We start from the raw sequence: 96503 nt of genomic DNA, 5'->3' as shown, positions 1-96503 counted from the left end.
CGAAACCACCGTGTACCGACCGGCACGGACACGCCCACTTTCAGCGCCGCCTCGGCTGAGGTGACGTCCGTCGCGATCTGCCGCCAGAACTGCCGCTGCACCGCACGCGAGGGCTCGGGCCGCCCAGGCGAACGCATTGGGGGCCGCAACGCCCGATCCGCCCGCCACTGACGTCGAGCCCCTTCGGGAACCTCGCTCGGCCTCGCGTTCCAGTCCTTCGTCGCCACTGCCGAGCACCTCCACTTCACTAGGGTGTTGCGACGACCGGTCGAGTCCGCCTTGCACGCCGTGGTCGGAGTGGATCACTGTGCCTGCGGGGAGCGGGGAGCGGTTGCCGATGGCCATGCTCAGCGCGTTCGTGGCCAGGGCGGCGGTCTGAGAAGAGTCGATGGACCAGCCCACTACGCGACGGGAATGCACGTCGAGCACGACCGCGCAGTAGACCTTCCCCTCGCGGGGTGGGGTGTTCGGTGATGTCGGTGACCCACAGCTGGTTCGGCGCCGGCCGGGTGAAGTTGCGGTCCACGAGGTCGCTCGAAAACGCGGTCTCGTGGACGTGTCGGCGGCGTTTGCGCCCAGGAAGCCCGGCCAGTCCGGCGCGGCGCATGAGCAGCTCGACTGCGCCGTGGCCGACCAGGATGCCGTGGCCGAGGCGGAGCTCGGCGTGGACGCGGCGGGCGCCGTAGGTGCCGAAGGAGGGCGGTGTGGATGGCCTGGATCTGCTCGGTGAGCCAGGCGTGGCGCAGCGCTCGCGGGGATGCCGGACGGGAGCGCCATTGGTAGAAGCCGGACTCCGCGACGCCGAGGACCCTGCAGGCGAGCTGGACGGGCAGCCCTTCTGAGGCCATCACCGCGATCGCCTCGAACCGCCTTTGGGGACACCACCTCGCCGAGCAGCTCAGCGGCGTGGCGGTGGATCGCTACCTCGGCCTCGAGCTGGGCGATGCGCCGCCGGGCGGCGGTGAGCTCGGCCTGCTCAGTGCTGGTGGCCCCGGGTAGCTGTCCGGTGTCGATGAGCTCTTGGCGGCGCCACACGTAGATCGTCTGCTCGCTGATGTCGAGATCAGAGGCAACCTGTGCGACGCGACGGCCGGCTGCAACGAGGTCAAGGACCTTGCGGCGGAACTCGGGTGGGTACCTCTTCGGCACGGTGCTGATGATCCTTCTCGCTCGGAGAAGCGTGATCATCCAGCAAGCCGACGCAGTCTCCGGGGCAGATCAGCCGTAGGTGTAGGCGCCACGAGCGCCGGGAACTTTAAGGTGGGCGACACGGGGGCTCAGAACTGCGCTCTCAGTGACGGCTGGCGCAGCTCCGGGGCTGACCTCTCCGGACTCGGAGCTGCGCGCTGTCGCCGACCACGAGGACGGGCTCTGGATCCGCCTCGATATCAGGCTGCTGGCCCGTTGCTTTCGCTCCGATTGATCGTTGAGACGAGCAGCGGAGCTGCCTCCTGCTGGATGCGTTCTTCTCCTAGAGTCCGCCTTTCCGAGGGCAGCGCACCGCTGGTGACGCCAGGAGACGTCACGGATAGACGGCGTCGGTCTCGCATCCCGGGGGAGGTTCGGGGCCGACGCCGCCTCTTGCTGCTTGTCGACGGACCTTTGAACCCGTGGGTGTGATCTGGGCCTGATCGGGGCCTGGTGGAAGCCGAGGACCGAGGCAGGGGAGCGATCGGGCCTTCCGGCGACAGTGGCCCGTCTGATTGCGTCGCGCGGTATCCGCCTACCACCTTTACAGATCCGGCCGACTGGGACGTGGCGAGTTCGGGCTCGTCGAGCTAGTGGTTGGCTGTGGTCCTACGATCTGGTTGTGTTGTGAGTAGTGGGACCGGCTCAGCTGGTCAGGTGCTGTAGGCCGTAGATGCCGCAGCCGACGAGGCCAGCGATCGATATCGACAGGGCGACTAGGCCTATGATCCGTACGCCTTGGTCGTGGGAGCGTGCTGGGCGTTGGCTTGCCGCCGCCGCGACGATGAGGACGGCGGTGGTGACCCAGGCAGCAGCCGGCCCGATGAACAGGGTTGCTGTAGCGGTCGCGAGCGGGCCTGCGATCGTCACGAGGGCCAGGGCGGCGACGGCCAGGGAGGTATCGGCCCGGACTTTCCTCGTAGAGGTTGATGGGGTTTGCGGATCTCCCCGAACGATGTAGGTCGGCCGCCAGGCGGTCCATCCGGCGCCAGCCACGTGGCGACCTGCAGGCCGTGCTCGGGAGACCGTCACAGGTCGTTGCCTATCGCGGCGGGCCCCGTCGGGGTGAGCCCGTCGTGGGACTCTGGCTGGTCGATACTGACGCCATTGGCGGTGAACTGGTCGATCAGCTCGGTGAAGATGGGTGTCGACTCCACGGGCTCCTCGGTTCGCGCGGTTGCTGTCTCGCCCCTGACGAGTGCGAATTGTGAGTGGACTGTGGCGCAATCTGCTGCGGATCTCTGGGCGGCGCGACCCCTCAGCCGGGTGATTCACTCCGTCCGGGTCTAGGTTCACTTGATCGTGGAGAGCGGCGGTCACGTCCGGCAAGAACAACCATTTCGATGAAACCTTGATGTCCATGACCGAAGATTGGCTGGCGCTGGCTCGGGCGGTGACAGCGCGACGGACTCGGCTCGCGCTCGCGAAAGATCAGCTCGTGACCCGGGGCGGGCCTACTGCGGCCACGCTGCGGTTGATCGAGGCGGGGCGGGGCGGCAACTTCCACGAGCAGACCTACGGCAGGCTTGAGCGCGCGTTGAAGTGGAGGGTGGGGACGTGCGCAGCGTTACTCGGCGGTCAGCTGTGCCCGCACCAGGCGGTAGGCGCAGCAGCGGAGGATACGGTTGCGCTGGAAATCATTTCCGCGGTCGAGGCCGCTCGGCGGGCTGTGTTGGCGATTCAGCCGGCGTCGGATCTGACTGTTCGGGCCGCACGGGCTCTGCAGAAGCTTGTTGCTCAGGTCCAGGAGCAGGCGCCAGGTCCGGAGAATCGTCGGCTCCGTTGACCCGCTTCCGATGAGCGAATCGCTACGTGCCGAATCCGCTCGCGAGTTGCTGGTCAGCATTCCAGAGCCTGCTGGAGCCGCACAACGGTGCCCTCAGGCTTCGGGTCGATGTCCACCTGGTCGACGAACCCCTTCATCATGGCCAGGCCACGCCCACGATTGCCGGGGTCTGTGGGCGGCGGGCGCCACCGTCCGTCATCGACGACGGTCAGCACCACATGACGCTTCGCCGAGGCGGACGCCTTCGCGACCCAGCCGTCCAGGATGACCAGGCCGAGCCTCTCCTGCCCGCAAGCCTGGCCGGTCGTCGCTGAAGGACCCGGGGGCTGAACGTCGGGCCGGATCGTGTCCGCCTCGACGAAAGCGTGGTCGATGCTGTTGGTGACGGCCTCGCTCATGGCGAAGATGAGACCCTCGGCTACCTCGCACAGGGGCAGCAGACCACACAGCTGTTGTAGCCATGAGGCAACCTCACGACGAGCCTGCGCCGGGGCTGAAGCGTGGACAGGAAGCTCCAGATGCATGCGCTCCATCACCTGAAATGGCTACCCGCGGTGGCGAACACTAAGCCACAGCGTGACAGGGATTGGGCCGCATGGGGCCGTGGACGTGGTCCAAGGGGGCTATCAGGTCCTTGGTGTCCATGGGTGTGGGAGTCTCTCCCGTACCGTCGAGTCCAGACCGCGTGCTCGTACCGCTGTACTTCCTCTGTCCGGCACCGTGATCGCATCGATCGGCTGCTTTCGCGCCCGGAGCTGAGGAGTCGGGCGAGCAAGGAGCATCCGTCGCTATGGACCGCCGGCCGTTGTCGTGAACGCCGAGAAGGAACCGACGATCGACGACGCCGTCGCCGCCGCGCAGGCGGCGATCGTCGCCGAGTCTGCCGCCAACGGGGCCAACCCCTGTTGCTGCGTTCTGCGTCGAGTCGACGTCGCCTGCCTCATGGTCAGCGTCTTCGGCGAGGTTGATTCTGCTGAGGCCGAGGTGGTGACCGCGGCGATCGACGCGGTTCGGACCGTGCGGGCGGTAGAACTGCTCATTGTCGACCTCACCGGGGTCATGTTCTTCGGCTCCCGCGGAATCGCGATGCTCGTCCGAGCCCAGGCCGCCAGTCCCGTCGGTGGAACGGACGTCGGCCTTATCGGCATCAGCAATCGCGCCGTCCGACGCCCTCTGCAAGCCACGGGTCTCCTCGAGCAGTTCTCCTGGCTGGCCACCAACACCGACAGCGAACCGGCCGACCCGGGCCGGTAGAGGTCGGAGTCGAGCGCGGTCGTTCCGACTCGACACCACGCACCGACTATGCAAGATGGAGCCCCTCGCGTCCTCGATCGCCATTGAATGGAAGTGCTGCATGGCCCGCGTTACCTCTTTCTCCCTGGTCGACGATCTGACCGGTGGTAAGGCTGCCGAGACCGTCACCTTCTCCCTTGACGGGAAGGAGATGGAGATTGACCTCAATGAAGAGCACGCCGCGCAGCTGCGTGACGTGCTCGCGCCCTACGTCGGAGCCGGTCGCGAAGCTTCCGGTCGCCAGTCCTCTACCCGGGTGCCATCCCGGCCTCGAGCCAGCTCGAAGGACCGGGGGCAGAACGCCCGTATCCGGGCCTGGGCCGCCGAGCAGGGCATGCAGATTGCCGACCGTGGGCGCATCCCGGCAGAGATCGCGCAGGCCTACGCGGCCCGCTCGACTGCTCCCAGCTCCGGCTCCGCGTCGTCCAGATCGCCGCGGGCGGCAACGACTACCGTGGCCCAGCCACAGTTCACCGAGCCTGAGATGCCCGAGCCGACTGCCGAGAAGCCGGTGCGTCGAGTCCGCAAGAAGGTCGATGCCTCGGCTTGATCCCTGACGCAGACGGCCCGAACGGCTGCTCAAGAGCCAGGTAGGTCACCTGGCGTGGGGTGTGTCTTCGAAGGCTCGGCGATGTTCGGACTGGCTGGCGAGCGCTTTCTCGATCCTGGGGCCGAGTCGGAGGTGGATGGCTCACCGGTGGGCAGGCCCTGGAGGACCGGGCCTGCGGGGATGTCAACCGCAGCCCTGGTGTTGGCGGGCGAGCCCGTGATTGGCCTGGGAAGCTCACAGTCGCCTGAGTGTGAGTTCGGTCTGCACCGCGTCGTGGAGGTGCGCCCAAACTCGTGGCGAGGTCACGGCGGTTGGCCACCCGGAACGCTCGGCACCGTCGGCTAGCCCGTCGACGCATCGGCGCATGAGCTTGTGGTCGAAATCAGTACGGCGGGCGGCGTTGTGAGCGAGCCCGGCAAGGATGCCTGGGGCGAGCGTGGCGTCTGGATCGAAGTCATCGGCGGCGACGACGGAACCTTCGGCAAGATCTACACGTAACTGATCCATGTAGGGCGACCCGAGAAGATCGATGATCACATCGACGTCGCGGGTGGCGGTCCGCAGCGGAAGCCAGCGCTCGTCGGAAACGTTCCACAAGGAGATGTCGGACAGCCCGCAGGCAAACAGCAGCGCGGCCAGGCCGGGGCCCCGATCAGCGCCGGCCACCAGGACCCGTGCGATCGCGGGTGAACGGCGAACACTGCGGAGATAGAGCACCGCGCCCGCGCAGAGCCCGATCGAGCGGGCCATCGTCCGAGTCACGACAGGGCGGCCCGTCACGAGGCGGACGTGCTCGGCGACCCGGTCACCGTCCACACCGTCGTCCACGAGGTAGCCGGCAAGTGCTTCGGTCAGCACGGCCTGGGGCACACCCAGGACGGTCTGCTGTCTCAGATCTGCGGTCCCATGGACCACTTGCAGATCCGGGCCCAAACAGCCGCTCCAGGTCGAGGTGTCGACGCCGTGACGCGCTGTGGGCGTGGGCGTGGGCGGAGCATGACCGCGCACGACCAGGACGAGCGGCGCCGCTCCCACGACTCCCACCACCCCCACCCGACTGGACAGCTTTCCAACTTGCATAAGTCTGCAACTATCGAGCAGGGTAGCGGTCGGGGATCGGTCGGTCTTGGTCAGGGGGCGCGAAGGTCGTCGAGCAGCACGACCTGTTCGGACAGAATCCCGGTCAGGATGGAGCGGGCCACGGCGAGTAGGCCTTCCACCTCGGGATGTGCGAGCGAGTAGACGACCGACGAGCCTTCGCGACGGGTCCGAACCAGGCCTGCGCGGCGAAGAACGGCCAGCTGCTGGGACAGGCTGGCCGCCTCGGTGTCGATGACCTGAAGCAGCTCGGACACGGCGTGTTCGCGGACGCTGAGCAGCTCAAGGGTCCGGATACGGACCGGATGGCCGAGGGTCTTGAAGAACTCCGCCTTCACCCGGTACAGCGGTCGGGTCGTCAAGTCCTCGAACTCCGGCGCCGGCCTGCTGGGGCGCCTTGGCTGCACAGCGGTCCTCGCTTCTCGATGCCGCGGCGGTGTTCGGATTTCGCGCCTGGTTCGGACTCCCGGCCCGCCGAGCCGAGGCTAGCAGGGCCGGTGAGCATGGGGATTGTCTCGACAGGCGGCACATGGCGAACGGGATCGCCCAAGGTACGTGGCTCAGGTGTGAGATGTCGGTGCCGGCCTCGTCCAGACTCCGGACCGACGCAACGTGGGCTGCCAGGCGGATGAGACCGGACAGCGACAGTCGTACCCGTCACGGGTGGGGCTGGCTCGCCACTCCTCCGTCGCGACGGTGCTCGCGCTCGTCGCTGGCCGGACCCTCATCTGATGGTGGTTGCCCTGCGGGTAGGCCTGTCGGACCTTGCTTGTCGGTATGAGCCGTGGTCCTCCCCTGCGGCGTAGGTGTTCTCGTCGTTCGTCGCAGGTCAAGGTCGTTCGTCCTCGCTGCGCTCGGGCGCTGCACTCGCTACACGCCGTGCGCCGTTGATTCCGACGGCGGGGTTGTCGAGGTGCTGTTCGCGCTGGTCGCGGACGGTCCGGGGACCCGTTGGGGCGCGCGGGCGCGCGATCGGGGACGTGGTCGCGGTGATGGGCCCGGGTGGTGGGGTCCGCCGACCCGCGGGCCGGCGGGAGCTGTTTCTGGGCGACGCCACCGCGCTCGGCCTCTTCCTCGAGCTCGTCCCGACGGCGTCCGCCGCGGTCGGCGCGGTGGAGGTCCCGGCCGCCACGGTCGCGGCGGCCCGGGACCTGCTGCGCGGCCTCGACGTCGTCGCCGGGCAGGACGAGCCGGGGGCGGTGCTGCGGGAGCGGCTCGCCGGGTTCGGCGAGCCGCCGGCCCCCGCCTGCCTGGCGGGCCATGCCGGCACCGTCCAGGACCTGCGTGCATAGCTGCGCGGCGCCGGGCTGGGGCGCTCCGCGATCGCCACGAAGGCCTACTGGGCGAGTGGCCCCGCCGGGCTGTGAGTGGTCAGCGTCGAGCTGCCTCGACGAGCCCGCGGATCTCGGTGGCGACCAGCTCGGGATCGGTCAGCGGGATGTAGTGGCCGGAGTTCGGGGCGAGGACGTGCCGACCGGCCGGTGACGCCGCGGCCCGGTGGGCGTGCGCGGCGTTCGCGTCGGCCCTGGTCCGGGCGGTCATGCCGGAACCGGTGCGGGTTCCGGAGACGACGGTGACCGGGATGCCGCCGAGCTGTGGGGGATCGTCGCGGAAACCGGCGAGCTCGTCGAGGTAGGTGTGGGTCTGCGCGAGGTGGGTGCGGACGAGGTCGGCGGTGAAGCCCTCGCGCCGCAGGTCGTCGCGAGCGTCGGGCGGCAGGGCGGCGAGCATCGGCCGGTAGAGCCGGGCCAGCAGGCCGGCTCGGGCGAGCAGCAGGTTCGTGCGGACGACGGGCTTCTCCAGGGCCCGGAAGGCGCGGCCGAGCAGGATCGCGGAGGCCTCGTCGCTGGGGTCGACGAGGACGAGTCCGGCGATCCGGTCGGGGGCGTCGGCGGCGGCGAGGCGCACGATCGGTCCGCCCGCGCTGTGTCCGACGAGCACGAACGGGCCCGTTCCGAGGCCCGTGAGCAGCGCGCCGAGGTCGTCGGCCATCCGGCGCAGCGTGCGGGAGACGGGGTCGGGAGCGCTGCGGCCGAGCCCGGCCCGGTCGTAGACGATGGCGTGGGCGAACGTCCCGACGAGCGGCTGGACGAGGGCCCAGGAGGATCGGGTAGCTGCGGCACCGGCCTCGAACACCACCGTCGGCGGGGCGAGCCGTGGGGCGAGCTCCATCGCGTACAGGTCGCGCCCGTCGGGCAGGTGGACGGGCCGTGGGGTGCCCTGGACGTGGTGTCGGGTGGGCTCCGATCGCGTCGTCATCCGGTGATTCGCCAGCCCCGGGCCTGCCTGCGCGACTCCCAGAACTCCGCGTAGCGACCGCCCGCGGCGAGCAGCTTCGTGTGCGTCCCGGACTCGGCGATGCCGCCGTCTTCGAGCACGACGATCCGGTCCGCGGCCACGACGGTCGGCAGCCGGTGCGCGATCACCAGCAGGGTGCTGCACTCGGCGAGGGTGCGCAGGGCCTCGGTGAGATAGCGCTCGTTCTCCGGGTCCAGCGCTGCGGTGGCCTCGTCGAGCAGCACGATCGGCGCGTTCTTCAGCAGGGCGCGCGCCACCGAGACCCGTTGGCGCTCACCGCCGGAGAGCGCGGTGCCGCCCTCCCCGACCCGGGTCTGCCAGCCCTGCGGGAGCCGGTCGACGATCTCCTGCACGCCGGCCAGGCGGGCGGCCTCGCGGACCTCCTCGTCGCTCGCGTCCGGGCGGCCGACGCGGATGGTGGCCTCCAGAGTGTCGTCGAAGAGGTAGACGTCCTGGAAGACGAGCGCGAGCTGGCTCATCAGCTGCTCGGTCGGCTGGTCGCGGACGTCCGTGCCGCCGATCCGAACCGTGCCGCCGTCGACGTCCCAGAACCGGGCGAGCAGCCGGGTCACCGTGGTCTTGCCCGAACCCGACGCTTCGACCAGCGCCGTCATGGTGCGCGGCGGCAGGTGCAGGGAGACCTCGCGCAGGACGGGCCGCTCGGGGTCGTAGCCGAAGGTGACCGCGTCGAGCTCGACCGAACCGGGGGTGGGCAGGCCCGCCGTCTCCGCGGTCTCGGGGAGGGTGCGCTCGGACAGGATCGACGTGAGCCGGTGCAGGTCGTTGCGGGCCATCTTGAGCACCCCGGCCTGGTCCCCGATCTCGGCCAGCGGGCCGGTGAAGCGGGCGGCGAGAGCGATCAGGGCGATGGCGGTCCCCACCGCGACCAGCCCGGACACCGCCAGCGCGACCCCGACCACCAGCAGCGCGGTGAAGGTGAACTGCACCGCGAGGCCGCCGAGCACGATCCCGACGACGCCGTGCCACATCACCCGGCGTCCGGTGGCGCGCTGGTGCTCGAGCGCCTCGTCGAGCGGCGCGTAGCCCTCGCCGCCGCGGCCGAAGGCGCGCAGGACCCGCTGGGTGCGGGCGAACTCGACGACCCGGTTGCTCGACGCGACCGCAGCCCCGTCGTTGAGGACGTCGCCGCTCCCGACCAGCCGGGCACCGGTGCGGAAGGCCGGATAGAGCAACGGAGTGCAGACCAGCATGGCCAGCGCCATCCGCCAGTCGAAGAAGAACATCCCGAGGACGATCGTGGTCGGCGTCGCCAGCCCGACGACGACCGGCGTGATCAGATGCGCGAACAGGCCCGCGACCTGCATCGTTCCGCTGGACGCCGTCGGTGACAGCCACCCCACCTTCTCCCCGGTGAACCAGCCCAGCGGCAGCGTAGCCACGTGGTCGCCGAGCCGCTCGTGCATCGTGGTGAGCACCACCAGGGCCACCCCGAAGCCCCGCATGGACTGCACGTAGTGCGTCACGCAGGTCAGCGCGACTGCGATCACCACCGCGACCAGCCCGCGCAGCGCCCCCGCAGTGTCGCCGGCGAGCATCGCCTCGAACACGGGGACGAGCAGCACGGTCGAGACGCCCTGGAGCACTCTGTAGGCGCCGACCCAGGCGAAGTAGGCGAAGAGCTTGCGGCGGTGCTCGGGCCCCAGCAGGGTCAGCAGGTCGTGGATCATCGCGGGACTCCTCCCTGGTGGGCCGCCCACTGCCGGGCGTAGGTGCCGGCCGCGGCAAGCAGCTCGATGTGAGTGCCGGTCTCGACGACCCGGCCGCCGTCGAGCACAACGATCCGGTCGACGTCGGTGATCGTGGTGAGGCGGTGGGCGATCACGAGCACCGTCCGGCCGCGGGCCAGCACGGACAGTGTGTCCTGGATGGCGGCCTCGGACTCGGGATCGGCGAACGCGGTGGCCTCGTCGAGCACCAGGACCGGGGGGTCGGCGAGTAGGGCGCGGGCGATCGAGACCCGCTGCTGTTCCCCGCCGGAGAGCTGTGCATCGACGGTCTCGTAGCCCTCTGGCAGCTCGACGATCCGGTCGTGGATGTGAGCGGACTCGCAGGCCGCGCGCACCTCGTCGTCCGTGGCCGTGGGGCGCCCGAGCCGGACGTTGTGCGCGACGGTGCCGTGCACCAGCTGCACGTCCTGCAGCACGAACCCGACGTGCCGGTACAGCACCTCGGGCGCGATCTCGCGGACGTCGACGCCACCGATCCGCACCGCGCCGGCGGCGACGTCGTGGAAGCAGGGTCGCGAGCGTCGACTTCCCGGAGCCGGACGGCCCGACGAGCGCCGTCACGGTGCCCGGCGCGCAGGTCAGCGACACGTCCTCCAACACGTCGGTGGTGCCGTCGTAGGAGAACCGGACGGCGTCGAACTCGATCCGGTTCCCCTCGGGGACGCGCGGGTGCTCGGTGACCGGCAGGGTCGGGGTCCCGAGCAGCTCGTGGATGCGCAGCGCCGCGGCGGCCGCTGTGCGCCGGTTCTGGGCGCCGAAGCCCATCGTCATCACGGTGGTGGGCACGATCAGCGCGACCAGGATCCCGGTCAGCGCCTCGATCGGGGTGACCCAGCCCTCGGCGGCGAACCAGACCGCTCCGGCCGTCGACACGAGACCGACGACGGGCGCGGCGATCGCCATGCTGCTCAGCGCCTCGAGCTTGAGCATCGGCAGCACCCAGGCGGCGTAGGAGTTGCCGAAGGCCGCGGCGCCGCGGCGGCCCGGCGGAACGACTCGTGGGCACACCGGCCCTGGCCGAAGGTCTTCACCACGGCGATGCCGCTGACGAACTCGACGACCGCGGAGCTGATCCGCGCCATCGTGGCGTTCATCTCCAGCATCTTCTCCTGGTAGCTGCGCATCATCCACGCGTAGGCCGCGGCATAGAAAGGCAGCGTGACCAGCGCGAGCAGGGCCAGGCGCCAGTCGAGCCACAGCAGGTAGCCCAGGCCGCCGAGCGGCAGCACGAGCGCGGCGGTGTACTCCACGGAGTGGTGGGCGATCAGCTGGTGCAGGTCGTGCACGTCCTCCTGCGCGGCCTTGCGGACGACCCCGGAGGAGTTGCGGGTGAACCAGCCCAGCGGCACCCGGCCGAGGTGCGCGACCATCCGGGTGCGCAGGATGCCCTGCAGCTTCTGGTCGGCGACGTGGGTGATCGTGAGCGCGATCCCCAGCAGCAGCCCCCGGAGCCCGAGCCCGGCCGCGACCAGCCACGCGAGGAACACGACCTGGCCCGTGTCGGGGTCTCCCGGGGCGAGCAGCAGCGCACCCAGCTCGGCGAGCCCGACGAACGGCACGAGGGCGCCGAGCGCACCCAGCACGCACCCGATCGGGATCATCCCGATCACCGGGTGCCCGCACCGCCCGTAGGGCGGCCCCCTCCCGCCGGGCCTGGGCCCGGCCGTCCGGTGCGGCCGCCTCGGCCGGGCCGGTCTGCGGCGGACCGGCGACGGCCGTGGCGGCGGTCACCGGCATCCCCCGGCGAGGCGGGCCCGCACCTGCGGGAGCACATCGGACACGACGCGGTCCAGGTTGGCGAGCGTGCCCTCGCGCGTGCCGCTGGACTCCACGTGCAGCAGCAGCCGGGAGACGCCGGGCACGCACAGCCGCGACGATCCGCTCGACACACAGCTCGACCGGTCCGATCGCCTCGGAGGCGAGCATCAGCTCGCCAATCTGTTCCGGTGGGGGCCCGCCGCCCTTGCGTTCCTCCAGCATCACGTACTCGGAGAAGGCGCGGCCGAAGAACGGCAGGACCGTGCCCATCACGGGGTCGCAGGCGGCCGCCTCGGTCTCGGTGACCTGCGCGACGATCGCGGTGCCGTGCTCGTAGGACCCGGCCGGACGACCGGTGGCCGCGGCGTGCCGTTCGACCAGCGGGGTGATCATCTCCGGGCTCTGGAGCAGGAAGAACAGTAGCGGGAGATCGTGTGCGGCGGCCAGGTCCACGTTGCGCTCCGACGACGCGGCGACGTACACCGGCGGGTGTGGGGTGGTCAGGGGCCGCGGCGCCGGGGCGACCTCGCGGAACCGGTGATGGTCGCCGGTGCCGGCGACCTTCCCGGAGAACGCGCCCAGGAGCACGTCGAGCGACTCGGGCAGCCCGGTCCGCCACGCGTCGAGGGACTTCCCGAGGGCCTCGTAGTCCACGACCGGCCCGCCGCGCCCGATGCCCAGGTCGAAGCGGCCGCCGGAGACCTGGTCGAGCAGGGCGGCCTGCTCGGCGATCGCGCGCGGCGAGTGCATCGGCAGGATCGTGACGGCGGTGCCGACGCGCATCCGCGCGGTCTGGCCGAGCAGGTGCGCGGCGAACGTGAGCGCGGACGGGTTGACGCCGTAGGAGATGAAGTGGTGCTCGGTCGTCCACAGATCGTCCAGGCCCAGCGCCTCGGCGCGGGCGGCGAGATCCAGCGCGGTGCCGAGCACCTCACCGTCGGTCTGGTCGGGGAAGCGATGGGTGAATAGCAGTACGCCGAAGCGGGTCATGGCGACCTTTCCGGGCCGAGGAGTCCGTCGAGGACGATCTGCAGGTGGGGGCCGAACATCTCCGGTGGCGGGCCGCCCGGCGCGCGGGCCGCGGCGCGCATCACCGCGTGCACGGCCGGGAACCGCACCGGGTCGGAGTTGCGGATCATATTCCGGTTCCAGGCGTCAGCCCGGTCGTGGTGCGAGGTGAGCAGCTCGCCGTAGGCGAACTCCCAGATCAGGGCGTGCCCGGACATTGCCTGCGCGCCGTGCAGGCCCGCCCGGTCGAGGGCACCGAAGATCCGGTCGACGACGGGCAGGATCCGCGGGCTGGCCAGCCCCTCCGCGACGAGTGCGGTCACCACCCACGGATCGCCCTCCACCGCAGCGTGCACGGCGTGCAGCAGCGCCGTGATCTCGGCCCGCGGCTCCTCCTGGAAGGGCGGGATCTCGATCCGGGCGGCCACGGCGTCGAGCATCGCCAGCAGCAGGGCCTGCCGGTCCGCGACGTGCCGGTAGAGCGCCATCGGTGAGCACCCGAGCTCGTCGGCGATGCGCCGCATGCTCAGTGCGGGCAGGCCGTCCGTGCGGGCGATGCCCAGGGCCACGTCGACGATCGTCGGCAGGTCCAGCAGGCCGGGGCCGCGGCGGCGCGGCACGGGGGTCGTCATCCGGCAATCTCACCCTCCAGGGGGCTCGACGCGCGACCAGGGGTGGAGAGCGCCCGGCCGCTCACAGCCACGACGGCGCCGACCGCGCAGCATCCCGCGCTCACCCAGATCGGGACGGCGGCCCCGAGCGGGTACAGGGCGGTGCCCAGCAGCGGGCCGACGATGAAGGTCGCCCCGGTCGTCGCGTTGAGCAGGCCGGCGACGGCGCCCTGCTCGGAGCGTTGCACCCGCAGGGTCGCCCCGGCCGAGTAGCCGGGCATCGCCATGCCGAGCCCGACCGCGACCACGCAGAGTCCCACGGTGATCAGCCAGAGCTGCCCCGCTAGCGCCAGCACCGCGAACCCGGCCGCCGCGATCGGCGCCCCGGTGCGGATCAGGCGCGCGGGCGACCAGCCGAGCCTCGGGACCACCGCGGCCTGCATCGCGACGAGGACCAGCCCGGTGATCACCATCGCGGTGCCGACGGAGGCCGCCGTCGCGCCCGCGTCGAGCTCGAGGCGGTCCTGGACGAGGAACCCGAGCACCACCTGCATCACGCCGAGGGAGAGGAACAGTAGGAACCCGACCAGTAGGAACGGGCGGACGCGGGGGTCGAGCGGGCCGACCCGGCCGGCCGTATCGTCCGTCGGCGCCGTGCGGTCGAGCCCGGGCACCAGGACCAGGACCGCGACCAGGATCGCGACCAGCAGGACGGGCGCGAGATACACGGGCGCCAACAGGTCGGCCACCGCGAGCGCGCCCCCGATGCCCGGGCCGAGGATCAGCGAGATCGCCTGCGCGGCACCGACCAGCGAGACCGCGCGGGTCCGCTCCTTCTCGCCCTCGGTCGCCGCTGACACATAGGCCAGCGCGGCCACCGGAACGGCCCCGATACCCGTTCCGAACAGCACGCTGCGGGTGGCGAGCAGCGCCGTGAGCGTCGCGGGCGTGCCCCATCCGGAGTCGAGCGCCAGCCGCGCCGAGAGGCCGAAACCGGCCATTCCGACGACGGCGATCCCGAGGCCGGTGAGCAGCACCCGGCGGCTGCCCCATCGGTCGACGACCCGACCCCAGACCAGGCTGCCCAGGGTGAACACCACGGCCGCGACCGTGACCACCACACCGAGCTGGACCTCCGTGAGCCGCAGCTCGCGTGAGAGCGGAGCCAGGATCGGGGTGAGCAACTGCTGGGCGGTGAACCCGACCAGCACCGCTGCCAGAAGCACCCCGAGAACCCGCCGCGCCGGGCGGGTGCCGGACGGCTCGGCCATGGCCACCTCCGTTTACGCTGTACGCTAAAAGTTAGCTCACCCTGATATCGACGTCCAGTCCGCCGCGGAGCCGTTCGGTGAGCGCGGTCGTCGACCTGCACGAGGACCGCCGGGACGCCTTGCTGCTCATCAAGGTCCTCGACCTCGGGTATGCGGACGAGGCCGAGGTCGGCGGCTGCGCGATCGCGACCACCCGTTCCCGCGTGGCGTGAGCCGCGTGCCACCGCGCTCGGTGGGGCGCGCCACAAGTTCGGATCCACCCTTCCGGGATCGATGTCCGTGGCCGTACCGTGACCTCTGCATGGGAATGGTTTCCATGTTCAATAGGGAGGTTCACGATGAAGAACATCACCTTCGACGAGGTCGCCGAGCTGCCCGCGCTCTCGGCGCTGCAGGGCCCGACCACCAACGCGCTCGTGCACAACCCCTTCTCGTTCGACGAGGTCGCCGAGCTCCCGGCCCTGTCGGCGCTGCAGGGTCCGACCACGAACGCGCTGGTGCACAACCCCTTCGCGTTCGGCGGCTGAGTTCCCGGTCCACATGAGATGCCCTGGCGCCCGACCCGGGCGCCAGGGCCCCCGGTCCGACACCCGGAGACCCCGTGACCCTGCTTCCCGGCCACCACCTGTACCCGACGCCCGACGGCTGGCGCGCCGCCCTGCCCGGCGACCGCTTCGTGCGGATCGATGGACCGGACGAGCTGCTGTCCGCCTTCCAGCGCGCGGCACACGGGCACGACGGGCCGCCCGACAGAGCCACCGACGCCGAGCAGCTGCACCGGTTCTTCGCCGAGAGGGGCCTGCTCGCCGACCCGGAGCCCGAACCGGCGCCCCCGCGGGTCCTGCTCACCGGGGACGGTCCCGTGGCCGATGCCGTGGCGGCGGTGCTCGGCGCGTGGGCCCGGGTCCGCCGGGCCGGCCGGCCCACCGAGGTGGACCTGCTCGTCGACTGTGCCGGCTGGTTGCCCGACGCCCGCTGGCACGACCTCGACACCACCTGTGCCGCAACGGGTCTGCCCTGGCATCGCTGCCATGCCGAGGGCACGTCGTTCCTGGTCGGCCCGCTGACCGTGCCCGGGCGCTCGCCCGGCTACCGGGACCTGCGCGGTCGCCGGCTCGCCGCGAGCGGGGTACCCGACGAGCTCGGGCGCTACTGGTCCTGGCTGGACACCGCGCAGGCGCCGCCGGTGCCGGACCCGGGCCCGGGCGTCGCGGCGGTCGTCGCCGGACTCCTCGCCGACGAGGTCGCGGCCTGGTGGCGCACCGGTGAGACCGGCCCGGTCGGGTACCAGACCGAGGTGTCGACGAACCCCGTGCGGCTCACCCGGCATCCGGTGCTCGCGCTGCCGGGGCTGGCCGCCGTGGATCCGGCATGACCGGGTTCGTGACCTGGGCGAACCTCCCGATGACGGGTCCCGGTGGGGTCGAGCTGGTGCTCGACGCCCACGTTCCGCCGCCCGAGCGGTGGCCCGTTCCCGTCGTTGTCACCCGCACCCCCTACGGCCGCTCGGCGCACCTCGCCGAGGGACGAGGCTGGCGTTCCCGCGGGTTCGCGTTTGTGGTGCAGGACGTGCGGGGGCGCTACGACTCGGCCGGCACCTGGCAGCCGTACCGCCACGAGCGGGCCGACGGCGCGGCGCTCGTCGACTGGGTGTGCGACCAGCCGTGGTGTGACGGGCGCGTCGCGGTCCTCGGCGGCTCCTACGCCGGCTACACCGCATGGGCCATGGCCGTCGAACGACCCGCCGCGGTCACCGCCGTGCTGAGCCTGGGCCCGTCGATGGGCCTGCACCGCACCAAGTACGAGCCCAGCGGCATCCTGCGCCTCGCCGAGCACGCGGGCTGGTGGCTCGAGCGCGCCGACTCCCGCACCAGCCGCGAGGGCATGCGCCAGATGGTCTTCGCCGAGAACCCGGAGCTGCTGGCCCACCTTCCCGTGTCGGGCATCGGCGGACTGCTCGGCGCCCACCTGCCGCACTGGGGCGACGCCTTGGAGATGCACCCGGACGAGACCCCGCCCGACGCCGTGACCGAGGCCGAGATCCGTGGGCTGTCGGCGCCGTCGCTGCACGTCGGCGGCTGGTACGACCTGCTGGTCGACGAGGTGCTCGCCCAGTACGGACAGGCCGGTGACGCCGTGTCCCCGCGCCCGCGGCGGGATCTCGTCGTCGGCCCGTGGGGGCACGACCTCGGGATGGACGGCACCACCACCGTGGGCGCCCGCGAGCACGGCTCGGCGGCGCGGTTGCCACTGGGCGGGCTGTTCACCGACTGGCTGCGCACCGCGCTCGCCGACCCCACCGGCCCCGGCAGCACCCGGGTGTTCGTCCCCGGTGCGGACCGCTGGCGGACAACGGCGCAGTGGCCCCCCGTGGCCGGCCCGCGGCGGTGCTGGCACCTGGGTGCCGCCGGCGGGCTCCACCCCGCGGCACCGGGTACGGGCGCCGTGAGCTTCGAGCACGATCCTGCCGTCCCCTTTCCCTCGACGTTGCCCGCCGCGGACCGCTCCGGTCTGCTCGACCGCTCCGACGCGGCCCGGTTCACCTCCACCCCACTCGCAGCCCCGCTCCGCATCGACGGTGCCGGTCTCGCCGACCTGTGGGTGTCGACGACCGCCGCCGGCGCGGACTGGATCGTCCGGCTCTGCGAGCTCCACCCCGACGGGCGGCTACTGGAGATCACCCGTGGTACCGCCGTCACCACGGGTGGTGGCCCGCACCGGGTCCGGATCTCGTTGGGCGCCATGGCCTTCCTCGTGCCGGCTGGGACCCGGCTGGTCCTGGAAGTCACGGGGTCGGACTTCCCCTTCCTGGCGCGCAACCTGGGCACCGGGGAAGACCGCCACCACGGCACCCGGACCGCCGCCGGCACCCAGACCATCCACATCGGAGAGTCGCAGCTGGAGGTTCCCTGTGGTTGACGCACTGCTCACGGACCGCCGGACCGGCCTGCTCGTCGACGTCGGCCGGCTGCCCGTACCGCCCGGCCTGCCCGCGGGGCTCGTGTCCTACGGGGCACTGGTCGGGCGCACCGACCGGTTCGCGGCCTGGCGCGCGGACGCGACCGGCTTCGGTGCGAGCCTCGGTGACGAGTACACGGCACGGGCCGCGGCGATCGGCGAGGCAGTGGAGCGTTACTGCGGCAACGCGGTTCCCGACGTGCTGCACCACTCCTCCTACGACGAGCTGGTCCGTGCGGGGCGGGCGGCCCTCGACCCCGCCGCGCTCGCCCTGTACTCGGCGCGCCAGCACGCGCTCGCGGGGTTCCCGTTCGTGCCGTTCACCCGGGACCTGCGGGTGGGCTGGGTGCCCGGCACCGACCTGCACGGCGGCGGGCAGGTGTGGGTGCCGGCCTCCCTGGCGTACCTCGACTACGTCCACGGCGCGCGCGCCGCCGAACCGCCGACCCACTCGCCGATGTACTCCGGCATCGCCGCGGGCACCGACCGGGCCCGCGCCGAGCGGTCGGCCCTGGAGGAGCTGCTCGAGCGCGACGCTACCGGGATCTGGTGGGCCTCCGGGGCCCCCGCGGCCGGCCTCGACGACGGTGGCCGGGTCACCGGCGCGCTCGGCCGCCCGGCCGGGGACGTCCCGCTGCGCGTCCATCTCACGGCCGTGCCGTCGGCGTTCGACGTGCCGGTCGTCGCGGCACTGGTCGAACAGGAGGGTGGGTACCTCGGGTTCGGCACCGCCTGCCGCGCCGATCCCGCCGCGGCGGGATCGAAGGCGCTCGTCGAGGCGCTGGGGCTGCTCCGGCACGCCCGTGACCTGGCCGATCCCGGGAGCCTGGCCTGGGCGGCGGTCGCGTCGGGGACCATCGAGGCGCACGCCTACCTGCCGTTCCGCGCCGACCGCCGCCACCTCGACGACGCCGGCCCCCACTACCGGGCGCTGACCGACCTGCCCGCCGTGGCCCAGCTCTACCTGGACCCGCGGATGCAGGGCGCGCCGCTGGACCGGCTGCGGCCCGCGGCGACCCGCTCGGTCGAGGACCTCCCTGTCGTGCCCGACCCGCGGGCGGAGTACCTGCGCCGGCTCGCCGCGGCCGGGGTCCGGGTGGTGTCGGTGGACCTCACCACCCCGGACGTGGCGGCCGCCGGATGGTGCGTGGTCCGGGTGGTGGCCGCCGGCCTGGTGGGCAACGGGCCGCCGGCGTTCCCGTTGCGCGGCAGCGCCCGCCTCTACGAGGTCCCGGCCCGGCTGGGCTGGCCGGACCCGCCCCGCGACGAGGACGACCTCGTCGCGCATCCCCTGCCCCTGGCCTGAGAGGCGCCCCGTGAGCCCCCTGACCGACCCGCGCACCGGGATCGTGCGCGCCCTCGAACCCGCCGTCGTGCCACCGCACTTCCCAGCGTCGTTCGCGCTGACGACCGCCCGGCTCGCCGACACCTCCCGGTTCGGCGGCTGGGCGTCGGACCCGGCCGGAGCGGGCTACGCCTTCGCCGATCCGGAGGCGGTGCGGGCGGCGGCGCTCGGTGAGGCCGTCGAGCGCTACTGCGGCAACCTCGTGCCGCCCGGCCTGGTCCGCGCGAGCCACGACGCGCTGCGCGCCGCCGGCCGGCCTGCGCTGGACCCGGCGGGCTTCGCGTTCTTCTCCGCCGAGCAGTACGCGAGGCCCGGGTTTCCCGCGGTCCCGATGACCGCCGACCTGGTCACGGAGTGGGCGCCGGGGTGGGATCTCGCCGACGGTGACGAGGTACTTGTCCCGGCGGGCCCGGTGTGGCCCTCCTACCACTCACCGATCGGGGCCCCGCGCGGTCCGCTCACGAACCCCGTCGTGCAGGCCGGGCTCGCGGCCGGGCCGAACCGGGCGTTCGCGGTCGACGGGGCGCTGCGCGAGGTGGTCGAGCGCGACGCGATGACCCTGTCCTGGTACGGAGGCCTGGGCGTGCGGGCGGTCGAGGTCCCCCGGTGGCTGGCGGCCTTCGCCATCGGTCCGCAGGCCCTGTTGACCACCCGCTTCCTCGCGCTGGTGTCACCGTTCGGCATGCCGGTCCTCGGCGCGCTCGTCACCGACGCGACGACCGGCCTGCTCAGCCTGGGCACGGGCGTGCACGCCGACCCGGTGACCGCGGCGCTCAAGGCGTTCGCCGAGGCGTTGCAGCTCCAGCTCGTCCTCGCCGACTACGACGATCCCGCCGGCGCGTTCGCCGCCGCGGCCGTCCGGCCCGGGAGCCCGCTCAAGCCCTGGCGCGCCGACCGCGCCTACCGGTCGGCCTACCGGCCCGACCTCGCCGACGCCGTCGACTATGCCTGCCACCTGCAACTGCACCTCGATCCCACCGTCCGTGCCGACTTCGAGCACGAGCTCGCGGACCGGACGATCGGCCGGGTCGCGCTGGAGGAGCTGACCGGGACCGGCGATCTCGTCGCCGCGCTGACCGCCGCGGGACATCGTGCCGTGGCGGTCGACCTGACCACGGCGGACGTGGGGCCGCTCGGGTACACGGTGGTGCGGGTCCTCGTCCCCGGCCTGTACTCGAACGCCCCGATCGGGCTGCCGTTCCTGGGCGGGGAGCGGCTGGGAACGGCCCGCCGCTCCTCGCCGTCTGCCGCGCCCTTCCCGGTGCCCCGCACGCCCCTACCGCACTGACCGACGGGGGAGGAGGACGGCGGCCACGACGGCGGTGAGGGCGAGCACCACGACTCCGGCCCAGAACGCGGTCCGCACCCCGGAGGCCGCGGCGACGAAGCCGGCGACCATGGCGCCGAAAGGGTTCCCGCCCCAGGCGACCATCCGGCCGATGACATTGACCGACGACCGCAGCTCGGCCGGGCTGACGAGCTGGCGGTAGGTGATGCCGGTGTTGATCGCGACCTGGGTGGCGAGGCCGAACACCAGGTAGCCCGCGGCAGCGGCCCACAGCCCCCCGGTGTCCGCGAGCACGGCGAGCGCCCCCGCGGCGCCGACCAGCGCGGCCGGGGTGAGGAACCGGACCCGGTCGCGCGCGAACATCCGGCCGAACACCAGCCCGGCGAGCAGCGTGCCCACCGCCCCGGCCGAGAAGAGCCAGCCGACTCGCGCGTCGATCTCGGGGATGCCGAGGCCGTCGACGGCGTAGACGACCAGCTGCCCGGCGACCGCGCCGATCGCGAGCGACTGCGCGAAACCCGCGACCAGCAGGACGCACAACGTCCGGTCCGACACCACGAACCGCAGCCCGGCCGCCGCGTGGGCGCGCAGCGAGGTCGACGTGAGCGGCTCCCGGAACTCACCGCGCATCCCGGCCAGCAGCGCCGCACCCAGCGCGAACCCGGCGACGTCGACCCAGACCGCCGGCGCGGCGCCGACGGTCGCGACCAGTGCCGAGCCCAGCGCCGGGCCGGCGATCATCGCCGCCGACACCGCCGCGAGCAGCACCCCGTTGGCCGTCGCGAGCCGTTCCGGGCCGACGATGGTGGGCAGCGCCCCGAACGCCGCGGCGTCGGCGAACACGAACGCCACGGACCCCACGAGCGTCACGGCGTAGACCTGCGCCAGCGGCACCGGGGTGACCGCGTCGACGATCGGGATCGTCGCCATGGCCAGTCCCTCGACCACGGTCGTCGCGATCAGCAGGCGCTTGCGGTCCACCCGGTCCGCGATCGCCCCGGCCAGGAGCCCGACCGCCAGGTACGGGACGACCCGCAGCGCGGCGAGCAGCCCGGTCTGCACCGGCGACCCGGTCCGCTCGAACACCAGGATCGGCAGCACCACCGTGCTCACGGCGAACCCGATCGTCCGGACGACGTCGGAGGCCACCCACAACCGGAAGGACGGGCTGCCGGCGAGCAGCTCGCGCGAGCTCACCGCCCGTAGACCTCGCCCGCGACCTGTTCCACCAGGTCCACGATGTTCACGCCGCCGCCACTGATATCCACATTGGACATCCCGAAGACCTTGCCCGCCGCCACCGCGGGTGTGGCCGCGAACGCCGTCCGGGCGCCAGCGACGGCCGCCGCGGCACCGTCGGCCTCCTCGTACACCGCGACGATCGCGTCGGGCCGCGAGGTGAGCACCTGCTCGGCGCTGATCTCGGCGAAGTTCTGCCCCAGGGAGGCGAAGACGTTGTCCAGGCCGGCGCCCGCGACGATCGCGTTGTAGTACGAGCCGGCCAGTGCGTAGACCTTGCCGTCGTAGACCTGCACCAGCGCGACCCGCGCCGGCGCCGCGGCGCCGCGCTTCGCCGCGGCGGCCGAGACCCGTGCCGTCATCCCGGCGACGACCTGCTCGGCCCGGTCCCGGACGCCGAACACCGCGCCCAGGTCGCGCACGTCGGCGTAGACGGCGTTGAGGGTGGCGGGGGCGGGCGCGTCGAGGCAGTAGCCGCCCAGGACGAACCCGTGCCCGCCGGCGGCCTCGAGATCGGTCCAGCTCGCGGTGCCGTCGGCACCGGAGAGCTGGTTCTCGTCGTTGGCCAGGAACAGGTCCGGGCGGGCGGCGAGCAGGGCCTCCTTGGCGGGTTTGAAGTCGGGCGACACCTCCTGCGCGGTCGACCCGGCCGGCATAGCGGCGTTCGCGCCGCTGACGTAGCCGCTCACCCGGTCCCCGACGCCGAGCGCGTCCAGCGTGCGGGCGGAAGTCGCCCAGCCGAGCACGACCCGCTCCGGCGGCGCGGCGAAGGTGGACGTGTGGCCGCAGCGGGTGACCGAGACGGGGAAGCCCGCGGCTGCGGTCGCGGATGCGGCCGGCGTCGCGGCGGGTGTGCCGCAGGCCGCCAGCGTCAGGAGGGCGGCGACGGCACAGGCGGAGCCGGCGAGGCGGGGGACGAGCACGGGATCTCCTCGGTGGGGGGACCGCTCTCCGGGAGCGGGGCGAACATGAACATCGGACGGCCGGTCAGCGGGTTGGTCCCGCGCGCCGCGGCGACGTCGAAAACCCGTGACACCAGGTCCGGGACCAGGACGTCGGTGGCCGGCCCGTGGGCGCGCACCCGGCCGCCGTGCAGGACGACCACGTCGTCGCAGTGGGCCGCGGCGAGGTTCAGGTCGTGGAGGGCGGCCACCACGGTCACGCCCAGGCCGCGCACCAGCTCCAGCAGCTCCAGCTGCGCGCGGATGTCGAGGTGGTTGGTCGGCTCGTCGAGCACGAGGACCGGGGTGCGCTGGGCGAGAGCACGGGCGAGGAACACGCGCTGCCGCTCCCCGCCCGACAGGGTGCTGACCAGGCGTTCGGCGAGCCCGTCGACGCGGGCGACGGCCATCGCGTCGTCGACGGCCGCGGCGTCTCCGGCCGGGTCGCGGCGCAGCAGGCCCTGGTGCGGCACCCGGCCCAGCTCGACGACCTCCCGCACGGTGAACTCGAAGTCGGTCGGATCGTCCTGCAATACCACCGCGGTCCGGCGCGCGGCCGCCCGGGGGGTGAGCCCCCAGACGTCGTGCCCTCCGATGTGGACCGAACCCGCGGCAGGGCGCAGGACCCGATGGAGGGTGCGCAGCAGGGTCGTCTTGCCGGAGCCGTTGGGTCCCAACAGCCCGACGACGGTCCCGGGCTCCGCGCGCAGCACCGCGCCCGCCACGACGGTCCGTCCGGCGATCTCGACGTCGATCCCCTCGGCATCGACGCGCATCAGCTCCGCCTCCGGTCGGCCGCGTGCATCAGCCAGAGGAAGAACGGTGCCCCGACCGCCGCGGTGACGATCCCGATCGGCAGCTCCACCGGCGCCCGCACCGTCCGGGCGACCAGGTCGGCCAGCGGCAGGAACACCGCCCCGAGCAGCGCCGACCCGACCAGGACGCGCCGGTTCGCCGCCCCGACCAGCAGACGCACCACGTGCGGGACGACCAGGCCGACGAACAGGATCCCGCCCGAGACTGCGACCAGCGACCCGGTCAGCAGGGCGACCACGACCATGAGCTGCAGTTGGAACCGGCCCACGGCCAGCCCGAGGGAGGCGGCGACGTCCGTGCCGTTGACCAGCGCGTCGAGCCGCCGGCCCTGCAGCAGTAGCCAGGCGGTCGTGGCGACGACGACCACAGCCGGCAGGCCGAGATCCACCCAGCGCGCGCTCGCGACGCTGCCGAGGGTCCAGAACAGGATCCGCGTGACCTGGGTCGGGGTCGCGATCGTCTGCAGGAAGTAGGTCACGGCCGAGACCAGGTAACCGACCGCGACCCCCGCGAGCACCAGCCGGGCCGGCGGCCAGTGACCACCGCGGCGCCCGAGCAGGAACGTCAGGCCGAAGGCGAGCAGGGCACCGGCGAAGGCCGCCACCGACAGCGACAGCCCCGCGGCGGCGCCCGCGACGATCACGCTCACTGCACCCAGCCCAGCGCCGGGCACGACCCCGATCAGGTACGGGTCGCCGAGCGGGTTGCGCACCACCGCCTGGATGACCGCCCCGGCCACCGCGAGCCCCGCCCCGACCAGTACCGCGAGCAGCACTCGCGGCAACCGGGAGCCCCACACGATCTGGTCGGCGACTGCGTCCGGCGCGGCGACCGGCAGGCCCAGTCGGTGGCCCACCACGGCGAGCACCGTCCCGGGTGGGACGGCCACCGCACCCACCGCGACCCCGAGGACGGCCACCGCGGCCGTCGTGACCAGCAGGCCGGCGCACAGCAGCGCGAACGGACCGGGCTGGGCGAACCGCGGACCCTGCCGGGCCGGCACAGCAGCCCCCACCCCGGTCGTCGCCGTCACCGTTCCCCGCATCCGTCGTGCGCGCCCGGCGCCCTCGTCCTGTCCGGGACAATTGAGCTACGAATGAAAACGATAGTCAATGGCGACAAGGCTCTTGTGACGAAGTCGGCGAGGCTCGGCGTCAGGTCCGCTCGGTCGTAGCGGGGTGCAGAGCGCTCCACTCGTCGAGCAGCTCGGGGATGCGCCGGTGCAGGAAGCGGAAGGAGTCCGCCATGTCGGTGATCCGGCGGGCGGCGGGGAACCCGGGGTCGCCCAGCGCCCGCGAGCCGGTCGGCGGCGTCGGCGGTGCGGGTGGCGCCGCGGCCGGACGTCGTGGAGTACCAGGAGTCGCCGAGGATCTCCGGTGCACGCGCCAGGTGCCGGACCAGGCGACGCGGTGGATCACGTCGACGTGTTCGAGGTAGCGCACGCCGCCGGAGATCCCGGCCGCACTCGCCCGAGCCGTTCGCCGAGTTCGGTGGCGAGGACGTTCACGAGGATGCGGGCCGTAGAACGGGATGACGGCGGCGACGGAGGACAGGTCGTCGTCGAGTTACGGGACCTGCGAGGCGACGACGATCAGCAGCGTGGCCACCATCACCTGCACCATCGTGCGACTCGCGGTGGCGGCGAAGCGGGCTCCGCTCCGATGTCGCGCCGCCCACGCCTGCGTGGTTGAGGCGAGGACGAGCGGGAATGACGATCAGCACGAGGAAGGCCTCGATGAATGGGCCGATTTCGACTACCTCGGCCAGCCCCGAGCCGAGGAACAGGCAGAGGAACGCCGACAGCAGCACCATCTGGGCAACCAGGAGCAGCGGGGTCACGGCCAGGAGCTAGTGGCTGCTGCCCCCGGCAATGCCGGAGAACACGATCAGGTGGTCGACGCATGGTGCGAGTAGCGCCACCAGGACACCGAGGCGGACGGCCTGATCGGAGGGAGGAAACCAACCATCGCGGCCACGACCAGTGGGACGACGACGAAGTCGACCACCAGAGCCGCGGTGAGAAACCGTCCGGCGCGCATCGAGCGCATCAGCCCTTGGGCCGGGACCTACAAGATGTTGACGTAGAACAGTACCCCGAAGACCGGGTTGATCGCCACTCCCAGGCTCGGCCCGGCTGCGGGTGCAGGCAGCCCGGCGGCGGTCCCGCCGCGATGGCACCGACGTAGATCGCGACCCCATGGCGTTCCATCCACACCACTGGGCCGTCTCCGACCGCTCCTACCGCGCCTGCGTTCCGGCCGCCCACCGGCGGCGCCCGATCGGAGGACGAACTGCGCCTTGTCGCCCATTCTTGCCTGAACCGGCGGACGTAGGGCCTGCCGACTGCCGGCGGAGGAGGCGATCTCCCGCTCAGTCCACCGTCTGGCGAAATCGTACGAGCGCCAGGACGTAACCCAGGCCGAGGATCCCGCCCAGCCACGTCGGGGCGACCCAGATCCCGCCGCCCACCGGTTGCTGGGCGTAAAGGGACGCAGGGTGTCGACGATCGAGATCACCGGCTGGTGCTGCGCGAACCAGGCGACCGGGCCTGGCATCGAGTCCGTCGGGACGAAGGCCGGGCTGATGAAGGGCAGGAAGATCAGCGGGTAGTTGAAGGCGCTGGCCCCGTCGGGGCCCGGCCGGACGGAGAGCGTCGACCGGTCCGGTTACGATCCTGGCCTGGTCGTTCGTCCGGGACGACCAGCCGCTGGGGACACCGCGCGGCAGGTCGGCCTGGCGCTGCGCGACGAGGTGCGCGACCTCGAGGCCGCCAGCCTGCGGATCGTGCAGGTGGACGAGCCGGCCCTGCGTGAGCTGCTGCCGCTGCGGGCAGCGGACCAGCAGTCCTACCTGGACTGGGCGGTCGACTCGTTCCGCCTGGCCCCGGCGGGGTCGCGGACACCACCCAGATCCACACCCACCTGTGCTACTCGGAGTTTGGCGAGGTGGTGGGGGCGGTCGACGGGCTGGACGCGGACGTCACCACCGTGGAGGCGGCGCGCTCGAAGATGGAGGTCCTGGCCGACCTCGGCCCGGGTGTCCCGCGGGCCCTGGGCCCCGGGGTGTACGACGTGCACTCGCCCGAGGTCCTGGGCGTCGCGCAGATCGTGTCGCTGCTGACGGCCGCCCTGGGAGGCCCTCGGCCGGGACCGGCTCTGGGCAAACCCGGACTGCGGGCTCAAGACGCGCGGTGAGCCCGAGACGATCGAGACCCTGCGCAACCTGGTCGCCGCGGCGGGCGAGGTCCGCGCCGCAGGGTGAGCCCGGACGGGCCGGGCGCCAGCGGTGCCCGGCCCGTCAGGACAGCCTCAGTTGCAAACCGTCGAGCATGATGGCGAGCTTGTCGTCGAACCAGCCGCGCCCGCGCCAGGTGGAGTCCTCGTCGAGCTCGGGGGAGAGGGTGCGGAGGGACTCGCGGTGCAGGTCGCGGCGGGTGCGGGGGCCGGCGGGGGTGTCCTGGACGGCGTCGAGCCCGCGCATGGCGATCGCGGTGGAGAAGGTGAGGTCCACCAGGAAGTCCAGCGCCACCACGGCGTCGCGGGAGGTGAAGCCCTGCTCCCGCAGCCGGGTGGCGTAGCCCGCGAGCAGGACCACGACCCGGTCCGGCAGCGAGGTCATGCCGTAGATCGCCTCGGCCATCCCGGGGTGAGAGTCGACGAGCCCCCAGAGGGCCTCGGCGAAGGCTTCGAGCAGCGCGCGCCACGGGAGGTCCGGCGCGGGCCACTCGTGCTCGTCGGCGGCGATCTCCAGCGCCGCGACCAGCAGGTCGGCCCGGTCGGTCACATAGCGGTAGAGCGTGGAGTGGCTGACGCCGAGCCGGCGCGCCACGCCCGGCATGGACAGCCCGTCGAAGCCCTCGGCCAGCGCCGCCCGGGCGACCTCCTCGCGGGTCAGCGAGGGGGGCCGCCCGGGGCGGCGTCCGAGGGCGGGCACGGATACCGAGACTAGTGACTCGAGGATCGGGCGGTGAGCCGCCAGCCCTTCGCGCGGGAGCGGGACGCCCAGAACTCGGCGTAGCGGCCGCCGGCGGCGAGCAGCTCGGCGTGGGTGCCGTGCTCGGCGATCCCGCCGCCGTCGAGCACCACGATCCGGTCGGCCGCGACGACGGTGGACAGCCGATGCGCGATCACCAGCACGGTGCTGTGCTCGGCCAGCGCGCGCAGCGCCTCGGTGACGTACCGCTCGTTCTCCGGGTCGAGCGCGGCCGTGGCCTCGTCGAGCAGGACGATCGGGGCCGCCTTGAGCAGCGCCCGGGCCACCGACACCCGCTGCCGCTCGCCGCCGGACAGCGCGGTCCCGCCCTCGCCCACGCGGGTGGCCCAGCCCTCCGGCAGCCGCCCGACGATCTCGTGCACCCCGGCGAGCCGCGCCGCCTCCCGGACCTCGGCCCCGGTGGCGTCCGGCCGGCCGACGCGGATGTTGGCCTCCAGCGTGTCGTCGAACAGGTAGACCTCCTGGAAGACCAGCGCGAGCTGGCCCATCAGCTGCTCGGTGGGCTGGTCCCGCACGTCGGCGCCGCCGACCCGGACGGTGCCGGCGTCGACGTCCCAGAAACGCGCGACGAGCCGGGTGACCGTTGTCTTGCCCGATCCCGACGCCCCGACCAGGGCCGTCATGCTCCGCGGCGGTACGCGGAGGGACACCTCCGACAGCACGGGCGTGTCGTCGTAGCCGAAGGTCACGGCGTCGAGCTCCAGCGCGCCGGGGTCGGGGAGCGGCACGGGCGAGGCGGCCTCGGGCAGCGGCTCCTCCTCGAGGACGGCGGTGAGCCGGCGCAGGTCGTTTCGTGCCATCCGCAGCACGCCGGCGTAGTCGCCGATCTCGGCGAGCGGGCCGGTGAACCGGGCGGCGAGCGCGATCAGCGCGACGGCCGAGCCCACCGCGAGCTGCCCGGACACCGCCAGAGCCACTCCCACGACCAGCAGCGCGGTGAACGTGAGCTGCACGGTGATCCCGCCCAGCACGATGCCGACCACGGCGTAGCCCAGAGTCCTGCGGCCGGTGCGGCGCTGGTGCTCCAGCGCTTGGTCGAGCGCGGCGTAGCCCTCGGCGCCGCGGCCGAAGGCGCGCAGCACCCGCTGGGTGCGGGCGAACTCCACGACTCGGTTCGCGGAGGCGACGGCGGCCGCGTCGTCGAGCTCGTCGCCCCGGCCGACGAGCCGAGCCCCGGTGCGGAACGCCAGGTACAGAAGCGGCGTGCAGACCAGCACGGCCAGCGTCAGGCGCCAGTCGAGGAACAGCGTGCCGACGGCGATCGTGGCCGGCGTGACCACGCCGGTGACCGTGGGCGTGAGCAGGTGGGCGAACAGCCCGGCGACCATCGTGGTGCCACCCGTGGCCGTCCGGGAGAGCCGCCCGATCTTCTCCGAGGAGAACCAGCCCAGCGGCAGGGTCACCACGTGGTCGCCCAGCCGCTCGTGCATGGTGGTGAGCACGATGATCGCCACGGCGAACCCGCGCATCGCCTGGACGTAGTGCGCCACGCACGTCAGCAGTACCGCGACCAGCACGAACGCGAGCCCGCGCAGGGCCGCGGCGGTGTCGCCTGCGAGCAGGTCCCGGAACACGGGCACCAGCAGCAGGGTGGCCACGCCCTGCAGCACGCCGTACGCCGCGACCCAGGCGAAGTAGGCGTGCAGCCGCCGCCGGTGGGCGGGGCCGAGCAGGCTGAGCAGGTCGGCGATCACTGCGACTCCCACAGCCGGGCGTAGCGGCCGCCGGCCGCGAGCAGGGATGGATGGGCGCCGCTCTCCGCGACCCGCCCGCCATCGAGCACCACGATCCGGTCGGCCGCGGTGACCGTGGTCAGCCGGTGCGCCACTACCAGCACGGTCCGGCCGGTGGCCAGTGTGGACAACGCGTCCTGGATGGCGGCCTCGGACTCGGGATCGGCGAAGGCGGTGGCCTCGTCGAGGACCAGGACGGGGGTGTCGGCGAGCAGCGCGCGGGCGATCGAGACGCGCTGGGCCTCGCCGCCGGAGAGCCGGGCGTCGAGCGTGTCGTAGCCCTGGGGGAGCGCGGTGATCCGGTCGTGGACGTGGGCGGCCCGGCAGGCCGCCTCGATCTCCGCGCCCGACGCCGACGGGCGGCCGAGCCGGACGTTGTCCGCGACCGTGCCGTGCACCAGCTGCACCTCCTGCAGTACGAACCCGACGTGCCGGTGCAGCGCCGCCGGATCGATCTCCCGGACGTCGACGCCGCCGATCCGCACCGCCCCGCCGGTCACGTCGTGGAACCGGGGCAGCAGGGTGGCCAGCGTGGACTTGCCGGCGCCGCTCGGCCCCACCAGCGCGGTGACGGTGCCGGGCTCGCAGGTCAGCGACACCCCGCGGAGCACCTCGGCGTCGTCGGAGTAGCCGAACCGGACATCGTCGAACTCGACGCGGTTGCCCTGCGGCGTGCGCGGCGCGGCGCTGACCGGCAGCTCCGGAGTGGCGAGCAGGTCGTGGATGCGCAGCGCGGCCGCGGCGGCCGTGCGCCGGTTCGCGGCGCCGAAGCCGAGCGCAGTGATCGTCGTCGGGACGACCAGCCCCACCAGGATCCCGGTGAGCGCCTCGACCGGGGTGACCCAGCCCTCGGCGGCGAACCAGACCGCACCGGCTGTGCCCACCAGCCCGACGACGGGCGCCCCGACGGCCATGGTGCTGACCGCCTCGAGCGTGAGCATCGGCCGGACCCAGTCGGCGTAGGAGGTGCCGAAGTCCGCCGCGGCGCGCCGGTAGCTCTCGTGCGCGCGCCGGCCCCGGCCGAAGGTCTTGACCACGGCGATCCCGCCGACGAACTCGACGACCGCCGCCCGGTGTCGACGGGGCCCGGCGCGAGCAGCAGCCGGCCCAGCTCCGCCAGGCCCGCGAACGGGACGAGCGCGCACAGCGCCCCGACGGCCCCGAGCACGCACGCGAACCGGATGGTCCCGGCCACGGGACGGCGGAGCTCGCGCAGTGCCGCCGCCTTGCGCCGCGCGGTGGCCCTGGGATCGGGCGCTGGTCCGGGGGTCGGGGCCGGTGGTGCGACGGTGTCTGCCGCGACGGTCATGGGCACCTCCTTAGACGGGCGGTGAATTTACAACAGCCTGTCTGGCTTTGGGTAGCCTCATCTGACTAAGCTGCCGTCATGGCGAGGACGAACATGCGGAGCACCCGGGTCGCGCCGGAGGTCAGTGAGCTGCTCACGGCGCGGGTGGTGCGCCGGGAGCGGATCTCGCCGAACCTGGCGCGCGTCACGCTCGGCGGCGGGGAGCTGGACCGCTTCCGCCCGCTGGGGTTCGATCAGTGGTTCCGGCTCTTCCTGCCGGTGCCCGGCGGCAGCCTGGAGGGGCTGCCGGACAAGCTGACCGCGCTGTCGTACGCGCGGTTCATGCGGTTGCCCCGCGCCACCCGTCCCGCCCTGCGCGCCTACACCGTGCGCGCGTACCGGGCGGTGGGGAGCGAGGGCCCGGAGATCGATGTCGACGTGGTGCTGCACGAGGGCGGGGCCGCGGGGCCGGGTGCCACCTGGGCCGCGAGCTGCGCGCCCGGCAGCCCCGTCGCGCTGCTCGACGAGGGGATCGGCTTCAACCCGGACCCGGCCCTCGAACGGGTGTGGCTGGTCGCCGACGAGAGCGGGCTGCCCGCCGCGGCCGGGATTCTGGCCTCGCTGCCGGACACCGCCGCGGGCCGCGCCACGATCGAGGTCCCGTCGGACGGGGACCGGCAAGAGCTCACCGTGCCCGCCGGCGTCGAGCTGGAGTGGATCGTGCGCACGGACCACGGTGCCCGTCCGGGCGCGGCCGCGCTGGCCGCCGCCTCCGCGCGCCCGCTCCCGGACGCCCCGCTCTACGGCTGGACGGTCGGCGAGCAGCAGCTGCCCAGCGGCCTGCGCCGGCACTGGGTCAGGGCCGGGGTGCCGAAGGGGCACATCATGTTCTGCGGCTACTGGCGCGCGTCCTGACGTTCAGCCCCAGTCCAGGCCGCCGCCGGTCTGGTACTCGATGATCCGGGTCTCGAAGAAGTTCTTCTCCTTCTTCAGGTCCATCGCCTCGCTCATCCACGGGAACGGGTTCTCCGTCTCGCCGAAGAGCGGGGCGCGCCCGATCTGCTCGGCGCGCCGGTCCGTGACGAAATGCAGGTACTGCTCGCACAGCTCCGCGGACAGCCCGAGCATCCCGCGGGGCATGGTGTCGCGGGCGTAGGCGACCTCCAGCGCGCAGGCCTCGCGGATCTCGTCTGCGAACTCCGCCGTCCACAGGTGCGGGTACTCGTGCCTGATCATGGTGATGACGTCGATGCCGAAGTTCAGGTGGATCGACTCGTCGCGCAGGATGTACTGGTACTGCTCGGCGATGCCCACCATCTTGTTGCGGCGCCCGAGCGAGGGGATCTGCGCGAACCTGGTGTAGAACCACATGCCCTCGAATACCACGTAGAAGGCCACGAGATCGCGCAGGAAGGCCCGGTCCGCCTCCGGGGTGCCGGTGCGGAAGTCCGAGTCGGACAGTGCCCGGGCGTAGCGCAGCGCCCAGGCGTCCTTCTCGGTGATCGAGGGGACCTCGCGGTACAGGTTTGAACAGCTCGCCCTCGTCGAGGCCGAGGCTCTCGCACACGTACTGGAACGTGTGGGTGTGCGCGGCCTCCTCGAAGGACTGCCGCAGCAGGTACTGACGGCACTCCGGGTTGGTGAGGTCGCGGTACTCCGCGAGCACGATGTTGTTGGCCACCAAGGACTCCGCCGTGGCGAAGAAGCCGAGGTTGCGCTTGAGCATGGTGCGCTCGTCGGCTGTCAGGGCCGAAAGGCCCGGCTTCGCCGAGGCGGAGGCTCAGGATGACCACGATCGACGACCGCACCGCACCGATCGCTCCCACGAAGGAGCAGCGGCGTGACCAGCCGGGACCTCCGCGAGTGCGGATCGTGGCGTGGGACACAACCGAGCTGCAGGAGCCTTGCCAGTCCTACGGGAAGTGGAAGCACTCCGACGAGCCCGCCGTTGCTTTGGCGGAGGACGTTCGTCCTGACCCGGCTGCTCTGCGGGCGGCGGCTCGGACCGTTGCCCTGCTGGTGGATGTGCTGGCCCAGCGTCGTCCGCCGAGGCAGCTCACGGAGCTTGTCGAGCCGATGGTGCTGCGCTACCTGGCGGCGGTTCGGCCGCAGCGGCCGGGAACAACGGTGGTGCTCGACTGCTGTCCGTGCTGCTGTCGACGCCGGCTGAAACTGAACAGGTGTCGACGAGCGAAAACTGACCACCTCCGATGATCTTGGAGGGTGATCAGTGTGGAGGACTGGGCGGCGATCCGACGGCTGCACCGGGCGGAAGGTGTGTCGATCAGCGAGGTGGCTCGGCGGCTGGGGATCTCCCGGAACACGGTGCGGGCGGCGTTGTCGTCCGACCGTCCACCGAAGTACGAGCGTGCGCCGCAGCCGAAACTGGCCGATGGAGTGGAGACGCAGGTCAGCGTTGCTGGTGGAGTTCCCAAGGATGCCGGCGACGGTGATCGCGCAGCGGATCGGCTGGGCGGACTCGGCGACGACGCTGAAGGACCTGCTGCGCCGTATCCGTCCCGAGTTCGTGGGGATCGACCCGGTCGACAGGGTCGTCTACCAGCCCGGCGAGGTCACCCAATGCGACCTGTGGTGCCCCGAGACCCCGATCCCGGTGGCGCCCGGGCAGGCCCGGGTGCTGCCGGTGCTGGTGATGACGCTGGCGTTCTCCCGATTCCTGTCCGCAACGATGCTGCCCTCCCGCCAGGGCGGTGACCTGCTCTGGGGCATGTGGGCGCTGATCAGCGAGCTGGGCAGAGTGACCAGGACGCTGGTCTGGGACCGGGAGTCGGCGATCGGGGCAGCGGGAAGCTCACGCCCGCCGCCGCGGCGTGCGCTGGCCACCAGGATCCGCCTGGCCCCACCGCGGGATCCGGAGTTCAAGGGCATGGTCGAGCGCAACAACGGCTTCCTGGAGACCTCGGTCCTGCCCGGGCAATTCTTCACGTCTCCGGCGGACTTCAACGCCCAGCTCGGAGAGTGGCTGGCCCGGGCGAACACCCGCACGGTCCGGGCCATCGGCGCCCGCCCGGTGGACCTGCTCGAGACCGGCCGCCAGGCCATGACCCCGTTGCCGCCACTGGATCCGCAGGTCGGGCTCCCCCTGCGGATCCGGCTCGCTCGCGACTACTACGTGCGCGTCGATGGCAACGACTACTCCGTGGACCCGCGGGTGATCGGGCGCTTCGTCGACGTCCTCGCCTCGCCGACCACCGCCGAGGCGTTCTGCGACCGCGAGCTCGTCGCGAGCCATGACCGCAGCTGGGCCCGCCACAGGGTGATCACCGACCCCGCTCACGTCGCGACCGCCCGAGAGATGCGCCTGGCGCTGGCCGAACAACGACGGGCCCAGCAACGCGCCGCACAGAACGGGCCACGGCGCCACAGCGACGGCCACGCGGTGGTGATCCGCGCCCTGCCTGACTACGACGTCCTGTTCGGCGTCGACTTCAACCCGACCACCCCGACGACCTCAAGTGCTGCAACGGATCCGGCAGCCGCGCCAGCGGCAGAAGTGAGCAACCCATGACCGCGACCACAACGGCGACGACCACGACAGCAGCACCGGGGAGATCGACACCGGCAGACGGGCTGCCTTGATGCTCGCCTACCTCGCCCGAGTTCTGAAGACCCCGACCATCGGGCGCTGCTGGGAGGAAGCGCTTACCCGACCGAGCTCCGGATCGGCTGGCGGAGATCGGTCGGCAGCATCCCGGTGTGTTGTCCTGGCCGGTTCGCCTCCGGCTCGACCCGCAGCCCTCGCGCCGCCTTCTGGTCGATCTCGACTACTGCGCCGTCTGCGGTGCTCACCTCGACCGTTCCGTCGGGACGGCGGCGGACGCCGTCGAGATGTCGGCCGGGGATGAGGCCGGTGCGCGACAGCTCCCGGAGCAGGGTGGGATCGGACTGCAGGTCCTCGGTGACGCGCGTGATGCGCAGCCGCGCCCCGTTCGGCACCTGGACGAGCCGGCGTAGCGCGGTGGGGCGTCGTCGGAGATCGACGGTGTAGCTCAGGAGCGGAAGGTCTATCGACGCCAGGGTGCCGGAGTCTCCGCCCCTGGCGATGTCGTCGGTGGTCGGGATGGGGCTGCCGAACGGGGACACCGGATCGTCGCCGAGCAGCGCCGAGATCCGCGCTTCGGCCTGTGCGCTGACGACCCGCTGCCAGCGGAGCGCCTCGGTGTGCAGCAGCGCCCAGTCGAGCCCGACGACGTCGGCGAGGAAACACTCGAGTACCCGGTGGGTCCGGGTCGTGGCGAGGGCGACGGACAGGCCGTCGGCGGTGAGGCGGACGGTCCGGGGGTCATCGAGATCCAGTAGGCCGACTCGTCCCAGCTCCGAGATCGCCGGGCCGACCGTCCCGTAGCTCCGTCTGGTGCGGTGGACGATCTCGGCGCGGGTCGACCGCTCACCGTCCTCCGCAAGCTCGTAGACGACCTGCAGATACCGTCGCGCCTGTCCGGAATACTCCTTCATGAGAGCTCTGCCTCGTATGTTGGTTTTGACCATGATATCACTTAGGGTTGGTTGGCCTAACTCTCACAGATGCTCGGGGTCGCTCATGTATGTTGGTGATGTCGCTCTGATCGACAGCGGGATCCGATCGTGAGGGTCGTGGCGTTCGGCTACATGACCTGGGGCCGCCGGACGATCGAGGCGATCCTCGCCGCCGGGCACGAGGTGCCGCTGATTGTCACCCACCCGGACAGCGACAACGCCTACGAGAAGATCTTCAACGAGTCCGTGGCGGAGCTCGCCGCGGACCACGGCATCCCGACGCTGGTCCGCAACCGGGCTACGGACGACGAGGTCAAGGCCGCCATCGCCGCGGCCGAGGCGGACATCATGGTCGTGTCCAACTGGAGGACCTGGCTGCCGCCGGAGGTGTTCTCGATCCCGCGCCTCGGCACGCTCAACGTGCACGACGCGCTGCTCCCGGCCTACGCCGGCTTCGCCCCCCTGAACTGGGCGCTGATCAACGACGAGCCCGAGGTCGGCGTCACCGCCCACATGATGAACGCCGAGTTCGACGCCGGGGACGTCGTCCTGCAGCGGGCCACGGTGATCACCGAGGACGACACGATCGTCGAGCTGTTCGACCGCACGCTGGCCATGTTCGGCCCCATCACGGTGGACGCGCTGGCGCTGATCGCCGAGGGCCGCCGCGACTGGGCGCCGCAGGACCGCAGGGTCGCCTCCTACTTCCACCGCCGCACCGAGGAGGAGAACCGGATCGACTTCACCTGGAGCGCCCGGGAGCTGTTCAACCTCGTGCGCGCGCAGGTGGACCCGTACCCGAACTCGTACTGCTACCACGGCACCACCCGGCTGCGGATCCTCGCCGCGCGCGAGACCGAGAAGGCCTACGGCGGCACCCCGGGGCGGGTCTTCATCCGGGAGGGCCGTGGGGTCGTCATCGTGGCGGGGGCGGACTCCCGGCGGGGCGCGAACACCGGGCTGCGGATCGACCGCGTGCGGCTCGACGACGGCACCGAGCTCGATGCCGTGGACTACTTCCCGTACATGGGCGGCTACCTCACTTCCCATCCGACCGGCGATCACTGACAGGACGTGTCCTTGTCCCGTAGGAGAAATGCGGCCTGCCGGTCGACGACCACCGGGAACCGGCCGCTGATCAACGTCACCGAGACCTACATCCAGAGGCTCTTCGAGGCCGACGAGGTCGCCGGCGCCGGTCTCACCCGCGACACGATCCGTCGCGAACTGGGTGCGAACCCGGCAACCGTCGCGCAGAACGTCGCCCGGCTCCTCGAGAGCAACCTCGTCGACACCGGCCCGCGGCGACCGGTCGTTCTCACGCTTCTCGGCCAGGCCCAGGCGATCCCGGTGGTGCGGAAGCACCGGCTCGTCGAATGCTTCCTGGTGGAGATCGTCGGGCTGGAGTGGCCGCTTGCCCATCAGGAGGCGCGGCGCTGGCAGCATGTGATCAGCGACGAGGTCGAGCGGCGAGTGGTGGCGCTGCTCTCGGCTGCCGACACCTCGCCCTACGGCAATCCGGTGCCCGGTCTCGCGGCGCTGTTCGGTCGTCGGTCGGAGGCGGTCCCGCCGATGGAGCGCCATGTGTCCCTGGCGGAGATCCTCCATCGGGGGCGCACCACGACCAGGATCCGGACGCTGTCCGAGCGGCTGCAGGACAACCAGCCGTTCCTGGTCCACGCCTGGGAGATCGGGGCGATCCCGGGCCGTGAGGTGGAGGTGTCGCCCGGCCCCGCATCGGTCCGGATCCGGACCGATGCGGGCTGTGTCGACATCGGCCGCGCGGACGCGGTCCACCTCCTCGTCGACGAGGTGGACGGGCGTCCCTACCAGGCATCCTTTGCGAGGAGGACCTCGGAACCGGCACGGTAGACCGAGGTCTGTCCTCCGTGGAGCCGAGGGTCAGGTCCTGGTGGCCGACCACGCCTCCCACAGGGCGGCGTAGCGCCCGCCGGCCGCCACCAGCTCGTCGTGGTGGCCGATCTCCACGAGGCGTCCTGTATCCAGCACGACCACGCGGTCGGCGGTAGCGGCCTGGGTCATCCGGTGCGCCACCAGGAGCCCGGTCCGCCCGGCCAGCGCCCGCGTGGCTGCGGCCTCGAGCACCCGGGCGCCCGCGCTGCCGGCCTCGGCGGTGGCCTCGTCCAGGATCGCCACCGGGGGATCGGCCAGGACCAGCCGGGCCAGTGCGAGCTGTTGCGCCTGGGTCACGCTGAGCGTGTGCGCACCCTCGCCCACGGCGGTGTCGAGGCCGTCGGGCAGCGCGTCGGCCCAGCCGAGCGCACCCACGGTGGACAGGGCCTCCCGAAGCTGCGCCTCGGTGGCATCCGGGCGTGCCAGCCGTAGGTCGTCGGCCAGAGTGCCGGCGAACACGTGCACCTCCTGGGTGACCAGCACGACGGTGCGCCGGGCCAGCTCGGGGCCGAGCTCGTCGAGCCCGACGCCACCCAGGCTGATCGATCCGCCGGTCGGTCGATGCACCCCGGCGATCAGCTTGGCCAGCGTGGTCTTGCCGGCCCCGCTCGCCCCGACCAGTGCCACCCGTTCGGCCGCCCCGATGTCGAGGTCGACGCCGTGCAGCACAGGACGGTCCGCGCGGTAGGCGTGGTGCACGTCCGCGACCTTCACCGAGCCGTCCATGGGGAGTGCTCTGTGCTGCGGCTCGCCCGGCGCCGGCAGCTCGGCCACGCCGACGATGCGAGCCAGGCTCGCGCCCGCGGAGAGCGCCTCGTCGATCGTGACGAGCGCACTGCTGATCGGCCCGAAGAGGGAGTGGAAGTACAGCGCCGCCGCGGTGGCGGTGCCCGCGGTGACCGAGCCGTTGCCGACCAGGAGGAACCCTGTCACGAGCACCGCGGCGAGCCCGACGAACTCGGCCAGGTTGAGCCGCGCGTAGAAGCGGGTCATGAGGCGGATCCCGCGCAGGACGAGGTCGACGGCGGTGAGCGAACGCCCGCGGACCCGGTCGACGTGGTCGTCGGCGAGGAGGAACGCGCGCACGGTCGCGGCCCCGCCCACGGTGTCGAGGAGCTGCTGCTGTAGCCCGCCCTCGGCGACCCGTTGCCGGGCGTAGACGGGCCCGGCGTTGCGGACGTACCAGCGCGCGGTGTGGATCTGGATCGGGACCGCCAGCAGCGCGACGACCAGGAACCGCCAGTCCAGCGCCCCCATGGCCAGCAGCGTCAGCACGATCGTCAGGCCGGCCCGGGCGAGCTTCGGTACGGCGCCGCGAACCGCTTCGCCGACGACGGCGACGTCGCCGGTGACCCGCGCGGTCAGGTCGCCGCCGCCCGCCCTCTCCACCTGCTCCAGGGGGAGCGCGAGCGCCCGGTCGACGAACTGCTCGCGAAGGCGGGCCAGCAGCCGCTCGCCGAGACCGACGAGCAGCGACATACCCACGGTCGTGAGCAGCCCCGCGACCACCGCGACCACCGCGATGAGGACGGCGGGGCCGACGACGGCGGCCGAGCCCGCGCCGGCGACCACGACGTCGACGATCCGCCCGAGCAGCGGGGCCACCAGCAGCGCGACCGCGCTGCCGGCGACCAGCACGGCCAGCGTCACGACGGCTCGCCACCGGTGGGGGCGTAGGAGGCGGCCGACGGCCGCGCGGGTATCCGCGGCGGTAGCCACCGGGAGCAGCTCGCGCCCGCCCGGAAGGGGGCTCGTGGTGTCCACCGTGTCGCTCACGTCAGCACCGTCTCCCGGTAGTCGGAACGGGATTCGACGAGATCGGCGTGCCGGCCCTCGCACCGCACCCCGTCCCCGTCGAGGAGGATCACCCGGTCGGTGACGGCGAGGAGCGCCGGGCTGGTCGTCACCACGACGGTGGTGCGCCCGCGGCGGACGCGCCGCAGGGCCCCGGCGATCCGGGACTCCGTGACGGAGTCGACGGCCGTGGTCGGGTCGTGCAGCACGAGCACCGAGCGGTCGGCGGCGAGCGCCCTGGCCAGCGCCACCCGCTGGCGCTGCCCGCCGGACAGCGAGCTGCCCTGCTCGCCGACGGTGCTGTCGACACCGTCGGGCAGGCTGTCGGCCACCTCGTCGGCGGCCGCCGCCACGAGTGCGGCGGTGATGTCCGCGGCGCCGGTGGCGGTGACGTTCTCCAGGAGGGTCCCGGCGAAGAGGACGGCGTCGTGGGTCGCGACGAGGACCGCGGCCCGTACGGCGGCCGGGTCCAGACCGGCCAGCGGCACGTCGTCGAGCTCGACGGTCCCCGTCTCGGGATCGGTCTCGCGGGCGAGGCAGGCGAGCAGGGCACGGGCGATGGCGGGGGAGGGAGAGACGATCCCGAGCAGCTCGCCGGGCGCCACGTCGAGATCGACGCCGTGCAGGCCCTCGTGCGTCACGCCGCGCAGCCGTAGCCCGCCGCGCACCGGCTGTCGTGCGGTGCCCGCCCCGGGCGGCACCGCGGGCGGCGCGGAGAGCACTGCCGCGATCCGGGCGGCCGACGCGCGGGCCTGGGCGAACTCGATGGTCGTCCAGCCGGTCGTGGACAGCGGGATCTGCAGGAACAGGGCCAGTCCCACGGTGGAGACCAGCTCGCCCACGCTGATCGCGCCGTCCGCGGCGAGCACTCCGCCGACCAGGGCGACGACCGCGATGAACACGCCGGATGACGTCTCCACGACCCCGCCCTGGGCGGCGTACGCCTGTGCGGTGCGCAGGGTCGCGACGAGCGACTCCTGACTGGTGCGGCGGTAGCGCTGGACCGCGGTGCGCTCGGCGCCGAGCCCCTTGAGCACCCGCAGGCCGGCCACGAGGTCCGCGGCCACCCCCGAGGCGTGGGCCGCGCGCGCCTGTTCGGCCTCGCTGCGTCGCTCCAGTGGCTTGCTCGCGTAGTGGGTCAGGAGCAGCAGCGGGGGAGTGCCGAGCAGCACGAGCAGTCCGAGCGGCACCGAGATCGTCAGGAGCACGGCGGCGCTGACCAGCACCGCGACGATCGCGGCCAGTCCGAACGGCACCACCACGTTCGCCGTGCCGACCCGCTTGGCATCGCTGGTCGAGATGTTCACCAGCTCACCGGAGAGCCGCCCGGCGTCGGCGCCGCCACCCGCGTGCAGCACCCGGTGGGTCAGCCGCAGGCGCAGATCGTGCTCGGCGTACTCCGCGGCTCGCTCGGCCGCTCGGACGCTGAACCGGTAGGAGTACGACAGGACGACGAAGTTCGCGGCGAGCACCCCGATCCAGAGGATCAGCAGGCCGGGCGATCCGCTGGTCACCGCGACGTCGACGATCACCCCGATCAGCACCGGCACCAGCGCCGAGCCGGCCTGCTGGCCGGCCGCGAGCAGCGAGCTCAGGGCCACGTCGCGCCGCTGCTCGAGAATCGCGCCGCGCAGCACCGCGGTGCCCGTCACGGGCACGGGATCCGGTGTGGTCACGACCGCTCCCGGCCCAGGGGGACGACCGAGGGGGTGCCGGAGACCGGATCGGGGACGACCAGGCAGCGTAGCCCGAACACCTCTTCGACGAGCTCGGCCGTAACGATGTCCACCGGGGCGCCCTCGGCGACGACGGCGCCGTCCTTCATGGCGATCAGGTGGGTGCCGTACCGCGCGGCGTGGTTCAGGTCGTGCAGGACCGCGACCAGGGTGCGGCCGGCCAGGTGAAGGTCGGTGAAGAGCTCGAGCAGCTCGATCTGGTGGGTGATGTCCAGGAAGGTGGTCGGCTCGTCGAGAAGCAGGATGCCGGTCTCCTGGGCGAGCGCCATCGCGATCCACACCCGCTGGCGCTGTCCCCCGGACAGCTCGTCGACGAGTCGGGTCGAGAGCTCGCGCACCGAGGTGGCCTCCATGGCCCGGAGCACGGCCCGCTCGTCCGCCTCGGTCCACTGCCGTACCAGCTTCTGGTGCGGGTACCGGCCCCGAGAGACGAGATCGGCGACGGTGATCCCGTCGGGCGCGGTCGAGGACTGCGGCAGCAGCCCGATGCGGCGCGCCACCTCCTTCGCCCGGTAGCCGTGGATGTCCGCGCCGTCGAGGACCACCTGCCCGGCGGAGGGCCGCAGCAGCCGGGACAGGCCCCGGAGCAGGGTGGACTTGCCGCAGGCGTTGGGTCCGACGATCACCGTGAACGACTCGTCCGGGATCGACACGGTGAGCTGCTGCGAGATGACCCGCCGGTCGTAGCCCAGGGTCGCGGAGGCGACACGCAGCCGAGACTCCCCAACGGGGGCCGCAGCGTCGCGACGGGCTGCGGGCAGGAGCGCGGGTTCCGGTCCGGCGTCGGGCAAATCGGGATCCTTCGGGTGAGACAGGCAACAAGGACGAAACTTAGCCTAAACTAACCCAGGCTGTTACCGTCCCTGAGAGTCGCCTCACGACATCACGCACGATGCCCTCCGGGCCTTCCGCGCGCCCCGCCGGGTCCGCGCCGGTGGCCGACCAGAGGGCACTTCCGCGTGCGTCCGACCGCGCACGCGCCCCTGACCGCAAGGAGACGCCGATGGCGAAGAACCCGTTCGACGACGACGAGGGCACCTTCTTCGCGCTCGTGAACCACGAGGAGCAGTACTCGCTCTGGCCCACGTTCAAGCCGGTGCCCGGCGGGTGGACGGTCGCCTTCGGCGGCCCGGACGGCCGCCCGCGCCCCGAGGTGCTCGCCTGGATCGACGAGAACTGGACCGACCTGCGCCCGAAGTCCCTGCGCGACGTCATCGCGCAGCACGAGAACGCCCACAGCTGAACCACCGGCTGAACCACTCAGCGCACCCACGACCGGAAGACGAGAGAGGCCGTTCGATGCTCCGCACCGTGCTCGGCAGCAAGATCCACCGCGCCACCGTCACCCAGGCCGACCTGCACTACGTCGGGTCGATCACCATCGACGAGGACCTCGTCCGGGCAGCCGGGCTGGTCGAGGGAGAGAAGGTGCAGGTCGTCGACATCACCAACGGCGCCCGCATCGAGACCTACGTCATCACGGGCGCCGCGGGATCGGGCAGTATCTGCATCAACGGTGCCGCGGCACACCTGGTGAAGCCCGGAGACCTGGTCATCATCATGTCCTACCTGCTCGCGGAGGTGGACGAGCTACTCGTCCACGACCCGCGCGTCGTGCACGTCGACGAGAACAATCGGGTCGTCGCACTCGGGCAGGACCCGGCGGAGCCGGTCCCCGGGGCGGTCGACCAGGTCTCGTCGCGGGGCGTCTAGCGATGTGCGAACCGTTCGTGCTCGACGGTTTCGTGCCCTATCCGAGCGAGATCGCCGAGGGATACCGGCGCGCCGGGTACTGGACGGACGAGACCCTTGCGGAACCGCTGTTCGCCTCCGTGGCCCGCCATCCGGAACGGACCGCGCTCGTCGCCGGCGACGAGGCCGTGAGCTACGCGGAGCTCGGTGACCGCGTCCTGCGGGTCGCCGCCGGCCTCGCCGAGCTCGGCGTCGGCCGCGGTGACCGGGTCGTGGTGCACCTGCCGAACGTGCCCTCGTTCATCGTGGTCGTGTACGCGCTGTGGGAGCTGGGCGCCGTTCCGACCTTCGCACCCGCGGCCCACCGGCGCACCGAGATCACCCAGTTCGTCGAGCTCACCGGGGCGCGGGCCTACGTCACGGTCGCGGTACACGACGGTGCCGACCTCGCCGGGCTGGCGGCCGAGCTCGCCGCGGGCCGGCCCGGACTCCGCGCGGTCGTGCTGGACCCGGACGGCGGTGGCCCCGAGCTGGACCGCCTGCTGGCCCACGCACCCCTCGCCCACGAGCGTCGCTCGTCGCCGCGGGACATCGCACTCCTGCAGACCTCCGGCGGCACCACGGGGCGCCCCAAGCTGATCCCACACACCCACGAGACCTACGGGCACTCGGTGCGGCTGAGCATCCCGCTCTGCGGGATCGGGGCGCACTCCGTGCAGCTCATCGCAGTGCCGGTCTGTCACAGCATGGCCGTGCGGTCACCCGGTTTCCTGGGGGTCCTCGCGGCCGGTGGGACCGTCGTGCTCGCGCCCGACGGCAGCCCGGACACCGTCTTCCCGCTCATCGAGCGGCACGGGGTCACGCAGGCGTCGGTGGTCCCGCCGCTGCTTCTGGCGTGGCTGAACTCCTCGAGGCGGGAGAGGTTCGACCTGTCGAGCCTCCACTCCCTGCACGTGGGCGGGGCGAAGCTCAGCGCGGAGGCCGCCCGTCGGGTCGGCCCCGAGCTGGGGGCGATCCTGCAGCAGGGCTTCGGCATGGCCGAGGGCCTGGTGAACTACAACAGGCTCGACGTCGACGAGGAGCGGAGTGCGACCTGCCAGGGCCTGCCCGTCTCACCCGGCGACGAGCTGCTCGTCCTGGACGACGACGGCTCGCCGGTCGCCCCCGGTACTCCCGGGCACCTGCTCACCCGCGGCCCGTCGACGATCCGCGGCTACTTCCGCGCACCCGAGCTGAACGCCGCGGCCTTCACCGAGGACGGGTTCTACCGCACGGGCGACATCGTCTCGCGGGATGAGATCGGTTACCTCACCGTTGTCGGCCGGTCGAAGGACCAGATCAACCGCGGCGGGGAGAAGGTTGCGCCCGAGGAGGTCGAGAACCTTGTCCTCGCGCTCGACGGCGTCCACGACGTCTCGGTGGTCGGCGTCGCCGACCGAGTGCTGGGGGAGCGGGTCAAGGCCTACCTCGTGCCCCGCGAGGGTGTCGACCCGTCGACGCTGACGCTGGCCGTGGTCCGCAGGCACCTGCGCGAGCGCGGCCTGGCCGCCTACAAGATGCCCGACGTGGTCGAGGTCGTCGCGGAGTTCCCGCGGACGGCGATGGGCAAGATCAGCAAGCTGCTGCAGCGCCAGTCGTAGCGACGGGGGTGCGGCGCCGGGTCACCGGCGCCGCACCTCGTGCACGATCAGCCACAGGAGGTAGCCGCCTCCCAGGACCACGGTCACGACCCCGACCGGCAGCGCGACCGGGAGTAGGTGCAGGGCGGCGAGCTCGGCACCCGCCAGCAGCACCGCCCCGGTGAGCGCGGCCGGCACGACGGAGATGCCGGGGGTGCGGCACAGGCGGCGGGCGATCTGTGGGGCGGCCAGGGCGATGAACGCGATCGGCCCGGCCGCCGACGAGACCACCGCCGTGAGGGCCACCGCGATCGCGATGACTGCGAGCCGCACCGGTTCCGCCCGGGTCCCGGTGGCGTGAGCGGCGTCGTCGCCGAGCTCGAGCTGCCGCATCGGCTGCCCGAACGCCGCGAGCACGACCAGCAGCACCAGGACCGCGCCGCCCCCGACGAGCATCTCCTGCAGGCCGATGCGGCCGAGGGTGCCCGCTCCCCATGCCGAGGCGGCGAGGGCCACCTCGAGCTTGGCGGTGAGCATGAGCCAGGTGTTGAACGAGGTCAGCATCGCCGACACCGCGATGCCGACGATGATCAGCCGGAACCCCTGCACGCCGCCCCGCCAGGCGAGCAGGTAGATGACCGCCGCGGTGGCGGCGCCGCCGACGAGCGCACCCGCGGTCAGCTGCAGGTACGTGCCCTGGACCAGGACGATCACGATCAGCGCGCCCGTGTACGAGCCCGCCGAGATGCCGATGATGTCGGGGGAGGCGAGCGAGTTGCGGGTCAGCGACTGGAACACCGCGCCGGCGGCACCGAGGCCCGCGCCGAACAGCGCGGCCGCAACGGCCCGGGGCAACCGCCACTCGAGCACGACGGTGCTCGAGAACCCGGCCCCGGGGTCGCCGGTGAGTGCTGCCCACACCTCGGGGAGCGTCAGCGGGTAGTCGCCCAGCGCGAGCGCCGCCGTGGTGGCGACGAGCGTCAGCACGGCGAGGAGCGTGCAGACGAGCACGGTGCGGGCCTGCCAGCGCAGTGCGAGGCGGCCCCGGCGCACGACCCACGTGCGGTGGCCGAACTCCACCGCGGTCGGGTCCGCCGTGGCCGACCCTTCGGCGCTCGGCTCCACCGTGGTGGGTCCCGGGGTCACAGCCCGGCCGCCTTCCGGCGGCGCACGAGGACGATCAGGATCGGCGCGCCGACGAACGCCATGACGATGCCCACGGGCAGCTCTCCGGGTCGGATCACGGTGCGGCCGACGACGTCGGCGGCCAGCAGCAGGGAGGGGGCGAGGAGCAGGGTGGCGCCGAGGATCCAGCGCTGGTCGGGGCCGACGATCCAGCGGGCGACGTGCGGCACCATGAGGCCGACGAACCCGATCGGCCCGGCGACCGCGGTGGCGCCGCCTGCGAGCAGCGTAACGGCGGCGACGACGATGATGCGCGTGCGGCCGATGCTCGCGCCTAGGGACTTCGCGAGGTCGTCACCGAGCGCGATCGCGTTCAGCGGCCCGGCCACGGCCACCGCGAGGAGCACGCCCGCGGCGAGGAACGGCAGCACGGGCAGGAGCACCTCCCAACCGCGCCCGACGACGCTGCCCGCGCTCCAGTTCCGCATCTGCTCGAAGGTGCGCGGGTCCAGCAGCGTCATCGCGCTGACGACGGCGTAGAGGATCGCGCCGAGCGTGACGCCGGCCAGCGTCAGCTGGATCGGGTCGATGCTGCCGCGGCCCGCCGAGCCGATGACGTAGACGACGACGGTGACGAGCAGCGCTCCGGCGAACGAGAACCACACGTACTGACCGGGCGACGACAGCCCGAATACCGCGATCCCGAGCGCAACGAAGAGGGACGCGCCCGCGTTCACCCCCAGGATCCCCGGGTCGGCGAGCGGGTTGCGGGTCAGCGCCTGGATGAGCATGCCGGCGACGCCGAGGGCGATCCCGACGGCGAGCAGGACCGCGGTGCGGGGCACGCGCAGGCTCCAGACGACGTAGGAGTCGCCCTCGCCGGTGTCGTGCAGCAGGGCGTCGACGACGGCGGGCAGGGGGACGGCCCGGGACCCGACCGCGATGCTGGCCAGCACGAGGGCGGCGAGCAGGGCGAGGGCGGCCAGCAGGCCGACTACCCGCCGCCGAGTCAACGGGGCCGCCGTGTCACGGGCCACGGCGATCTTCACCGGAGTTAGGGTAGCTTACCCTTGTGATCATCGTGGGATCGGGAGCCCTGGTCTGGCGTGCGGCCGCGTACGCGGTGGCGGAGGGTCGGACGGTCGACGCGGTCGTGCATCCCAGGGGCGAGACGGTGCCCGCGCGGGCGCGCTCGCTCGAGCGCCGGGAGACCGACGACGTGAACGAGCTGGCGAGGTTCCTCGACCAGGCCTGCACCGATCGCCTGGTCTGCTCGACGGGCAACCCGTTCCTGTTCCGCGCGCCGGTGCTGGATCTCGGGCTGACCATCGTGAACATCCACGGCGGGCCGCTGCCCGGCTACCGCGGGCTCCCGGTGGCGGCGGCGGTGTTCGCGATCCTGCGGGCCGAGCCAGAGTTCGGTGTCACGCTGCACCGGGTTGACGCCGGGATCGACACGGGCGCCGTCGTCGACCGGCGGACGTTCCCGTTGCCGGCGGCGGTGACCCTCGAGGAGCTGCTGCTGCAGGTCACGAAGTCCTGTCACGAGATCTTCGTGGACAACCTCGCCGATCTCGGTCGAGCGGCCCCGCCCATCGCGTCCACACCGGACGGTCCGGGGGAGTACTTCGGGATGAAGCGCCTGTCCGGCCTTGCGGAGCACCGCGACCATCCCGCGTTCGCGCGGGCGACGGATCTCGGTGTGCTGGAAGGATTCTACCCGGAGTACGCGACGCTGTTCGCGGCCGCGCGCTGAGAGCGGCTCGCCGAACGGGGCTTCGGCGCCGACCTAGCCGGCGGAGGGCTCGAGCTCACGCGCCTGCCACTCGCCCGGAGTCATGCCGTGGAAGCGGGCGAAGGCGCGGCTGAAGTTCGCGGCGTTGCCGTAGCCGACCTGGCCCGCGACCGCGCCGGGCCGCGTGCCCGCGACCAGCAGGTCGCGGGCCACCCGCATTCGGGTGGCGTGGCGCCAGCCGGCGAACGTCAGGCCCGTTTCGCGCCGGAACGCGGCGTGCACTCCCGGCGGGACCCCGTCGTATGCCCCATCGTCGGTCCGGGCCCCGATCCGGCGGAGGTAGCCCTCGGCCGCCGCACGCGCGCGCCCGTCCGCCGGCAGCGGCACCGCGCGGGAGCGCTCGACGGCGAGTTGGGCGTCGAAAAGACCGACGACGTGGCGGACGTGATACCCGTCGGGGTGCAGGAGGGTGTTCCCGCTGACGGAACAGTGCAGGAGGTACGCGTCCCAGCTCGGGGGGAAGCGTGCCCGCAGCGGCCCCGGGACCTGCACGCAGTCCCCGCACACCTCGCCGAGCGACACCGCGACGGCGCCTGCGGGCAGCACGTTCTCGTACGCCATCCCGGCCGGGAGCCACAGCGCGTCGCCGCGCCGGGTCGCGACCTTCCTGCCCCCGACGTGGGAGCTGCCCTCGCCCCGGTAGATCCAGATGAGCTCGTTCCGGGCGGCGATCCCTCGCACCCGCACGGCGGGGCCGCTCGGGGGGACGTCCGGCGCTCCCGTCCGTGCGGACATCGCCGGGGCATCGGTGCGGTGCCGCATCGCGTAGCTGCGCGGCGCGTCGCCGTAGTGCTCCCGGAACGCCCTGGCGAAGCTCTGCCTGCTGGTGAAACCGGCGAGGGTGGCGGCGTCCGCGACCGACCCTCCCGAGGTGAGGTGATCCCGCGCCGCGGCGAGGCGCCACCGTGCCCGCCACCGCGCGAACGGCAGCCCCGTGTCCTGCTGGAACTGGCGGTGCAGAGTGCTCGCACTACATGCCGTCGCGGCGGCCCACTCCTCGAGCGTGAGGTCCAATGACGGCCGTCGGCGCAGCGCGCGGGCCACGGCGGCCGCCGCGTCGCTCCGCGGTGCGACGGGCGGATCGTCGACGCCCGCCCCCGGGCCGCCCGGACTGCTTCGTGGCAGCTCCGGGCCCGCCGCGGTGAGGACGGCGAGCAGGTCCGACGCCGGCCCTCCCGGCTGGTCCTGCATCCGCTGCGCGTACCGCGCGACGAGCCAGTCCCGCCAGCGATCGTCCACCGCGAACCGGACGACCCGGTCGGGTGCCCCCGGCACCGTGACGGCCGGCACCGACAGGGGGAGGGCGACCGAGCCCGCCTCGGTCCACATCTCGTGGTCGGCACCGGGAGGCAGCCAGATGCCCGTGCCCTCGTCGACGCGCTGGAGCTCCCCGCTGCCGAGACGGACATGGGCCCTGCCGGTGTGCACCCACATCAGCAGGTGCTCCCGCGCGTGGGCGTCCCAGCGCGCGATCTTGCGGCAGGCGGGGATCGGCGGGGGGGCCGCGCTCAGCACGCCGGGGACGCTCCTGTTGGTCGGATGACAACGATATGACCGTTTTCGCACCCATTATGAGGGCACCCTTGCCTAATATCAATCGGTGTCTCCGACGTCGCGCGCCCTTGTCGTGCACCCAGTCACCCTCCGCCGGGTCGAGGTGGCCCGGATCGAGGACGTCACCCCCGGCATGCGGCGGGTGACGTTCACCGGTGCGCAGCTGGAGGCGTTCACCTCCGACAACGGCCTGGCGCAGCCCGCCTTCGTGAGCGGCGGCTTCGACGACGACATCCGCCTCGTCTTCGCCCACCCCGGGCAGCCCGTCCCGGTGCTGCCCACCCAGGGCCGGGGGCGGCTGGACTGGGCGAAGGACGACCGCCCGCTCTACCGCGCCTACACCGTGCGCCGCTTCGACCCCGGCACCGGGGAGCTCGACGTCGACTTCGTGACCCACGGGATCGGGGTCGCGACGACGTGGGCTCAGCGCGCCCGAGCCGGCGACCGTCTCCACTTCTTCGGCCCGCAGTCGTCCGCAGGCCCCGTGCCGCCGTCGGACTGGCTGCTGGTCGCAGGAGACGACACCGCCCTGCCCGCCATCGGCCGGCTGCTCGAGGAGCTACCCGAGGACGCCCGTGCGCAGGTGTTCGTCGAGGTCGCCGAGCGCGGCCACGTCCAGCGCCTGCGGGAGCTGCCGGGGGTCGAGGTCACCTGGCTCGTGCGCGGTGAGGGGGACCTGCTGCTCGACGCGGTCCGCAAGGCGCCGTGGTGGCAGGGCACGCCGTTCGCGTGGATCGCCGGCGAGCGGGGGGTGGTCCGCGAGCTGCGCCGCCACCTCGTCGAGGACCGCACGATGCCTCGCAAGGACATCGACTTCACCGGGTACTGGAAGCACACCGATGTCGTGGTGCTCGCCGACGACGCGGCCACCCCGGACCCCGAGCGCAACACCGACGCGTACGAGAAGTTCCACGAGCTCGCCGATCTCGTGCCGGCGCTCGCGATCCGGGTCGCGGCAGGGCTGGGGCTCGGCGACCTGCTCGCCGCCGGCGCCGCGAGCGGGGCGGAGCTCGCCGCGCGGACGGGCAGCGACGAGCGGGCGCTGGGTAAGCTGCTGCGCTACCTGCACACGATCGGCATTCTCGCCGAGACGACCGGGACCGAGGCCGGGGCGGCCCGCTACACACTGACCGAGGTGGGGGACTTCCTCGCCGACGACTACTGGGCCGACCTCCTCGACCCGGCGAGCGCGCTCGGCCGGCAGGCGCAGGGCATCTTCGGCCTCGCGGAATCCGTCCGTACCGGGAAGGCCTCCTACGCGTCGGTCACCGGGAGCACCTTCGCGCAGCTGCGCGCGGAGCAGAGCTTCTCCGACCAGCTCCTCGACAGCATCGCGGCGGGCGCGGCGTACCTCGGTGCGCCGCTGGCGGACTCCGGCGTGTTCGACGGCGTCGATCACCTCGTCCTGCGCTCCGACGGCGCCGGGGTGGAGGCGCGCGAGATCACCGCCCGGCACCCCGGCATCCGCGTCACGATCAGCGCGCCGCCGGCGCAGGCCGACTGGCTGCGCCGCGACCTGCCCACCTCCGTGCCCGACGCGGGGCAGCGGGCCCGCATCACGGTCGTCACGGAGGCCGGGGTCGATCCCGCCCCCGACGCCGCCACCGTGCTCCTCGTCTTCGCCCTGGGCGCGCTCGGGGACGAGGCGGCGGCCGCCGTGCTGCGCTCCGCGGCCGCGAACCTGCCCGCGGGCGGCCGGGTCCTGCTGATCGAGGACCTGTTCGACCCCGACCACGCCGACGAGCACGACGGCGAGGAGGACCTGCTCGCCCTGACCCGGGACGGCACCGGCCTGCGCACCGAAGCCGAGCTGGGCGCGGTCGTCGCCCTGGCGGGGCTGCGCGAGGCCGGCCGGCGGACGGTCGGCTGGGGCACCGTCATCCGCGAGCTCGTCACCACCTAGAGACCTCCCCCCGATGGAGAAACGGAAAAAGGACACATGAGACAGCACACGACGCGGCGGCGAGTCACCTCGCTGGTCGCAGGCCTGCTCGGGGCCGCACTCGCGCTGACCGGCTGCGCGAGCGGCTCGCAGGCCCCGTCGACGGCACAGCCGGCGGCGCCGTCCGCGGCCGCCGACGCCCCCGTCACGCTCACCACCGCGTACGGCGACATCACGGTGCCGAAGAAGCCGGAGCGGATCGTGGCCCTCGCGGGGCGCCACGTCGAGCTGCTGAACCTCCTCGGCGAGAAGCCGGTCGCGTGGGCGGACTACCTGACCACGGCGGCGGAGGTGCCCGAGTACTACCCCTGGATGAAGGGCACCTACACGACCGATCCCGACCCGAAGCTGTTCACGGCGGACTACCTGCCCGCGCCCGAGGCCATCGCCGCGCTGAAGCCGGACCTGATCCTGACGACGATCTGGCAGACGGACGAGCCGACCTACGCGCAGCTCTCGAAGATCGCGCCGACGTACGTCGGCACCGCGAAGGGCACCAACACCAGCTGGCAGGACGACCTGACCTCGCTGGCCAAGCTGACCCGTCACGACACGTCGATCGTCGCGAAGACGCAGACCCAGTACAACTCGACCTTCGCCGCGGCGGCCGCGAAGCTGCCCGCGCTGAAGGGCAAGTCGTTCTTCATCGCCGCCCTCGGCGAGGGCGACCAGCTCTGGCTGACCGAGTACGCCGCCGCCCCGCTGGTGGCGCTGGGCCTCAAGCCCGGCCCGGGTCAGCCGACCTCCGGTGCGGAGGCCGCGAACGCGCCGAAATACACGCTGGAGAACGCGGACAAGCTCACCGCCGACGTCGTGATCGTCGCCACCGAGCACCGTGACCCCACGGGCGCGTTCAAGGCGAAGCTGCAGGCCGACCCCCGGGTGAAGGCACTGCCCGCCGCGCAGAACAACGCGCTGATCTACCTCGACAGCACGCAGTGGGGCGCCGTCAACGGCGGCAGCGCCGCGAGCGAGGAGTGGTGGCTGGCCGGGATCCTCCCCACCCTGGAGAAGGCCAAGTAGGTCTCCTCACCCGCACCGGAACGGGCCCGGTCGTCCACATCGGACGACCGGGCCCGTTCGGTGTTCAGCGGCCGAGCCGGGTGGCCCAGGCGTCGAGGAGCGCGTCCGCGGTGTCCGGGCCGAGGACCTGCAGGGCGACGCCGTCCGGGGTGAGCGCGTAGCGGGCGACGACCTCGTAGAGGGGTTCGAAGCCCTCGGCGTGGGCGGGATCGGCCTGCGGCCCGAACGACCGGGTCACCAGCACCCCGGGCGCGGGCGCCTTGCGCAGGCGGGCGCGCGAGGTCTTGCCCTGGTGGCGGAGCAGGTCCTGCCACGGGGCGTAGGCCGGCACCTGCTCCGCCCCCGCGCGGACGGGCCAGACGCCCGTGAGCGCGCCCTGCGCCCCGGCCGGCAGGTGGGAGCGCAGGTCCCACTCCATGTCGATCGTGCGCGGGACGTCCGACCACGCGGCCACCGCCGCGCCGAACGCGGCCTGCACGGCGGTCGGGTCGCTCGGGCCCGGCACGGTGCGGGACACGAACCGGACCCGAGGGGCCGGGTCTCCCGGGGCGGGGAGCGCCTGCAGCTCCCCGATCCAGCCGGCCACCGCGGGATCGGCCTCCAGTGCCACGACGCGCTCGGTGAGGGCGGTGGCCGCGGCGGCCACCGACCCGGCGGGCGCCGGCTCGGGCACCTCGGATCCGCCGAGCTCGGCGGCGATCCGGGTGGTCAGCTCGTGCACGGTCGTGCGGTCGGCGGCGAGGCCGTGGACGGCGACGACGAGCTCCGTGCCCGCCCCCCGCGCCTCCGGCCCCGCCGAGGACCTCGCGACCGCCGCGTGCACGGTGCGCCCTGCGGTGATGTCGACGCGGGCGACCAGGTCGGCGCGGATCGCGTCCGCCGCTCCGTCGAGCACCGACGCGCACCCGTCGGCGAGCTCCTCGGAGTACGGGACGATCTCCGTGGTCCACAACAGCTTGTGGCGTGCGGTGACCCGCTGCCGGAGGGCGTCGACGTCGCGCAGCACCGCGCCGACGGCGCCGCGCAGAGCCGCGGCGTCGACCGGACCGGGCAGGGCCACGACCTCCGTGTGGACGAACTCGGCGAGGGACAGGCCGGACAGCCGCAGCCGGTGCTGGGCGACGGTGGGCGCGATCGCGACCGGCTCCACCGCCTCTGCCGGCTCCTCCGGCGCGGCGGGTTCCTGCACCGCGGCGAGCCGGGCCGCCGTGCGATGGGCGAACACGTCCCGCACACCGAGCTCCAGGCCGTGCCCGAGGGCGAGCCGGGCCAGGGCCATCGCGGAGATGCTGTCCCCGCCGAGGGCGAAGAAGTCGTCGTCGACCCCCACGGTCGGGAGACCCAGGACCTCTGCCACAGCCGCGACCAGGGCCCGCTCGGCGTCCGTCGCGGGCTCCCGCGCCGGCGGCGACCGCGTGGGATCCGGTGCCGGGAGTGCCGCCCGGTCCACCTTGCCCGTCGGGGTCAGCGGCAGCGCGTCGAGCACCACCACCAGGGGCGTGACGTACATCGGCAGGGTCGCGGCGACCGCGTCGCGCACCGCCACCTCGTCCAGCCTGTGCCCGTCGACCGCTGTCACGTACCCGACGAGCCGGGTCGCGCGGCCCGACTCGTGCACCGCCGCAGCCGCCTCCCGCACGCCGGGCACCGCGGCGAGCGCCGCCTCGACCTCCTCCAGCTCGACGCGGACGCCGTTGACCTGCACCTGGAAGTCGTGCCGCCCGAGGTAGGCGAGCCGGCCGTCCGCGTCGCGGCGGGCGAGGTCGCCGGTCCGATAGATGCGTCCGCCGGACGGATCGAGGGGATCGGGCACGAACCGGGTCGCCGTCAGGCCGGGCCGGTCGAGGTAGCCACGGGCGAGCTGCACGCCGCCGACATAGATCTCGCCCACCACGCCGTCGGGCACCGGCCGCAACCACGGGTCGAGCAGCAGCGTCCGGGTGCCCGGCACCGCGACGCCGATCGTGACGGGGCCCGCCGGCTCGATCTCGGTGGAGGTGACGTCGCCCGCCACCTCGGACGACCCGTAGGAGTTGACGACCGACGCGCCCGGGGTCACCGCGGCGATCTGTTCGACGACGGCGGGAGTGAGTGCCTCGCCGCTGGAGATCCAGCGTCGGACGCTCGCGAGGCGGGAGCCTCCGGACTCACCGATCGCCCGCAGCAGCGTCGGCACACCCGTCACCTGCGTGACGCCGTGGGTGGAGATCAGGCCGGCCAGCAGGTCGGCGTCGACGGTCTCCGCCTCGTCCGCCACCACGAGCGCGCAGCCGGCCAGCAGGGCGGCCAGGGTCTCGGTCGTGCCGTCGACGAAGCCGATCGAGGACTTGGCGAGGTGCACGCCCGGCCCGTCGATCCCGCCGATCCAGAGCCGTACCGCCCAGTCGAGCCGGTTCGCCAGCGCCGCCTGCGTACCGAGCACGCCTTTGGGAATGCCCGTCGAACCCGAGGTGAAGAGCAGGTACGCGCCGTGGGTGCCCTGCGGTGACGGGCGGTCGGCGTCGGTGAGGGGCAGGGAGGGGAGCGCCGCGAGCCGCTCCGCCACCACCGGGTCGTCGACCAGGACGACGTCGCCTGAGAGTGACACACCGGCGCCCCGCAGCCCGGCGGCGCTGTCGCGCGTGGCCAGCACGACGGCGGGCGCGGCGGCGGTGAGGTGGTGCGTCAGCCGGGCCGCGGGGTGGCGGGGATCGAGCGGGACCACGACGCCGCCCGCGGCGACCACCGCCAGCATCCCGACGACGAGCTCGGGGGAGCGCGGCAGGGCGAGTGCCACCCGGACGTCCGGCCCGACACCACTCGCGACGAGCAGGCGGGCCAAGCGGTGCACCCGCGCGCCCAGCTCGGCATAGGTCCAGCGGACCCTGCCCTGAACGAGTGCGGCGGAGTCGGCGGACGCGGCGAACCGCGCGGCGAAGCGGGGTGCGAGCAGCTCGGGCGGGGCGGCCCCGCCGACCGGAGCCGCCTCGACCACGGCAGATCCCGGCTCGGCCGGAGCGCCCAGCGTCGTGAAGATCGCGGCCGGCCGGTCCCCGCCGTCGATGATCAGCTCCACCACGCGCAGGTAGAGGTCCGCGATCCAGTCGGCCGTGGCGTCGTCGACGGCGCCACGGTCGTTGGTGAGGGCGACCGAGACGGTCTCGTGCAGCGTGACCAGCGTGGTCAGCCGGTAGTGCGGGGCCTGCACGTACTCGACGGCGCTGATGCGGAGCTCGCCGCCGTCCGCGCTCGGCTGCCGCAGGTTCTCGATCGAGAACAGGGTGTCGAACAGCTCTCGGATCCCGAGCCGGTTGTGCACGTCCAGCAGCGGCACGTGCTGGTGGTCGAGCACCGCGGTCTCGGCGGCGACGAACCGGCGCACCACCTCGTCCACGGTGTCCTCGTGCGACCAGCGCACGCGCGTGGGCACCGTGTTGAGCAGCATGCCGACGATCCGGTCGATCCCGTCGACGTCCTCGCCGCGGCCCGCCGTGGTGGACCCGAAGACGACGTCGGTGCTGCTCGTGAGGCAGCCGAGCAGCACGCCCCACGCGGCGGTCATGACCGCGCCCTCGCTCACCGACCGGGAGCGGGCGTAGGCGGTCAGCGCTACCCGGCGGTCGGGGTCGAGCGCGCGACGGCGCCGCCCGAACCCGGCAACCGACCCCGGCACCGGGGGCAGGTGCTCGGCGACCAGCGTGGGGCCCTCGACGCCGTCCAGGTGCTGGGCCCAGGCCTCCACCTCGCGCACCGGGTCGCGGCGGTGGGTCCACCAGCGCAGGAACCCGGTGTGCTGCGGTGGGTCGGTGCCGATGGTCGACTCCGCAGGCTCCGTCTCCGTGGCGCCGCCGCGGTAGGCGGCCATGATGTCGTCCCAGATCAGGGCGACCGACCAGCCATCGGCGACGATGTGGTGCACTGTCTGCACCAGCCGGTGGCGCCCTGCGGTCCCTGGCCGTCCGGTCCCGACAGCGACCAGCGCGTAGCGCATCAGCGGCGGCCGGGCCAGGTCGAACCCGCGCCGGCGCTCCTCCTCCATGACGGCGGCGACGTCCCCGTCGGCGGAGCGCAGGGTGCGGAACTCCGGGGCCCCGGTGGCACCGATCGCGGACACCACCCGGCCGGACCGCGTGAGGTGGAAGCCGGCGGCGAGCGCCCCGTGCCGCGTGACGACCGCGGCCGTGGCCCGCTGCAGCCGCTCGACGTCGAGCGGGCCCTCGAGGTCCACGATCTGCTGGACCACGTAGGGGTCGTCGCCCGGCGCGGCAACGGAGTGGAAGTAGATGCCGGACTGCACCGACGTGACGGGGAGCAGCTCGCGCAGGCCGGTCACCGCGACGGCAATCCCGGTGGCGTCCGCCTCATCGAGGACCACCAGGGGTGCGTCGTCGTCATCGTCCGCGTCGTCGGTGACGGCGGGGCCCTCCCCGGCGAGGAGCCCGGCCAGAAGCCTCGGGGTGCGGCGGGCGATGATGTCGGTGGGGCGCAACGCATGTCCCTCGGCCCGCAGCGCGAGCGCCACGGTCACCGCGACGATGCTGTCGCCGCCAAGGGCGAAGAAGTCGTCGTCGACGCCGACCTCCTCGACGTCGAGAGCCTCGGCGAGGACCTCGCAGAGCAACCGCTCCTCCGAGGTGGAGGGTGCTGTGCGGGTCCCCGGCCCCGGATCGACGGGTGCAGGCAGGGCCTTGCGGTCGATCTTGCCGTTCGCGTTCGCGGGGAAGCGGTCCAGGACCGTCAGGGTCGCCGGCACCATGTAGTCGGGGAGCCGCTCGAGCAGCCAGGTGCGCAGCTCGGCGATGTCGATCCCGGGCCCGGTGACGTAGCCGGCCAGTCTCTCCGCGTCCGTCAGGGTCACGGCCGCCTGGCGCACGAGCGGGTGGCCCGAGATCGCAACCTCGATCTCCTCGAGCTCGACGCGGCGCCCGCGGATCTTCACCTGGTTGTCCGCGCGGCCGAGGAACTCCAGCACACCGTCGGCCGTCCAGCGGGCCAGGTCGCCGGTGCGGTACATCCGGCTGCCGGCCTGATCCGTACCGCTGTCGAAGGGGTTGGCGACGAAGGCGGCGGCGCTCAGTACGGACCGTCCGATATAGCCGCGGCCCAGCAGGAACCCGGCCGCGTACAGCTCGCCGCCCTCGCCGACCGGGGCGGGGTTCAGGTCCTCGTCCAGGACATAGAGCTGGGTGTGCGGGTTGGGACGGCCGATGGAGGTGGCGATCCGCTCCGCGCTGTCGCGGTAGATCACGTGGGAGACGCCGATCGTCGCCTCGGCGGGACCGTAGCCGTGGTAGAGCGTCGTGGTCAGCTGCCGCCGGAAGCGGGCGAACAGGTCCGGCGTCAGCACCTCCCCGCCGCACCACACGTGGCGGAGACCCGTCAGCTCGGAGGCGGCGCCCGCGGGACGGGCGTCGTCCAGGGCGAGCAGGACATCCAACATGGACGACACGAGATAGACGAATGTCACGCGCTCCGCGGCGATCAGCCGCAACAGGTGCTCCGGGTCCTTCTCGCTGCCCGGAGCGGCGATCACCACGCGGCCGCCGGAGACGAGCGGGAGCAGGATCTCGTTGACCGAGATGTCGAAGGCCAACGGCGCCTTGAACAGCGAAGCGTCGTCGGGGCCGAACACGAGCACCTGGTCGCGCTGCCACCGGAGACGCTCGCAGATCGCCTCGTGGCGAATCATGGCGCCCTTGGGCGTACCCGTCGAGCCCGAGGTGAAGATCACGTACGCGAGCCGCCCGCCAGTGATCGGGGGCAGCGGCGGCACGGTCGCGAGAATGTCGTCGGCACTGTCGAGGTTCTCGTCCAGGTCGACGACGATCGGCTCCACCCCGGCCGGAACGTCGTCGCCCGCGGTGACCAGGGCGATCCGCGCCGAGGCCTCGGCGATCACCTGCGCGCGACGGGCCGTGGGCCACTGCGGGTCCACGGGGGCGAACGCGCCGCCGGCCACCATGCTCGCGAGCACGGCGACGACCATCTCGGCCGAGCGGGGCATGCAGATCGCGACGACACCCTCGGTCGGCAGCCCGGCGGCGCGCAGCCGGCACGCGAGGCGCTCGACCCTCGCGTCCAGCTCGCGGTAGGTCATCCGCCGCTCACCGTCGACGAGGGCCGGCGCGTCGGGCGTGGCGCGGACGGCGGCCGCGAACAGCGCGGGGACGGTCTCGGACACCGCGGGCGCGGAGCGGTCGTTCCACCGCTCCTGCAGGGCCGCGACGTCGACTTCACCGTCCCCGGTCCGGGCCGGTCCGGTATCGGGATGTGCGGGGGAGCGCAAGGGTCCTCCTGGACTCGCGTCGGGGCAGCCGGGCCGGTGGCCCCGGCCACGTCGGTGGGTACTGGCAGGCTGCCCTACATTGCATTAGCTTTACCTAAGTGAAACACGGTGCCATCGCGTCACGGAAGCTCTTCCCCCTCACTCGGGCGCAGCGTGGAGTGTGGGCGGCGCAACGGCTCTTCCCCGCCGCATCGGCGTACCGCGTCGGCCAGCTCCTGTGGCTCGACGGCGATGTCGACACCGTGTCGTTCGCGCGCGCCGTGGCGCAGGCATTTGCCGAGTCGGACGCGTTGCGGGTCCGGTTCACCGACGGCGACGGGCCGCCGCGGCAGTGGGTCGACGCCGAGACCGAGCTGCCCACCGAGATCGTCGACGCCGGCGCCGAGGACGACGAGATCCGCCGGCGCGTTCGACGTTCCTTCGAGGTGGCCGCAGACCTCACGGGTCCCGTCGCCTCCTCGTCGACGTTGTACCGCCGAGCCGACGGCACCTGGGTGTGGGTCTTCTCGACGCACCACGTGCTCGTGGACGCCTACGGCATCGGCCTGTTCACCCGCCGGGTAGGGGAGATCTACACCGCGCACCGGGACGGCACCGATCCGGTTCCGGCGTGGTTCGGCGACTGGGCGGCCGTCGCCGGAGGCGAGAACGAGCGCGCTGTCGCCGGGGACGAGGCCGGGGGTGCGGCGGTGTCCGCCGATACCCCCGAGCCCTGGGCCGAGGTGTTCGGGTCCGGTGAGGCTCGCGGCCACGCGGTGGGTACCGACTCGGAGCGGCTGTTCGCGATCTCGGACCAGCGCTCGACCGTCCCCCTGCCGGTGGAGACCGGGGCCGCGCTGAAGGACGCCGCCCGCCGGGCACGGGTGAACTGGGCCGCGTACGTGACCGCGCTGTGGGGCGTGTACGACGCGCTCGCCGACGGCCGGCAGGAAATGCTGCTGCGCGTCCCGTTCATGATGCGGCCGGACGCCGCCGCGCTGCGCACTCCCGGGATGCTGGTCACGACCCTCCCCGTCGCGGTGCGGCTGGCCGGCGGCTCCACGCTGGCGGAGGTCGCCCGCGCCGTCGCCGACCAGCTCCGGGCGACCGGGCGCGACGAGCGCCGTACCGAGGAGCAGATCGCGCGGACCTGGCCCGGCGGCGAGCTGGACTACCGGACGCTCCCACTGGTCAACATCAAGGCGTTCGACTACGAGTCGCGGTTCGGCGGCGTCGTCGGCCGTCAGGAGACGGTGAACGCCGGCCCGGTCGGGCGCCTCGACCTCACGGTGTACTCCGACGCCGTCCACGGGTTCCGGATGGAGCTGGCCGGGAACGAGGCCTTCTGGGACGCGGCCGCCCTCGCCGCGCGCGCCGAGGGCTTCGGCCGGTTCGTCGAGGCCGCCGTCGGCCTCGATCCGGCCGAGCGGCTCGCGCAGCTGCCGACCGTGGTCGCCGGATCCGACCGCGCACGCGTCGAGGAGTGGTCGACCGGACCGGTCCTCGACGTCCCGCAGACGGACCTCGACTCCCTCATCCGGGCCCAGGCCGCCAGGACCCCGGACGACCTCGCGATCCTCGACGACGGCAACGGGACGGAGCTGACCTTCGCCCAGTTCGACGCGCGGGCCAACGCGCTGGCCGGGCTGCTCGTGGAGCGTGGGGTCGGGGTCGGGGACCCGGTGGGCGTGCTGCTGCCGCGCTCGGCCGACCTCGTCGTGACCCTGGTGGGGATCATGCGGGCCGGTGCGGCGTGGGTGCCGGTGGACACTTCCTACCCGGCCGACCGCGTGGAGTACGTGTTCAACGACGCCGGGGTGACGGCCGTCGTGACCGACTCCGCGACGGCGCTGGCGCACCGGGACGGGCTCGCGGGCGTCCCCGCCGCGCAGGTGCTGATGGACGACCGGGCAGTCCGGGCCGAGCTGGATCTCGGCCGGGACGCGGCACCGGTCCTCGCCCGCCCGCTGATCCCGTCGGACAACGTCTACTTCGTCTACACCTCGGGCACGACGGGCCGGCCGAAGGGCGTGCGCGTCACGCACCGGGGCATCGTCAACCGGCTGATGTGGGCGCTCTCGGTGCACCGCCTGGCGGCGGACGACCGGATCCTGCAGAAGACCCCCGCCACCTTCGACGCGTGCATGTGGGAGTTCTTCGGCGGGCTGCTCGTCGGCGGCGTCGTGGTCGTCGCACGCAACGAGGGCCACAAGGACCCGGAGTACCTCGCCGACGTCATCGCGCGTCGGCAGGTCACGGTGACGCACTTCGTGCCGTCGATGCTCCAGGCGTTCCTCGCGTCGGAGCCGGATCCCGCGCGGCTGACCTCGTTGCGTCAGGTCTTCGTCTCGGGGGAGGCGTTCCCGATGGCGGCGGTGGCCGAGGCCCGCCGGGTGTTCGGCGACGCACGCCTCGACAACGTCTACGGGCCGACAGAGACCACTGTGGACGTCTCCTATCTGCACATGGACGACCACCCGCTCGGCGAGCACCTGTCCGTCGTGCCGATTGGCGGCACCCCGCCGAACGTCCGCCTCCTCGTCCTGGACGGGTGGTTGCGCGAGGTGGGGCCGGGCGTGGTGGGTGAGCTGTACATCGGCGGGGTCCAGCTCGCGGACGGGTATGCGGGCCGGTTCGGGCTGACCGCGGAGCGGTTCGTCGCCGATCCGTTCGGCAGCGGGACGGATCCGGCGGGATCACGGCTGTACCGGTCGGGGGACCTGGTCCGGTGGGACGACCGTGGGGCGCTGGAGTACCTGGGTCGCACGGACGACCAGGTGAAGGTGCGTGGCTTCCGGATCGAGCTGGACGAGGTCCGGGCGGTGCTGGAGCAGCACCCCGACGTCACCGGTGCCGCGGTGCTGGCGCTGCAGCATCCCGCCGGGGGCAAGTTCCTCGCGGCGTACGTGACCGTGGCGGACAGCGGGACGGCGGGCGCGTTCGCGGACGACGCCGAGCTCGCGGAGGAGCTGCGCGGGTTCGCCGGGGCCGTGCTGCCGGACTACATGGTCCCGACCACGGTCACGCGGATCCGGGCGTTCACGACCACCGCGAACGGAAAGCTCGACCGCGCGGCGCTGCCCGCCCCGGACCTGGGTTCCGGCGGCGGCTCCGGGCGTGCGGCGGAGTCCGCCGCGGAACGGGCGTTGGTGTCGGTCTTCCGGGACGTGCTGGCCCTGGGCGACGAGGTCCCGCTGTCGGTGGAGGACGACTTCTTCCGCCTGGGTGGGGACAGCATCCTGTCGATCCAGGTGGTGTCGCGGGCACGGCGGCTCGGTGTGCACGTGACTGCGGCAGAGGTGTTCACGTCGCGGACGGTGGTGGCCCTGGCGGCACTGGCCGAGGGGCGTGCGGCGGACGGGGCAGCGGGTCCCGAGGCCGTGTCGGGGTCGGGCTTGTTGCCGATCGCCGCAGCTCAGGTCGGGCAGCCGGGGTTCGGGTCGTTCACCCAGTGGTTCGTGTTCACCACACCGTCCGATCTGGACGAGGAGCTGCTGGGTCGGGTGCTGGGCCGGGTGGTGGCGCATCACCCGGCGCTGTCCGGTCGTCTAGTGGACCGCTGGTTCGCGGTCGGGGACGACGTCCTGGTCGACGATGTCGCGTTGGCGGGCGCTGACCTCGTGGCCGAGGACCGGTTGCGGGTCGACCGGTCCGGTGAGGGCCTGGCGCGGGTCGACGAGCTCGTGGCGGAGCTGTCGGGATCGTTGGATCTCGAGGCTGGTGTGCTGTGGCGGGCGGTGTTCTTCCCGAAGGAGGGCCGGCTGCTGTGGGTGGTCCATCACCTCGTGGTGGACGGCGTGTCGTGGCGGATCCTGGGCGACGACCTCGCGGCGGCCTGGGCGCTGGAGACCGGTGGCACCGCGGAGCTGCTGCCGGTGGGGACGGGGTTGCCGGCGTGGTCGGCGGCGTCCGCCGCGCGCGCGGCGGACGCGGACGTGGCGGCGCAGGCGGACCACTGGTCGGAGATCGTGGCGGCGGAGGAGCCGCTGCTGGGGGCCCGCGCGTTGGACCCGGCGCAGGACACCTACGGGTCGGCGCGTCGTTTCGAGGTGACCCTGCCCTCGGACGTCACACGGGCCGTGCTGTCGGCCGTTCCGGCGGCGCTGTCGGCCGAGGTGAACGACGTCCTGCTGGGGGCGTTGGCCGTCGCGGTCGGGGCGTGGCGCGGCGGTGGGCACCGTCGCGTCGTCGTGGGTCTGGAGGGCCACGGCCGCGAGGAGACCCTGGTCCCCGGTAGCGACCTGTCGCGGACGGTCGGGTGGTTCACCTCGTGGTTCCCGGTCGCTCTGGACACCGTGGACGTCGATCCGGTGGTCGCCGTGACCGATGCGTCCGCCGCGGCAGACGCGGTGCTGCGGATCAAGGAGCAGGTGCGGGCGGTGCCGTCCCGGGGGATCGGGTACGGGCTGTTGCATCCCGACGGCCCGGTGGGCCACGGGCCGCAGATCGGGTTCAACTACCTCGGCCGGTTCGGCGCCGTCGAGGGCGCCCACTGGGCGACCGCACCGGAGCACCCCGGGCTCCGGGCGTATCTTCCCGCCGACCGCCCGCTGCCCGCGCTGATCGACGTCAACGCGGCCGTCGTGGGCGCCGGCCAGGGGGCCGAGCTGGTGGCCACCTTCGACATTGCCGCCTCGGCGATTGCGGAGGACGATGCCTGGGCCATCGCGGACCTCTGGCTCCGCGCGCTGTCGACCCTGCGGGACTTCTCCGAGGGCGCACGGATCGTGCGTCGCTCCCCGTCCGACCTCACGGCACAAGGTGTGACCCAGGCCGACGTCGACCGGTGGGAGGCCCGGTTCGGCGCGCTCACCGACGTGCAGCCGCTGACCCCGCTGCAGCAGGGCATCGCCGTCGAGTCCCTCGTCGGCGGCTCCGCGGCGTCCGGCGGCCCGGCGGACGGCGTCGACGTCTACGTCACCCAGACGATGCTCGAGCTCGAGGCCGGCGGCGACCTCGATCCCGAGCGGCTCCGGCGCGCGTTCGCGATCGTCGTCGACCGGTATCCGACCCTGCGTACCGCCATCGTCCCGACCGCCGGTGGCGAGCTCGTCGCCGTCGTGCCCGCCGCAGTGACCGTGCCGTTCTCGGTCGACGACTCCGGCGACCCCGCGGCCGTGCGGCGCGTCGCGGATCGTGACCGTGCCGCGGCGTTCGACCTGGCCACGGGCCCCCTGCTGCGGGTGAGCCTCGTCCGGAGCGGACCGCGCCCGCACACGGCGGTGCTCACCATGCACCACGTGCTGGCCGACGGGTGGTCCGTCCCGCGCCTGGTGCGGGCCCTGGTCGAGGCCTACCGGACGCAGGCGGCGTCCGCCCCCGACCACGCCCACCGGGACTTCCTGCGGTGGCTGGGCGACCGGGACCAGCCCGTGTCGGTGGCCCGCTGGACGCGGGCGCTGGCGGGCGTCGAGGAACCCACCCTGGTCGCGCCCGGTGCGCGGTCGGGAGAGACGACGTTCCCCGACGAGCACCTGTTCGAGATCGACGCGGAGCTGACCGCCGCGCTCCACCGGGCCGCACGGCAGGCCGACGCGACCCTGAGCACCCTCGTCCAGGCCGCGTGGGGCGTCGTGCTGAACGCGCTCACGGGGCAGGACACCGTCGTCTTCGGCGCCATCGTCTCGGGCAGGCCCGCCGAGGTCGACGGCGTCGAGGAGGCGGTCGGCCTGTTCCTCAACACCGTCCCGACCCCCGTGGCCCTCGGCGCGAACCCGACGCTCGGCGAGCTGGTCCGGCAGGTCCAGGAGCACAACACCAGCGTGCTCGATGACCATCACGTGCCGCTCACCGAGCTGCACCGCGCCACCGGGCACAATCCGCTGTTCGACACGATCGTCGTGTACGAGAACTACCCGTTCGACGAGATCGGCCGGGCCTCCGCCGACGCCGGCCTCGCCGTCGTCGGCCTCGAGATCCGCGACTCGACCCACTACCCGCTGGCCCTGGCCGTGCTGCCCACCACCGACCGCATCGGGTTCCGGCTCACGGCCCGGCCCGACGTGCTCGGCGCCGCCGTCGTGGCCCGGGTTGTCGCGCTGCTGCGGCAGGTCCTCGAGACCGTCGCCGCCGACGCCGGTACCCGGATCGCCGACATCGAGGTCGGCGGGGCGGTGCACACGCCCGTCCCCACCGAGTGCCCCGCCGGGACCATCGACACGCTCCTGCGGGCGCAGGCCGCGGCCACGCCCGACGCGGTGGCGCTGATCAACGGCACCGGCCTCGACGCCACCGCCGCCTGGCTCACCCACGAGAAGCTCGATGCGCGGATCGACGCCGTGGCCGCGCTCCTGGCCGGGCGGGGGATCGGGGTCGCGGACCGCGTCGCCGTGCTCCTGCCGCGGTCGGTCGAGCAGGTGGTCGTGCTGGCCGCGGTCCTGCGCACCGGGGCCGCGTACGTCCCGGTCGACCCCGGCCACCCGGCGGAGCGCATCGCACGGATCCTCGCCGAGTCCGGCGCGGACCTGGTCGTCGCCGTGTCCCCGCCCGGAACCGGCCCCGACGTGCTCCTCCTCGACGACGTGTGCGCCGCACCGGCAGCGCCGTTCGCCCCGGCGCGCCCGGTCGCCGCGGACGACACCGCGTGCGTCCTCTTCACGTCGGGCACCACCGGTGTGCCCAAGGGTGTGGTGCTCTCGCACCGTGCGCTGGTGAACCGGCTCGCCTGGGGCCGGGAGGTGCTCGGGTACGGGCCCGGGTCCGTCGCTGTCGCCAAGAGCGGTCCCGGGTTCGTCGACGCCGTGACCGAGCTGTTCGGCCCGCTCGTCGCGGGCGCGGCGGTCGTGGTCGTGTCCGACCGGATCGCGGCGGACCCGTCGGCGCTGCTCGCCACGATCGCCCGTCGCGGCGTCACGCACCTGCTCACCGTGCCGTCGCTGGCCGACGCCATGGCGCCGGCCGACGGTGCGCTCCCGGCGCTGCGGTCCTGGGTCTCGTCGGGGGAGGCGCTCACCCCGGCCACGGCCGAGCGGATGCGCCGGATCGCGCCCGCCGCCGTCCTGCGCAACTTCTACGGCTCCACCGAGGTCACCGGCGACGCCACGCTCACCAAGGTCCCCGAGGGCGGCGTGGTCCCGCTGGGCACCCCGCCCGCCGGGGTGACCGCGACGGTGCTCGACCGCTGGCTGCGGCCGGTGGCCCCCGGCGTGGTGGGCGAGCTCTACGTCGGCGGCGTCCAGGTCGCGGACGCCTACGTGGGACGCCCGGACCTGACGGCGGAGCGGTTCGTCCCCGACCCGTCCGGCTCGGGCGCCCGGCTGTACCGCACCGGGGACGTGGTGCGCCGCAACGAGAACGGGCTGCTGGAGTACCTCGGCCGGGTCGACGACCAGGTCAAGATCCGCGGGATCCGGGTCGAGCCGGACGAGGTCCGCGCGGTGCTGGAGAACCATCCCGCGGTCACGGGCGCCGTGGTGCTCGCCCTCGACCATCCCGCCGGGGGGAAGTACCTGGCGGCGTACGTGACCGGTGAGGGCACCGACCTGCGCGCCTACGCGGCGTCGCTGCTCCCGGACCACATGGTCCCGACGACGGTCACGCGGATGGACGCGTTCCCCGTCACGGTGAACGGGAAGCTCGACCGGGCGGCACTGCCCGCACCCGATCTCGGCGCGCCGGCCGGTGGCCGGGCGCCGGCCACGGACACGGAGGCCGCACTTGCGGACGTGTTCCGGGACGTGCTGGCGCTAGACGCCGACGTGTCGGTGGACGACGACTTCTTCCGCCTCGGCGGGCACTCCCTGCTCGCGACGCGGGTGGTGGCGCGCACGAACGCCACGCTGGGGAGCACTCTCACGCTCCGCGACGTGTTCGACCACCCGACCGTCGCCGCGCTCGCGCGCGTCGTCGGGGACTCCGTCGTGCCGGGATCCCGGCTGCCGGTGGGCTCGATCGAGCGACCCGAGGGCCCCACCGCGCTGCCGGTGTCCTACGGCCAGCAGGCGCTCTGGCTCATCGACCGCCTGGGCGGCCCGGGCTCGCGGTACGTCGTCCCGATCGTGATGCGCCTGGTCGGGGACCTCGACGAGGTCGCCTTCAGCGCCGCGCTCCGTGACGTGGTCGCCCGCCACGAGGCGCTGCGCACGCTGCTCGTCGAAAGCGAGGGGCGGCTGCACCAGCGGATCGTCCCCGCCGATCGCGCCGCCGTGCCCGTGCCCGCCGAGGAGCTTGCCGGCGACCTCGACGCGCGGGTCACGCAGCTCGTGCAGCGCTCGTTCGACCTGGCCCGCGACCTCCCGGTCCGCGCCACGATCCTCCGGACGGCCGCCGCGGAGCGTGTGGTCGTGCTGGCCGTGCACCACCACGCGGTGGACGAGTGGTCGCTCCGGTCGCTGCTCGGCGACCTGTCCACGGCGTACCGTGCCCGCACGGCCGGGCACGCCCCGGACTGGGCGCCGCTGGCCGTGCAGTACGCGGACTACGCGCTCTGGCAGCGCCGGGCGCTCGGCGACGCCGCGGACCCGGACTCCGCGCTCGCCGGCCACCTGCGTTACTGGCGGGACGCGCTGGACGACGCCCCGGCGGAGTCGACGATCGCGATGGACCGGGGCCGGCCCGCGGAGCCGAGCCACCGTGGCGCGGACGTGGCGTTCGCGCTGGACGCCGACACCGTCGACCGGCTGCGCCGGGTCTCGGCGGAGACCGGCGCCACGATGTTCATGCTCGCCCACACGGCCGCCGCGGTCGCGGTGTCGGTGCTCGGCGGAGCGGACGACGTCGTCCTCGGCTCCCCGGTCGGCGGCCGCACGGCCGACGGCCTCGAGGACGTGGTCGGCTACTTCGTCACGACTCTCCCGGTCCGGCACCGGCTCGGCCGCGCCGACACGCTCGGCGACGTGCTGGCCGCGGCCCGACGCGCCATCCTGGACGGGCTCGCCCACCAGGACGCGCCGTTCGAGCAGGTGGTGGCGGCCGTGGGCGCGGATCGCTCCGCGCACCGCAACCCGCTCTTCCAGGTCATGCTCACGCACCACGTCGGTGCGCAGACCCAGGGACTGGTCCTCGACGGCGTCGACGTCGAGCCACGCCCGGCCGCATTGGGCGCCGCGAAGGTCGATCTCGACCTCGCCCTCCAGGAGACGCCTACGGGCGTCACCGGGTTCCTCACCTACGCCACCGACCTGTTCGACCCGGCCACGGCGGAGCGGTTCGTGGCCGTCTTCCGCGCCGCGCTGCGCGCCGTCGCGACGACGCCCGACGCGCGGCTCGCCGATCTCGCCCTGCTCCCGGGCACGGCCGGGCCCGTCGCGGGCCCCCCGCTCGACGTCGAGGCGGAGGTGGTCGACACGACGCTCGACGTGCTGCTCCACGCGCAGGCCGCGGCCTCCCCGGAGGCCGTCGCGGTGGTGGCGGCCGAGGGGGCAGAGCTGACCTACGCGGAGTTCGACGCGCGGGTGAACGCGCTCGCCCACGTCCTCGTCGACGCCGGGGTCCGGACCGGCGACCGGGTCGGTGTGCTCGTGGCGCGCCACGAGAGGCAGGTCGTCGCGCTCGCGGCGGTGCTCCGGGCCGGCGCGGCGTACGTGCCGATCGACCCGGCGTACCCGACGGAGCGGATCGGCTACGTCCTGCAGGACGCGGCCCCGAGCGCCGTGGTCGCCGACGCGGCGAGCGCGTCCGCGCACGCCGCGGCCCTGAAGGACGCCGGCGTGCCGCTGGTGGACCCGGTCGCGGCGGAGGAGCCCCGGGCACTCGACCGTGGCCGTGCCGGCGCTCCGGCGCCGACGCGTCGGCCGCGACCCGGGGACCCGGCGTACGTCATCTTTACGTCGGGTACGACCGGGCATCCCAAGGGCGTCGTGGTCTCCCACCGGGCCATCGTGAACCTGGTCCGCTGGCGGCAGAGCACCTTCCCGCTCGAGGCGGGCGACCGGGTGTTGCAGAAGTCGTCGGTCGGGTTCGACGTGTCCGTGCCCGAGTTCTTCTGGCCGCTCGCGGTGGGGGCCGTCGTCCGGATGATCCCGGCGGACGCGGAGAAGGACCCCGCCTCCCTCGCGGCCCTGCTGGGCGCCGAGGACTTCGGGTACGCCGACTTCCTGCCGAGCGTCGTGCGGGCCCTCGCCGACGACGGCACCGACCTGGCGTCCCTGCGGGTCCGCCACGCCTCGGTGGGCAGCGAGAGCGTCTCGGTCTCGGTCGCGCGTGCGCTGCGTGCGCCGGGCCGGGCGGTCTGGAACCTCTACGGCCCCACCGAAGCGACGGTCGAGGCCGTCGGCTACGACCTCGCCGGGCTGTCGGACGACGCGACGTCCACCCCGATCGGCGGCCCGCTCGCGAACACCACCGTCGTCGTCCTGGACGGCTGGCTGCGCCCGGTGGCGCCGGGCGTCGCGGGGGAGCTGTACCTCGGTGGCGCACAGCTCGCGGACTCCTATGTGGGCCGATCGGGCCGGACCGCGGAGCGGTTCGTCGCCGACCCCTCCGGGTCGGGCTTGCGGCTCTACCGGACCGGCGACGTGGTGCGGTGGACCGCCGGCGGGCAGCTCGAGTACCTCGGCCGGGCCGACGACCAGGTGAAGGTGCGCGGCTTCCGGATCGAGCCGGACGAGGTCCGCGCGGTGCTGGAGCGGCACCCGGCGGTGTCGGGTGCCGCGGTGCTCGCCCTCGACCATCCGGCAGGCGGACGGTTCCTGGCCGCCTACGTCGTCACGGCCGACGGCGGGCTGTCCGCGGAGGCGGTGCGGGAGTTCGCGGCGTCGGTGCTGCCGGACTACATGGTGCCGACGACGGTCACCCGCCTCGCGGCCTTCCCCGTCACGGCCAGCGGGAAGCTGGACCGGGCGGCGCTGCCGGCACCCGAGCTGGGGGCGGGGTCCGGTGGGCGGGAGCCCCGCACGGACACCGAGATCGCGCTGGTCGAGGTGTTCCGGGATGTGCTGGCGCTGGACACGGACCTGGCGGTGGAGGACGACTTCTTCCGCCTGGGCGGGGACAGCATCCTGTCGATCCAGGTGGTCTCCCGGGCGCGGCGGCGGGGCGTGCACGTGACGGCGGCGGAGGTGTTCACCGCGCGGACGGTGGCCGCGCTGGCGGCCCTAGCCGACGGCCGGGCGGAGCCCGGGGGCCCCGAGGTCGCGGCGGTGTCGGAGTCGGGTCTGTGGCCGATCGCCGCGGCCGCGGCGGCCGAGCCGGGCTTCGGGTCGTTCACCCAGTGGTTCGTGTTCACCACACCGTCCGATGTGGATGAGGGCGGGGTGGGTCGGGTGCTGGGCCGGGTCGCGGCGCATCACCCGGCGCTGTCCGGGCGGCTGGTGGGCGACAGGTTCACGGCTGGCGACGCCGGCGCGGCGGGGGACCGACCCGTGGCCGGGGACCGGCTGACGGTCGACGGGTCCGGTGCCGGGCTGGGGCGTCTCGACGAGCTCGCGGCGGAGCTGTCGGCATCGTTGGACCTCGGGGCCGGTGTGCTGTGGCGGGCGGTGTTCTTCCCGGGGGAGAGCCGGCTGTTGTGGGTGATCCACCACCTCGTGGTGGACGGGGTGTCGTGGCGGATCCTGGGCGACGACCTGGCGGACGCCTGGGCGATCGAGTCGGGGCGCTCGGAGTCGCTCCTGCCGGTGGGCACCGGCTTGCCGGCCTGGTCGGCGGCGGTGGCCGCGCGGGCCGGGGACGACGATCTCGCGGCGCAGGCCGGCTACTGGGCCGACGTGGTGTCCGGTGGGGAGCCGCTGCTGGGCTCCCGGGCCCTGGACCCCGCGCGGGACACCTACGCGACGGCGCGCCGGTTCGAGGTCACGGTGCCCGCGGACGTGACGCGGGCGGTGCTGTCGGCCGTTCCGGGGGTGCTGTCGGCCGAGGTCAACGACGTCCTGCTGGGCGCGCTGGCCGTGGCCGTCGGGGCGTGGCGGGGCGGGTCGCGTCGCCGCGTCGTCGTGGGTCTGGAGGGCCACGGCCGGGAAGAGGCGCTGGTCGCGGGCAGTGACCTGTCGCGGACGGTCGGCTGGTTCACCTCGTGGTACCCGGTCGGCCTCGACACGGAGGACGTGGATCCGGCGGTCGCGGTGACCGACGCGGGTGCCGCGGCGGACGCGGTGCTGCGGATCAAGGAGCAGCTGCGGGCGGTGCCGTCGCGGGGGATCGGGTACGGGCTGCTGCGCCACCTCGGCCCGGAGGGAGCGGTGCTCGGGGTCGCCCCGCAGATCGGGTTCAACTACCTCGGACAGTTCGGTGGCGGCGGAACCGGTGACTGGGTCACCTCGCCCGAGCACCCCGGGCTGCGCGCGCACCTGCCCGCGGAGATGCCGCTGCCCGCGGTGATCGACGTGAACGCCGCGGTCGTCGGTGCGGGGGACGGGGCAGTGCTCGTCGCGACCTTCGAGATCGCCGCCTCGGTGATCGCCGAGGACGAGGCCCGTCGGATCGCGGACCTGTGGCTGCAGACCCTGACCACCCTGCGGGACCTCCCCGCCGGCACGCCGATCGTGCGGCGCTCGCCGTCCGACCTGACCGCGAGCGGGGTGACGCAGGCCGACGTCGAGGGCTGGGAAGCCCGCCACGGCGCGCTGGCCGACGTGCAGCCGCTGACCCCGTTGCAGCAGGGCATCGCCTTCGAGTCGCTCGTCGGCGGCTCCGGCGGCGTGGACGTCTACCTCACCCAGACCGTCCTGCACCTCGACGGCGCCCTCGACGCGGACCGGCTGCGGCGCGCGTTCGCCGCGGTGCTCGCCCGGCACCCGCACCTCGGGGCGGCGATCGCGGTCACCGAGGCCGGGGAACACGTCGCCGTGGTTCCCGCCGCCGTCGAGGTGCCGCTGACGGTCGTCGACATGTCCGGCGATCCCGACCCGGTCGCGGCGCGGCGGGCCGCGCTGGCGGATCCCGCGCACGCCGAGCCGTTCGACCTCGCGACCGCCCCGCTCCTGCGCGCCACGGTCGTGACCTCGGCGCCGCAGGAGCACGCGCTCCTGCTCACGATGCACCACGTCCTCGCCGACGGCTGGTCGATGCCGCTGCTGGTCCGTGCGCTGCTGGAGGCCTACGCGTCGGCCGCGGCACCGCAGGTCGGTGGCGCGGATCCGGCCTACCCGGCGTTCCTGCGGTGGCTCGACGACCGTGACCCGGCGGCCACGGCGGCCGAGTGGGCCCGCGTCCTCGCCGCGGTCGAGGAGCCCACGCTCCTCGCACCGGGTGCCGCGCCCCGGGCGGAGGCACTCCCCGAGGAGATCGCCTTCACCGTCGGCCCCGACACCACGGCGGCGCTCACCGCCGTCGCGCGGACCGCGGGATCGACGCTGAACAGCGTCGTGCAGGCGGCGTGGAGCGTGTTCCTGAGCAGCGTCACCGGGCAGGACACTGTCGTGTTCGGCTCGACCGTCTCGGGCCGCCCTGCCGAGGTCGACGGCATCGAGGACGCCGTCGGGCTGTTCATCAACACGATCCCCACGCCCGTCACCGTGACCGGCGCGACGGGCCTGGCCGAGCTCGTCCGCCAGGTGCAGGAGCAGAACACCCGCCTGCTCGACCACCATCACGCCCCGCTGCCGGAGCTGCAGCGGCTGGCCGGGCACAGCCCGCTCTTCGACACGATCCTCGTGTACGAGAACTACCCCCTCGACAGCGACGTCGGGCGCACCCACGGCGGGCTCCGGCTCCGGGAGGTCGAGGGCAGCGACGCGGCCCACTACCCGCTCGCGCTGGCCGTCGTCCCCGGGCCGGACGGGATCGCGTTCCATCTCACCCACCGGGTCGACGTCGTCCCCGTGGCCACCGCGCAGCGCTACGCGGCCGTGTTCCGGGGGATCCTGGAGACGGTCGCGGCGACCCCGGACCGGCGGATCGCCGACCTGCCCACGCTCCTGCCCGCTGACGAGCGCGCTCTCGCCGCCTGGTCGGCCGGACCGGTCACCGCCGAGCCGGCCACGACGCTGGACGCGCTGCTCCGCGCGCAGGTGGCCCGCACCCCCGACGCCGTGGCCGTCGTGGGCGACGGCGGCGAGGCACTGACCTACGTGGAGCTCGACGCCCGGGTCAACGCCCTCGCGCACCTGCTCACCGGACACGGCGTCGCGGTCGGCGACCGGGTGGGGATCCTCCTGCCCCGGGGCGCGGACCTCGTCGTCGCGGTGGCCGCCGCCGTCCGCGCGGGCGCGGCCTACGTGCCCGTCGACCCGGCGTACCCGGCCGAGCGGATCGCCGCGATCCTCGACGACGCCACCCCCGCCGTCGTGCTCACCGACGGGCGCGCACCGCTCGAGCGCCCCGTCCCCGTGGTCGCTCTCGACGACCCGGCCACCGCCCGGGCCCTCGCCGCCGGACGGGACGAGCCGCCCGCGCTCGCCCGGCCGCTGCTGCCCGCCGACGCCGCGTACGTGATCTTCACGTCCGGCACCACGGGCAGGCCGAAGGGCGTCACCGTGTCGCACCGGGCGATCACGAACCTGGTCGCCTGGCGGCAGGCGACATTCCCGCTGGCCGTGGGCGACCGCGTGCTGCAGAAGTCGTCGGCCGGGTTCGACGTGTCGGTCCCCGAGATCTTCTGGCCGCTGGCCGTGGGCGCCGTCGTGCGGCTGGTCCGCGAGGGCGGCGAGAAGGACGCCGCCCACCTGGCGGACCTGCTGCGCACCGAGCACTTCGGGTACGCGGACTTCCTGCCCTCGGTCGTCGGCGCACTCACCGCCGACGGCGAGGACCTGTCCACGCTGCGCGTCGACCACGTCACGGTCGGCAGCGAGAGCGTCCCGCCGGAGGCGGCCCGCGCCCTCGCCGCGCCGGGCCGGGCCGTCTGGAACATGTACGGACCCACCGAGGCCGCCGTCGAGATCGTCGGCCACGACCTATCCGACGCCGCCGGGCTCCCGGCGGACGCGACCACGACCCCGATCGGCCGTCCCCTGTCGAACTCCTCGGTCCGTGTGCTGGACCCGTGGCTCCGCCCGGCCGCCCCGGGCGTGCCCGGCGAGCTCTACCTCGGCGGGACCCAGCTGGCCGAGGGGTACCTCGGCCGCACCGGGCTCACGGCGGAGCGGTTCGTGGCCGACCCGTCCGGCGCCGCAGGGGAGCGGCTGTACCGCACCGGCGACGTGGTCCGCTGGAACGATGACGGCCGGCTCGAGTACCTCGGCCGCGTCGACGAGCAGGTCAAGGTGCGCGGCTTCCGGATCGAGCTGGACGAGGTCCGCGGCGCTCTCGAGTCCCACCCCGGGGTGACCGGCGCCGTCGTCCTCGCCGTCGACCACCCGGCGGGCGGGAAGCAGCTCGCCGCGTACGTCACCGGCGACGCGCCCGAGGCGGAGATCCGTGAGCACCTCGGTGCCCGGCTGCCTGAGTACATGGTGCCCGCCGCGATCGTCGGCGTGGACGTGTTCCCCACGCTCCCGAACGGCAAGATCGACCGCCGGGCGCTGCCCACGCCCGACCTCGGCACCGCCGGCGGACGCGCGGCCGAGTCGGAGACCGAGAGCGTCCTCGCGGAGGTGTTCCGCGAGGTGCTCCGGCTGCCCGCGCACGTGGACGTCGGCGCGGACGACGACTTCTTCCGCCTCGGCGGCGACTCGATCCTGTCGATCCGGGTCGTCTCGCGGGCCCGGCGCGCGGGTGTGGTGGTCTCCGCCGCGGAGGTCTTCACCGTGCGCACGGTGGCCGGGCTGGCGGCGCTCGCCGACGGCCGGGCCACCGGCGAGGTCGTCGCGCTCCCCGACGCGACCGAGTCGGTCCTGCTGCCCGTCGCGGCGCAGCACCTCGGCGAGCCCGGCTTCACGTCCTTCACCCAGTCCTTCGTCTATGTCACCCCGGCGGGACTGTCCGCCGACCAGCTCGAACGCGTCCTCGCCCGGGTCGTGGACCATCACGGTGCCCTCCGGGGACGGCTCGTCGGCGACGCCGCCCGATGGCGGTTCCGTGTGGAGGACGGCACCACGGCAAGGCGCCTGGACGTGGAGCCCCCGTGGACGGAGCCCGGCTGGCGTGAGCGGCTGCGCGCCGCCATCGACACCCTGTCCCAGGACCTCCACCCCCAGCAGGGCGTGCTCTGGCGGGCCGCGTGGTTCCCGGGTGACGACAGGGGAGAGGGCCGTCTGCTCCTCGTCGTGCACCATCTCGTCGTCGACGGGGTGTCGTGGCGGATCCTCGGCGACGACCTGCGCCACGCGTGGGAGCTCGAGACCGGCGCCACCGCGGAGCCGCTGCCGCCGACCGGTACGAGCGTCACGGCCTGGGCGGCGGCGCTCGCGCGACGCACGACCGACACCGACATCGCCGCACAGCGGGACTACTGGACAGCGGACGCCGAAGCGGGCCTCCCGCTCGGTGCCCGGCACCTCGACCCCGCCGTGGACACCTACGCGACGGCGGGCGCGATCGCCATGGAGATCCCGGCCGACGTGACCACGTCACTGCTGGTCGACCTGCCGCGGCTGCTGTCCGCGGGCGTCGACGACGTCCTGCTCGGCGCGCTCACCAGCGCCGTCGGGGCGTGGCGCGCACGGCGGACGGTGCGGGTGGGACTGGAGGGGCACGGCCGCGAGGAGCCGCTGGTCCCGGGCAGCGACCTGACCCGCACCGTCGGCTGGTTCACCTCCTGGTATCCGGTCTCGCTGTCCACGGACGACGTGGACCCCGCGGCCGCGGTCACCGATCCTTCGGCCGCCGCAGACGCGGTGCTCCGGGTGAAGGAGCACCTTGCCCGCGTCCCCACCAAGGGGGTCGGGTACGGCATGCTGCGCCACCTCGCCCAGGGCTCGGGCGCGTCCCTCGCGGCGGGCGTGGACATCGGCTTCAACTACCTCGGCCGGTTCACCACCGACTCCGGGCTGCTGGACGAGCAGCCGTGGGAGAACGCGGCGGAGGTCGCCGGCATCGACGGCCACGTCTCCGGCGACCTGCCGCTGCCCGCGGCCGTGGACGTCAACGTCGAGGCCGTCGACGCGGGATCCGGCGCCGTCCTGCGCGGCACCCTCACCTACGCGGGCAACCTGCTCACGGACGCGGACGCCGCGGAGCTGGCCGCGCTGTGGACTCAGGCGCTCACGACACTGCACACCTATGCCCGCGGCACGGATCTGGTCCGTCGCTCTCCGTCCGATCTCATGGCGGACGGCGTCGCACCGCGCGACATCGCCGCCTGGGAGGACCGCTTCGGCCCGATCGGCGACGTCCTGCCGCTCACCCCGCTCCAGGAGGGCCTCGCCTTCCAGGCCGGCCTGGCCGACGCCGCTGTCGACGTGTACGTCGTCCAGAGCGCATTCCGGCTGGAAGGGCCCGTCGACCCGGCGCGGATGGAGACCGCGCTGCGCCGCGTGCTGGAGCGGTACCCGAACCTGCGCGCCGCGATCGTGCCGCAGACCGACGGCACACTCGTCGCCGTCGTCCCCGAGACCGTCGAGGTCCCTTTCCGGGTCGTCGAGGTGCTCGACGGTGAGCTCGCCGACCGAGCACGGCAGGTCGCCGACGACGACCGGCTGCGCCCCTTCGACCTCACCGCCCCGCCGCTCGTGCGCCTGTCGCTGGTGCGGGGAACCGGGGAGGACTCGCACCTCGTCCTCACCCTGCACCACGTCCTCGTCGACGGATGGTCCAGTCCGATCCTGATCTCGGCGCTCTTCGAGGCGTACGCCGATCCGGACCGGCGGCGCACGCCCGACACCGTCCACCGGGACTTCCTGGCCTGGCTCGGTCGCCGCGACCGCGCCGAGTCGGAGGCCGCGTGGGCCCGCGCGCTGGAGCCCGTGACCGGCGCGACCCTCGTGGCCGGGCCGGAGGGCATCGGGAACACCGACACCGACCTCGCCGTCGTCGACGGCGTGGTGGGGGCCGAGGCGTTCGAGGAGCTGGCCGACCTCGGTGCCGGGGTCACGATCAACACCGTCGTGCAGGCCGCGTGGGGCGTCGCGCTGCGCGAGCTGCTCGGGCAGGAGTCCGTCGTATTCGGCACGATCGTCTCCGGGCGCCCGGCGGACGTCGACGGGATCGAGGACGCCGTCGGCCTGTTCATCAACACGATCGCCACCCCGGTGACGGTCCGCGACGGGCTCGGCTTCGCCGATCTGGTCGCGCGCCAGCAGGAGCAGAGCACCGCGCTGCTCGACCACCACCAGGTGCCGCTGTCGGACCTGCACCGCATCGCGCGGCGGTCCCCGCTGTTCGACTCCCTCGTCGTCTACGAGAACTACCCCGAGGACGCCGACGCCCGGGACCGCGTGGAGCGGGCCACGGGCTTCGCGGTCCGCGACGCGGCGGGCAGCGACGCGACCCACTACCCGGTCACCCTGATCGCCGAGCCCGGCGAGACGCTGAACCTGCGCGTCGCCTACATGCCCTCGGTCGTCACGAGGGAGACCGCCGAGCTGCTGCTGGAGACCACACGGCTCGTCCTGGAGCACGGGGCCCACTCGCCGCGGCTGAGCGTCGCGCAGCTGCGCGAGCTCGTCCGGGTCGTGCGCGCGTCCCGCCCCGCGACGGGCACGTCCTACAGCATCGCGCCCACCACGTTCGACCTCGGGGACGCCGATCTCTGGCGGGCCGCCGTCACGCAGGTCTCGTCCGCGCTGTCCGTGCCGGCCGTCCTCGCGGTCGACGAGGAGGGTGCCGGCCGGATCGTCACCGGCGCGGCGCCGCACCCGGCGGCCCTCGACGTGGTCGCCGCGGTCGCGCCGGCCCTGGTGGCGGCCTACCGCGACGGGGCTGTCCTCGAGATCGCGCCCCCGGCCGCCGCGCCGGCACGCGAGGCCACGGACGAGGAGCTGCAGGCCGTTCTCGACGACCCGTTCTGGGCCGACTGGCTCGACGGCTTCGCCGAGGTCGTGCCCGTCGAGCTGCCGGGCGGCGCGGGCCGGGGCGGTGTCGGGGGCGCGGTGTCCCGCGGCACCGTCACCGACGCCGCGACCGCCGCCGACGAGCGGGCGTCGGCGATCGGGGCGCTCCTGCGCGCGCTCGCCCTCGTCCACGGCCCGGACTTCGCCGACGGCACGGTGGTCGAGATCGAGGAGCCCGCCGGCCCGTCGGCCGTCCGGCGCTTCCCGGTCGCGGGGCAGGGGAGCCTCGCGTGGGAGCCCCGGCACGCCGAGGAGCTCGCGCTGCTCCGCGAGAGCCCGGTCTTCGCCGGCTACCTCGACGAGGTGCCCGATCCCGAGATCCGCATCGGCGTGTTCCGCACCGAGGCCGGGCCCCGGCCCGACGAGCACCCGGCCGGCATCGGGGTGAGCGCCCGGATCCTGGTCGGCGACGCGCTGACCGTCGAGGTCCGCGTCGCACCCGGCATCGGCCTCGACGCGCAGGAGGTCGCCGACGCCGTCGCCGCCGAGCTCGACCGGCACGGCCTCGCCGCGCTGCCCGCCACGGCCACCACCCTCCCGGTGCTGCGGCGCGTCGACCGCCTCCCCATGACGGCGGCCGAGGCGCAGCAGCTGCGGTCCCGCTACGGGACCGACGCCGAGATCCTGCCGCTCTCACCCCTGCAGAGCGGCCTGCTCTACCACATGGTCCGCTCCCGCGAGACCGACGACCACAACGCCTACGTGTCCCAGGTGACGCGCGAGCTGGCGGGCACCGTGGACCCCGCCCGCATGGCGGACGCGGTCGCGACCGTGCTGCGGCGCTATCCGAACCTGACGGCCGGGTTCGTCGCGCTGGGCGAGGGCGAGGTGCAGATCCTGCCCGCGCCCCACCCGTCCCACAGCCCGCTGCCCTTCCGGGTGGTGCGGGACGCGGAGGACGTGGAGGCCTTCCTCGCGCAGGAGCGCGCGGTACCGTTCGACCACGAGGAGCCGCCGCTGCTGCGGTTCGTTCTCGTCGAGCGGACCGCCCGGGCGTGGACGCTCGCGATGACCTTCGAGCACATCCTCATGGACGGCTACTCGCTCAACCTTGTGCTGAGCGAGATCCTCGCGGTCTACGCCGACCCGGCGTACACCGATCGCACGCCCGCGGCGTCGTTCCGCTCCTATCTGGACTGGCTCGCGGACCGCGACGGGGCGGCCGCCCGGTCCTCGTGGCGGGACTACCTCGCCGACCTGCCCGGCCCGTCGATCGTCTGGGCGGACGGGGGGGACCTGACCGGCGACCGGATCGAGACCGGCGAGCTCCACCAGGACCTCGACGACGCCCAGGCCGCGCGGGTGTACGCCGCCGCGCGGGAGGCTCGGGTCACGGTCGGCACCCTCCTGCAGGTCGCGTGGGGGATCGCCCTGGGCCGGCTCACCGGCGGCAGCGACGTGGTGTTCGGCAACACCGTCTCCGGGCGCCCGCCCGAGCTCGACGACGCCGAGCGGATCGTCGGCCTGCTGTTCAACACGCTGCCGATGCGGGTGCGGTCCGACCCGTTCGAGAGGGTCGGCGCGCTGCTGGCCCGGGTGCAGAGCGAGCAGCTGGAGGTCATCGACCACTTCCACACCTCGCTGTCCGACATCCAGGACGACGCGGGCGTCGGGGCCCTGTTCGACACCCTGTTCGTCGTCCAGAACTTCCCCTACCGCGCGACCGGCGGCGCCGAGGGCACCGACGAGACCGAGGTCACCGGCGGCGGCATCGACGACGCGACGCACTACCCCATGACGTTCGCCGTCAACCCGTGGCTGGACGGGAACCGCGCGGCGGTGCACGTCCGCCTGTCGTTCCGCCGGGACGCCTTCGACCAGGACGCCGCGCAGACGCTGCTCGAGCGGTACGTGCACGTCCTGCGCTTCCTCGTCGACCACCTGGACGAGCCGGCGGGCCGGGTGCCCGCGCTGCTCCCGGGTGAGGAGGTCCGCGGCTCACAGGCCCCGCGCACCCTGGACGAGATCACCGTCGGCGGCCTGCTGGAGCAGCGGGTGGCGCTGACACCGGACCGGATCGCGCTGGTGGCGGGCGAGCGCCGCTTCACCTTCACCGGGTTCGCGGCCGAGGTGCACCGCTACGCGCGGCTGCTGCTGGAGCACGGCGTCCGCCCGGAGCACCGGGTCGCGCTGCTGCTGCCGCGCGACGAGCGCATGGTCGTCGCGATGTTCGCGGTCTTCGCCGTCGGCGCGGCCTATGTACCTGTCGACGCCGAGAACCCCGACGACCGCATCGCGCACATGCTGGCCGTCGCCGAGCCGACCGTCACCCTCGTTACCGAACGGGACGCCGCGCGCCTCGGCTCGGAGGCGAGCCACGCGGTGAACCTGGACGACGACACCGTGCGGGAGCGGATCGCCTCCCTCCCCGCGGGCCCGGTCACGGCGGCCGAGCGCGGCGGCGAGGTCCACCTCGACCACCTGGCCTACATCATCTTCACTTCCGGTTCGACGGGGCGGCCCAAGGGTGTCGCCGTCGGCTACCGAGGCCTGACGACGATGTACGCCAACCACGTCGAGAAGATCTTCGACCGCGTCGTCGCACACCAGGACGGCCGCAGCATGCGGATCGCGCACACCACGTCGTTCTCGTTCGACGCCTCGTGGGAGCAGCTGTTCTGGATGCTCAACGGCCACGAGGTCCACGTCATCGACGAGGAGATGCGCCGCGAGCCCGAGCGCCTGCTCGCGCACTACGACGCCGAGCACATCGACGGCTTCGACGTCACGCCGTCCTACGGGCAACTGCTCGTGGACCAGGGGTTGCTGGAGCGCGACCGGCCCGCCGGCCGGTCGACGGCGGCGGACGGCGAGGGCGTCGTGTTCGTGTCGCTCGGCGGTGAGGCCGTGCCGGAGCGGCTCTGGCAGGACCTGCGCGACGCGCCCGGCGTGGAGGCGTACAACCTCTACGGCCCCACGGAGTTCACGATCAACGCGCTCGGCGCCGACCTGGCCGACAGCCGGACGTCCAGTGTGGGCACACCGATCCTCAACACCCGTGCCTACATCCTCGACGCGACGCTGCAGCCCGTGCCGGACGGCGTGACAGGCGAGCTCTACCTGGCGGGCGACGGCATCGCCCGCGGGTACTGGACGCAGCCCGCGGCGACCGCCGAGCGCTTCCCGGCCTGCCCGTGGGAGCCCGGCGCGCGGATGTACCGCACGGGTGACCTGGCGCGCTGGACGGCACGCGGCGACATCGAGTACCTCGGCCGCGCCGACGACCAGGTCAAGATCCGCGGCTACCGCATCGAGCCGGGGGAGGTCGCGGACGTCCTGGCGGCCGATCCGCAGGTGGCGCGCGCCGCCGTCGTCCCGCGCAAGGACGCGTCCGGGGCCACCCAGCTGCACGGCTTCGTGGTCCCGGCGGGAGTCGCTGTCGACCTCGACGCCGTCCGGGCCCGTGCGCGCGGCATCCTGCCCGACTACATGCTCCCCGCCGGGCTGGCCGTCGTCGCGGAGATCCCGCTGACGATCAACGGCAAGGTCGATGCCCGGGCCCTGCCGGTGATCGACGTCGCCGGCGCAGAGCACGTCGAGCCGCAGGGCGCGACGGAGCAACTGCTCGCGGGCTCGATCGCCGAGCTGCTCGGCCTCGATCGCTACTCCGCGGCCGCGAACTTCTTTGAGAGCGGCGGCAACTCGCTGCTCGCGATGCGGCTCGTGGCGAGGGTGAACGCGGCCGGTGATCACGGTCTTCTGGTCCGGGACGTCTTCGCGCACCAGACCGTTGCGGCGCTGGCGAAGCACCTAGACGCGGGCGCGGCGAGTACGACGGTGACCGAGGCGATGCTGCTCCCGCTCCGAGAGGCATCAACGGACACCGAGCTGTTCTGCTTCCACGAGTACACCGGCGTGGCCACGATGTACTCCCACCTGCTGCCCCTGCTGCCGGCCGACTGGTCGGCGTACGGCATCCAGGACCCGGTGCACGGCGGCGTCGACGTCGACTTTGCCGACTTCGCCGAGGCCTGCCGCGCCTACGCCGACGCCGTGGTGGAGTGCCGCCCCGACGGCCCGTACGACCTGCTCGGCTGGTCGTACGGCGGGCACCTCGCCCACGGCGTCGCGGCGGAGTTGGTCCGGCGCGGCCACACCGTGCGGGCGCTCGCGATCGTCGACGCGATCCCGATCGCGGACGGCCCCCTGCAGGAGGACGTCGAGCCCGTCACGGTGACGATGGCGGACCTGCGGGGCGACCTCGACCTGCAGGACCGGATCGCCGCGACCCTGGAACGCGACGCCGGGGCCGAGCTGGGGGAGCGGATGTTCGGCGGCCTCGACGCCACCCAGCGCCGCGCGATCGCCGTCGCGGCCACCCGCGTCGACGTGCTGCTGACGGCGCCGACGGACGGCGTCGTCGACGTGCCGACGCTGCTGGTCGCGGCTGCTGGCGAGGAGGGCCGCGCAGGAGAGGACCCAGAGCAGTACGCCGCCCAGCTGGAGGGCATGTGGGCGCCGTTCCTGCCGCGCCTGACCACTGTGCGGGTCGACACCCCGCACTCCGAGATCGTCCTGGGCGCGGGTCAGGCGGAGCGCTGGATGCCAGCGTTCCTCGAGCTGATCACCCGTGACCCGTCCTGAGAGAAGGAGAACCGACACACCCATGAACGAGCTCGTGAGCGAACCGGTGTCGCAGCGCGTGAGTGCCGAGCAGGCGAAGGCGGATGTCGCCGACGTCCTGTTCGCGGAGGTGGCCGACCTCGACGGTGAGGCCGACCTCCGCGACCAGGGCATGGACTCCGTGCGGGTCATGGAGCTGGTGGAGCGGTGGCGTAGCGCCGGGGTCGAGGACCTCGACTACCCGGCACTGGCCGAGGACCAGCGCCTCACGCGCTGGATCGCTGTGCTGGCCGAGCTTCAGGGCTCGACCGACGGCACCGGCGCGCCCACCGGGTGAGCAGCCGCCTCGCCCTGGAGCCGCTCGGCGAAGCGCTCCAGGGCCTCGGCGCCCTGGCGCGCGATCTCGTGCGGCGGGCGCTCCCGATAGCCGGGGTTGAAGATCTCCAACGACAGCGGGCCCGCGTAGCCGGCGGCCAGGACCGAGGAGACCGGGGTCAGCAGGTCCATCTCGCCCTCGTCCGGGAAGCACCGGTGCCCGCGGCTCCACGAGATCAGGTCCAGGTCGAGCCAGGGGGCGTCCGCGAGCTGGAGGAACCCCACGGCGCCGTCCGGCAGCCGCTCCAGGTCGGTGGCGTCCTCACCGCCGGCGAGCAGGTGGAAGGTGTCGACGACCAGGTACAGGCCCGGGTGCGCCGCGCTGCGGACCGCGTCCCACGCGTCGGCGACCCGGCTGATGTGGGTGCCCCACACCAGGGCCTCGAACGCAACGGTCATCCCGTGCTCGGCCGCGGTGTCCGCCAGGGTGGCGAGCTGGGTGACCGAGAGGTCGCGGCTGGGATCGGCGTCGCCGTCGGTGTTGGAGACGACGAGGATCGAGCCCGCTCCGAGCGCCTCCATCACGCCGAGGTGGTGCCGGAACCGCGACAGCACGGCCCCGAACTCGTCCGCGGCCACACCCTCGGCGCGCCGGAACGGCTGATAGAGGTCGATGGTCAGACCGAGGTCCGCGCACCGCTTCGCGCACTCCGCCGGGCTGATCCCCGATCTGTCCAGGTCGTCGTCGAGCAACTCGATGCCGTCGAATCCCGCGGCGGCGATGGCGTCCAGCTTCTGATCGAGGCTTCCGCCCAGGGACACCGTGGCCATGCACGTCTTGAGAACTGCCATGCCGGTACTCATCTCCAGTGCAAGTTAGGTTAGTCTATCCTATATCTCCTTTTCGGGGCTGCAAGAGCGATTCGTCCGACATCAGTGGTGTCGCTGGACTCGACGCCGATCGGCTGGCCCGTGCCCGGCACCGCGGATCAGCGGCGCTGGAGCGCGTGCGCCTGCTTCCCGCCGCAGCGGGACGGAGCTGTTCGTAGTGGCGAGTCATGTCCAGCCGTGTAGCGAGTGCGACGCTCGTCGAGCCGGGCGTGGACTCAGCGAATGCCCCTTGGGGCGCGCCGCTGCGCCCGCTGGTCGTGTACTGGAGGGGCCTCCGTGGCGTGCGTTCGTCGCCTCATGCTGCAGGCAGCTCGGTCACAGGTTGTCAGGCCGGCTCTGGTGGCCGAGACTCCTCGCTGAGACGAGCGCAAGGGAGCCCTGCATGGTGAGGTTCGCCGATGAGGACCTCAGCGCCGCCGAGTTTCGCGAGTGCGACCTGTCGGGCGCGCGTCTGGTCGGCGTGGTGATGGCCGACGTCGTGATCGACGGGCTGGTCAGCAACCTGGTCGTCAACGGGGTCGAGGTGGGCTCCTACGTGGAGGCCGAGCTCGACCGCCGGTATCCGGTTCGCGTGCTGACGCGCTCCGGCGACCCGTCCGATCTGCGTCAGGCCCATCGACAGCTGACGCGAGACTGGGCGAGCACGGTCGAACGTCTGCGTGCGATGCCCGAGGACGCCGCGCATCAGTGCGTCGCGGGCGAGTGGTCCGCGGTGCAGACCCTGCGCCACCTGGTGTTCGTACACGACTCATGGTTTCGTCGCTGCTGCCTGGGGTCGACCGAGCCGTTCATCGGGCTCGGGTTGGCATCCGACTTCGTGCCCGACCAGGAAGAACAGGGGCTCGACCGGGCGGCTCGCCCGAGTCTTGACGAGGTCGTCCAGGTGCGAGCCCGACAGTCGGCCGAACTCGAAGGTTGGCTGGAGACCGCGACCGTCGACGAATTGTCCGCGATCGCCCCCGTTCCGGCGGGTCCGGGCTGGCCGCCCTACGCCGCCGGCAAGACCGTGGTCGAGTGCCTGCGGGTGGTCCTGAACGAAGAGCGGGAGCACCACAGGTTCTGCGTGCGTGACCTCGACGCACTCGCGGAAATACCCCACTGACCGGTATCGACCGAGGCTACTTGCCTGGTGGAGTGCGGGCAGGCGTCCGGGGTCACGGAGCGGATGCCGCTGTGGGCTCCGCGGCCGGCGCCGGCGCGGGGGCTGCGCCGGCGGTGGTCGCCTTCCCCCGGGTGGAGCCGGCGATGATCTCCATGATCCCGTTCACCAGCCAGAAGGCGCCTGGTGGAGCTCGTCGTCGGTCTCGTCCTCGTCGACGGCGGCGCGTCCACCGTCGGTGGATCCACCACCGCGATGCTGGCCGTCCTGCGCTTGCTCGGGCCGGTCAACCAGCTGATGTTCGTCGTGGACACCCTCCAGTCCGCTCTCGCCTCGCTGAGGCATCGTCGAGGCCGGGACGGCGGAGCTGAACGCCGCGGGCGGCGTGTACGCCGGTCTCTGGGCCGCGTGGTGCGACGGGCAGCGTCCCGGCGGCCCGGTGCCGTCAGCTCAGGGTGCCGCGCCTCGCCAGCCGCCCGATGACCAGCGCGCTCCCTAGTGGCACCGCCCCGAGTACCAGCCAGGCGACGACGGGTGGGGCGACCGCCGGGTCGAGCAAGCTGCCCGCGGCGGTGCTGCCGATCAGGACGGTGAGCCCGCCTGCGGAGGAGAGCAGGCCGAAGTAGGCGCCGAGCCGCCGCTCGCCGGCCAGGCGTGGGACGAGGTCCTGGGCCAGCGGGACGGCGACCATCTGTCCGGCCGTCAGGAGGACGACGAACGCGACGGCGGGCCACAGGGCGGGTCCGAACGGCACGACGACCGTGAAGGCCACGACGCCGAAGGCGCATGCCATCAGGACGAAGCCGAGGACGATCCCGCCCGTGCCGCGGCGGCGGGCCCAGCGAGTCACGGGCAGCTGTCCGCCGATCACCATGACCGAGGCGAGGACGAACAAGAGGCCGAGTGCCCCCTGGTTCCCGGTCGTGCGGTCGAGTTCGGCGGGCAGGGCGAGGTAGAGCTGGTTGTAGCAGAGCAGGTAGCCCGAGTAGCCGGCGGCGAAGGCGAGGAAGCGCCGGTTCGCCAGGACCTCGGCCCAGCCCGCGAGCATGGGCTCGTCCGCGTGCGCGGCGGGACGGCGGGGCAGCCATGCGAGGTGGGCGAGTCCGATGAGGACGAACGCGCCGGCCGCGACGAGGCAGGCCAGCCGGAAGTCGACGAGGAGCAGGCCGGCCCCGGCGAGGGGTCCGATCACGGAGCCGACCTGGCCGGAGACGGCGAACATCGCGAACGCCTCCGCGCGCGGCACCTCGGCGTGCTCGGCGGTCTCGCGGGCGATCGAGGACTCCACGGCGGGGGAGAACAGGGCCGCGGCGAACCCGGTGAGCAGGGCGCCGGCGATCACCCCGGCGAGGTCGCCCGCGACGCCGAGGAGGACGAAGCCCCCGACCCGCAGCGCGCAACCCGCCAGGATGACGGGTTTGGCTCCCAGCCGGTCGGACAGTGTTCCGCCGATCACGAACAGCCCCTGTTGGCTGAACGTCCGCAGGCCGAGCACTAGTCCGACGAGCCCGCCGGCGAGGGCGAGGTCCTGTGCGAGATGGGTCGCGAGGTAGGGCAGGACCATGTAGAAGCCCACGTTGAAGCACAGTTGGGTACCGACGAGCAGCTGCAGGACCGGGGGCAGGCGGCCGAAGTCCCGTAGGACCCGGAACCGCCCGAAGCCGGAGCGGGAGGTGTGATCGGCCATAGTTGCCTATTACTAGCATTTGCCATCTACTCGTGACATGGTCGGCCGGTGTCCCGACGTGTCCGCTTCGCCCGAACCGCCGCTGCCCTGGCGCTCGTCACCCTGGTCGCCTCGTGCGGATCCGGTGGCGCCGCGACGGGCATCCCCGTCGCCGACGGCGAGCTGCGCCTCGCCGCGCAGTTCGTCCCGCGCTCGGGCTACGCCATGGACACCGACGACGCCTACGGGCTCTACCAGCTCGGCGTCACCGAGACGCTCGTCGCCGCCGGTTCCGACGGCCGGGTGCGGCCCGGCCTGGCCACCGACTGGACCCCGGTCGACGACCGCACGTGGCGGTTCACGCTGCGCCCCGGCGTCACGTTCCAGGACGGCACCCCGCTGACCCCCGAGGCCGTCGCGACCGCGCTGGGCTGGGTGGCAGGGGTGGCGGCGCCACCACGGGCGGTCAAGGGGATCGGGCTGACCGCGGCTGCGGACGGGACCGGTGCGGTGCGGGTCTCCACCGCGAAGCCCGACCCGATCCTGCCGCTGCGGCTGAGCAGTGTGAACACCGCGATCCTCGCGCCGTCGGCGTACGAGCCGGGAACTCCGCCGTCCGTGCGGGGGACCGGGACCGGTCCGATGCGTCTGGTCGAGGCGGAGGGCAACCGCACCGCTCGGCTCGAGCGCAACGACTCGTACTGGGGTGGGCGGGCGCAGCTCGCGCGGGTCGCGGTGCAGTACGTGACGGACCCGACCGCCCGGGCGCTCGCGCTGCGGGCCGGTGACGTCGACATCGCCCAGGGACTCCCGGAGTCCTCGCTGCTGGAGTTCACCGGGCCCAACGGCTACGACAACCAGACCGTGCCGGCGCCGCGGACGGCGTCGCTTCTGTTAAACCTGTCCGCCAAACCCTTCGACGACCTGCGGGCCCGGCAGGCGGTGGCGAAGGCGATCGATCGCACGGCCCTGGCCGAGCAGGCCCTCGCCGGGTCGGCGACGCCGGCGTCGGAGCTGTTCGGCGGGGCGGTCCCGTTCGGCAGTACGGACGCGCCGGCGCCGGCGGATCCGGCGGGCGCGCGGGCGCTGCTGGAGCAGGCCGGGTACGGGCCGCAGAACCCGCTGCGGGTGCGGCTGGCCACCTATCCCAACCGCGCGGAGCTACCGACGCTGGCCACGGCGGTGCAGGGGATGCTCCGCGAGGTCGGCATCGACGCGCAGATCCGGGTTGCGGAGTACGCCCCGCAGGAGGCGCAGATCCTTGCCGGGGACTTCGACATGTTCGTGCTCTCGCGCAGCTACCTCACCGATGTCCCGGACGCGGGCGCGACGCTGAGCAGCGACTACTCCTGCGCGGGCTCCTACAACGTGAACCACTACTGCTCGGCCGAGTTCGACGCGCTGATCGGCCCGCTCTCGACCTCGACCGATCCCCTGGCTCGGCAGGCGATCTTCCGTCAGGCCGCCCGGAAGCTGGTCGACGACGTCGCGGGCGTCCCGTTGATCCACTCCCAGGAGAACGGGGTGGCCCGCGGGGTGTCGGGCTACACGGTCGACCCGCTCGGCAAGCGCCTGGTGACGACCGGGCTCACCCGCACCTCGTCCTGACCGGTGCCGAGCACCCTCGTCCGGCGGCTGCTCGCGCTGCCGCCCCTGCTGCTGCTCGCGTCCGTCCTGGTGTTCCTGTTGCCGCGGATGGCCGGGGTCGACACGACCCGCGAGATCGTGCGGGCGCGGACGGACGGCATCGAACCGGATCCGGTGGTGGCCGCGCGGGTGGCGGCCGAGCTGGGCCTGGACCGCCCGCTGCCCGTGCAGTACCTGCACTGGATCGGCGGGGTGCTCACCGGGGACCTGGGAACCTCGTACTCGACCCGGACGCCCGTCGCTGCCCAGCTCGCCGCGGCGATCGCGGTGTCGACGCTGCTCACGGCCCTCGCGCTGGTGCTCGCCGCCGCGGTGGGAATCCCGGCCGGGGTGTGGGCCGCGCGACGCCCCGGCGGACCTCTCGACCGGGCCGTCACCGGGCTGTCCGTGCTGGGCGTCGCGGTCCCGGAGTTCATCCTCGCGCCCCTGCTGGTCCTGGCCTTCGCGATCGCGGTGCCCCTCCTGCCCGCGACGGGCTGGGGGAGCGTCGCCCAGCTCGTCCTGCCGGTCGTGACGCTCGCGTCCTTCCCGGCGGCGCTCGCCGCGCAGCTCACCCGCGCCGAGACGATCGACGCCCTCGGCCGCCCGCACGTCGCCGTCGCCCGGTCGAAGGGGCTGCCGGAGTCGCGGGTCCTCTGGCGGCACGGCGCCCGGCTGGCGCTGACGTCGGTGGTCTCCCTGTCCGGCATGTTCTTCGCGGGGCTGCTGGGTGGCTCGGTGATCGTGGAGGTGGTGTTCGCGGTCCCCGGGCTGGGTCGGCTGCTCTACGACGCGGTGATCTCCCAGGACCTGCCGATGCTGCAGGCCGGGCTGCTGGCCGTCGTCGCGGTGGCCGCGCTGGCGAGCATCGCGGCGGAGCTGCTGGCGCTGTCGCTGGACCCGGTCGCGCGGGCGGGGGTGGAGGCGTGAAGCTCCGCGTGGTGGCGGGTGTGGTGATCGGGTTGCTGCTGGTGGCGGCCGTGCTGCCGGTCGACGCTGTCACCACGCATCTCGGGGACCGGTTCGCCGGGCCCTCGCCCGCGCACTGGCTGGGGACGGACCACCTGGGTCGGGACGTGCTGGTCCGGCTGGTGACAGGGACCCGGTTATCGGTGTGGTTCACCGCCGTCGCCGTGCTCGCCTGCGCGGTCGTCGGCACCCTGGCCGGGTTGTTCGCCGGCTACCTCGGCGGGGCGGCGGGCCAAGCGCTGCAACGGATCCTGGACCTGCTCGTCGCGATCCCGACCGTCATCATCGGGCTCATCGTGGCGGCGGTCCGCCAGCCGGGCCTGGACACCCTCCTGATCGCCGTCCTCGTCACCGGCTGGACGCCGCTCGCCCGGCTCGCGTACCAGCTGACGGTGCGCGAACGCGGCCGCGAGTACGTCGAGGGCGCTCTCGCGCTCGGCGCCGGGGCGTCGCGGATCACGATGCGCCACATCCTGCCCAATGCGATCCGCCCGCTCACCGCGCACGCCTGCCTGCGCTTCGCGAACGTGCTGCTGTCGCTGGCCGGCCTGTCGTTCCTGGGGCTCGGCGCCCAGCCGCCCACCCCGGAGTGGGGCGCGATGCTCGCCGAGGGCCGCCAGTTCGTGTTCGTCGCGCCGCGGCTGGTGATCGTGCCCGCGGTCGCCGTCGTCGCGGTGTCGTTGTTCGTCACCCTTCTCGGCCGGCATCTCGACCGCCGCTGGTCCCGATAGGAAGAGGAGATCCCATGGCACGCAATGGATCCGACGGCCGCCGGTGCGGCGAGGTCCGTCCGGAGTGGAAGGACACGCTCGGCTCGGCGGGAGTCGTGCCCCCGCACGTCACTGACCTGCGGGCCGGGCTCGACCGGGCTGGCGCCGCGATCGTCACCGGCTACGCCACGGACCCCGAGCGCCTGGTCGACGCCGCAGCGACCGCCCTGGGAGGGCGACTGCGTGAGCTGTTCGGGATCCGGCCCCAGGGTGGCCTGGACGCACCGGTACTCGGCCTGCACAACGACGGCGCCACCGTGGTCGTCGACGTCCACGGGCGCAGCGTACGACTGCGCGACCCTGACGAGGACTGGCTGCTCATGCTGTGCGGCCGGGCGGCCGACGAGGGCGGTGACTCTGTCCTCGTCGATGGGTACGCGCTGGTCGACGCCCTGCGCACGGCCCCGGAACCCGAGCTGCGCGAGGTGCACGACTTCCTCGTCGGGGTCGACGTCGACTTCTTCGGCGCGTGGGAGCAGGTCCCGCGCGGTGTCCCGCCGACACCACTGGTGCGCCGCCTCGTCGAGCACACCCGCACCGGGCGGCGGGCGGTGCGCGCCAGTGACTACGCCGCCCCGGTGCCGCGAGAGCCGCGGGCCGTGGAACACCTCACGTTGCTGGAGAGCTACGCCGACGTCCTCGCCACCGCGATGGATGTCGCACCCCGCTTCCGGCTCGACCCGCAGGACCTGTTCGTGCTGGACAACTACAGGTTCCTGCACGGCCGAGACGCCTACTCGGGCGACCGCACCCTGCACGTGCTCACGGTGCGCAGCGCGGACGCATTCTGACGATCACCCATGGTAGCCATCGTAGGGGACTGCCCAGGGTTCGGTTGGCTCCAGGCCTGTGAGGAGGTGCTCCTCGCTGGAAGGATCGTCATTGTGCCCAAGCCGTTCGCGAAGGAGTTCCGCCGCGACGTGATCGCTGTGGCCCGTCAGGGCGACCAGTCCGTCGCCTCGGTAGCCCGGAACTTCGGGATCTCGGAGTCCTGCCTGTCACGCTGGTTGAGGATCGCCGACCGCGAGGACGGGATCAGCGCCGACGCACCTGACACAGCGGGCCAGACCCGGCGAGAGCGATCTCGAGGTCGACAACCGCGAGCTGCGGATGCGGGCGAAGCAGCTCGATCAGGAGAACGAGATCCTGCGCCGCGCCACTGCCTACTTCGCCCGCGACGTGCTCCCACGATGATGTACCCGCTGGTCCTCGACCTCGCCGCCGGCAAGATTCCCGTCGCGGTGACCTGCCGGGTGCTGGGTTTCTCGAAGCAGGCCTTCTACAAATGGCGCGCCAAACCCGTCTCCGACCGCGACTACGACGACGCCCACTTGGTCAACGCCACCGTCGACGTCCACCACGACGACCCCGGGTTCGGCTACCGCTTCATCACCGACGAAGTCGCCAATACCGGCTGGAAGGCGTCGTGCAACCGCGTGAACGGACTCTGCCCGATGCAGAAGCTCTGGTCGGTCCACGCCCGTCGACGAGGCCGTCACCGCAAGCCCGGCCCGCCCGTGCACCCCGACCTCGTGGGCCGCGGGTTCACCGCGCAGCGGCTGGACCTGTTCTGGTTGACCGATCACCGAGCACCCGACCCGCGAGGGCAAGCTCTACCTCTGCGCGGTGGAGGACGCGTGTTCGAAGTGGATCGTGGGCTACTCCACCGACGCCCCTATGACCTCGCAGCTCGCGGTGGACGCGCTGCGCAATGCCGTCACCCTGCGCGCCCCGGACGCGACGGCGATCGTGCCTTCCGACCGGGGCAGCCAGTTCTGATCCCATGCCTACCAGCGGGTTCTCCGCGATGCTCAGCTCCGGGGCTCGATAAAGCGGGTCGGGACCTGCGCGGACAACGCCGCGATGGAGTCGTTCTTCAGCCTGCTGCAGAAGAACGTGCTCAACGGTCGACGGTGGGCCACTCGGGCCGAGCTGCGCCTGACCGGTCGGCGAGTAGCCTCAATTGGGCTCGAGTAGCGACGTTGAGGGGCGCGGCGGGGAGATGGCAACTCCGCCGTGGTGATGGGCGGCGACCGCGTCGTCGGCGGTGAACCGCCGACTCGGCCACGCGACAGCCGAAGTCGCTCAGTACTCCACCCTGCGTGTCGTCGTCCTCGACGGGGAGGACTCGAGGTGCCGGCGATCCGGCCGCGGTGGTGTGTGGACCCGGACGGGCCGAAGCGGTGCCGCCGAGAGGTGTGTCAGCGATCGAGGCGGGTCGCGGCCAGGATGGCGACGTGTTCGGCGAACAGGTCCAGGGCGGTGCGGACCTGGGCCTGGGCGGGACCGTCGTAGCGGCACTCGAAGCGAGCCGGCGATCGGAGATGCCGTCGCGGTCGCCCTTGGCACAGCGGAAGTAGCCCTCGACGACCTGGGGGGTGGCGGCGGCGGAGCATCTCGTCCGGCTCGGGGTGGCTAGCCAGGCGATGAAGGGGCCCAGGACGGCGGCCAGCTCGGTGGGAACCGGTAGGTCAGCGCGGGGTGAAGTGGACGGACAACGGGCGTCACCTCCTCGTGACGATCGTGCCGGCTGATGGTGGTCAGAGCTCGGTACGGCGTTCGGCCACGGTGCGTGCGAGCTCGGCGAGCTTCACGTTGGTCTGCTGCGACACCGACCGCAGGAGCTCGAACGCCGCGTCCTCGTTGATACCTTCGCGTTCCATCAGCACCCCTTTGGCCTGGCCGATGACGTCCCGGTTGTGGAGTGCCTCGCGCAGGTGGCGGTTCTCCTCGCGGGCCGCGCCCGCCGCGGTGAGGGAGTCGAGGACGGCGGCGGCATAGGCCGCGAGCACGACGGCCGCGTCCCGGTCGGCGTCGTCGAGGGCACCCCGGGTGAAGGCGAAGAAGTTCAGAGCACCGGTGCGGGGCGGGTCCTCGTGGGCGAAGAGCCCGACCGCGAGTGCGCAGTGCACTCCTGCCCGCGCCGCTTTGGGCCCCCACCGGCGAAGTAGCGGATCGCCGTCGAGATCGGAGGAGGCGAACAGCCCGACCCCGTCGCGCCGGCTGGCCAGGACGCAGGGCCCTTCGTCGAGCTCGTACTGCAGCTGGTCGAGTCGGGCGGCGAGCTGTTCGTTCGCGGCGGCGGTGACGTACCGGCCGTCGTCACGGCGCAGGGTCAGACTGACCAGGTCTGCCTTGGGGATGAGGGCTGCTCCGGCCTCCACAATCCGCCCGAGCGCGGTATCGATGGTTCCGGCGGACCTCAGCGAGGTGGCCAGTTCGGAGAACTCGCTCGCCCATCCGCCGGTGCCGGCCCGCGCACCTTCGTCGCTGGACATTCGCGCTCGATCTCCTTCTTCCGGTGGGGTTGCGGTCGCTTCCGGTGGGGTTGCGGTCGTCGGACTTGCGGTGGTGCGCCTGGCCAGGGCGTCAGCCCGGGGTGCGGTCGCCGTGTTCGGCCAGGCGGTGGTTGAGCTGCGAGATGCGTTGGTGGGCGTGGTGGAGCTTGGCTCGTGTGTCGTCGAGCTCGTCGTCGCGTCGCCGGAGTTCGGCGCGGGCCTCGTCGCGGGCGTCGACGGCATCGTGGCGCTCGGCGTGGCTGCGGCCCAGGTCGTCCTCGAGGCCCTGGATCGTGGTGGCGGAGAGCAGGGAGTGCCCGACGTCGAGGAGCTCGCGCAGCCGCGAGGCGCGGGCGAGCTGGAGAGCCGAGTAGCGGCGGTGACCACCCTCGGTGCGGTGGGGGCTCAGCACGCCGGCGGTGTCGAGGCTGCGGAGGAAGGCGGGTCGGACGTCGAGGAGCTTCGCGGCCCGGCCCATCGAGACACCCGGATCGCAGGTGGTGTCCAGGGCGGTGGGTCGAGTCGTCACGGTTCGTCGTCTCCGGGTCCGCAGGGCATCCGCCGGGGCCGACGGCTGCCGGGCTTGACGGCGAAACTTATAGCGGCGAGTGGAGATTCCCGCAAGTGTCGAGATCCGTGCTGCACGTGGGGAGCGCGCTCGCGGATCTTCCCGGCCCGCCGCGGGAGTGGCAGGAGCAGATCGACCGCGTCGACGGTCTGGTGGAGGAGCAGCACCGTCAGGCCGCCGCCTGGCACCGGACACAGGAACAGGAGAAGCGGCTGGCGCACCTGCTCGACACGGTGCAGATCAAGGGGGTCTTGCTCGGCGCCGCAACCGTCTGACGGCCGCTCATGCCTGCCGATAGGCCGTCGGGATCCGGATTCCCTGCTGTTCGCCGGGTGCCGGCGAGTATGTTCGAGCGACTGAGCCGTTCGTCGGCAGGGTCGGAGGACGGGACGAGGCCCCTGGGGAGACCGGCGCCGAGCGCCGTCCGCGCCGTATCCATCCCGCCGTGTGAGCGGCTGCGAGGCGGGTAACTGGGAATCATGAGTCGCAGCGACACGACCGACGACGCTAAGCCCGCCTAGCTCGGCGACGACCTGCCAGGAGCACTGAAGCTGGTCTACAAGCCCGTGGGGCTGTTGTCCGGCGCTCTCGGCGGGCTCGTGGCCGGTCAGGTGTTCGCGCTGGTGTGGAAGAAGATCTCGGGAGAGCCGGACACCCCGCAGGCCCTGTCCCGCAACTACAGCACTCGCGAGGTGCTGCTCGCCGCTGCCCTGCAGGGCGCGGTGTTCGGTCTGATCAAGACGGCGGTCGACCGCTTCGGGATGAAGGCCTTCCATCGCGCTGTCGACGCTCCGTTGCCTCGCCGCTGAGAACCGCTCCCCTCCCCGACTCGTTCCGCACGAACCGGGGAGGTTGCCTACCGGATCAGGTGGAGGGATGCAGGACGACCTTCGTCCAGCCGTCCTCACGGTTGTCGAAGTGCTCGTAGCCCTGCGGTGCCTCCTCCAGCGGAAGCTCGTGGGAGACCAGGAAGCCGGGTTGGCCCGGCCCTCGGTGATGAGATCACGCAGGCGGGCGTTGTAGGCCGTGGTGTCGTCTCCCGGGTGTCACCGGCCGCGAACGGCCCGCAGGGCCGCGGCGGCGACCAGGGCGCCGAGCATCGCGCCCACGACGAACAGCGGCTTGCGGCCCTCCCCGGAGCGCGCCCTTGCGATGATGTCGGCGCTCCAGGTCCTGGCCCGCTCGACGGCGCGGGAACTCTGTTCCCGGGCCTGCGTCACCGTTTGGGAGGCATTGTCGCGCAACGATTCGGCTGCGTCATGAGCGCCGTCCTTCGCCCGCCCGATGACGTCGGTGCGCGCGGCCAGAGCGGCGGCTGTCTCGCCGAGGGCCACACGTTCCTCGGCGATCCTGGCGCGCAGCTCGTCCGGATCGGTGCTCATCGTCGAAGCTCCGTCCGGACGGTGTCCATATCGTGCTTCGTGCTGTTGATCGCCTCGTGGGGGACCGGCGGTACGCCGTCGGTGATCTGCTTCTTCCCCGCGAGCGCGAGCCCGCCGCCCGCGATCAGCAGCACTCCGCCGGTGATCAGCGCCGCGGCCCAGACCGGAGGCAGCAGGGCCAGGGCCGCGATCGCGGCCGCGATCAGGGTGAGCCCGCCGCCGAGAGCGACCACGGTGCCGGCACCGGCGAGACCGGCGCCGACACCGAGGGCCTTGCCCTTGGCGGCCATCTCGACCTTGGCCAGCTCGACCTCGTCGGTGACCAGGGTTCGGACCTGCTCGGTGAGTTGGCGGACCAGCTGGGCGGTCGAGGGAGCCTCGGGCGTGGCCGGGGTCGTGTGGGTCTCGTCGGTGGTCGGCATCGTCGCTCCTACCGGTCGCGGACGGGGCCGTCGGCGTGCAGAGCGCGGCGTTCGTGCTCGGCCCGGCGCTCCAGCTCGTCGTCGTCGACGGGGTGCGGGGTCTTGGCGTGTTCCTGGTGGTCCGGGTGGGCCTGCTCGGCCGGGTCGAGGACGTCGTCGAGGTTCGGGTCGTGGTTCGGTTCGGTCATGGGGGTGGCGTACCCGGAGTCTCGCCGCCCACCCCTGGCGAACGCCCGTGGTCTTTCGCGACCGCAGATCCGGTTCAGGAGTCGATTGTGACGACGACGATCCCGGCGTCGTCGGACGACATGCGTCCGGCCTGCTCGTAGGCGGCTTCGGCGAGGCGGGCGGACAGATCGTCGGCGCTCGCGCCGATGGGGGCGGTCTCCAGTGCGAGGATGACGCCCACCTCGTCGAGCTGGTCGGTGTCACCCACTCGGTGGGCTTCGGAGATTCCGTCGGTGTGCAGCACGAGGCTGTCCCCGGGCGCGAGCTCGAGGTCCTGTGCCGCGATCGGTGCCTCCGCGAGCAGACCGAGAACCAGGCCGCCGGCGGCGAGCTGCTCGACGTTTCCGGGTGCGCGGCGGACGAAGCCCGGCGGGTGTACGGCGCTGGCCACCCTCACCCGCCACCTCGACCTGACTTCCGGCGGGGTGAAGGTGGCGTAGGCGCAGGTCACGAAGCTGACTCGCCCGGCGAACCAGCCGAGGAGAACCTCGTTGACCGTGGTGAGCACGCGTACCGGGTCGGACTCGCTGTGCGCGGCGGTCCGTACTGCCGTGCGGGCCATCGCCGTGGCGCGGACGGCGAGCGCGCCGCGGCCGCAGACGTCGCCGATCACCACGCCGAAGCCGGTCGGGGTGGGGACGACGTCGTAGAAGTCCCCCATGACCTCGACGCCGGTGCCGCCGGCGTGGAACCGGGCTCCGAACTCGACGCCCGGGACGTCCGGTGGTGCGGTGGGGACGAGGCTCTGCTCGAGGACCTCGGCGAGCTCGGTGACCTCGGCGGCGTGGCGGTCGGCGGCATCGAGGGCCAGGCGCAGCGCGATCTCGCCCGCGGCGGCCGACGCCAGGTCCCGCAAGGCGTCGGCCTCGGTGTCGGTCCACCGGCGGACGACGGTGTCCATGGCGCAGAAGTTCCCCACGACGAGGCCGTCGGGATCGCAGACCGGCACGCCGATCCAGGACGCGGCGGAGAAGTCGTGGATCTGCGGGAGGTCACGGGTGCGGGCGTCGGCGGCCGTGTCAGGGATGCTCACGAGCTTGCCGCTGTCGATCACCAGGTGGCAGGCCGCGTCCTTCACCGGCGACTCGTACACGCCGTCCGGGCCGCAGAGCAGCGCCGGATCCGGTGCCCCTTTGAGGAAGGAGCGGACGTCGTCGACGACGGTCATCGCGACCATCGGCGTGCCCAGAAGCGCCGACCCGAGCCGGGTGAGCCGGTTGAAGGCCTCCTCCGGTCCCACCTCGAGGAGGCGGGTGGCCCGGACGGCGGCGACCCGGTCGGCGGAGGCGACACCGAACCGTCGAACGGACATCGAGCCGCCTGCCTCCCTGGCCTCGGGCGCACGCCCGCGCGTCGCACCTGCCCGCTGATGGCCCCTCGGACCTGGACAGTGTGCCTTGCCGCGCACTGGCGTGCCTGTGAGCGCTCCCGGGATGAGCGCGGCCGGGTGCGGCGACGGGTGAACCACGGTGGGACGGGTAGCCACGGGTGCGACGCCGAGCTCGACTCATCAGTGGCGCGGCATGGGACCCGGCGGGCGAACGGGGGCTGCACCGTGGGCCGATCATGCGAGGGACGGCGCTCCTACGTCTTGTCCTTCGTGGACGCCACGTGTCTGCCCAGCCATCCGTCGGTGGTTGCGGGCCAACGTGACCGGCGAGGACCTGGTGATGAACGCCGAGCTCGTCTGCACCGAGCTGGCCACCAACGCCGTCGAGCACGGCGGGGGCGCCGGTACCGTGCGTATCGACGTCGTCGAGGGGGACGGTCTGCACGTCGAGGTGGACGACGGCGAGCCGGCGGCTGCACTGACGATCGGGCGGTCACGGCTCGGCGGATTCCGGGGGCGTGGGCTACAGATCGTGACGGCGATGGCGGACTGGGGAGTCGTGCGCCGGGCGGAGGGGAAGACGGTCTGGGCGACCCTGTGACCCGCGCGAGGCCAGGGCCACGTCGCGGTGCGGCCGACCGGCCGGGACCACCGACGACCCGAAGCCGCCGGGCGAGGGGACACCCGCCGGCACGGTGCCGGATTCGGATCCCGCCCGGCGGGTACCTGCAGATATGGCGCGTGCGATCTGGTCGGGGACGATCTCGTTCGGTCTGGTCTCCATCCCCGTGGGGCTGTTCAGCGCCACCGAGGACCACACGGTGCACTTCCACCAGTTCCAGCGGGGGACGTCGGACCGGGTCCGCGTCCAGCGCGTCAACGAGCGGACCGGAGAGGAAGTCGAGTTCGCCGACATCGTGAAGGGCGCGGAGGTCGGGGACGGCGAGTACGTCGTGGTCGAGCCCGACGACCTGGACGCTATCGCGCCCGGCCGCTCGCAGGCCTTGGAGATCAGCGACTTCGTCGAGCTGGCCGACATCGACCCGGTCTACTTCCAGCGCACGTACTGGCTGGCGCCCACGGCGGAGCAGCACGCCAAGCCGTACGCGCTGCTGCGGCAGGCGATGTCGGAGGGCGGAAAGGCCGGGGTGGGCACCTTCGTGATGCGGGGCAAGGAGTACCTGGCGGCGATCAGGGCGGACCGAGCGGTCCTGGCACTGGCACACGCTGCATTTCGCCGACGAGATCCGGGATCCCGCGGCCGAGCTGGACAACGTGCCGTCGCGGCAGACCACGGGGGGCCAGAAGGAGCTGCGGATGGCACGGCAGCTGATCGACTCGATGACCACCGCATGGAAGCCCGAGCAGTACAGCGACACCTACCGTGACCGGGTCACGAAGCTGATCGAGGACAAGCGGGCGGGCAACGAGATCGTCACCGGGTCCGAGCCGCCGGAGCCGACGGAGATGTCCGCTCTGCTGGAGGCGCTGCAGCGCAGCATCGA

General features: G+C 73.1%; 68 protein-coding genes and 12 pseudogenes. 36 read left to right on the top strand and 44 right to left on the bottom strand.

All coding sequences use genetic code 11. The features are described from left to right. The 7 genes and pseudogenes from ABD324_RS02150 to ABD324_RS02140 all read right to left on the bottom strand — a co-directional run. Nucleotides 1-227 (bottom strand): annotated as a pseudogene (locus ABD324_RS02150) (IS30 family transposase); the annotation flags it as partial. A gap of 64 nt (nt 228-291) precedes the next feature. Further along, nucleotides 292-579, bottom strand: a pseudogene (locus ABD324_RS37125) (DDE-type integrase/transposase/recombinase); the annotation flags it as partial. Further along, a pseudogene (locus tag ABD324_RS37120) lies at nt 578-682 on the bottom strand (helix-turn-helix domain-containing protein); the annotation flags it as partial. The pseudogenes ABD324_RS37125 and ABD324_RS37120, both read right to left, overlap by 2 nt. A gap of 94 nt (nt 683-776) precedes the next feature. After that, nucleotides 777-902 (bottom strand): annotated as a pseudogene (locus ABD324_RS37115) (hypothetical protein); the annotation flags it as partial. Nucleotides 903-930: 28 nt separating this feature from the next. Then, a pseudogene (locus ABD324_RS37110) lies at nt 931-1188 on the bottom strand (transposase); the annotation flags it as partial. 645 nt (nt 1189-1833) lie between these two features. Next, complete coding sequence (locus ABD324_RS02145; RefSeq protein ID WP_344411790.1) at nt 1834-2058, bottom strand: hypothetical protein; 225 nt, start codon at nt 2056-2058, stop codon at nt 1834-1836. Between the two features lie 158 nt (nt 2059-2216). After that, nucleotides 2217-2345 (bottom strand): hypothetical protein, encoded by a 129-nt coding sequence (locus ABD324_RS02140; RefSeq protein WP_344411789.1) that lies wholly within the window; start codon nt 2343-2345, stop codon nt 2217-2219. 203 nt (nt 2346-2548) lie between these two features. On the opposite strand from ABD324_RS02140, the gene ABD324_RS02135 reads away from it, so the two are divergent. After that, entirely contained in the window at nt 2549-2974 is a 426-nt protein-coding gene (locus ABD324_RS02135) for a hypothetical protein (protein ID WP_344411788.1), read from the top strand. Between the two features lie 53 nt (nt 2975-3027). On the opposite strand, the gene ABD324_RS02130 is transcribed toward ABD324_RS02135, so the two are convergent. Beyond that, a complete protein-coding gene (locus ABD324_RS02130) occupies nt 3028-3498 on the bottom strand; it encodes an ATP-binding protein (RefSeq protein WP_344411805.1) in 471 nt (156 codons plus the stop codon). Nucleotides 3499-3784: 286 nt separating this feature from the next. Between ABD324_RS02130 and ABD324_RS02125 the strand changes: the two genes are divergently transcribed. Both ABD324_RS02125 and ABD324_RS02120 read left to right on the top strand, forming a co-directional pair. Continuing rightward, nucleotides 3785-4228, top strand: a complete 444-nt coding sequence (locus ABD324_RS02125) for an STAS domain-containing protein (RefSeq protein ID WP_344411787.1) — start codon at nt 3785-3787, stop codon at nt 4226-4228. A 55-nt stretch (nt 4229-4283) separates the two neighbouring features. Next, nucleotides 4284-4817 (top strand): histone-like nucleoid-structuring protein Lsr2, encoded by a 534-nt coding sequence (locus tag ABD324_RS02120; protein ID WP_344411786.1) that lies wholly within the window; start codon nt 4284-4286, stop codon nt 4815-4817. Between the two features lie 234 nt (nt 4818-5051). Here ABD324_RS02120 and ABD324_RS02115 read toward each other — a convergent pair whose 3' ends face one another. Further along, nucleotides 5052-5687, bottom strand: coding sequence for a hypothetical protein (locus ABD324_RS02115; RefSeq protein WP_344411785.1), 636 nt, complete (start codon nt 5685-5687; stop codon nt 5052-5054). A 260-nt stretch (nt 5688-5947) separates the two neighbouring features. Beyond that, entirely contained in the window at nt 5948-6253 is a 306-nt protein-coding gene (locus ABD324_RS02110) for an ArsR/SmtB family transcription factor (protein ID WP_344411784.1), read from the bottom strand. A gap of 642 nt (nt 6254-6895) precedes the next feature. On the opposite strand from ABD324_RS02110, the gene ABD324_RS02105 reads away from it, so the two are divergent. Beyond that, complete coding sequence (locus ABD324_RS02105; RefSeq protein WP_344411783.1) at nt 6896-7207, top strand: SIP domain-containing protein; 312 nt, start codon at nt 6896-6898, stop codon at nt 7205-7207. 79 nt (nt 7208-7286) lie between these two features. On the opposite strand, the gene ABD324_RS02100 is transcribed toward ABD324_RS02105, so the two are convergent. The 3 genes and pseudogenes from ABD324_RS02100 to ABD324_RS02090 form a co-directional block, all read right to left on the bottom strand. Beyond that, nucleotides 7287-8174: an alpha/beta fold hydrolase gene (locus ABD324_RS02100; RefSeq protein ID WP_344411782.1), complete on the bottom strand. Its 888-nt coding sequence runs from the start codon at nt 8172-8174 to the stop codon at nt 7287-7289. Continuing rightward, the gene (locus ABD324_RS02095; protein WP_344411781.1) at nt 8171-9901 is read right to left on the bottom strand and encodes an ABC transporter ATP-binding protein; all 1731 of its coding nucleotides are present in this window, start codon (nt 9899-9901) and stop codon (nt 8171-8173) included. The genes ABD324_RS02100 and ABD324_RS02095 overlap by 4 nt, the downstream gene beginning before the upstream one ends. Next, nucleotides 9898-10498, bottom strand: a pseudogene (locus ABD324_RS02090) (ABC transporter ATP-binding protein); the annotation flags it as partial. The pseudogene ABD324_RS02090 and the gene ABD324_RS02095, both read right to left, overlap by 4 nt. Nucleotides 10499-10637: 139 nt before the next feature. On the opposite strand from ABD324_RS02090, the gene ABD324_RS02085 reads away from it, so the two are divergent. Continuing rightward, nucleotides 10638-10913 (top strand): hypothetical protein, encoded by a 276-nt coding sequence (locus tag ABD324_RS02085; RefSeq protein ID WP_344411806.1) that lies wholly within the window; start codon nt 10638-10640, stop codon nt 10911-10913. On the opposite strand, the gene ABD324_RS02080 is transcribed toward ABD324_RS02085, so the two are convergent. The 5 genes and pseudogenes from ABD324_RS02080 to ABD324_RS02060 all read right to left on the bottom strand — a co-directional run bounded on the left by ABD324_RS02080 (nt 10870) and on the right by ABD324_RS02060 (nt 14609). Next, nucleotides 10870-11562, bottom strand: coding sequence for an ABC transporter transmembrane domain-containing protein (locus ABD324_RS02080; RefSeq protein ID WP_344411780.1), 693 nt, complete (start codon nt 11560-11562; stop codon nt 10870-10872). The two genes, ABD324_RS02085 and ABD324_RS02080, sit on opposite strands and share 44 nt — an antisense overlap. Before the next feature lie 126 nt (nt 11563-11688). Then, nucleotides 11689-11850 (bottom strand): hypothetical protein, encoded by a 162-nt coding sequence (locus ABD324_RS02075; RefSeq protein ID WP_344411779.1) that lies wholly within the window; start codon nt 11848-11850, stop codon nt 11689-11691. 34 nt (nt 11851-11884) lie between these two features. Continuing rightward, nucleotides 11885-12709: pseudogene (locus ABD324_RS37105) on the bottom strand (LLM class flavin-dependent oxidoreductase); the annotation flags it as partial. Then, on the bottom strand, nt 12706-13359 hold the full coding sequence (locus ABD324_RS02065; RefSeq protein ID WP_344411777.1) for a TetR/AcrR family transcriptional regulator: 654 nt from the start codon (nt 13357-13359) through the stop codon (nt 12706-12708). The gene ABD324_RS02065 and the pseudogene ABD324_RS37105, both read right to left, overlap by 4 nt. Continuing rightward, nucleotides 13356-14609 carry an MFS transporter gene (locus tag ABD324_RS02060; protein ID WP_344411776.1) on the bottom strand — a complete coding sequence of 418 codons (1254 nt, stop codon included), beginning with the start codon at nt 14607-14609 and terminating at the stop codon, nt 13356-13358. Before ABD324_RS02060 ends, ABD324_RS02065 begins: the two co-directional genes overlap by 4 nt. A gap of 77 nt (nt 14610-14686) precedes the next feature. Between ABD324_RS02060 and ABD324_RS02055 the strand changes: the two genes are divergently transcribed. The 6 genes from ABD324_RS02055 (at nt 14687) to ABD324_RS02030 (ending at nt 20200) form a co-directional block, all read left to right on the top strand. Beyond that, nucleotides 14687-14821, top strand: coding sequence for a hypothetical protein (locus ABD324_RS02055; protein WP_344411775.1), 135 nt, complete (start codon nt 14687-14689; stop codon nt 14819-14821). 126 nt (nt 14822-14947) lie between these two features. Next, nucleotides 14948-15136, top strand: a complete 189-nt coding sequence (locus ABD324_RS02050) for a streptamidine-related RiPP repeat protein (protein ID WP_344411774.1) — start codon at nt 14948-14950, stop codon at nt 15134-15136. A 74-nt stretch (nt 15137-15210) separates the two neighbouring features. Beyond that, complete coding sequence (locus ABD324_RS02045) at nt 15211-15984, top strand: hypothetical protein (RefSeq protein WP_344411772.1); 774 nt, start codon at nt 15211-15213, stop codon at nt 15982-15984. Further along, nucleotides 15981-17528: a CocE/NonD family hydrolase gene (locus ABD324_RS02040; protein ID WP_344411771.1), complete on the top strand. Its 1548-nt coding sequence runs from the start codon at nt 15981-15983 to the stop codon at nt 17526-17528. The genes ABD324_RS02045 and ABD324_RS02040 overlap by 4 nt, the downstream gene beginning before the upstream one ends. After that, on the top strand, nt 17521-18873 hold the full coding sequence (locus tag ABD324_RS02035) for a YcaO-like family protein (RefSeq protein ID WP_344411770.1): 1353 nt from the start codon (nt 17521-17523) through the stop codon (nt 18871-18873). The genes ABD324_RS02040 and ABD324_RS02035 overlap by 8 nt, the downstream gene beginning before the upstream one ends. A 10-nt stretch (nt 18874-18883) precedes the next feature. After that, on the top strand, nt 18884-20200 hold the full coding sequence (locus tag ABD324_RS02030; protein WP_344411769.1) for a YcaO-like family protein: 1317 nt from the start codon (nt 18884-18886) through the stop codon (nt 20198-20200). Here the strand turns inward: ABD324_RS02030 and ABD324_RS02025 are convergent. The 5 genes from ABD324_RS02025 to ABD324_RS02005 form a co-directional block, all read right to left on the bottom strand. Then, nucleotides 20189-21397 (bottom strand): MFS transporter, encoded by a 1209-nt coding sequence (locus tag ABD324_RS02025; protein ID WP_344411768.1) that lies wholly within the window; start codon nt 21395-21397, stop codon nt 20189-20191. The two genes, ABD324_RS02030 and ABD324_RS02025, sit on opposite strands and share 12 nt — an antisense overlap. Continuing rightward, on the bottom strand, nt 21394-22362 hold the full coding sequence (locus tag ABD324_RS02020) for an ABC transporter substrate-binding protein (protein ID WP_344411767.1): 969 nt from the start codon (nt 22360-22362) through the stop codon (nt 21394-21396). The genes ABD324_RS02025 and ABD324_RS02020 overlap by 4 nt, the downstream gene beginning before the upstream one ends. Continuing rightward, the gene (locus tag ABD324_RS02015; RefSeq protein WP_344411766.1) at nt 22311-23156 is read right to left on the bottom strand and encodes an ABC transporter ATP-binding protein; all 846 of its coding nucleotides are present in this window, start codon (nt 23154-23156) and stop codon (nt 22311-22313) included. The genes ABD324_RS02020 and ABD324_RS02015 overlap by 52 nt, the downstream gene beginning before the upstream one ends. After that, entirely contained in the window at nt 23156-24229 is a 1074-nt protein-coding gene (locus ABD324_RS02010; protein WP_344411765.1) for a FecCD family ABC transporter permease, read from the bottom strand. The genes ABD324_RS02015 and ABD324_RS02010 overlap by 1 nt, the downstream gene beginning before the upstream one ends. A 121-nt stretch (nt 24230-24350) precedes the next feature. Further along, nucleotides 24351-24638, bottom strand: coding sequence for a hypothetical protein (locus tag ABD324_RS02005; RefSeq protein ID WP_344411764.1), 288 nt, complete (start codon nt 24636-24638; stop codon nt 24351-24353). Between the two features lie 157 nt (nt 24639-24795). Here ABD324_RS02005 and ABD324_RS02000 point away from each other — a divergent pair, with 157 nt between their 5' ends. Both ABD324_RS02000 and ABD324_RS01995 read left to right on the top strand, forming a co-directional pair. Then, the gene (locus ABD324_RS02000; protein ID WP_344411763.1) at nt 24796-25110 is read left to right on the top strand and encodes a hypothetical protein; all 315 of its coding nucleotides are present in this window, start codon (nt 24796-24798) and stop codon (nt 25108-25110) included. 742 nt (nt 25111-25852) lie between these two features. Then, nucleotides 25853-26457 (top strand): annotated as a pseudogene (locus tag ABD324_RS01995) (5-methyltetrahydropteroyltriglutamate--homocysteine S-methyltransferase); the annotation flags it as partial. A gap of 36 nt (nt 26458-26493) precedes the next feature. Here the strand turns inward: ABD324_RS01995 and ABD324_RS01990 are convergent. From ABD324_RS01990 to ABD324_RS01980, 3 genes are read right to left on the bottom strand one after another with little or no spacing between them, the layout of a single operon-like run. Continuing rightward, a complete protein-coding gene (locus ABD324_RS01990) occupies nt 26494-27129 on the bottom strand; it encodes a TetR/AcrR family transcriptional regulator (protein WP_344411762.1) in 636 nt (211 codons plus the stop codon). Nucleotides 27130-27140: 11 nt separating this feature from the next. Beyond that, nucleotides 27141-28883, bottom strand: coding sequence for an ABC transporter ATP-binding protein (locus ABD324_RS01985; protein ID WP_344411761.1), 1743 nt, complete (start codon nt 28881-28883; stop codon nt 27141-27143). Continuing rightward, nucleotides 28880-29959, bottom strand: coding sequence for an ABC transporter ATP-binding protein (locus ABD324_RS01980; RefSeq protein WP_344411760.1), 1080 nt, complete (start codon nt 29957-29959; stop codon nt 28880-28882). The genes ABD324_RS01985 and ABD324_RS01980 overlap by 4 nt, the downstream gene beginning before the upstream one ends. Nucleotides 29960-30309: 350 nt before the next feature. Here ABD324_RS01980 and ABD324_RS01975 point away from each other — a divergent pair, with 350 nt between their 5' ends. Continuing rightward, nucleotides 30310-31125, top strand: a complete 816-nt coding sequence (locus ABD324_RS01975; RefSeq protein WP_344411759.1) for a siderophore-interacting protein — start codon at nt 30310-30312, stop codon at nt 31123-31125. A gap of 3 nt (nt 31126-31128) precedes the next feature. Here ABD324_RS01975 and ABD324_RS01970 read toward each other — a convergent pair. Then, a pseudogene (locus tag ABD324_RS01970) lies at nt 31129-31957 on the bottom strand (ribonucleotide-diphosphate reductase subunit beta); the annotation flags it as partial. A gap of 38 nt (nt 31958-31995) precedes the next feature. Between ABD324_RS01970 and ABD324_RS01965 the strand changes: the two are divergent. Beyond that, on the top strand, nt 31996-32424 hold the full coding sequence (locus ABD324_RS01965; RefSeq protein WP_344411758.1) for a hypothetical protein: 429 nt from the start codon (nt 31996-31998) through the stop codon (nt 32422-32424). Nucleotides 32425-32433: 9 nt separating this feature from the next. Continuing rightward, nucleotides 32434-33739: pseudogene (gene istA / locus ABD324_RS01960) on the top strand (IS21 family transposase). Nucleotides 33740-33873: 134 nt separating this feature from the next. Here the strand turns inward: istA and ABD324_RS01955 are convergent. Then, entirely contained in the window at nt 33874-34686 is an 813-nt protein-coding gene (locus ABD324_RS01955; protein WP_344411757.1) for a metal-dependent transcriptional regulator, read from the bottom strand. Between the two features lie 129 nt (nt 34687-34815). On the opposite strand from ABD324_RS01955, the gene ABD324_RS01950 reads away from it, so the two are divergent. Beyond that, nucleotides 34816-35775: a methionyl-tRNA formyltransferase gene (locus ABD324_RS01950; protein ID WP_344411756.1), complete on the top strand. Its 960-nt coding sequence runs from the start codon at nt 34816-34818 to the stop codon at nt 35773-35775. A 6-nt stretch (nt 35776-35781) separates the two neighbouring features. Further along, the gene (locus ABD324_RS01945) at nt 35782-36579 is read left to right on the top strand and encodes a metal-dependent transcriptional regulator (protein ID WP_344411755.1); all 798 of its coding nucleotides are present in this window, start codon (nt 35782-35784) and stop codon (nt 36577-36579) included. 30 nt (nt 36580-36609) lie between these two features. Here the strand turns inward: ABD324_RS01945 and ABD324_RS01940 are convergent, their stop codons facing one another. Genes ABD324_RS01940 through ABD324_RS01930 form a run of 3 tightly spaced genes read right to left on the bottom strand, consistent with a single transcriptional unit; the run spans nt 36610 to nt 40912 of the window. Continuing rightward, complete coding sequence (locus ABD324_RS01940) at nt 36610-38397, bottom strand: ABC transporter ATP-binding protein (RefSeq protein ID WP_344411754.1); 1788 nt, start codon at nt 38395-38397, stop codon at nt 36610-36612. After that, complete coding sequence (locus ABD324_RS01935) at nt 38394-40073, bottom strand: ABC transporter transmembrane domain-containing protein (protein ID WP_425565707.1); 1680 nt, start codon at nt 40071-40073, stop codon at nt 38394-38396. Before ABD324_RS01935 ends, ABD324_RS01940 begins: the two co-directional genes overlap by 4 nt. Before the next feature lie 14 nt (nt 40074-40087). Beyond that, nucleotides 40088-40912, bottom strand: coding sequence for an ABC transporter ATP-binding protein (locus tag ABD324_RS01930; RefSeq protein ID WP_425565706.1), 825 nt, complete (start codon nt 40910-40912; stop codon nt 40088-40090). A gap of 242 nt (nt 40913-41154) precedes the next feature. On the opposite strand from ABD324_RS01930, the gene ABD324_RS01925 reads away from it, so the two are divergent. The 3 genes from ABD324_RS01925 to ABD324_RS01915 are packed head-to-tail and all read left to right on the top strand — an operon-like array spanning nt 41155 to nt 43483. Next, nucleotides 41155-41394: an MbtH family protein gene (locus tag ABD324_RS01925; protein WP_344411752.1), complete on the top strand. Its 240-nt coding sequence runs from the start codon at nt 41155-41157 to the stop codon at nt 41392-41394. A gap of 56 nt (nt 41395-41450) precedes the next feature. Beyond that, the gene (gene panD / locus ABD324_RS01920; RefSeq protein ID WP_344411751.1) at nt 41451-41864 is read left to right on the top strand and encodes an aspartate 1-decarboxylase; all 414 of its coding nucleotides are present in this window, start codon (nt 41451-41453) and stop codon (nt 41862-41864) included. 2 nt (nt 41865-41866) lie between these two features. Beyond that, nucleotides 41867-43483, top strand: coding sequence for a (2,3-dihydroxybenzoyl)adenylate synthase (locus tag ABD324_RS01915; RefSeq protein WP_344411750.1), 1617 nt, complete (start codon nt 41867-41869; stop codon nt 43481-43483). A 21-nt stretch (nt 43484-43504) separates the two neighbouring features. On the opposite strand, the gene ABD324_RS01910 is transcribed toward ABD324_RS01915, so the two are convergent. Then, nucleotides 43505-44608, bottom strand: coding sequence for a FecCD family ABC transporter permease (locus ABD324_RS01910; protein ID WP_344411749.1), 1104 nt, complete (start codon nt 44606-44608; stop codon nt 43505-43507). Then, a complete protein-coding gene (locus tag ABD324_RS01905; protein WP_344411748.1) occupies nt 44605-45636 on the bottom strand; it encodes a FecCD family ABC transporter permease in 1032 nt (343 codons plus the stop codon). Before ABD324_RS01905 ends, ABD324_RS01910 begins: the two co-directional genes overlap by 4 nt. A gap of 32 nt (nt 45637-45668) precedes the next feature. Here ABD324_RS01905 and ABD324_RS01900 point away from each other — a divergent pair, with 32 nt between their 5' ends. Beyond that, on the top strand, nt 45669-46343 hold the full coding sequence (locus ABD324_RS01900; protein WP_344411747.1) for a formyltransferase family protein: 675 nt from the start codon (nt 45669-45671) through the stop codon (nt 46341-46343). Between the two features lie 33 nt (nt 46344-46376). On the opposite strand, the gene ABD324_RS01895 is transcribed toward ABD324_RS01900, so the two are convergent. Further along, nucleotides 46377-47897 carry an AraC family transcriptional regulator gene (locus ABD324_RS01895; RefSeq protein WP_344411746.1) on the bottom strand — a complete coding sequence of 507 codons (1521 nt, stop codon included), beginning with the start codon at nt 47895-47897 and terminating at the stop codon, nt 46377-46379. Nucleotides 47898-47982: 85 nt separating this feature from the next. Here ABD324_RS01895 and ABD324_RS01890 point away from each other — a divergent pair, with 85 nt between their 5' ends. Together ABD324_RS01890 and ABD324_RS01885 are read left to right on the top strand one after the other, a co-directional pair. Continuing rightward, nucleotides 47983-49839: an SIP domain-containing protein gene (locus ABD324_RS01890; RefSeq protein WP_344411745.1), complete on the top strand. Its 1857-nt coding sequence runs from the start codon at nt 47983-47985 to the stop codon at nt 49837-49839. A gap of 36 nt (nt 49840-49875) precedes the next feature. Beyond that, entirely contained in the window at nt 49876-50901 is a 1026-nt protein-coding gene (locus tag ABD324_RS01885; protein WP_344411744.1) for an ABC transporter substrate-binding protein, read from the top strand. 64 nt (nt 50902-50965) lie between these two features. On the opposite strand, the gene ABD324_RS01880 is transcribed toward ABD324_RS01885, so the two are convergent. Next, nucleotides 50966-57166 carry an amino acid adenylation domain-containing protein gene (locus ABD324_RS01880; RefSeq protein ID WP_344411743.1) on the bottom strand — a complete coding sequence of 2067 codons (6201 nt, stop codon included), beginning with the start codon at nt 57164-57166 and terminating at the stop codon, nt 50966-50968. 98 nt (nt 57167-57264) lie between these two features. On the opposite strand from ABD324_RS01880, the gene ABD324_RS01875 reads away from it, so the two are divergent. Both ABD324_RS01875 and ABD324_RS01870 read left to right on the top strand, forming a co-directional pair. Next, a complete protein-coding gene (locus ABD324_RS01875) occupies nt 57265-80475 on the top strand; it encodes an amino acid adenylation domain-containing protein (RefSeq protein WP_344411742.1) in 23211 nt (7736 codons plus the stop codon). Nucleotides 80476-80497: 22 nt separating this feature from the next. Further along, entirely contained in the window at nt 80498-80791 is a 294-nt protein-coding gene (locus ABD324_RS01870; RefSeq protein ID WP_344411741.1) for a phosphopantetheine-binding protein, read from the top strand. Here ABD324_RS01870 and ABD324_RS01865 read toward each other — a convergent pair. Next, nucleotides 80752-81621, bottom strand: coding sequence for a sugar phosphate isomerase/epimerase family protein (locus ABD324_RS01865; RefSeq protein ID WP_344411740.1), 870 nt, complete (start codon nt 81619-81621; stop codon nt 80752-80754). The genes ABD324_RS01870 and ABD324_RS01865 overlap by 40 nt on opposite strands. A 421-nt stretch (nt 81622-82042) precedes the next feature. Between ABD324_RS01865 and ABD324_RS01860 the strand changes: the two genes are divergently transcribed. Beyond that, nucleotides 82043-82762, top strand: a complete 720-nt coding sequence (locus ABD324_RS01860) for a DinB family protein (protein ID WP_344411739.1) — start codon at nt 82043-82045, stop codon at nt 82760-82762. A 442-nt stretch (nt 82763-83204) separates the two neighbouring features. Here the strand turns inward: ABD324_RS01860 and ABD324_RS01855 are convergent, their stop codons facing one another. Next, nucleotides 83205-84446, bottom strand: a complete 1242-nt coding sequence (locus tag ABD324_RS01855) for an MDR family MFS transporter (protein ID WP_344411738.1) — start codon at nt 84444-84446, stop codon at nt 83205-83207. Nucleotides 84447-84494: 48 nt separating this feature from the next. On the opposite strand from ABD324_RS01855, the gene ABD324_RS01850 reads away from it, so the two are divergent. From ABD324_RS01850 to ABD324_RS01830, 5 genes and pseudogenes are all read left to right on the top strand, one after another. Continuing rightward, nucleotides 84495-86033 carry an ABC transporter substrate-binding protein gene (locus ABD324_RS01850; protein WP_344411737.1) on the top strand — a complete coding sequence of 513 codons (1539 nt, stop codon included), beginning with the start codon at nt 84495-84497 and terminating at the stop codon, nt 86031-86033. Between the two features lie 3 nt (nt 86034-86036). Then, nucleotides 86037-86981 carry an ABC transporter permease gene (locus ABD324_RS01845; RefSeq protein WP_344411736.1) on the top strand — a complete coding sequence of 315 codons (945 nt, stop codon included), beginning with the start codon at nt 86037-86039 and terminating at the stop codon, nt 86979-86981. Next, nucleotides 86978-87751 (top strand): ABC transporter permease, encoded by a 774-nt coding sequence (locus ABD324_RS01840; protein ID WP_344411735.1) that lies wholly within the window; start codon nt 86978-86980, stop codon nt 87749-87751. The genes ABD324_RS01845 and ABD324_RS01840 overlap by 4 nt, the downstream gene beginning before the upstream one ends. Nucleotides 87752-87765: 14 nt before the next feature. Further along, complete coding sequence (locus ABD324_RS01835) at nt 87766-88581, top strand: TauD/TfdA family dioxygenase (RefSeq protein WP_344411734.1); 816 nt, start codon at nt 87766-87768, stop codon at nt 88579-88581. Nucleotides 88582-88674: 93 nt separating this feature from the next. Continuing rightward, nucleotides 88675-89731 (top strand): annotated as a pseudogene (locus ABD324_RS01830) (IS3 family transposase); the annotation flags it as partial. 599 nt (nt 89732-90330) lie between these two features. On the opposite strand, the gene ABD324_RS01825 reads toward ABD324_RS01830, so the two are convergent. Together ABD324_RS01825 and ABD324_RS01820 are read right to left on the bottom strand one after the other, a co-directional pair. Then, nucleotides 90331-91068, bottom strand: a complete 738-nt coding sequence (locus ABD324_RS01825; RefSeq protein WP_344411733.1) for an ANTAR domain-containing response regulator — start codon at nt 91066-91068, stop codon at nt 90331-90333. 91 nt (nt 91069-91159) lie between these two features. Continuing rightward, a complete protein-coding gene (locus ABD324_RS01820; RefSeq protein WP_344411732.1) occupies nt 91160-91597 on the bottom strand; it encodes a helix-turn-helix domain-containing protein in 438 nt (145 codons plus the stop codon). A 95-nt stretch (nt 91598-91692) separates the two neighbouring features. Between ABD324_RS01820 and ABD324_RS01815 the strand changes: the two genes are divergently transcribed. Beyond that, entirely contained in the window at nt 91693-91911 is a 219-nt protein-coding gene (locus tag ABD324_RS01815) for a hypothetical protein (protein WP_344411731.1), read from the top strand. A gap of 291 nt (nt 91912-92202) precedes the next feature. After that, the gene (locus ABD324_RS01810) at nt 92203-92445 is read left to right on the top strand and encodes a DUF4235 domain-containing protein (RefSeq protein WP_344411730.1); all 243 of its coding nucleotides are present in this window, start codon (nt 92203-92205) and stop codon (nt 92443-92445) included. 55 nt (nt 92446-92500) lie between these two features. On the opposite strand, the pseudogene ABD324_RS01805 reads toward ABD324_RS01810, so the two are convergent. The 5 genes and pseudogenes from ABD324_RS01805 to ABD324_RS01785 form a co-directional block, all read right to left on the bottom strand. Continuing rightward, a pseudogene (locus ABD324_RS01805) lies at nt 92501-92658 on the bottom strand (aldehyde dehydrogenase); the annotation flags it as partial. A gap of 24 nt (nt 92659-92682) precedes the next feature. Continuing rightward, entirely contained in the window at nt 92683-93018 is a 336-nt protein-coding gene (locus ABD324_RS01800; RefSeq protein WP_344411728.1) for a DUF3618 domain-containing protein, read from the bottom strand. Next, the gene (locus ABD324_RS01795) at nt 93015-93440 is read right to left on the bottom strand and encodes a phage holin family protein (RefSeq protein ID WP_344411726.1); all 426 of its coding nucleotides are present in this window, start codon (nt 93438-93440) and stop codon (nt 93015-93017) included. The genes ABD324_RS01800 and ABD324_RS01795 overlap by 4 nt, the downstream gene beginning before the upstream one ends. Before the next feature lie 8 nt (nt 93441-93448). Further along, a complete protein-coding gene (locus tag ABD324_RS01790) occupies nt 93449-93628 on the bottom strand; it encodes a hypothetical protein (RefSeq protein ID WP_344411725.1) in 180 nt (59 codons plus the stop codon). A 74-nt stretch (nt 93629-93702) separates the two neighbouring features. Beyond that, entirely contained in the window at nt 93703-94980 is a 1278-nt protein-coding gene (locus ABD324_RS01785; RefSeq protein ID WP_344411724.1) for a PP2C family protein-serine/threonine phosphatase, read from the bottom strand. 211 nt (nt 94981-95191) lie between these two features. Between ABD324_RS01785 and ABD324_RS01780 the strand changes: the two genes are divergently transcribed. After that, entirely contained in the window at nt 95192-95599 is a 408-nt protein-coding gene (locus tag ABD324_RS01780; protein ID WP_344411723.1) for an ATP-binding protein, read from the top strand. A gap of 133 nt (nt 95600-95732) precedes the next feature. Then, nucleotides 95733-96386, top strand: coding sequence for a non-homologous end joining protein Ku (gene ku, locus ABD324_RS01775; RefSeq protein WP_344411722.1), 654 nt, complete (start codon nt 95733-95735; stop codon nt 96384-96386). The last annotated feature ends 117 nt before the right edge of the window (nt 96387-96503 follow it).

Source organism: Pseudonocardia ailaonensis (assembly GCF_039531635.1).
GTDB classification, from domain to species: Bacteria; Actinomycetota; Actinomycetes; order Mycobacteriales; family Pseudonocardiaceae; genus Pseudonocardia; species Pseudonocardia ailaonensis.
This window is presented reverse-complemented; position numbering and strand designations above follow the sequence as displayed.

Bases quoted from the DNA above. Each gene is read 5' to 3' on its own strand.
- ABD324_RS02135 (WP_344411788.1), top strand. From the start codon at position 2,549: ATGACCGAAGATTGGCTGGCGCTGGCTCGGGCGGTGACAGCGCGACGG.
- ABD324_RS02130 (WP_344411805.1), bottom strand. From the start codon at position 3,498: ATGCATCTGGAGCTTCCTGTCCACGCTTCAGCCCCGGCGCAGGCTCGT.
- ABD324_RS02120 (WP_344411786.1), top strand. From the start codon at position 4,284: ATGGAGCCCCTCGCGTCCTCGATCGCCATTGAATGGAAGTGCTGCATG.
- ABD324_RS02100 (WP_344411782.1), bottom strand. From the start codon at position 8,174: ATGACGACGCGATCGGAGCCCACCCGACACCACGTCCAGGGCACCCCA.
- ABD324_RS02095 (WP_344411781.1), bottom strand. From the start codon at position 9,901: ATGATCCACGACCTGCTGACCCTGCTGGGGCCCGAGCACCGCCGCAAG.
- ABD324_RS02080 (WP_344411780.1), bottom strand. From the start codon at position 11,562: ATGATCCCGATCGGGTGCGTGCTGGGTGCGCTCGGCGCCCTCGTGCCG.
- ABD324_RS02065 (WP_344411777.1), bottom strand. From the start codon at position 13,359: ATGACGACCCCCGTGCCGCGCCGCCGCGGCCCCGGCCTGCTGGACCTG.
- ABD324_RS02060 (WP_344411776.1), bottom strand. From the start codon at position 14,609: ATGGCCGAGCCGTCCGGCACCCGCCCGGCGCGGCGGGTTCTCGGGGTG.
- ABD324_RS02050 (WP_344411774.1), top strand. From the start codon at position 14,948: ATGAAGAACATCACCTTCGACGAGGTCGCCGAGCTGCCCGCGCTCTCG.
- ABD324_RS02040 (WP_344411771.1), top strand. From the start codon at position 15,981: ATGACCGGGTTCGTGACCTGGGCGAACCTCCCGATGACGGGTCCCGGT.
- ABD324_RS02015 (WP_344411766.1), bottom strand. From the start codon at position 23,156: ATGCGCGTCGATGCCGAGGGGATCGACGTCGAGATCGCCGGACGGACC.
- ABD324_RS01975 (WP_344411759.1), top strand. From the start codon at position 30,310: ATGGCGAGGACGAACATGCGGAGCACCCGGGTCGCGCCGGAGGTCAGT.
- ABD324_RS01965 (WP_344411758.1), top strand. From the start codon at position 31,996: ATGACCACGATCGACGACCGCACCGCACCGATCGCTCCCACGAAGGAG.
- ABD324_RS01955 (WP_344411757.1), bottom strand. From the start codon at position 34,686: ATGAAGGAGTATTCCGGACAGGCGCGACGGTATCTGCAGGTCGTCTAC.
- ABD324_RS01925 (WP_344411752.1), top strand. From the start codon at position 41,155: ATGGCGAAGAACCCGTTCGACGACGACGAGGGCACCTTCTTCGCGCTC.
- panD (WP_344411751.1), top strand. From the start codon at position 41,451: ATGCTCCGCACCGTGCTCGGCAGCAAGATCCACCGCGCCACCGTCACC.
- ABD324_RS01915 (WP_344411750.1), top strand. From the start codon at position 41,867: ATGTGCGAACCGTTCGTGCTCGACGGTTTCGTGCCCTATCCGAGCGAG.
- ABD324_RS01885 (WP_344411744.1), top strand. From the start codon at position 49,876: ATGAGACAGCACACGACGCGGCGGCGAGTCACCTCGCTGGTCGCAGGC.
- ABD324_RS01870 (WP_344411741.1), top strand. From the start codon at position 80,498: ATGAACGAGCTCGTGAGCGAACCGGTGTCGCAGCGCGTGAGTGCCGAG.
- ABD324_RS01865 (WP_344411740.1), bottom strand. From the start codon at position 81,621: ATGGCAGTTCTCAAGACGTGCATGGCCACGGTGTCCCTGGGCGGAAGC.
- ABD324_RS01860 (WP_344411739.1), top strand. From the start codon at position 82,043: ATGGTGAGGTTCGCCGATGAGGACCTCAGCGCCGCCGAGTTTCGCGAG.
- ABD324_RS01855 (WP_344411738.1), bottom strand. From the start codon at position 84,446: ATGGCCGATCACACCTCCCGCTCCGGCTTCGGGCGGTTCCGGGTCCTA.
- ABD324_RS01835 (WP_344411734.1), top strand. From the start codon at position 87,766: ATGGCACGCAATGGATCCGACGGCCGCCGGTGCGGCGAGGTCCGTCCG.
- ABD324_RS01825 (WP_344411733.1), bottom strand. From the start codon at position 91,068: ATGTCCAGCGACGAAGGTGCGCGGGCCGGCACCGGCGGATGGGCGAGC.
- ABD324_RS01800 (WP_344411728.1), bottom strand. From the start codon at position 93,018: ATGAGCACCGATCCGGACGAGCTGCGCGCCAGGATCGCCGAGGAACGT.
- ABD324_RS01795 (WP_344411726.1), bottom strand. From the start codon at position 93,440: ATGCCGACCACCGACGAGACCCACACGACCCCGGCCACGCCCGAGGCT.
- ABD324_RS01790 (WP_344411725.1), bottom strand. From the start codon at position 93,628: ATGACCGAACCGAACCACGACCCGAACCTCGACGACGTCCTCGACCCG.
- ABD324_RS01785 (WP_344411724.1), bottom strand. From the start codon at position 94,980: ATGTCCGTTCGACGGTTCGGTGTCGCCTCCGCCGACCGGGTCGCCGCC.
- ABD324_RS01780 (WP_344411723.1), top strand. From the start codon at position 95,192: ATGGGACCCGGCGGGCGAACGGGGGCTGCACCGTGGGCCGATCATGCG.
- ku (WP_344411722.1), top strand. From the start codon at position 95,733: ATGGCGCGTGCGATCTGGTCGGGGACGATCTCGTTCGGTCTGGTCTCC.